General features: G+C 50.7%; 100 protein-coding genes, 1 tRNA gene and 17 pseudogenes (2 of these 118 only partly in view). 58 read left to right on the forward strand and 60 right to left on the reverse strand.

Translation table 11 applies throughout. The annotated features are described in order from the left end of the window. The 3 genes from ytfE to ACQ29O_RS03245 form a co-directional block, all read right to left on the reverse strand. On the reverse strand, positions 1 to 229 hold the 5' portion of the coding sequence (gene ytfE / locus ACQ29O_RS03235; RefSeq protein ID WP_000331471.1) for an iron-sulfur cluster repair protein YtfE. The gene continues 434 nt to the left of window position 1, outside the view; only the first 229 of its 663 coding nucleotides appear in the window; it begins with the start codon at positions 227 to 229; its stop codon lies beyond the left edge, outside the window. A 102-nt stretch (positions 230 to 331) separates the two neighbouring features. Then, complete coding sequence (locus ACQ29O_RS03240) at positions 332 to 1,297, reverse strand: DMT family transporter (protein ID WP_000623276.1); 966 nt, start codon at positions 1,295 to 1,297, stop codon at positions 332 to 334. 80 nt (positions 1,298 to 1,377) lie between these two features. Continuing rightward, the gene (locus ACQ29O_RS03245; protein ID WP_000560612.1) at positions 1,378 to 2,226 is read right to left on the reverse strand and encodes an SDR family oxidoreductase; all 849 of its coding nucleotides are present in this window, start codon (positions 2,224 to 2,226) and stop codon (positions 1,378 to 1,380) included. Between the two features lie 87 nt (positions 2,227 to 2,313). Here ACQ29O_RS03245 and ACQ29O_RS03250 point away from each other — a divergent pair, with 87 nt between their 5' ends. Next, positions 2,314 to 2,700, forward strand: coding sequence for a winged helix-turn-helix transcriptional regulator (locus ACQ29O_RS03250; RefSeq protein ID WP_001201297.1), 387 nt, complete (start codon positions 2,314 to 2,316; stop codon positions 2,698 to 2,700). Positions 2,701 to 2,757: 57 nt separating this feature from the next. On the opposite strand, the gene ACQ29O_RS03255 is transcribed toward ACQ29O_RS03250, so the two are convergent. Continuing rightward, positions 2,758 to 4,701, reverse strand: a complete 1,944-nt coding sequence (locus ACQ29O_RS03255) for a bifunctional 2',3'-cyclic-nucleotide 2'-phosphodiesterase/3'-nucleotidase (RefSeq protein WP_000589389.1) — start codon at positions 4,699 to 4,701, stop codon at positions 2,758 to 2,760. A 267-nt stretch (positions 4,702 to 4,968) separates the two neighbouring features. Here ACQ29O_RS03255 and cysQ point away from each other — a divergent pair, with 267 nt between their 5' ends. Then, a complete protein-coding gene (gene cysQ / locus ACQ29O_RS03260; RefSeq protein WP_000893398.1) occupies positions 4,969 to 5,709 on the forward strand; it encodes a 3'(2'),5'-bisphosphate nucleotidase CysQ in 741 nt (246 codons plus the stop codon). On the opposite strand, the gene ACQ29O_RS03265 is transcribed toward cysQ, so the two are convergent. Next, positions 5,699 to 6,256: a YtfJ family protein gene (locus tag ACQ29O_RS03265; RefSeq protein ID WP_000175300.1), complete on the reverse strand. Its 558-nt coding sequence runs from the start codon at positions 6,254 to 6,256 to the stop codon at positions 5,699 to 5,701. The two genes, cysQ and ACQ29O_RS03265, sit on opposite strands and share 11 nt — an antisense overlap. Before the next feature lie 326 nt (positions 6,257 to 6,582). On the opposite strand from ACQ29O_RS03265, the gene ACQ29O_RS03270 reads away from it, so the two are divergent. Continuing rightward, a complete protein-coding gene (locus ACQ29O_RS03270) occupies positions 6,583 to 6,789 on the forward strand; it encodes a DUF1107 domain-containing protein (RefSeq protein ID WP_000689229.1) in 207 nt (68 codons plus the stop codon). 84 nt (positions 6,790 to 6,873) lie between these two features. Here ACQ29O_RS03270 and ACQ29O_RS03275 read toward each other — a convergent pair whose 3' ends face one another. Next, positions 6,874 to 8,217 (reverse strand): hemolysin family protein, encoded by a 1,344-nt coding sequence (locus tag ACQ29O_RS03275; protein WP_000934972.1) that lies wholly within the window; start codon positions 8,215 to 8,217, stop codon positions 6,874 to 6,876. Positions 8,218 to 8,399: 182 nt separating this feature from the next. After that, complete coding sequence (gene msrA, locus ACQ29O_RS03280; RefSeq protein WP_000051467.1) at positions 8,400 to 9,038, reverse strand: peptide-methionine (S)-S-oxide reductase MsrA; 639 nt, start codon at positions 9,036 to 9,038, stop codon at positions 8,400 to 8,402. Positions 9,039 to 9,250: 212 nt separating this feature from the next. On the opposite strand from msrA, the gene tamA reads away from it, so the two are divergent. The 3 genes from tamA to ACQ29O_RS03295 are packed head-to-tail and all read left to right on the forward strand — an operon-like array spanning position 9,251 to position 15,107. After that, positions 9,251 to 10,984, forward strand: coding sequence for an autotransporter assembly complex protein TamA (tamA, locus tag ACQ29O_RS03285; protein ID WP_001120235.1), 1,734 nt, complete (start codon positions 9,251 to 9,253; stop codon positions 10,982 to 10,984). Continuing rightward, positions 10,981 to 14,760 (forward strand): autotransporter assembly complex protein TamB, encoded by a 3,780-nt coding sequence (gene tamB, locus ACQ29O_RS03290; RefSeq protein WP_000060826.1) that lies wholly within the window; start codon positions 10,981 to 10,983, stop codon positions 14,758 to 14,760. The genes tamA and tamB overlap by 4 nt, the downstream gene beginning before the upstream one ends. 2 nt (positions 14,761 to 14,762) lie before the next feature. Next, a complete protein-coding gene (locus ACQ29O_RS03295) occupies positions 14,763 to 15,107 on the forward strand; it encodes a gamma-glutamylcyclotransferase family protein (RefSeq protein ID WP_001219167.1) in 345 nt (114 codons plus the stop codon). Between the two features lie 53 nt (positions 15,108 to 15,160). On the opposite strand, the gene ACQ29O_RS03300 is transcribed toward ACQ29O_RS03295, so the two are convergent. From ACQ29O_RS03300 to fbp, 4 genes are all read right to left on the reverse strand, one after another. Beyond that, on the reverse strand, positions 15,161 to 16,366 hold the full coding sequence (locus ACQ29O_RS03300; protein ID WP_020937316.1) for an MFS transporter: 1,206 nt from the start codon (positions 16,364 to 16,366) through the stop codon (positions 15,161 to 15,163). Continuing rightward, a complete protein-coding gene (locus tag ACQ29O_RS03305; RefSeq protein ID WP_000977208.1) occupies positions 16,363 to 17,526 on the reverse strand; it encodes a metallo-dependent hydrolase in 1,164 nt (387 codons plus the stop codon). Before ACQ29O_RS03305 ends, ACQ29O_RS03300 begins: the two co-directional genes overlap by 4 nt. Before the next feature lie 409 nt (positions 17,527 to 17,935). After that, complete coding sequence (ppa, locus tag ACQ29O_RS03310) at positions 17,936 to 18,466, reverse strand: inorganic diphosphatase (protein ID WP_000055079.1); 531 nt, start codon at positions 18,464 to 18,466, stop codon at positions 17,936 to 17,938. A gap of 226 nt (positions 18,467 to 18,692) precedes the next feature. Continuing rightward, entirely contained in the window at positions 18,693 to 19,691 is a 999-nt protein-coding gene (gene fbp / locus ACQ29O_RS03315) for a class 1 fructose-bisphosphatase (protein ID WP_000853764.1), read from the reverse strand. 174 nt (positions 19,692 to 19,865) lie between these two features. On the opposite strand from fbp, the gene mpl reads away from it, so the two are divergent. After that, entirely contained in the window at positions 19,866 to 21,239 is a 1,374-nt protein-coding gene (gene mpl, locus ACQ29O_RS03320) for a UDP-N-acetylmuramate:L-alanyl-gamma-D-glutamyl-meso-diaminopimelate ligase (protein WP_001219839.1), read from the forward strand. Between the two features lie 106 nt (positions 21,240 to 21,345). Here mpl and yjgA read toward each other — a convergent pair whose 3' ends face one another. Continuing rightward, entirely contained in the window at positions 21,346 to 21,897 is a 552-nt protein-coding gene (gene yjgA, locus ACQ29O_RS03325) for a ribosome biogenesis factor YjgA (RefSeq protein WP_000166287.1), read from the reverse strand. Positions 21,898 to 21,992: 95 nt separating this feature from the next. Here yjgA and pmbA point away from each other — a divergent pair, with 95 nt between their 5' ends. The 13 genes from pmbA to ACQ29O_RS03390 all read left to right on the forward strand — a co-directional run bounded on the left by pmbA (position 21,993) and on the right by ACQ29O_RS03390 (position 32,131). After that, positions 21,993 to 23,345, forward strand: a complete 1,353-nt coding sequence (pmbA, locus tag ACQ29O_RS03330; RefSeq protein WP_000852993.1) for a metalloprotease PmbA — start codon at positions 21,993 to 21,995, stop codon at positions 23,343 to 23,345. A 98-nt stretch (positions 23,346 to 23,443) separates the two neighbouring features. Continuing rightward, positions 23,444 to 23,830, forward strand: a complete 387-nt coding sequence (gene cybC, locus ACQ29O_RS03335; RefSeq protein ID WP_001232231.1) for a cytochrome b562 — start codon at positions 23,444 to 23,446, stop codon at positions 23,828 to 23,830. A gap of 277 nt (positions 23,831 to 24,107) precedes the next feature. Further along, on the forward strand, positions 24,108 to 24,446 hold the full coding sequence (locus ACQ29O_RS03340) for a glycine dehydrogenase (protein WP_001255104.1): 339 nt from the start codon (positions 24,108 to 24,110) through the stop codon (positions 24,444 to 24,446). Positions 24,447 to 24,456: 10 nt separating this feature from the next. Continuing rightward, positions 24,457 to 24,819, forward strand: a complete 363-nt coding sequence (locus ACQ29O_RS03345; RefSeq protein ID WP_020937317.1) for an SFCGS family glycine-rich protein — start codon at positions 24,457 to 24,459, stop codon at positions 24,817 to 24,819. Continuing rightward, a complete protein-coding gene (locus ACQ29O_RS03350; protein ID WP_000975190.1) occupies positions 24,819 to 25,121 on the forward strand; it encodes a DUF4312 family protein in 303 nt (100 codons plus the stop codon). Before ACQ29O_RS03345 ends, ACQ29O_RS03350 begins: the two co-directional genes overlap by 1 nt. A gap of 22 nt (positions 25,122 to 25,143) precedes the next feature. Continuing rightward, the gene (locus tag ACQ29O_RS03355) at positions 25,144 to 25,920 is read left to right on the forward strand and encodes a DUF4311 domain-containing protein (protein WP_000478578.1); all 777 of its coding nucleotides are present in this window, start codon (positions 25,144 to 25,146) and stop codon (positions 25,918 to 25,920) included. A gap of 11 nt (positions 25,921 to 25,931) precedes the next feature. Beyond that, positions 25,932 to 26,576: a DUF4310 family protein gene (locus ACQ29O_RS03360; RefSeq protein ID WP_000392127.1), complete on the forward strand. Its 645-nt coding sequence runs from the start codon at positions 25,932 to 25,934 to the stop codon at positions 26,574 to 26,576. A gap of 58 nt (positions 26,577 to 26,634) precedes the next feature. Further along, the gene (locus ACQ29O_RS03365) at positions 26,635 to 27,768 is read left to right on the forward strand and encodes an amidohydrolase/deacetylase family metallohydrolase (RefSeq protein ID WP_000459957.1); all 1,134 of its coding nucleotides are present in this window, start codon (positions 26,635 to 26,637) and stop codon (positions 27,766 to 27,768) included. Next, positions 27,752 to 28,870, forward strand: a complete 1,119-nt coding sequence (locus ACQ29O_RS03370; RefSeq protein ID WP_001139169.1) for a DgaE family pyridoxal phosphate-dependent ammonia lyase — start codon at positions 27,752 to 27,754, stop codon at positions 28,868 to 28,870. The genes ACQ29O_RS03365 and ACQ29O_RS03370 overlap by 17 nt, the downstream gene beginning before the upstream one ends. Then, positions 28,867 to 29,607 (forward strand): 2-dehydro-3-deoxy-phosphogluconate aldolase, encoded by a 741-nt coding sequence (gene dagF, locus ACQ29O_RS03375; RefSeq protein WP_000779259.1) that lies wholly within the window; start codon positions 28,867 to 28,869, stop codon positions 29,605 to 29,607. The genes ACQ29O_RS03370 and dagF overlap by 4 nt, the downstream gene beginning before the upstream one ends. 16 nt (positions 29,608 to 29,623) lie before the next feature. Beyond that, positions 29,624 to 31,537, forward strand: coding sequence for a BglG family transcription antiterminator (locus ACQ29O_RS03380; RefSeq protein ID WP_001212128.1), 1,914 nt, complete (start codon positions 29,624 to 29,626; stop codon positions 31,535 to 31,537). 77 nt (positions 31,538 to 31,614) lie between these two features. Continuing rightward, entirely contained in the window at positions 31,615 to 31,857 is a 243-nt protein-coding gene (locus ACQ29O_RS03385) for a type II toxin-antitoxin system RelB/DinJ family antitoxin (protein WP_000212724.1), read from the forward strand. Then, the gene (locus ACQ29O_RS03390; RefSeq protein ID WP_000220583.1) at positions 31,847 to 32,131 is read left to right on the forward strand and encodes a type II toxin-antitoxin system RelE family toxin; all 285 of its coding nucleotides are present in this window, start codon (positions 31,847 to 31,849) and stop codon (positions 32,129 to 32,131) included. The genes ACQ29O_RS03385 and ACQ29O_RS03390 overlap by 11 nt, the downstream gene beginning before the upstream one ends. Before the next feature lie 3 nt (positions 32,132 to 32,134). Here the strand turns inward: ACQ29O_RS03390 and nrdG are convergent, their stop codons facing one another. From nrdG to treR, 5 genes and pseudogenes are all read right to left on the reverse strand, one after another. Continuing rightward, entirely contained in the window at positions 32,135 to 32,599 is a 465-nt protein-coding gene (nrdG, locus tag ACQ29O_RS03395) for an anaerobic ribonucleoside-triphosphate reductase-activating protein (RefSeq protein WP_001268859.1), read from the reverse strand. Between the two features lie 121 nt (positions 32,600 to 32,720). Then, the gene (nrdD, locus tag ACQ29O_RS03400) at positions 32,721 to 34,859 is read right to left on the reverse strand and encodes an anaerobic ribonucleoside-triphosphate reductase (RefSeq protein ID WP_000187818.1); all 2,139 of its coding nucleotides are present in this window, start codon (positions 34,857 to 34,859) and stop codon (positions 32,721 to 32,723) included. A gap of 408 nt (positions 34,860 to 35,267) precedes the next feature. Next, a pseudogene (gene treC / locus ACQ29O_RS03405) lies at positions 35,268 to 36,916 on the reverse strand (alpha,alpha-phosphotrehalase). Between the two features lie 49 nt (positions 36,917 to 36,965). Continuing rightward, complete coding sequence (treB, locus tag ACQ29O_RS03410; protein ID WP_000048837.1) at positions 36,966 to 38,384, reverse strand: PTS trehalose transporter subunit IIBC; 1,419 nt, start codon at positions 38,382 to 38,384, stop codon at positions 36,966 to 36,968. Between the two features lie 137 nt (positions 38,385 to 38,521). Then, positions 38,522 to 39,469, reverse strand: a complete 948-nt coding sequence (treR, locus tag ACQ29O_RS03415) for a trehalose operon repressor TreR (protein WP_001181297.1) — start codon at positions 39,467 to 39,469, stop codon at positions 38,522 to 38,524. Positions 39,470 to 39,658: 189 nt separating this feature from the next. Here treR and mgtL point away from each other — a divergent pair, with 189 nt between their 5' ends. After that, positions 39,659 to 39,712, forward strand: coding sequence for a mgtA regulatory leader peptide MgtL (mgtL, locus tag ACQ29O_RS03420; protein WP_099374030.1), 54 nt, complete (start codon positions 39,659 to 39,661; stop codon positions 39,710 to 39,712). Positions 39,713 to 39,852: 140 nt separating this feature from the next. Further along, positions 39,853 to 42,561 carry a magnesium-translocating P-type ATPase gene (gene mgtA, locus ACQ29O_RS03425; protein WP_000920865.1) on the forward strand — a complete coding sequence of 903 codons (2,709 nt, stop codon included), beginning with the start codon at positions 39,853 to 39,855 and terminating at the stop codon, positions 42,559 to 42,561. 115 nt (positions 42,562 to 42,676) lie between these two features. Here the strand turns inward: mgtA and ACQ29O_RS03430 are convergent, their stop codons facing one another. The 5 genes from ACQ29O_RS03430 to pyrL form a co-directional block, all read right to left on the reverse strand. Further along, a complete protein-coding gene (locus tag ACQ29O_RS03430; protein WP_000251085.1) occupies positions 42,677 to 43,123 on the reverse strand; it encodes a transposase in 447 nt (148 codons plus the stop codon). Between the two features lie 74 nt (positions 43,124 to 43,197). After that, a complete protein-coding gene (gene ridA / locus ACQ29O_RS03435; RefSeq protein WP_000047544.1) occupies positions 43,198 to 43,584 on the reverse strand; it encodes a 2-iminobutanoate/2-iminopropanoate deaminase in 387 nt (128 codons plus the stop codon). A 76-nt stretch (positions 43,585 to 43,660) separates the two neighbouring features. Beyond that, the gene (pyrI, locus tag ACQ29O_RS03440; protein ID WP_000148570.1) at positions 43,661 to 44,122 is read right to left on the reverse strand and encodes an aspartate carbamoyltransferase regulatory subunit; all 462 of its coding nucleotides are present in this window, start codon (positions 44,120 to 44,122) and stop codon (positions 43,661 to 43,663) included. 12 nt (positions 44,123 to 44,134) lie between these two features. Further along, a complete protein-coding gene (pyrB, locus tag ACQ29O_RS03445; protein ID WP_000013055.1) occupies positions 44,135 to 45,070 on the reverse strand; it encodes an aspartate carbamoyltransferase in 936 nt (311 codons plus the stop codon). A 35-nt stretch (positions 45,071 to 45,105) separates the two neighbouring features. Next, positions 45,106 to 45,207: a pyr operon leader peptide gene (gene pyrL / locus ACQ29O_RS03450; RefSeq protein ID WP_000249504.1), complete on the reverse strand. Its 102-nt coding sequence runs from the start codon at positions 45,205 to 45,207 to the stop codon at positions 45,106 to 45,108. Between pyrL and ACQ29O_RS03455 the strand changes: the two are divergent. Then, a pseudogene (locus tag ACQ29O_RS03455) lies at positions 45,187 to 45,328 on the forward strand (hypothetical protein). The gene pyrL and the pseudogene ACQ29O_RS03455 sit on opposite strands and share 21 nt — an antisense overlap. Here the strand turns inward: ACQ29O_RS03455 and ACQ29O_RS03460 are convergent. The 5 genes from ACQ29O_RS03460 to arcA all read right to left on the reverse strand — a co-directional run bounded on the left by ACQ29O_RS03460 (position 45,298) and on the right by arcA (position 50,711). Next, positions 45,298 to 45,786 (reverse strand): arginine repressor, encoded by a 489-nt coding sequence (locus tag ACQ29O_RS03460; RefSeq protein WP_000666051.1) that lies wholly within the window; start codon positions 45,784 to 45,786, stop codon positions 45,298 to 45,300. The pseudogene ACQ29O_RS03455 and the gene ACQ29O_RS03460 overlap by 31 nt on opposite strands. A gap of 186 nt (positions 45,787 to 45,972) precedes the next feature. Further along, positions 45,973 to 47,376: a YfcC family protein gene (locus tag ACQ29O_RS03465; protein ID WP_000514443.1), complete on the reverse strand. Its 1,404-nt coding sequence runs from the start codon at positions 47,374 to 47,376 to the stop codon at positions 45,973 to 45,975. A 55-nt stretch (positions 47,377 to 47,431) separates the two neighbouring features. Beyond that, complete coding sequence (gene argF / locus ACQ29O_RS03470; RefSeq protein WP_000237031.1) at positions 47,432 to 48,436, reverse strand: ornithine carbamoyltransferase; 1,005 nt, start codon at positions 48,434 to 48,436, stop codon at positions 47,432 to 47,434. A gap of 111 nt (positions 48,437 to 48,547) precedes the next feature. After that, positions 48,548 to 49,480 (reverse strand): carbamate kinase, encoded by a 933-nt coding sequence (gene arcC / locus ACQ29O_RS03475; protein WP_000428751.1) that lies wholly within the window; start codon positions 49,478 to 49,480, stop codon positions 48,548 to 48,550. Between the two features lie 10 nt (positions 49,481 to 49,490). Continuing rightward, entirely contained in the window at positions 49,491 to 50,711 is a 1,221-nt protein-coding gene (gene arcA / locus ACQ29O_RS03480; RefSeq protein WP_020937321.1) for an arginine deiminase, read from the reverse strand. 675 nt (positions 50,712 to 51,386) lie between these two features. Between arcA and ACQ29O_RS03485 the strand changes: the two genes are divergently transcribed. After that, positions 51,387 to 51,839 carry a YhcH/YjgK/YiaL family protein gene (locus ACQ29O_RS03485; protein WP_000583462.1) on the forward strand — a complete coding sequence of 151 codons (453 nt, stop codon included), beginning with the start codon at positions 51,387 to 51,389 and terminating at the stop codon, positions 51,837 to 51,839. Between the two features lie 73 nt (positions 51,840 to 51,912). Here ACQ29O_RS03485 and argF (ACQ29O_RS03490) read toward each other — a convergent pair whose 3' ends face one another. Both argF (ACQ29O_RS03490) and argL read right to left on the reverse strand, forming a co-directional pair. Next, positions 51,913 to 52,917 (reverse strand): ornithine carbamoyltransferase, encoded by a 1,005-nt coding sequence (gene argF / locus ACQ29O_RS03490; protein ID WP_000103035.1) that lies wholly within the window; start codon positions 52,915 to 52,917, stop codon positions 51,913 to 51,915. Further along, positions 52,887 to 53,066 (reverse strand): putative translational regulatory protein ArgL, encoded by a 180-nt coding sequence (argL, locus tag ACQ29O_RS03495; RefSeq protein WP_371067900.1) that lies wholly within the window; start codon positions 53,064 to 53,066, stop codon positions 52,887 to 52,889. Before argL ends, argF (ACQ29O_RS03490) begins: the two co-directional genes overlap by 31 nt. A gap of 16 nt (positions 53,067 to 53,082) precedes the next feature. Here argL and rraB point away from each other — a divergent pair, with 16 nt between their 5' ends. Beyond that, positions 53,083 to 53,499 carry a ribonuclease E inhibitor RraB gene (rraB, locus tag ACQ29O_RS03500; protein WP_000002940.1) on the forward strand — a complete coding sequence of 139 codons (417 nt, stop codon included), beginning with the start codon at positions 53,083 to 53,085 and terminating at the stop codon, positions 53,497 to 53,499. 11 nt (positions 53,500 to 53,510) lie between these two features. Further along, a complete protein-coding gene (gene miaE, locus ACQ29O_RS03505; protein WP_000218459.1) occupies positions 53,511 to 54,323 on the forward strand; it encodes a tRNA isopentenyl-2-thiomethyl-A-37 hydroxylase MiaE in 813 nt (270 codons plus the stop codon). A gap of 233 nt (positions 54,324 to 54,556) precedes the next feature. Here miaE and ACQ29O_RS03510 read toward each other — a convergent pair whose 3' ends face one another. Both ACQ29O_RS03510 and ACQ29O_RS03515 read right to left on the reverse strand, forming a co-directional pair. Next, complete coding sequence (locus ACQ29O_RS03510) at positions 54,557 to 55,045, reverse strand: DUF3617 domain-containing protein (RefSeq protein ID WP_000826193.1); 489 nt, start codon at positions 55,043 to 55,045, stop codon at positions 54,557 to 54,559. A gap of 106 nt (positions 55,046 to 55,151) precedes the next feature. Next, entirely contained in the window at positions 55,152 to 55,652 is a 501-nt protein-coding gene (locus ACQ29O_RS03515; RefSeq protein WP_119896023.1) for a GNAT family N-acetyltransferase, read from the reverse strand. 194 nt (positions 55,653 to 55,846) lie between these two features. Here ACQ29O_RS03515 and ACQ29O_RS03520 point away from each other — a divergent pair, with 194 nt between their 5' ends. Then, entirely contained in the window at positions 55,847 to 57,034 is a 1,188-nt protein-coding gene (locus ACQ29O_RS03520) for a YjgN family protein (protein WP_001066983.1), read from the forward strand. Between the two features lie 141 nt (positions 57,035 to 57,175). Here the strand turns inward: ACQ29O_RS03520 and ACQ29O_RS03525 are convergent, their stop codons facing one another. The 3 genes from ACQ29O_RS03525 to pepA form a co-directional block, all read right to left on the reverse strand. Beyond that, positions 57,176 to 60,031: a valine--tRNA ligase gene (locus ACQ29O_RS03525; protein ID WP_000416340.1), complete on the reverse strand. Its 2,856-nt coding sequence runs from the start codon at positions 60,029 to 60,031 to the stop codon at positions 57,176 to 57,178. Next, a complete protein-coding gene (gene holC / locus ACQ29O_RS03530; protein ID WP_001523689.1) occupies positions 60,031 to 60,474 on the reverse strand; it encodes a DNA polymerase III subunit chi in 444 nt (147 codons plus the stop codon). Before holC ends, ACQ29O_RS03525 begins: the two co-directional genes overlap by 1 nt. 136 nt (positions 60,475 to 60,610) lie before the next feature. After that, on the reverse strand, positions 60,611 to 62,122 hold the full coding sequence (gene pepA / locus ACQ29O_RS03535; protein WP_000397158.1) for a leucyl aminopeptidase: 1,512 nt from the start codon (positions 62,120 to 62,122) through the stop codon (positions 60,611 to 60,613). Between the two features lie 224 nt (positions 62,123 to 62,346). Here pepA and ACQ29O_RS03540 point away from each other — a divergent pair, with 224 nt between their 5' ends. The 3 genes from ACQ29O_RS03540 (at position 62,347) to lptG (ending at position 64,643) form a co-directional block, all read left to right on the forward strand. After that, positions 62,347 to 62,397 carry a hypothetical protein gene (locus tag ACQ29O_RS03540; RefSeq protein ID WP_212724070.1) on the forward strand — a complete coding sequence of 17 codons (51 nt, stop codon included), beginning with the start codon at positions 62,347 to 62,349 and terminating at the stop codon, positions 62,395 to 62,397. A gap of 63 nt (positions 62,398 to 62,460) precedes the next feature. After that, positions 62,461 to 63,561 (forward strand): LPS export ABC transporter permease LptF, encoded by a 1,101-nt coding sequence (gene lptF, locus ACQ29O_RS03545; RefSeq protein WP_000584132.1) that lies wholly within the window; start codon positions 62,461 to 62,463, stop codon positions 63,559 to 63,561. Beyond that, positions 63,561 to 64,643, forward strand: coding sequence for an LPS export ABC transporter permease LptG (gene lptG, locus ACQ29O_RS03550; protein ID WP_001182242.1), 1,083 nt, complete (start codon positions 63,561 to 63,563; stop codon positions 64,641 to 64,643). Before lptF ends, lptG begins: the two co-directional genes overlap by 1 nt. Before the next feature lie 205 nt (positions 64,644 to 64,848). On the opposite strand, the gene idnR is transcribed toward lptG, so the two are convergent. The 4 genes and pseudogenes from idnR to idnD form a co-directional block, all read right to left on the reverse strand. Continuing rightward, entirely contained in the window at positions 64,849 to 65,847 is a 999-nt protein-coding gene (gene idnR, locus ACQ29O_RS03555) for a DNA-binding transcriptional regulator IdnR (RefSeq protein ID WP_001244064.1), read from the reverse strand. Between the two features lie 63 nt (positions 65,848 to 65,910). Next, positions 65,911 to 66,516 (reverse strand): annotated as a pseudogene (locus ACQ29O_RS03560) (gluconate:H+ symporter); the annotation flags it as partial. After that, positions 66,508 to 67,194 (reverse strand): annotated as a pseudogene (idnO, locus tag ACQ29O_RS03565) (gluconate 5-dehydrogenase); the annotation flags it as partial. The pseudogenes ACQ29O_RS03560 and idnO, both read right to left, overlap by 9 nt. A gap of 24 nt (positions 67,195 to 67,218) precedes the next feature. Continuing rightward, the gene (gene idnD, locus ACQ29O_RS03570) at positions 67,219 to 68,250 is read right to left on the reverse strand and encodes an L-idonate 5-dehydrogenase (protein ID WP_000453347.1); all 1,032 of its coding nucleotides are present in this window, start codon (positions 68,248 to 68,250) and stop codon (positions 67,219 to 67,221) included. A gap of 216 nt (positions 68,251 to 68,466) precedes the next feature. Between idnD and idnK the strand changes: the two genes are divergently transcribed. Continuing rightward, positions 68,467 to 68,997, forward strand: a complete 531-nt coding sequence (idnK, locus tag ACQ29O_RS03575; protein WP_000896758.1) for a gluconokinase — start codon at positions 68,467 to 68,469, stop codon at positions 68,995 to 68,997. Between the two features lie 27 nt (positions 68,998 to 69,024). On the opposite strand, the gene ahr is transcribed toward idnK, so the two are convergent. After that, positions 69,025 to 70,044 (reverse strand): NADPH-dependent aldehyde reductase Ahr, encoded by a 1,020-nt coding sequence (ahr, locus tag ACQ29O_RS03580; protein ID WP_000152558.1) that lies wholly within the window; start codon positions 70,042 to 70,044, stop codon positions 69,025 to 69,027. A 222-nt stretch (positions 70,045 to 70,266) separates the two neighbouring features. Between ahr and ACQ29O_RS03585 the strand changes: the two genes are divergently transcribed. The 6 genes and pseudogenes from ACQ29O_RS03585 to ACQ29O_RS03610 all read left to right on the forward strand — a co-directional run. Beyond that, a tRNA-Leu gene (locus tag ACQ29O_RS03585) sits at positions 70,267 to 70,351 on the forward strand. Between the two features lie 449 nt (positions 70,352 to 70,800). Then, complete coding sequence (locus ACQ29O_RS03590) at positions 70,801 to 71,346, forward strand: DUF4942 domain-containing protein (RefSeq protein ID WP_223557450.1); 546 nt, start codon at positions 70,801 to 70,803, stop codon at positions 71,344 to 71,346. Positions 71,347 to 71,422: 76 nt separating this feature from the next. Beyond that, complete coding sequence (locus ACQ29O_RS03595) at positions 71,423 to 71,671, forward strand: CopG family ribbon-helix-helix protein (protein WP_000168388.1); 249 nt, start codon at positions 71,423 to 71,425, stop codon at positions 71,669 to 71,671. 108 nt (positions 71,672 to 71,779) lie between these two features. Beyond that, positions 71,780 to 72,019, forward strand: coding sequence for a type II toxin-antitoxin system CcdA family antitoxin (locus tag ACQ29O_RS03600; protein WP_001118105.1), 240 nt, complete (start codon positions 71,780 to 71,782; stop codon positions 72,017 to 72,019). 2 nt (positions 72,020 to 72,021) lie between these two features. After that, positions 72,022 to 72,330, forward strand: a complete 309-nt coding sequence (locus ACQ29O_RS03605; RefSeq protein ID WP_001199742.1) for a CcdB family protein — start codon at positions 72,022 to 72,024, stop codon at positions 72,328 to 72,330. A gap of 405 nt (positions 72,331 to 72,735) precedes the next feature. Further along, positions 72,736 to 72,876, forward strand: a pseudogene (locus ACQ29O_RS03610) (Arm DNA-binding domain-containing protein); the annotation flags it as partial. A 31-nt stretch (positions 72,877 to 72,907) separates the two neighbouring features. On the opposite strand, the pseudogene ACQ29O_RS03615 reads toward ACQ29O_RS03610, so the two are convergent. Then, positions 72,908 to 74,041 (reverse strand): annotated as a pseudogene (locus ACQ29O_RS03615) (IS3 family transposase). A gap of 354 nt (positions 74,042 to 74,395) precedes the next feature. Between ACQ29O_RS03615 and sefA the strand changes: the two are divergent. From sefA to afaD, 5 genes and pseudogenes are all read left to right on the forward strand, one after another. Beyond that, positions 74,396 to 74,893 carry an SEF14 fimbria major subunit SefA gene (gene sefA, locus ACQ29O_RS03620; RefSeq protein ID WP_001679247.1) on the forward strand — a complete coding sequence of 166 codons (498 nt, stop codon included), beginning with the start codon at positions 74,396 to 74,398 and terminating at the stop codon, positions 74,891 to 74,893. A 121-nt stretch (positions 74,894 to 75,014) separates the two neighbouring features. Then, positions 75,015 to 75,755, forward strand: a complete 741-nt coding sequence (gene sefB, locus ACQ29O_RS03625; protein WP_001575372.1) for an SEF14/SEF18 fimbria chaperone SefB — start codon at positions 75,015 to 75,017, stop codon at positions 75,753 to 75,755. Positions 75,756 to 75,771: 16 nt separating this feature from the next. Next, positions 75,772 to 78,217: pseudogene (gene sefC, locus ACQ29O_RS03630) on the forward strand (SEF14/SEF18 fimbria usher protein SefC). Continuing rightward, entirely contained in the window at positions 78,214 to 78,429 is a 216-nt protein-coding gene (locus tag ACQ29O_RS03635; RefSeq protein ID WP_001077814.1) for a hypothetical protein, read from the forward strand. Before sefC ends, ACQ29O_RS03635 begins: the two are co-directional and overlap by 4 nt. A gap of 32 nt (positions 78,430 to 78,461) precedes the next feature. After that, on the forward strand, positions 78,462 to 78,659 hold the full coding sequence (afaD, locus tag ACQ29O_RS03640; RefSeq protein ID WP_231849110.1) for an AfaD family invasin: 198 nt from the start codon (positions 78,462 to 78,464) through the stop codon (positions 78,657 to 78,659). Between the two features lie 33 nt (positions 78,660 to 78,692). On the opposite strand, the gene ACQ29O_RS03645 is transcribed toward afaD, so the two are convergent. After that, entirely contained in the window at positions 78,693 to 79,508 is an 816-nt protein-coding gene (locus ACQ29O_RS03645; protein WP_000914537.1) for an AraC family transcriptional regulator, read from the reverse strand. Positions 79,509 to 80,084: 576 nt separating this feature from the next. Here ACQ29O_RS03645 and pefI point away from each other — a divergent pair. The 7 genes and pseudogenes from pefI (at position 80,085) to ACQ29O_RS03680 (ending at position 85,063) form a co-directional block, all read left to right on the forward strand. Beyond that, entirely contained in the window at positions 80,085 to 80,294 is a 210-nt protein-coding gene (pefI, locus tag ACQ29O_RS03650; RefSeq protein WP_000504711.1) for a transcriptional regulator PefI, read from the forward strand. Next, positions 80,279 to 80,629 (forward strand): helix-turn-helix domain-containing protein, encoded by a 351-nt coding sequence (locus ACQ29O_RS03655; protein ID WP_000135401.1) that lies wholly within the window; start codon positions 80,279 to 80,281, stop codon positions 80,627 to 80,629. Before pefI ends, ACQ29O_RS03655 begins: the two co-directional genes overlap by 16 nt. A 244-nt stretch (positions 80,630 to 80,873) precedes the next feature. Beyond that, positions 80,874 to 81,527 (forward strand): DsbA family protein, encoded by a 654-nt coding sequence (locus tag ACQ29O_RS03660; protein WP_000178593.1) that lies wholly within the window; start codon positions 80,874 to 80,876, stop codon positions 81,525 to 81,527. Further along, the gene (locus ACQ29O_RS03665; protein WP_001141717.1) at positions 81,517 to 81,663 is read left to right on the forward strand and encodes a hypothetical protein; all 147 of its coding nucleotides are present in this window, start codon (positions 81,517 to 81,519) and stop codon (positions 81,661 to 81,663) included. Before ACQ29O_RS03660 ends, ACQ29O_RS03665 begins: the two co-directional genes overlap by 11 nt. A gap of 50 nt (positions 81,664 to 81,713) precedes the next feature. Continuing rightward, positions 81,714 to 82,559, forward strand: a complete 846-nt coding sequence (locus ACQ29O_RS03670; RefSeq protein ID WP_000490312.1) for an SdiA-regulated domain-containing protein — start codon at positions 81,714 to 81,716, stop codon at positions 82,557 to 82,559. Positions 82,560 to 82,821: 262 nt separating this feature from the next. Further along, positions 82,822 to 83,932, forward strand: a pseudogene (locus ACQ29O_RS03675) (IS3 family transposase). A 255-nt stretch (positions 83,933 to 84,187) separates the two neighbouring features. Continuing rightward, positions 84,188 to 85,063 (forward strand): annotated as a pseudogene (locus ACQ29O_RS03680) (phosphorothioated DNA-binding restriction endonuclease). 479 nt (positions 85,064 to 85,542) lie between these two features. Here the strand turns inward: ACQ29O_RS03680 and ACQ29O_RS03685 are convergent. The 3 genes and pseudogenes from ACQ29O_RS03685 to ACQ29O_RS03695 form a co-directional block, all read right to left on the reverse strand. Beyond that, on the reverse strand, positions 85,543 to 86,259 hold the full coding sequence (locus tag ACQ29O_RS03685; protein ID WP_253336214.1) for a YebC/PmpR family DNA-binding transcriptional regulator: 717 nt from the start codon (positions 86,257 to 86,259) through the stop codon (positions 85,543 to 85,545). 559 nt (positions 86,260 to 86,818) lie between these two features. Then, a pseudogene (locus tag ACQ29O_RS03690) lies at positions 86,819 to 88,450 on the reverse strand (methyltransferase domain-containing protein). Positions 88,451 to 88,454: 4 nt separating this feature from the next. After that, complete coding sequence (locus ACQ29O_RS03695) at positions 88,455 to 88,712, reverse strand: YjhX family toxin (RefSeq protein WP_001054380.1); 258 nt, start codon at positions 88,710 to 88,712, stop codon at positions 88,455 to 88,457. 487 nt (positions 88,713 to 89,199) lie between these two features. Here ACQ29O_RS03695 and ACQ29O_RS03700 point away from each other — a divergent pair, with 487 nt between their 5' ends. The 3 genes and pseudogenes from ACQ29O_RS03700 (at position 89,200) to ACQ29O_RS03710 (ending at position 91,737) form a co-directional block, all read left to right on the forward strand. Then, the gene (locus ACQ29O_RS03700) at positions 89,200 to 89,808 is read left to right on the forward strand and encodes a DUF1062 domain-containing protein (RefSeq protein WP_000864863.1); all 609 of its coding nucleotides are present in this window, start codon (positions 89,200 to 89,202) and stop codon (positions 89,806 to 89,808) included. Positions 89,809 to 90,159: 351 nt separating this feature from the next. After that, a pseudogene (locus tag ACQ29O_RS03705) lies at positions 90,160 to 91,071 on the forward strand (STM4504/CBY_0614 family protein). Between the two features lie 204 nt (positions 91,072 to 91,275). Then, the gene (locus ACQ29O_RS03710) at positions 91,276 to 91,737 is read left to right on the forward strand and encodes a DUF302 domain-containing protein (protein ID WP_001676975.1); all 462 of its coding nucleotides are present in this window, start codon (positions 91,276 to 91,278) and stop codon (positions 91,735 to 91,737) included. A gap of 16 nt (positions 91,738 to 91,753) precedes the next feature. Here the strand turns inward: ACQ29O_RS03710 and ACQ29O_RS03715 are convergent, their stop codons facing one another. Next, positions 91,754 to 92,419 carry a dienelactone hydrolase family protein gene (locus ACQ29O_RS03715; protein WP_001576579.1) on the reverse strand — a complete coding sequence of 222 codons (666 nt, stop codon included), beginning with the start codon at positions 92,417 to 92,419 and terminating at the stop codon, positions 91,754 to 91,756. Between the two features lie 349 nt (positions 92,420 to 92,768). Between ACQ29O_RS03715 and uxuR the strand changes: the two genes are divergently transcribed. Next, positions 92,769 to 93,542, forward strand: a complete 774-nt coding sequence (uxuR, locus tag ACQ29O_RS03720; protein WP_000841654.1) for a Uxu operon transcriptional regulator — start codon at positions 92,769 to 92,771, stop codon at positions 93,540 to 93,542. Here the strand turns inward: uxuR and trpS are convergent, their stop codons facing one another. Next, complete coding sequence (gene trpS / locus ACQ29O_RS03725) at positions 93,543 to 94,556, reverse strand: tryptophan--tRNA ligase (protein WP_001094621.1); 1,014 nt, start codon at positions 94,554 to 94,556, stop codon at positions 93,543 to 93,545. It lies immediately after the preceding gene. Positions 94,557 to 95,273: 717 nt separating this feature from the next. Between trpS and ACQ29O_RS03730 the strand changes: the two genes are divergently transcribed. Together ACQ29O_RS03730 and ACQ29O_RS03735 are read left to right on the forward strand one after the other, a co-directional pair. Then, positions 95,274 to 95,804 carry an Hcp family type VI secretion system effector gene (locus ACQ29O_RS03730; protein ID WP_198902306.1) on the forward strand — a complete coding sequence of 177 codons (531 nt, stop codon included), beginning with the start codon at positions 95,274 to 95,276 and terminating at the stop codon, positions 95,802 to 95,804. A 238-nt stretch (positions 95,805 to 96,042) separates the two neighbouring features. Beyond that, positions 96,043 to 96,777: an aspartate/glutamate racemase family protein gene (locus ACQ29O_RS03735; protein WP_000683252.1), complete on the forward strand. Its 735-nt coding sequence runs from the start codon at positions 96,043 to 96,045 to the stop codon at positions 96,775 to 96,777. 5 nt (positions 96,778 to 96,782) lie between these two features. Here the strand turns inward: ACQ29O_RS03735 and hypT are convergent. From hypT to mdtM, 7 genes and pseudogenes are all read right to left on the reverse strand, one after another. Then, positions 96,783 to 97,691: pseudogene (gene hypT / locus ACQ29O_RS03740) on the reverse strand (hypochlorite stress DNA-binding transcriptional regulator HypT). A gap of 118 nt (positions 97,692 to 97,809) precedes the next feature. After that, complete coding sequence (iadA, locus tag ACQ29O_RS03745) at positions 97,810 to 98,982, reverse strand: beta-aspartyl-peptidase (protein WP_001113060.1); 1,173 nt, start codon at positions 98,980 to 98,982, stop codon at positions 97,810 to 97,812. A gap of 12 nt (positions 98,983 to 98,994) precedes the next feature. Then, positions 98,995 to 99,456 (reverse strand): YjiG family protein, encoded by a 462-nt coding sequence (locus ACQ29O_RS03750; RefSeq protein ID WP_000211979.1) that lies wholly within the window; start codon positions 99,454 to 99,456, stop codon positions 98,995 to 98,997. Continuing rightward, a complete protein-coding gene (locus tag ACQ29O_RS03755; RefSeq protein ID WP_020937322.1) occupies positions 99,453 to 100,124 on the reverse strand; it encodes a nucleoside recognition domain-containing protein in 672 nt (223 codons plus the stop codon). The genes ACQ29O_RS03750 and ACQ29O_RS03755 overlap by 4 nt, the downstream gene beginning before the upstream one ends. A gap of 872 nt (positions 100,125 to 100,996) precedes the next feature. After that, a complete protein-coding gene (locus tag ACQ29O_RS03760) occupies positions 100,997 to 102,181 on the reverse strand; it encodes an MFS transporter (RefSeq protein ID WP_000233258.1) in 1,185 nt (394 codons plus the stop codon). 219 nt (positions 102,182 to 102,400) lie between these two features. Further along, positions 102,401 to 103,672 carry a DUF445 domain-containing protein gene (locus ACQ29O_RS03765; RefSeq protein WP_001033033.1) on the reverse strand — a complete coding sequence of 424 codons (1,272 nt, stop codon included), beginning with the start codon at positions 103,670 to 103,672 and terminating at the stop codon, positions 102,401 to 102,403. An 86-nt stretch (positions 103,673 to 103,758) separates the two neighbouring features. Then, positions 103,759 to 105,000: a multidrug efflux MFS transporter MdtM gene (mdtM, locus tag ACQ29O_RS03770; protein ID WP_001188920.1), complete on the reverse strand. Its 1,242-nt coding sequence runs from the start codon at positions 104,998 to 105,000 to the stop codon at positions 103,759 to 103,761. 478 nt (positions 105,001 to 105,478) lie between these two features. Between mdtM and ACQ29O_RS03775 the strand changes: the two genes are divergently transcribed. Beyond that, positions 105,479 to 106,432, forward strand: coding sequence for an Rpn family recombination-promoting nuclease/putative transposase (locus ACQ29O_RS03775; RefSeq protein WP_000749999.1), 954 nt, complete (start codon positions 105,479 to 105,481; stop codon positions 106,430 to 106,432). 180 nt (positions 106,433 to 106,612) lie between these two features. Further along, positions 106,613 to 107,056, forward strand: a pseudogene (locus ACQ29O_RS03780) (aldehyde dehydrogenase family protein); the annotation flags it as partial. Here ACQ29O_RS03780 and ACQ29O_RS03785 read toward each other — a convergent pair. The 4 genes and pseudogenes from ACQ29O_RS03785 to ACQ29O_RS03800 all read right to left on the reverse strand — a co-directional run. Beyond that, positions 107,045 to 108,256 (reverse strand): annotated as a pseudogene (locus tag ACQ29O_RS03785) (type I restriction endonuclease); the annotation flags it as partial. The pseudogenes ACQ29O_RS03780 and ACQ29O_RS03785 overlap by 12 nt on opposite strands. A 94-nt stretch (positions 108,257 to 108,350) precedes the next feature. Beyond that, positions 108,351 to 109,655 carry a type I restriction-modification protein specificity subunit gene (locus ACQ29O_RS03790; protein ID WP_000863532.1) on the reverse strand — a complete coding sequence of 435 codons (1,305 nt, stop codon included), beginning with the start codon at positions 109,653 to 109,655 and terminating at the stop codon, positions 108,351 to 108,353. Further along, positions 109,645 to 111,264, reverse strand: a complete 1,620-nt coding sequence (locus ACQ29O_RS03795; protein WP_001029734.1) for a type I restriction-modification system subunit M — start codon at positions 111,262 to 111,264, stop codon at positions 109,645 to 109,647. Before ACQ29O_RS03795 ends, ACQ29O_RS03790 begins: the two co-directional genes overlap by 11 nt. 63 nt (positions 111,265 to 111,327) lie before the next feature. Continuing rightward, positions 111,328 to 112,494: pseudogene (locus ACQ29O_RS03800) on the reverse strand (restriction endonuclease). Between the two features lie 124 nt (positions 112,495 to 112,618). On the opposite strand from ACQ29O_RS03800, the gene ACQ29O_RS03805 reads away from it, so the two are divergent. Beyond that, on the forward strand, positions 112,619 to 112,753 hold the full coding sequence (locus ACQ29O_RS03805; protein WP_001055725.1) for a hypothetical protein: 135 nt from the start codon (positions 112,619 to 112,621) through the stop codon (positions 112,751 to 112,753). A gap of 221 nt (positions 112,754 to 112,974) precedes the next feature. On the opposite strand, the gene ACQ29O_RS03810 is transcribed toward ACQ29O_RS03805, so the two are convergent. The 3 genes and pseudogenes from ACQ29O_RS03810 to ACQ29O_RS03820 all read right to left on the reverse strand — a co-directional run. Further along, positions 112,975 to 113,613 (reverse strand): HsdM family class I SAM-dependent methyltransferase, encoded by a 639-nt coding sequence (locus tag ACQ29O_RS03810; RefSeq protein ID WP_253336212.1) that lies wholly within the window; start codon positions 113,611 to 113,613, stop codon positions 112,975 to 112,977. Between the two features lie 429 nt (positions 113,614 to 114,042). Beyond that, a pseudogene (locus tag ACQ29O_RS03815) lies at positions 114,043 to 114,617 on the reverse strand (restriction endonuclease subunit S). A gap of 612 nt (positions 114,618 to 115,229) precedes the next feature. After that, positions 115,230 to 115,343: pseudogene (locus ACQ29O_RS03820) on the reverse strand (3'-5' exonuclease) (it continues 1,727 nt past the right edge of the window).

Consider the following 115,343-nt stretch of genomic DNA (forward strand, 5'->3'; position numbering starts at 1 on the left):
CAATAATGTCCGCCAGCGGAACGGCGCGCCAGTCTTTTTCGATGGGCTGTTCAGCCAATTGCGCCAGTTGCGCTTCAATGATGTCAATATCGACGTCGTGACGCGCGGCGGCGCGTGCCAGCGTCTGTTTTCCACCGCAGCAGTAATCCATATCGTACTGGCGAAACAGCGCCGATGCGCGGGGAATAGAGAGCGCCAGTTCGCCTAAAGGTTGATCGCGATAAGCCATAGCCGTTACCTCATTTGCAATAATATAAGTTGTATTCTAAATGCATCTTTAAGGCGAGGCTATAACACTTTCGGGGTGCGTATAATTTAAGCGAGTATGAAATTAGCGTTCCGTGACCGGAACGACGGTCGCTTTTTCCGGTTTCGCTCTCACGGCAATGACCACGCCCGCCACCAGGAGCGCAATGCCGCTTAACGTCAGGAATGGCGGGATTTCTTGGCGCAGAATGAAGGTATAGAGCAGTCCCGCCAGCGTTTCAAAAACAATCAGCGGCCCTAAAATAACGGTTGGCAATTTTTGGCTGGCGATATTCCAGCACAGCGTGCCCACCCAGGAACACAGCACCGCGATGGCGATCATCAGACCGATAAACAGCGCGGGATGCGGGCCAAAGGGCAGGGTAAACAACGGTTTCTGGATACTCAGCCACAGACAGACCGCCGCATAGCCGATTAACGAGACCGGCAGCGTAACCAGCGCCTGCGCCGTTGCCCACATCATGGGATGTTTGTCGGGATTTTCCCGCAGCCAGCGGGCGTTGCGCAGCGCATACCATGCCCAGCACGCTACGGAAATCAGCGCCAGCACAATGCCTGAACCATAGCGCCAGCCGCTAACATCGGACAATCCCTGACTAAGTTCAGCAATATTGACGCACAGCAGGCCAAAACCGATAAGCGCCAGCGCGGGCGCTAAACGCCGCCAGGATAATCTGCCGTCTCGTTGGCTATAGAGAACGTTAGCGAAAAGCGGAATGACGACCGGCAATGTCCCGATGATCATCGTCGAAACCGGCGCGCCGGTTCGCTGAATAGCGCTGGCGAGGCAGGCGTAATAGATTACATTGCCCATCAGAGTCAGCGACAGGGCGGTGAACCAGTCTTTGCGCGTCAACTGGCGTAACCGCGTGCGGCCTAACCAGGCAATCGGCAGGGCAATCAGCCCCAGCGCCAGGTAGCGTCCCATTGACTGTAAGAGGGCCGGGTAATCCGGCACGATTAACGGGCCGACGAAAATCAATCCCCACATTAGCCCTGCCAGCAGGGCGTATAGCACGCCGCTAATCATCAGATTCTCCTCATAAACCGTTCCGTCATTATCAGAGAAGGTCTATGAGGATGCCACATAAATTAACTAAATTTTAACACTTACAGTACGGAGCGAAGGCTTTCTGTGAGCGTCGTCGTCGGGCGACCGATGAGTTTACGCAGCGTATGGCTGTCATCAAACAAGCCGCCTTTCGCCGCGCCAGCGTCAGAATTGGCCAACATATCCGCCAGTCCGTCAGGCAGGCCTGCGCCTTTTAACGCGGCGGCAAAATCGACTTCGCTCAGGTTCTGGTAGACGATTTTTTTTCCGCTCTGATGAGTAAGTTCATCCGCCAACTGGCGTAATGTCCAGGCGTCATCACCCGCCAGCTCGTAGACATTCCCGGCGTGACCCTCTTCACTGATGACGCGCGCGGCGGCGGCGGCATAGTCAGCGCGCATTGCGGAGGCGATTTTCCCTTGTCCCGCTGCGCCAATAAAGACGCCATGCTTCAGCGCGGCAGGGACGCTCGCCAGGTAGTTTTCCGTATACCAGCCGTTACGTAATAGCGTGTGAGGAATACCTGACTCAGCCAGCATCTTTTCCGTTTCAATATGTTCATCGGCGAGCGCCAGCGGCGATTTATCCGCATGTAGCAGGCTGGTATAGGCGATGAATTTCACCTTCGCGGCAATGGCGGCCTGAATAACGTTGCGGTGCTGCGCGGTGCGTTGTCCCACTTCGCTGGATGATATAAGCAGCAGTTTATCAACGCCCTGTAAGGCGGTGGTCAGCGCGGCTTCGTTAGCGTAATCCGCCTGGCGAACGGCGATCCCGCGCTGACTGAGCGGGGCGGCTTTTTTCGGGTTACGGGCGATCGCGACGAGGTGACTGGCGGGCGTCGTTTTTAGCAGGTTTTCAATAACGTGTTGGCCCAGTTGGCCTGTTGCGCCAGTGATAGCAATCATGGTGAACTCCTCAGTGTTGGTCTTGTGTTTTATTACGCTACCACCTAAACTTACTTTTAGTAAGTACGTACAAAAAGGTAAGTATCAATGCGCGCTCATACTCTTTCCCGGCAGTTGCGTGAAGGTAATCTCTTTGCTGAACAGTGCCCGTCCCGTGAGGTGTTAAAACATGTCACCAGTCGCTGGGGCGTACTGATTCTGGTCGCGTTACGCGACGGTACACACCGTTTTAGCGACCTGCGCCGCAAGATGGGAGGCGTGAGTGAAAAGATGCTGGCGCAGTCGTTACAGGCGCTTGAACAGGACGGATTTCTTAACCGGGTGTCATATCCAGTTGTTCCGCCGCATGTGGAGTACAGCCTGACGCCGCTTGGCGAGCAGGTGAGCGATAAAGTCGCCGCGCTGGCGGACTGGATAGAACTGAATTTGCCGCAGGTATTGGCGCAGCGGGAGCGTTTATCAGATGGCGGCTAGCGCTTTATTCGGCCTGCCAGTCAGGCCGAATAAACGCAGCGCCATGCGGGACTCACGTTACTTGCTCAAATCCACCTGATAAATGGCAAAACCGATATCATCGACAGCAACCTTCTTCATCGGATACTGCCCTTTCTCTTTAATGAAGGCAGCGGCTTTATCGCCTGGCGATGTTTCAAAGCGGATATCCAGCGTCGTATCGCTGTGGATTGGCGCCAGACGCCAGTTATTATCCGCCGCCGGATGGATTTCGCCCGCGCGTTTTGACTCTGCGCCAATCCATGCCGCCAGCACGGCGCGATTTTCATCCGGAGACGCAAAGGCGATATGGCTGTCGCCCGTGCCGGCAAACTTGTCGCCGTAAGCGCGATAGTTATTCGTGGCGACTAGGAACGTAGCGTTCGGGTCGACAGGCTTACCGTTAAAGGTCAGGTTTTTAATACGTTCCGCCTGCGGATTCACCATCTGGCATTCGCCATCATAGCGGGCGGGCTGTGACACATCGATTTGATAATTCACGCCGTCAATGACATCGAAATTATAGGTGCGAAAGCCATCCCAATTGATCAACGATTGCGGTTTGTTGCTGTGAATATCAATTTGATTAAACTGTCCGGCAGAACATTCCAGCCACTCTTTTACCTCCTTGCCGCTGGCTTTCACCACCACCAGCGTATTCGGATAGAGATAAAGATCGGCGGCGTTACGGAAGGTCAACTGGCCTTTTTCCACTTCGACAAAGCTGGCAGGATCGTTCTTACGCCCGCCAACTTTAAACGGCGCGGCGGCGGACAGCACCGGCAGTTTCGCCAGATCCGGATCGCCCTGAATAAAGTGTTCCACATACGCTTTTTGCGCGTTATTCACCACCTGTACGGTAGGATCGTCCTGCACCAGAGCAAGATAACTGTACATATTATCGGCGGATTTACCGATGGGCTTGCTGACAAACTCGCGGGTGGCATCGTGATCGGCTTTCAGAATACCGACCAGCCTACTGTCTTCCGCCGCCAGCGACTTTTTAGCGGCGGCGTCGTAAATAGGCCGCGCTTCCGCTTTCGCCTGCGTAACCTGCCATTTGCCGCTGTCGTTATTGAGCACCAGATCGACCACTCCCAGATGGTCGCCCCACATGCCAGGCATTACCGCAGGAATGCCGTTAAGCGTACCTTTGGCGATATCCGCGCCTTTGATGTCGGCAAAATCTTTACCGGGGAAGACGGCGTGGGCGTGGCCAAACATAATCGCGTCGACGCCGGGAACTTCGCTGAGGTAATAAACCGAGTTTTCCGCCATGCTGTGGTACGGATCGGCAGAAAGGCCTGAGTGAGCAATGACTACCACGATATCAGCGCCTTTCTCGCGCATTTCGGGCACATATTTCCGGGCGGTTTCCGTAATGTCATTGACGGTAACTTTGCCGCTCAGATTCGCTTTATCCCAAATCATGATTTGCGGCGGAACAAAGCCGATATAGCCGATTTTCAGAGTTTGCGGGTGGCCGTCTTTATCAATAACGCTCGTCTCTTTAATCAGATAAGGCGTAAAGAGCGGCTTTTGGGTTTTAACGTCGATAATATTGGCGTTAACATAAGGGAATTTCGCGCCGGCCAGCGCGTTATGCAGATAGTCCAGACCATAATTAAACTCATGGTTGCCGAGGTTTCCAACCGCGTAATCCAGAGTGTTGAGCGCTTTATAGACCGGGTGAACATCACCGTCTTTGAGCCCTTTTGCCGCCATATAATCGCCCAGAGGGCTCCCCTGAATCAGGTCGCCGTTATCCACCAGCACGCTGTTTTTGACTTCATTTCGGGCGGCATGAATCAAACTTGCGGTACGTACCAATCCGAATTTTTCGGTTGCGGTATCCTTGTAATAATCGAAATCCATCATGTTGCTATGTAAATCAGTAGTTTCCATGATACGGAGATCGACGGTGGCCGCATTCACGCTGGCGGCGATCAGCGTAGCCAGAAGCGTTGCACTAAACTTAATCATCAGAGGCACCTTTTAAGAACGCAATAGAAAAGCCGGATAGTGAAAAATAGCGATGATAAACAGTGAAACCCGATATCGTTCCGACCGTCGCCAGAAGAAGGCGAAACTGCCTCATCCGGCCGATTTTTTGCGAGTGTTCACAGAAAGGTGAATCATGCCATGAAAGCTATTATCAAAACCGCTGACGGTATCACAGTTGGCGGAACCCTTAACGATCGGGTATAAGTAAAACAACGAGTTAACGCCCCTGTCATAAAGAGGTGGAGAATGTTAGAACAAGTATGCCAGCTTGCACGGAACGCGGGCGATGCCATTATGCAGGTTTATGATGGAGCCAAACCGATGGAGTACGCCCGCAAGCAGGACGATTCTCCAGTCACTGCGGCGGATATCGCCGCACATACCGTGATTCTCGAAGGGTTACGCACGCTCACGCCGGATATTCCGGTGCTTTCAGAAGAAGATCCGCCCGCCTGGGAAGTGCGCCAGCACTGGCAGCGCTACTGGCTGGTCGATCCGCTCGACGGCACCAAAGAGTTCATCAAGCGCAATGGCGAATTCACGGTCAATATTGCGCTGATTGAGCAGGGCAAGCCGGTGTTGGGCGTTGTCTATGCGCCGGTGCTGAAAGTGATGTACTACGCGGCGGAAGGTAAGGCCTGGAAAGAGGAGTGCGGGGTGCGTAAGCAGATTCAGGTGCGGGATGCCCGCCCGCCGCTGGTGGTGATTAGCCGTTCGCATACGGATGATGAACTCACCGAATATCTCCAACAGCTTGGCGAACATCAGACCACCTCTATTGGTTCCTCGCTGAAATTCTGTCTTGTGGCGGAAGGCCAGGCGCAGCTTTACCCCAGATTTGGGCCGACCAGCGTCTGGGACACTGCCGCAGGTCATGCCATTGCTGTTGCAGCCGGGGCGCACGTTCACGACTGGCAGGGAAAAACGCTGGACTATACCCCTCGTGAGTCGTTCCTTAACCCCGGCTTCCGGGTGACTATTTACTGAGGAGCTTATGCAGCAGGTCGACCACCTGCTGTACCTCTTGCTGGGTTAACGCGCCATCTTTCACCCATTGAACCCGACCGTCTTTGTCAAGCACGATGACGGCGGACCCCTCTTCTTTTAATTGCCAGGCGTTACGCGCCACGCCATTGCTGTCGACAATAAATTGCGACCACGGGTAGAGCTTTTTATTACTTTCTATACTGCTACGCACGAACATACCGGAGCCGGGGATCGCATCATCGGTGTTCACAATTGTGGTCGTCTGGTATCTGTCATGCGGAAGCCCGGCGGATTTAATCGCTTCAATCAGCGTGGCGTTTTTTTCCTTCGCTGACGTTCGACCCGCAATGTGCAGCAGGACGCGCACTTTTCCCGCCAGCTGCGCGCTATTCCAGTTTTTATAACTAAACTCATCTTTATTCAACGTCAGTTCGCCACGATCGGCAATGCCTACCGGCGGCACCCGTTGGTTATCTTCAAGGTTATGCGCACAAGCCATTATGGGGAGTAGCAGACACGACATCGCCAGAATTTTACGTAGGGTCATGGTCATTCCTTCTTTATTTTTTTGCAGGTGATCCGACCACTTTGGGCCGACAGTTAATCATATGTGCGATTGATGCTTTTTCCCGCAAAGGGGATGCCAGTTTGCGGGCGGGCGCACACTTCCTGTGAAAAATGAAGGCATATACTGAGAAAAATGAGCTGATGTTTAGATAATTCTGAATAACTGTAATCAAAAGGTAAATATACTTATGCACACTGGAAACGACGTAGATATGGTCTATAGTCATATGGCATTAAAATTTGCGCCTTAAAACTGTTGGGCCGATTGTGGCACCGCAAGGGCGTAATACTCTGCAGGAGACAACAATGAAAATTTTCCAACGCTACAACCCGCTACAGGTGGCGAAGTACGTGAAGATCCTGTTCCGTGGACGGTTATATATCAAGGATGTTGGCGCTTTTGAGTTCGATAAGGGTAAGATTCTTATCCCAAAAGTGAGAGACAAGCAGCACTTGTCTGTGATGTCTGAAGTTAACCGTCAGGTTATGCGTCTGCAAACTGAGATGGCGTAACCAAAAGTGCTATGCAGTAGGTTAAAAAAGTAAAAAAAAACGGCTCCTGAATCAGGAGCCGTTGATGTTTCTGGCAAACGGATTTCAGGCCGCGCTGTCTTCTTTGTCTTTTGCATCGGGCAGTTTCGGCGCCGGTACGTTGCTTTTATTGTCGAGACGCGTCACCAGCAACTGATCGATACGGTAGTTGTCGATATCCACCACTTCAAATTTGTAGCCGGAAAACTTCACCGAATCAGTGCGTTTTGGGATCTTGCGCAGCATAAACATCATAAAGCCGCCAATGGTTTCATAGTTGCCGGATTGCGGAAACTCATCGATATCCAGCACGCGCATGACGTCGTCAATCGGCGTGCCGCCGTCAACCAGCCAGGAATTTTCATCGCGCGCCACAATTTGCTCTTCCAGTCCCTGGCCGACCAGGTCACCCATTAGCGTGGTCATCACATCGTTCAGCGTAATGATACCGACGACCAGTGCGTATTCATTCATAATGACCGCGAAATCTTCGCCCGCCGTTTTGAAACTTTCCAGCGCCTCAGAAAGGGTCAGCGTATCCGGCACAATCAAGGTATTGCGAATTTGCACGCCGCTATTCAGCGCCATACTTTGGTTCGCCAGCACGCGATTCAGCAGATCTTTGGAGTCTACATAGCCGATGATGTGGTCGATATCTTCATTACACACCAAAAATTTTGAGTGCGGATGTTCGGCGACCTTTTTCTTCAGGCTTTGTTCGTCTTCGTGCAGATCAAACCAGATGATACTTTCGCGCGACGTCATAGAAGACGGTACGGTGCGGGATTCAAGTTCAAACACATTTTCAATCAGTTCGTGCTCTTGCTTGCGCAAGACGCCCGCCAGCGCGCCGGCTTCCACCACTGCGTAAATATCATCAGAAGTAATGTCGTCTTTCCGCACCATTGGAATTTTGAACAGGCGGAAGATGTTGTTTGCCATGCCGTTAAACAGCCACACCAGCGGGCGAAAAACGAACAGGCAGAAGCGCATCGGGTTGATGATACGCAAAGCCACAGCTTCTGGCGCAATCATACCGATGCGTTTCGGGGTTAAATCCGCGAACAGGATAAACAGCCCCGTCACCAGCGAGAAGGAGAGAATAAAGCTCAGCTGCTCGGAGAGTTCTGGCGACATATAGTGCGAGAAAAGGGCGGAAAAGGCGGGCGAAAATGCCGCATCGCCGACGATACCGCCAAGAATAGCGACGGCGTTCAGGCCAATTTGCACAACGGTGAAAAACATGCCGGGATTTTCCTGCATTTTCAATACGCGTTGTGCGTTGATACTGCCTTCATCAGCTAATAACTTAAGTTTAATCTTACGTGATGCGGCAAGCGAGATCTCGGAGATGGAGAAGAACGCACTTACAGCGATCAGGCAGAATATAATGAATATACTGTTTAACATATCTTATCCGGCGAAACGCCAGATCCTCGGAAGGGAAGTTTATAAATCCGTGTGGTAACGTTTAATGAAAACCGGCTCGTAGCAGTGAGCCGATAAGTTCAGGGCTAGTATAGCGTAAGCTACTGTAAAGTCGCCAGAGGGTTCATTTTCAACTCCGACAAGTTCCCCCTACGCCTGCGTCGTCACGCGTCAGGCGGCAGGCAAACGCCGATCCCGCCAATCCCGCAGTAACCGTATGGATTTTTGTGCAGATACTGTTGGTGTTCATCTTCGGCGTAGTAAAACGGCGTCGCATGGGCGATTTCCGTGGTAATCGGGCGATGGTCTCCGGCGGCGGCCATTGCCGACTGAAAGCGCTCGCGACTGGCGTGAGCGGCGGCATTCTGTTCCGGCGTTAAGGGATAAATCGCAGAACGGTATTGCGTACCGTGATCGTTACCCTGTTGCATCCCCTGCGTCGGATCGTGATTTTCCCAGAAGGTCTGTAAAAGCTGCTCATAACGGATAACGGCAGGATCGTACACTATCCGTACCGCTTCGGCATGACCGGTCTGCCCGGAACAGACTTCCCGGTAGGTTGGATTAGGCGTGTAACCGCCTGCATACCCTGCCGCGGTGCTATATACGCCGGGCAATTGCCAGAATAAACGTTCTACGCCCCAGAAACAGCCCATAGCGAAGTAGGCGATCTCCATCCCGGCAGGGACATTGGTCATAGAGTGTTCATTTACCGCATGCAGAGTGGCGATCGGCATCGGGGTGTTGCGTCCTGGTAACGCATCTGCTTGAGTAACCAGATGTTTTTTATCAAATAAACTCATGAGCTATTCTCCCGAAAGCGTTAATTGGCGTTAAGGTTGTAACGAGACGCATCTTTACACACAATAACAACATTAATGTATCTGGATTTAACCATAAGAAATATTTGGGCAGTCGTCTGCTTTTCAATCGAAATTGTTGATTTTATGTTAAGCCGCGGAGCGGTAGTGTGATTTTTTCCAGGGGTGGGAATAGGGGATATTCAGGAGAAAATGTGCCACATATCCGTCAGTTATGTTGGGTTAGCTTACTGTGCCTGAGCAGTTCTGCGGTAGCCGCAAATGTTCGTCTGAAAGTCGAAGGGCTATCCGGAGAGCTGGAAAAAAACGTTCGCGCACAGCTCTCTACGATTCAGAGCGATGAGGTGACGCCGGATCGGCGCTTTCGCGCCCGAGTTGATGATGCGATTCGCGAAGGGCTTAAAGCGTTAGGCTATTACGAACCCACTATCAAATTCGACTTGCTTCCACCGCCTGCGAAAGGACGGCAGGTATTAATCGCCAGGGTTACGCCCGGCCAGCCGGTGTTGATTGGCGGTACAGAAGTCATTTTACGCGGCGGCGCGCGCACGGACAAAGATTATCTGGCCTTACTGAAAACGCGTCCGGCAATCGGCACGGTGCTGAACCAGGGAGACTATGACAATTTTAAAAAGTCGTTAACCAGCGTGTCGCTACGTAAAGGCTATTTCGACAGCGAATTCGTTAAAAGTCAGTTGGGAATTGCTCTGGGCCGCCATCAGGCGTTTTGGGATATTGATTATGATAGCGGTGAGCGCTATCGCTTCGGACCTGTCACCTTCGAAGGTTCGCAGATTCGTGATGAATATTTACAAAATCTGTTGCCGTTTAAAGAGGGCGATGAGTACGAATCGAAAGATTTGGCGGAACTAAACCGCCGACTTTCCGCTACCGGATGGTTTAATTCTGTCGTGGTGGCGCCGGAATTTGAGAAATCGCGTAAAACAAAAATTCTGCCGTTAAAAGGCGTGGTATCGCCGCGAACCGAAAATACGATTGAAACTGGGGTGGGGTACTCCACCGACGTCGGGCCGCGCGTGAAAGCGTCGTGGAAAAAACCGTGGATGAACTCTTACGGTCATAGTCTGACCACCAGCACCAGTATTTCTGCGCCGGAACAGGTGCTGGATTTTAGTTATAAAATGCCGCTGCTGAAAAACCCGCTGGAGCAATACTATCTGGTACAGGGCGGTTTTAAACGTACCGATTTGAATGATACGGAGCAGGACTCGACCACGCTTGCCGTGTCGCGTTACTGGGACCTTTCCAGTGGTTGGCAGCGGGCGATTAACCTGCGCTGGAGTTTCGACCACTTTACCCAGGGGAACGTCACCAATACCACCATGCTGTTCTACCCGGGCGTGATGATCAGCCGAACCCGCTCGCGAGGGGGACTGATGCCAACCTGGGGCGATTCGCAGCGCTATTCAGTAGACTATTCGAATACGGCCTGGGGCTCCGACGTGGATTTCTCCGTGCTGCAGGCGCAAAACGTCTGGATTCGGACTTTGTACGATCGCCACCGTTTTGTGATGCGCGCCAATTTGGGCTGGATAGAAACCGGTGATTTCGACAAAGTTCCGCCGGATTTACGTTTCTTCGCCGGGGGCGACCGCAGTATTCGCGGCTATAAATACAAATCTATTTCGCCTAAAGATAGCGACGGCAATCTTAAAGGCGCCTCAAAACTGGCAACCGGATCGCTGGAGTACCAGTATAACGTCACTGGCAAATGGTGGGGGGCAGTGTTTGTCGATAGCGGCGAGGCGGTGAGTGATATTCGCCGTAGCGATTTCAAAACCGGGACCGGGGTCGGCGTGCGCTGGGCGTCGCCGGTTGGGCCTATCAAACTCGATTTTGCCGTACCGGTCGGCGACAAAGACGAACACGGTTTACAGTTTTATATCGGTCTGGGGCCTGAATTATGAGTTTATGGAAGAAAATAAGCCTCGGCGTGTTGATTTTCATTGTGGTGTTACTGGCGAGCGTTGCGTTTCTGGTCGGGACGACGACGGGGCTGCATCTGGTATTCAGTGCGGCGAACCGCTGGGTGCCGGGGCTGGAGATTGGGCAGGTCACCGGCGGCTGGCGGGACTTATCGTTAAAAAATATCCGCTATGAGCAGCCGGGCGTTGCGGTGAATGCGGGCGAAATTCATCTGGCCGTCGGGCTTGATTGCCTGTGGCGCAGTAGCCTGTGCGTCAATGATCTGGCGCTAAAAGACATTAATGTCGCTATCGACAGCAAAAAAATGCCACCCTCCGAACCGGCGCAAGAAGAGGAAGAAAGCGGACCGCTGAACCTCTCCACGCCCTGGCCCATCACGCTGTCGCGCGTGGCGTTGAATAACATCAATATCAAGATTGATGACACTACCGTTTCGGTGCTGGATTTTACCTCCGGGCTGGCATGGCAGGAGAAAAACCTGACCCTGAAACCGACGCGGCTTCAGGGATTGCTGATCGCGCTGCCGAAGGTCGCTGACGTGGCGCAGGAAGAGGTGGTTGAACCCAAAATCGAGAAACCTCAACCGGATGAAAAGCCGCTTGGCGAAACGCTAAAAGATCTGTTTGCAAAACCAGTAATGCCGGAGATGACCGATGTTCACCTGCCGCTCAATCTGAATATCGAGTCATTTCGCGGCGAGCAGCTACGCATCACCGGCGATACCGATCTGACGGTGCGCACGATGCTGCTTAAAGTCAGCAGTATCGACGGTAATATGAAGCTGGATACTCTGGATATCGACGCCAACCAGGGCACGGTGAAAGCCTCCGGTACGGCGCAGCTCGCCAATAACTGGCCGGTTGATATTACGCTCAACAGTACGCTGAATATCGATCCGCTAAAGGGTGAAAAGATAAAACTCAAGGTCGGCGGCGCGTTACGCGAACAACTGGAGGTCGGGGTGAACCTTTCCGGGCCGATGGATGTCGCGCTTCGCGCCCAGACGCGGCTGGCGGAGGCCGGTTTACCGCTCAATCTTGAAGTCGTCAGCCAACGCATTGCCTGGCCATTGACGGGTGATACCCAGTTTCAGGCTGACGATCTGAAGCTCAAACTGAGCGGTAAGATGACCGACTATACGTTGTCGATGCGAACCGCCGTGAAAGGACAAGATATTCCGCCGGCGACCATTACGCTGGATGCTAAAGGGAATGAGCGGCAGATTAATCTCGATAAACTCACCGTCGCCGCTCTGGAGGGAAAAACCGAACTGAAAGCGCTGGTGGACTGGCAGCAGGCGATTAGCTGGCGTGGCGAACTGACGCTGAATGGCATCAATACCGCTAAAGAGATCCCGGATTGGCCCGCGAAGCTTAACGGCGTCATGAAAACCAAAGGCAGCCTCTACGGCGGCACCTGGCAGATGGATGTCCCGGAGCTCAAGCTGACCGGCAATGTGAAGCAGAACAGCGTTAACGTCAACGGGACGCTAAAGGGCAACAGCTACATGCAGTGGACGATCCCGGGGCTGCACCTTGCGCTGGGCCCAAACAGCGCCGATATAAAAGGCGAGCTTGGCGTTAAGGAGCTGAATCTTGACGCCGCCATCGATGCGCCGGGGCTGGATAATGCGCTGCCAGGACTGGGCGGCATGGCAAAAGGAATCGTTAAAGTCCGCGGTACGGTAGAAGCGCCGCAGCTGTTGGCGGATATCACCGCCCGCGGTCTGCGTTGGCAGGAGCTGTCTGTCGCCCAGGCGCGCATTGAGGGCGATATTAAATCCACCGATCAGATAGCGGGCCATCTCAACGTTCGCGTAGAGCGGATTTCGCAGCCCGACGTTAACATCAATCTGGTGACGCTTGACGCCAAAGGCAGCGAGAAGCAGCATCAGCTACAGCTCCGTGTTCAGGGAGAACCGGTATCCGGTCAACTTTCCCTGACAGGCAGTTTTGATCGCGAGGCGGCGCGCTGGAAAGGGACAGTAAGCGACACCCGTTTCCAGACGCCAGTGGGGCCATGGTCGTTGACCCGCGCGATTGCGCTGGACTACCGTAATAAAGAACAGAAAATCAGTATCGGGCCGCATTGTTGGCTGAACCCGAACGCCGAGCTGTGCATCCCGCAAACCATTGATGCGGGCGCCGCAGGACGGGCGGTGGTCAATCTCAACCGCTTTGATCTGGCGATGCTGAAGCCATTTATGCCTGATACCACGCAGGCCAGCGGGATCTTTAGCGGGAAGGCGGACGTGTCGTGGGACACCACCCAGGAGGGATTGCCGCAGGGGAAGGTCACGCTTTCCGGTCGTAATGTGAAGGTCACGCAGACCGTCAATGACGCGCCATTACCGGTCGCGTTTGAGACGCTGAACCTCAGCGCCGATCTGCACAATAATCGCGCCGAGCTGGGATGGCTGATTCGCCTGACGAACAATGGTCAATTCGATGGCCTGGTGCAGGTAACCGATCCTCAGGGGCGGCGCAATCTCGGCGGTAACGTCAACATGCGCAATGTCAATCTGGCGATGGTCAACCCTGTCTTTTCGCGCGGCGAAAAAGCGGCGGGAATGTTAAACGCCAGGCTACGTCTGGGCGGCGATGTGCAAAGCCCGCAGTTGTTTGGTCAGTTGCAGCTTAGCGCGCTGGATATTGACGGTAATTTTATGCCGTTTGAGATGCAGCCGAGCCAGCTCACCATGAACTTTAGCGGGACGCGTTCGACACTCGCCGGTATCGTGCGAACACAACAAGGGCAAATTAACCTGAACGGTAACGCCGACTGGAGTCAGATTGACAACTGGCGCGCGCGGGTGACGGCGAAAGGCAGCCGGGTGCGGATTACCGTTCCGCCGATGGTGCGCCTGGATGTCTCGCCGGATGTGGTCTTTGACGCGACGCCTTCGCTGTTCACGTTGGATGGGCGTGTGGACGTTCCGTGGGCACGAATTGTGGTGCACGACCTGCCGGAGAGCGCGGTCGGCGTCTCCAGCGATGTGGTTATGCTCAATAATGACCTGCAACCAGAAACGCCGCAGACAGCGTCTATTCCCATCAACAGTAATCTGACGGTCCACGTCGGCAACAACGTGCGCATCGACGCCTTCGGGCTTAAAGCGCGTTTGACCGGCGATTTGAAAGTCGCGCAGGATAAGCAGGGGCTGGGGCTGAATGGTCAAATCAATATTCCTGACGGCCGATTCCGCGCCTACGGCCAGGACCTGCTTGTCCGTAAAGGCGAGCTGCTGTTCTCCGGCCCGCCGGATCAGCCGCTGCTCAATATCGAAGCGATCCGTAACCCTGACGCCACCGAAGACGATGTCATTGCGGGTGTGCGCGTCACAGGCACTGCTGATGAACCCAAAGCGGAAATCTTCTCCGATCCGGCGATGCCGCAGGCTGAAGCGCTTTCTTATCTGCTGCGTGGGCAGGGGTTGGACAGCAATCAGAGTGATAGCGCAGCAATGACCTCCATGCTTATTGGCCTGGGGGTTGCGCAAAGTGGTCAGGTTGTGGGTAAAATCGGAGAGACATTCGGTGTAAGTAATCTGGCGCTGGACACGCAAGGGGTGGGCGATTCGTCCCAGGTTGTGGTCAGCGGCTATGTACTGCCGGGTCTACAGGTGAAGTATGGTGTAGGGATATTTGACTCTCTGGCGACGCTCACGTTACGTTATCGCCTGATGCCTAAGCTATATCTGGAAGCAGTGTCTGGCGTAGATCAGGCACTTGATTTGCTCTATCAGTTTGAGTTTTAGCAATGCGAATATTTGTCTATGGCAGTTTACGACAGAAACAAGGCAACAGTCACTGGATGACCAATGCCCAATTGCTTGGCGATTACCGTATCGATAACTACCAGTTGTATAGTCTGGGCCACTATCCAGGCGCAGTTCCGGGAAACGGAGCGGTATACGGTGAAGTTTATCGAATTGATAACGCCACGCTGGCCGAACTTGATGCTTTGCGCACCAGGGGCGGTGAATACGCACGCCAGTTAATCCAGACGCCTTACGGCAGCGCATGGATGTATGTATATCAACGTCCTGTTGATGGGTTAACTCTGATTGAAAGCGGTGACTGGTTAGACAGAAACCAGCCCTGAACTGAACACGCCACCCTCGGGTGGCGTTGTTTTTTACATTCTGGCTGATGGCGTTAACGCCGGGCATGGTGAGCTCTTATTCTGCCGTAAATCAATAATGACGCGCCGCCCAGGATAACAATGCATCCGAGAACCATAAATCCCTGCATATAGCTGCCGGTTGTCCGGTAAAAATAGCCGACCATTAGGCCTGCCAACGTACCGCCGCCGCCGGCGCCGATGCCATTAATAATACCGGAGGCTGGGCCAATCGCATGGGGTTTAACGTTCGACTGGATAATCGACCAGATATTGGGGGTAAAGCTGGCGGCATAATAACCCATCGCCAGGGTAATGAGCGTGATTTTAAAGCCCGGCGCATCGACAAATGGCAGGAGAAATAACATCACGCCGGGGATTAGTAGGCCCAGTGAAGCAATAAGTACACGCTTTTGTGTCTTATCACTGATCCATGAGATAGGGATTGCCAGTATAACCGCAGTCAGATAAGGCAGAGAACTGACCAATGCTTTACTGAATCCGGTATAGCCGAGAGAATTGACAACCATGGGTATCCATAACGTAATTCCCCAGAACAACATCCCTTGAGTGATGTAGGTAAAAATAAGAAGTAGGAAGGGGGTTCCGCCCAGCGATTCCAGGGTAAGTTTAGTTTTCTCTGTTGGCGCCGGCGCACGATAATAAGGCGCTTCTTCCTGTTTTTTCAGCATTGTTATATAAAGTGGAACAACAACAATGCCGATCACACCAGTGATAATAAAAACATTTCGCCAACCGAAGGCAGCATCCAGCGGGGACAAAATCATAAATCCCAGGCCTAATGCCAGGAACTGTCCATAATACTGGATAATACTATTCGCCTGCGTCCGTTCTTTGTCTGAAAACCAGTCGCTGGCGAAGCGGGACTGCTGCGGCCAATAAATGCCTTCGGTAATGCCAAGCACCAGCCGACAAATCAAAATAACGTACACTGACGAGGTAAATCCGACAAAAACGGTCGCAATCGACCAGATTAGCACCATCAGAATGACTATTTTTTTCGGATCGTATCGCTGGGTAAATACGCCGCCAAAAATATTTGAAAAGGCATAGCCAATAAGAAATATGGTTAATACAATGCTGGCCGTTGCGCCATCAATATTCAGGTCGTGTGTAATCGTAGGTAACGTAACGGAAAGATTAGAACGGTCAAGATAAGCAACAAAAAGGCCGAACATTAATGTCGCGCCGATCCGTAGCCATTTTTGTATTGAGGTCATTTTTCAACTCCGTTTGGCCGCGCGCCAAAATCAATTTGACGAAATAATATCTCACCGGATTTTATGGTCATTTGTGGTACCAGCACATGCGTCCCCGTGAGCGTTTCACCATGAATATCGGCAAATTCAACATGCCTGTTTTTTAATTTAAAGATGGCGATATCGGCAAATGCCCCAGGGGCCAGCGTACCAATTTCTGCTGCCATACCCATTAAAACTGCTGGGGTATGGGTACAGGCGTTAATGACATCGGTAAGCGCGACGCCGAGTGCTAAATATTTCGATAAAATCCATGGTAAGGCGTAAACAGGCCAGGCGAGTTTAGTGATGGTTGAGAGATCGCTACTGATGATATCCGGAAGAAAGCCATTGGCGATGGCCCGGCGTGCCGTGTTCATTGAAAAATGGCTGCGACCATTGGCGGCATCAAATATAACGCCTCTTTCCCTTGCCTGACGGACTTCGGCTAAGACAGCGCCTTCATCAGTAAGAATGGTGCTACCTTTGCCGTGAAACGCATGAGCGATAATATCGCCGCGGCGTAGCAAGGAGACAAGTTCTTTCATGGGAACGACGGGATGAGTCGAGTGTATTGCTACGGGGCACCTTAAATCGTTGGCAATACGAAGGGATTCAGTCAGCGGTTTTAAGCCATATTCAGCAATGTCCTCAGTCTGAACCTTGAGTTTTAATCCCTGAAGAACGTTGCGATACTGGCGAAACAGCGCGTGGATCTTATTTTCATCAATATTGTCAGGATCATAATTTTCTTGTGACCAGGTTTGGCCCGGCGGCGACACGGTCAGAAACGCTTTGATTCGAACTTTGCTGGCGCAAATCACCGTTCGGTAGAAGGCATCAAAGTTTGCCGTACCGGCAGAACCTGCATCCACGACGGTGGTGACGCCATTCGGCGGCATGTACATATCAGGCCTGACGCCGCCTTCCGTCGCGTCATAAAAAACATGCGCGTGATAATCGATAAGACCGGGAGTGACAATCATGCCGTCGGCATGGATAATCCGGGTCTCCGAAGTTACAGGATATTTATCGGCATCAACGATAATATCGTTAATGATGCGTAAATTGTTAATCTCATTAATATTACGAGCGGGATCGATGATATGTCCACCGGTAATTAATATATCATTTTTCATCATAATCTCTTAAAGTAGTAAATAATTATGGCAGCCCTTAAAAATATATTAAAAAGTGTGTTTTGAGCGGATGTTATGTTGGATTAAAAATACGGTTATTGGTAGGGAGAGCTTAGGATACCTTATTAAAAAGGTAATCGGGCTTATGCACTAAATAAGAATTTGGCGCTTGCTAATATTTAGGGCGTAAGTCCATGGGAGTCTGCGGGAATTCACAAAAAAATTATTATCTTAAGCTTTTTAGAGAAAGCGTGAGTGTATTCAACCCTTTTTAATAAAAAATCAGGTAAAGTCTTATTCATTCCGTGAATGTTAAACTAATAATGATAAAAATTGTGCTCTATTCATTAGCCAATAAAAAGGCCCTCATTACTATGAGAGCCTTTATCTTGACGCTTATGTAAAAGCGAACTTATTTCTTCGCTGCGCGCTCGAAGGAGGCAACGATTTCCGCTTTAGCCGCTTCGGCGTTGTCCCAACCGTCAACTTTCACCCATTTGCCTTTTTCGAGATCTTTATAATGCTCGAAGAAATGAGTGATCTGCGCTTTCAGCAGTTCCGGCAGATCGTTCACATCTTTAATGTGATCGTACTCTTTGCTCAGTTTGGTGTGCGGTACGGCAACCAGTTTCGCATCTTCACCGGATTCGTCGGTCATTTTCAGTACGCCAACCGGACGGCAACGGATGACGGCGCCTGGCTGCAGCGGGTACGGCGTCGGGACCAGAACGTCTACCGGGTCGCCGTCCAGAGACAGGGTATGGTTGATGTAACCGTAGTTGCACGGATAGAACATCGCGGTGGACATGAAGCGGTCAACGAACAGCGCGCCGCTCTCTTTGTCAACTTCGTATTTGATCGGATCTGCGTTAGCCGGGATCTCGATAACGACGTAGATATCTTCCGGCAGTTCTTTACCCGCCGGGACGTTGAGTAAGCTCATGTCTGTTTCCTTTGAATTTATGACAAACAAGTGGCGAGTATTATAGCCAACTCACGCCGAAAGTCTTCGCTTGTTTTCGTTTCCGCCTCATCTGGCGCGTCGTTGCGGAGCATAAACGACAAAGGTTAAGAACCGGAAAAATCACGGGCCTGATAAGGCAAAGCCGCCATCGGACATGTTATTGCCCAATGGCGGCTTCATGCGTTAGTCCGCATGGTGGTAAAGATTACGCGTCCGGGTATTCGCGGATAAAGCGTTCCACATCGTCAACCATATGGCGGTTGCCAACGAAGAACGAGCGGCGCTGGTGCAGGCTTTCCGGAATGATATCCAGAATACGTTCTTTACCATCGCTTGCTTTGCCGCCGGCCTGTTCCGCGAGGAACGCCATCGGGTTGCATTCATACAGCAGACGCAGTTTTCCCTGCGGATGGCTGGCGGTGCTGGGGTAGAGATAGATGCCGCCTTTCAGCAGGTTGCGATGGAAATCGGCCACCAGAGAGCCAATGTAACGTGAGGTATAAGGGCGACTTGTTGAACTATCCTCTTCCTGGCAGAATTTGATGTACTTCTTCACGCCATTCGGGAATTTAATGTAGTTGCCTTCGTTAATGGAGTAGGTTTTACCCTTTTCCGGGAAACGCATACGTTCCTGGCACAGACAGAACACGCCTAACGACGGATCGTAGGTGAAAGCGTGTACGCCGCAGCCGGTGGTGTAAACCAGCATGGTGGATGAGCCATACACGACATATCCCGCAGCGACCTGTTTGTTGCCGGGTTGCAGGAAATCTTCTTCGGTGACTGGCGTGCCGACGGGCGTCACGCGGCGATAAATCGAGAAAATCGTACCGACAGAGACGTTAACGTCGATGTTAGAAGAGCCATCCAGAGGGTCCATCAGCACCACATATTTCGCGTGTTCGCAGCCTTCAAAGACGACAATTTCGTCCTCTTCTTCCGATGCGATGCCCGCTACAATATCGCGCGCTTTTAGTGCAGCTTTCAGTTTCTCGTTCGCGAACAGATCGAGTTTCTGCTGAACCTCGCCCTGTACGTTCTCAGCACCGCTGGCACCCAGGATATCGACCAGACCGGCCTTGTTGATATCGCGGTGGATGATCTTGGCGCCCAATTTTATTGCCGACAGCAAAGCAGTGAGCTCACCGGTAGCCTGAGAGAACTCGTGCTGCTTTTCGACAATAAATTCACCTAACGTTTTCATAACACTTTCCCTGCAATTGATTGGAGTAAAGCGACCGTAACAATCTTAACAAACATTTCAGATGATGCGCTCAGGTGAATCGCGCCAGCAAAGTACAGATTTACCTGAAATGCGTTTCTCACTTGCCAGACATGTGCGTAAAATGGCTCGCAGATAAAAAAAGGATAGTGACGTATGCGCATTCATATTTTGGGAATTTGTGGCACTTTCATGGGGGGGCTGGCGATGCTGGCTCGCTCGCTTGGTCATGAAGTAACGGGTTCGGACGCCAATGTGTATCCGCCGATGAGTACCTTACTTGAGAAGCAAGGCATTGATCTGATCCAGGGGTATGACGCCAGCCAGCTCGATCCGCAGCCGGATCTGGTGATTATCGGCAATGCGATGACGCGTGGGAATCCGTGCGTGGAAGCGGTGCTGGAAAAAAACATTCCCTTTATGTCTGGTCCACAGTGGCTGCATGACTTTGTGTTGCGCGACCGCTGGGTACTGGCGGTCGCCGGTACCCACGGCAAAACCACGACCGCAGGCATGGCGACCTGGATACTGGAAGCGTGCGGGTACAAACCGGGCTTCGTGATTGGCGGCGTACCGGGCAACTTTGAGGTTTCCGCGCGCCTGGGCGAGAGCCCATTTTTTGTTATCGAAGCGGATGAGTACGACTGCGCGTTCTTTGATAAACGTTCTAAATTTGTGCATTACTGCCCGCGGACGTTGATCCTCAACAACCTTGAGTTTGATCATGCCGACATCTTCGACGATCTGAAAGCGATCCAGAAGCAGTTCCACCATCTGGTGCGCATCGTGCCGGGGCAGGGGCGCATCATCTGGCCGGAAAACGACATCAACCTGAAACAGACCATGGCGCTGGGCTGCTGGAGCGAGCAGGAGCTGGTGGGCGAGCAGGGACACTGGCAGGCGAAGAAGCTGACTACGGATGCTTCCGAGTGGGAAGTGTGGCTGGACGGCGAAAAAGTCGGCGATGTGAAATGGGGCCTGGTCGGCGAACATAACATGCACAACGGTCTGATGGCGATTGCCGCCGCGCGCCACGTGGGCGTCGCGTCCGCAGAAGCGGCCAGCGCGCTGGGGTCATTTATTAACGCCCGCCGCCGTCTGGAGCTACGCGGTGAAGCGAACGGCGTGACGGTGTATGACGATTTTGCTCACCATCCGACGGCAATTCTGGCCACGCTGGCGGCGCTGCGCGGTAAAGTGGGCGGCACCGCGCGCATTATCGCAGTGCTGGAGCCGCGTTCTAACACGATGAAGATGGGGTTATGCAAGGATGACCTGGCGCCGTCGTTAGGGCGTGCGGATGAAGTGTTCCTGCTGCAGCCGCCGCATATTCCGTGGCAGGTTTCAGAAGTGGCGGACGCCTGCGTACAGCCTGCTCACTGGAGTGGAGATGTCGATACGCTGGCGGAAATGGTGGTGAAAACCGCACAGCCTGGCGATCACATCCTGGTGATGAGCAACGGCGGTTTCGGCGGCATCCATCAGAAATTGCTGGATGGGCTGGCGAAAAAAGCACTGGTTGTGGAGTAAAAAATGCCCGGTGGCGCTGCGCTTACCGGGCCTACAATACGTACATTCCCGTAGGCCGGATAAGGCGCCAGCGCCGCCATCCGGCAGACGCTATCAACGTGTAAAATTACCCTTCGTTTTCCGCCAGCTCGCGCAGATACTGGAAGATCTGACGCGCTGATTTCGGCGGTTTGTTACCTTCTTTCTCTTTCTTCGCATTGCGGATCAATGAACGAAGCTGTTGACGATCGGCGTGCGGCCACAGGGTCAGTACTTCGGCTACCGCGTCATCGCCTTCGACGATCAGACGATCGCGCAGATGCTCAAGCTTGTGAAACAGCACCACCTGCTGATTATGGCGGTTTTTCAGCTTGTCCAGCGCCTGGCGAATAGGTTCAACGTCGCGTTGGCGCAGCATTTTTCCGATAAGCTGCAACTGGCGGCGGCGTCCTTCCATTTTGATACGCTGGGCCAGTTCAATGGCGTCGCGCAGATCGGCGTCCAGCGGGATCTTATCCAGCGCGTTTTTCCCCAGATCCACCAGTTCCGCGCCCAGGCGTTTTAATTCCTCGGCATCGCGTTTAATTTCACTTTTACTGACCCAGATAATTTCATCGTCTTCGTCTTCGATGTCATCACCGGGAACGTCGTCGAGCCAGTCTTCGGGCTGCTTTGTCATGTCAGGCTCCTTAAAAAAAGAGGCTAATGTTACCAGTTAAGATGCGCACTGAAAAACGGTTCTCTGTTAGACTTCAGAGAAACTCTCTCTACATTATGGCATTTGCAATGAAAGTAATCTCACAAGTTGAAGCGCAGCGTAAGATTCTGGAAGAAGCAGTTTCGACAGCGCTGGAGTTAGCCTCAGGCAAATCGGATGGGGCGGAAGTCGCCGTCAGCAAGACCACCGGCATTAGCGTCAGCACCCGTTATGGTGAAGTAGAGAATGTCGAATTTAATAGCGACGGCGCGCTGGGAATTACGGTGTATCACCAGAACCGCAAAGGCAGCGCCTCTTCGACGGATTTAAGCCCGCAGGCGATTGCCCGTACCGTGCAGGCCGCGCTGGATATCGCGCGTTACACGTCGCCGGACCCGTGCGCAGGCGTGGCGGACAAAGAACTGCTGGCGTTTGACGCGCCGGATCTGGACTTGTTCCACCCGGCAGAGGTTACGCCAGACGAAGCCATTGAACTGGCCGCGCGTGCGGAACAGGCTTCTCTAAAGGCGGATAAACGCATCACCAATACCGAAGGCGGGAGCTTTAACAGCCATTACGGCATTAAAGTGTTCGGCAACAGCCACGGCATGTTGCAGGGATATTGCTCCACGCGCCATTCGCTCTCAAGCTGCGTCATCGCCGAAGAGAACGGCGATATGGAGCGTGATTACGCTTACACCATCGGTCGGGCAATGGCGGATCTGCAAGCGCCGGAATGGGTCGGGGCCGAGTGCGCGCGCCGTACCTTATCCCGCCTGTCGCCGCGCAAGCTCTCCACCATGAAAGCGCCGGTCATTTTCGCCAATGAAGTGGCGACAGGGCTATTTGGTCATCTGGTCGGGGCGATTGCCGGCGGCGCGGTATACCGTAAATCCACTTTTCTGCTCGACTCGCTGGGCAAACAAATTCTGCCTGAATGGTTAACCATCGAAGAACACCCGCATCTGCTAAAAGGGCTGGCGTCTTCACCGTTCGACAGCGAAGGCGTGCGTACGGAGCGCCGGGACATTGTGAAGGATGGCGTACTGATGCAATGGTTGCTGACCAACTATTCCGCCCGCAAACTGGGGCTGAAAAGTACCGGTCATGCCGGCGGCATTCATAACTGGCGTATCGCCGGGCAGGGGCTGAACTTTGAGCAATTGCTAAAAGAGATGGGCACCGGCCTGGTGGTGACGGAACTGATGGGCCAGGGCGTCAGCGGTATTACCGGCGACTACTCCCGCGGCGCTGCGGGATTCTGGGTTGAAAATGGTGAAATCCAGTACCCGGTAAGTGAAATTACCATTGCCGGTAATTTAAAAGAGATGTGGCGTAATATTGTCACCGTGGGTGATGATATTGAAACGCGCAGTAATATACAGTGTGGTTCGGTATTGTTACCGGAGATGAAAATCGCCGGACAATAATACCCGTCATACTTCAGGCTGCAGGCGCGTTGGCTGCCTGCGACCCGAATTATTCAGGGTATTACACTTATCGTTAATAATAAAAAAGGAAGTGAGCAATGCGTAAAAGCCTGTTAGCTATTCTTGCTGTGTCATCGCTGGTATTCGGTTCGGCTGTTTTTGCTGCCGATCTTGAAGATAATATGGATATTCTCAATGATAACCTGAAAGTTGTTGAGAAAACGGATAGTGCCCCTGAACTGAAAGCGGCATTAACCAAAATGCGCGCGGCCGCGCTGGATGCTCAAAAAGCTACGCCGCCAAAGCTGGAAGATAAAGCGCCGGATAGCCCGGAAATGAAGGATTTTCGTCACGGTTTTGACATTCTGGTCGGCCAAATTGATGGCGCGCTGAAGCTGGCGAACGAAGGTAACGTTAAAGAAGCGAAAGCGGCGGCGGAAGCGCTAAAAACCACCCGCAATACGTATCATAAGAAGTATCGTTAATTTTTGTGGGATGGCGGCTTCGCTTTATCCGTAGGTCGCCATCCGGCAAAATGTAATACCCATCACACTTTCTCACTTTATACGACAACGTCATTGTTTCGCCATTTCCTCTTTATGCCGCGATAGATCTCACACTTTCCCGGCGATAATTCATTAATGCCGCCTTTTCTGTGGCGCAGATCACCTATCCCACTCGCGTTTCCACTTCGAGGTGGAAAATAACTCGCTACAAACTTTTAACCCTTACCGCTAGTTTTATCTCATTGCCATTAACGGGGTGAGACGCGTGGATAACGGAGCAGTAAAACACGATGCTGGTGAGCGAATTAACGAACTGGCTGAACAGGTGTTAACGCAGGTGGATAGCCTGCTGGGGCGGCATCACATTGTCCCCAATGCGGTACAGACGCAAATGCTGACCTCGCACGTTCGCGCGATGGCGCACCGGTCAATTACCGGCGAGCCTTTACCGGAAGTCGATGCCAGCTTGTTTGATGAAATCTCAGCCGAATCAATGGCGCTCGCCCGCGAAATCGTGGCGGCGTTTGGCAACCTTCCTGACGAAGAAGCCTGGCTATTATCGGTACATTTTGAAGTCGCGAAAGACAACCTCTAAGGAGCAAAAAATGGAACAGATTACCGTCGTGATTGGCGATCGCCTGGGTAAAGGCCAGAAAGTAGCGGCAGGCGTGGAAAAAGCGGGCGGTCGCGCGGTCGTCGTACCGGGCGTCGCGGCAGACATGAAGCTGGGCGATGTGATGAAAGCGGAAAACGCCACCTTCGGCATTTCATTTTGCGGCAGCGGCGGCGCGGGCGCTATCACCGCGCAAAACAAGCATGGCTACAAAGCCAAATATGGAATGCGGTCAGTGGATGAAGGCGTCACCGCTATCAATGAAGGCTGCAACGTGTTGGGTTTCGGCTTTATGGATAAAGAAGGGCTCGGCGAGCGCCTGGTGCAGGCGTGGCAAAAGAAATACGGCGCCTGATGATGAAAGAGCAATTCACTACCACGGTGAGAGTAAAAGGCAAGGGCGACGCCAAAGCACGCGCCTTTGCCGATTCGCTGAACCATGTTCAGTCGGCGGTGATGAGAGAGTCGCCGTATATCTTACTGCGTATTGAGCCACAGGATGTGCGGATTGTTCAGGCGCATGAGTCGGTGCGTAAAGAGGCCTTTCTGTTTTTCTTTTTGCGCCGGGAACGACGCACTTACAGCGTGGAGCTGGATGTGACCGTCAACGTGACCGCCATCAATCTCGACAGGGTGGATTTCGTCGCGAAACGCTGATTTTTATTAAAAAGGCATAGTTATGTTCCTGATAATACTAATTAAATCGCTCATTATCGGCGCGCTGGTCGGCGTAGGGGTGGGCGCTGGGGCTGCACGCATGTTTCACGCGCCAACCACGCAGGGGATGGGCGCGTTCCGTACGTTGGGCGAACTCAACTCTTGTGAAGGCGACCCGGCATCTCACTTCTCCTTTGGGCTGGGTTTCTTCTTTAACGCCTGGGCGTCGTCTGTGGCGGCCGGATCGTTCACCCAGGATGTCGATCACCGCATCATCCCTAACTGGGGCGCGGCGGCGCTAATGATCAAAAACCGTAACGTCGGCGAGACGCTGCACGACCCGAAAAAAATGGCGATCGCCTGCGCCGTCATCGGCATGATTGTCGTAACGTTCCTTAACCTGACCGCCTCATCCGTGCCAGAAGCGCTACAGGTGACGGCGGTTAAGGTGCTGGTACCGGCGGCAAACCTGCTGGTCAATATCGTCATGCCTGTGATCTTCTGGTTAGCGGCGATCGACGCTGGTAAAAAATCGGGCTTCTGGGCCACCGTTTTCGGCGGCGCGGCGCAGCTCATCATGGGGAACGCCGTACCGGGGCTGGTGCTGGGTATTTTGATCGGCAAAGGCGTAGAAGAGAGCGGCTGGAACCATGTCACCAAAGTGATGATGGTCGCCATCGTTTTGCTGTTTGTGTTGAGCGGCTTCTTCCGCGGCTTCGACATGAAAATGATCGAGTCTTTCAACATGACGGTACCGAACTGGCTTGAACTGATCCACAACTCGCTCAGCGGCAAATAACGGAGGCCACAATGGAAGAGAATAAAGGTTTTTGGTATGCCGACTGGTCGTTCCCGATCTTTGTTGGCCTGCTCTCCTCCGGCGTTTTCGCCGGGACGCATATGTACTATCTGTACGGCATCGGCGCATTTAACGAAGTCGCTTTTGTGGCGATGTTGAAAGCGGGGATGGATACCGGCGTCTACGGCGCGGTCGCCGCTTTCGGCGCCAGCTTTTTATTTGCCCGCATTATCGAAGGTTCGCTGGTCGGAATTCTGGATATCGGCGGGGCAATTCAGACCGGCGTGGGCTTAGGGGTTCCGGCGTTATTGCTGGGAGCCGGCTTTGTCTTCCCGGTGGCGAACTTTATCGCTTCGCTGATAACCGGTCTGGTGATTGGCCTGGCGATTGGCTACATCATTATTCTGGCGCGTAAGTTCACCATTAATCAGAGCGACTCCACGTACGGAGCGGACGTCATGATGGGGGCCGGTAACACTTCAGGCCGTTTTCTGGGGCCGTTAATTATCCTCAGCGCCATGACGGCATCGATTCCCATTGGTCTGGGCTCTCTGGTGGGCGCGCTGCTGTTTTATATCTGGCAGAAGCCGATTACCGGCGGCGCGATTTTAGGCGCGATGATCCTCGGTTCCATCTTCCCGATTGCGATTAGCTAACTGTTGATTTGTAGGCCGGATAAGGCGGTTGCGCCGCCATCCGGCAAAGGAGAGAGCGATGTTTGATTTACTCCTGCGCCATGCGCGTCTGGTCGATGACACGCTGACTAATATTGCCCTACAAGATGGCAAAATCGCGGTGTTGGGTGACGTTGATGGTCCGGCGGTGAAAACCATTGACCTGCGCGGCGAGTGTTACGTTAGCGCGGGTTGGATTGATTCTCACGTCCACTGCTACCCGACATCGCCGATTTACCATGACGAACCGGACAGCGTGGGTATTGCCACTGGCGTTACCACAGTGGTGGATGCAGGCAGCACTGGCGCAGATGATATTGACGATTTTTACACCCTGACTCGTCAGGCGACCACCGACGTTTATGCGCTGCTGAATGTTTCACGCGTCGGGCTTATTGCCCAAAACGAGCTGGCTAACATGGCCAATATTGACGCTGATGCGGTTCGGCAGGCGGTAAAACGCCATCCGGATTTTATCGTCGGCCTCAAGGCGCGGATGAGCAGCAGCGTGGTAGGCGTTAACGGCATCACGCCGCTGGAACGCGCTAAAGCCATGCAGCAAGAAAACGGCAACCTGCCGCTGATGGTACATATTGGCAATAACCCGCCGGATCTGGACGAAATCGCGGAGCGTCTGACGGCGGGCGATATCATTACCCACTGTTACAACGGTAAGCCGAACCGTATTCTTCGGCCTGACGGCGAGCTGCGCGCCTCGGTGACACGAGCGCTGGCGCGCGGCGTGCGTCTGGATGTCGGGCATGGTACCGCCAGCCTGAGCTTTGCGGTGGCGAAGCGCGCTATTAGCCTGGGGATTTTACCGCATACCATAAGTTCCGATATCTACTGCCGTAACCGCATCAACGGCCCGGTACATTCGCTGGCTAATGTGATGTCGAAATTCCTCGCCATCGGCATGTCGCTGCCGCAGGTCATTGCGTGCGTGACGGCCAATGCCGCCGATAGCCTGAATCTGAAAACCAAAGGGCGTCTTCAGCTAGGTCTGGATGCCGACCTGACCCTCTTTACGCTTAAACGCCAGCCCACCGTGTTGGTAGACGCGGAAAACGACAGCTTACAGGCTGAAGAATTGCTGACGCCGCTTGCCGCGATACGCGCAGGCAAGGGCTATATGACCGAACAAGGGAGCGCGGAACATGCCTTCGATTTTTGAGAAGTATCAATTAAAACAGGTGATTAACGCCTCCGGACGTATGACGGCGCTCGGCGTCTCTACGCCGCGCCCGGAAGTGATAGACGCGGCGATGGCCGGAATGAATCAGTATTTCGAGATGAAAGATCTGGTGAATAAAACCGGCGAGTACATTGCGAAATTGCTGGAGGTGGAAGGGGCGACGGTAGTCTCCTGCGCCAGTGCGGGTCTTGCCCAGTCGGTTGCCGCGGTACTGGTTCAGGACAGCGACTGGCTGCTGGAAAACCTGCACGTTACACCGATTGAAAATAACGAAATCGTCCTGCCAAAGGGCCACAACGTCAACTTTGGCGCGCCGGTGGGAACGATGGTGGCGCTGGGCGGCGGCAAACTGGTGGAAGCCGGTTACGCCAACGAATGTTCCGCCGCGCAGTTGGCGGCGGCCATTACGCCGCGCACGGCGGCTATTCTCTATATCAAATCTCACCACTGCGTACAGAAAAGTATGCTCAACGTGGAGCAGGCTGCGGTGGTGGCGCGTACGCATAATCTCCCGCTGATTGTGGACGCGGCGGCGGAAGAAGATTTGCAGTGCTACTACCGCGTGGGCGCAGATCTCGTTATCTATAGCGGCGCGAAAGCGATTGAAGGGCCGACCAGCGGGCTGGTGATTGGCAAAACGCAGTATGTTGAGTGGGTAAAACGTCAGTCAGCGGGCATTGGCCGGGCGATGAAGGTCGGCAAAGAGGGAATTGTTGGCCTGACCTGCGCCATTGAATTGTACCTGCGGGCGCAAAAAGAGAGCGGCGCGGAGATGGTAGAAAAAATGGCGCCCTTTATCGACACGTTGAACACGTTTAACGGCGTCAGCGCCCGCGTGGTGTGGGACAGCGCCGGACGCGACATCGCGCGCACGGAAATTAAGTTTGATGAAGCCGTTACCGGCATCGCCACAGGCGAACTGGTCGACGCGCTGAAGCAAGGAGAATACGCGATTTACTTTCGCGGATACAAAGCCAACGAAGGGATTATTGAAGCGGATGTCCGCAGCGTCGATCGCGCGCAGTTAGCGATTGTGGCGCGTCGTATTGGCGAGGTGATTAATCAGGAGAAACAAGCATGAAACTGACCCCTAACTTTTACCGCGATCGCGTTTGCCTGAACGTACTGGCCGGTTCGAAAGATAACGCCCGGGAAATCTACGCGGCGGCGGAAGGTCATGTGCTGGTTGGCGTGCTCTCCAAAAACTATCCGGATGTGGCAAGCGCAGTCGCGGATATGCGTGAATATGCGGCGCTTATCGATAATGCGCTCTCCGTCGGACTGGGGGCAGGCGATCCTAACCAGTCGGCGATGGTGAGCGAAATCTCGCGTCAGGTACAGCCGCAGCATGTCAACCAGGTGTTTACCGGCGTAGGGGCCAGCCGGGCGCTGCTGGGGCAAAACGAGACGGTGGTGAACGGTCTTGTCTCGCCGACCGGCACGCCGGGACGGGTGAAAATTTCCACCGGCCCGCTAAGCAGCCGCGCGCCGGACGGCATCGTACCCATAGAAACGGCGATTGCGCTGCTCAAAGATATGGGCGGCAGCTCCGTTAAATACTTTCCGATGGGAGGACTCACCTGTCGCGACGAGTATAAAGCGGTGGCTGACGCCTGCGCCCGCCATGATTTCTGGCTGGAACCGACGGGCGGCATCGATCTGGAAAACTTCGCCGAGATTCTGCACATCGCCCTTGATGCAGGTGTAAGCAAAATCATTCCTCACATTTATAGTTCGATTATTGATAAGGTGAGCGGCAACACCCGTGCGGACGATGTACGTCAGTTACTCGCTATCGTCCGGTCGCGTGTCGGCTAATCATGAGGAAAGAGACGTGCGATTCCCCAACCAACGTTTAGCGCAGCTATTTGCGATGCTGCAAAACGAGACGCTGCCGCAGGATGAGCTGGCGCAGCGGTTGTCGGTCTCCACGCGTACCGTTCGGGCGGATATCGCCGCGCTGAACATGTTGCTGACGCCGCATGGCGCGCAATTTACTCTCAGCCGCGGCGACGGGTATCAGCTCAAAATTGATGATCCGGCACGTTATCAATCCCTGCAAACGCAGCAATCTCCCGCCCTGGCGCGCGGTCCGCGCACCAGCCAGGAGCGGATACACTATTTGCTGGTGCGTTTTTTAACCTCCGCCTTCTCGCTGAAGCTGGAGGATTTAGCAGATGAATGGTTTGTCAGCCGTGCGACGTTGCAGAACGACATGGCGGACGTGCGCGAGCATTTGCTGCGTTATCATCTGACGCTGGAAACGCGTCCGCGTCATGGCATGAAATTGTTTGGCGGAGAGATGGCGATTCGCGCCTGTCTGACCGACCCTTTATGGACGCTGGCGCAGCAGGAGCCCTCTCATCCGTTAATTGTTAGTACCACGCTGAACACCGAGGTGTCTCAACGGCTGCGGTCTCTTTTGCCGGATATTTTCTCTCATTGTCAAATCCGCCTGACCGATGAGGGCGAGCTGTTTCTGCGTTTATACTGCGCGGTGGCGGTACGGCGTATTCGCGAGGGGTATCCGTTATCGGAATGCGTGGCAGAGGAGGTCGATGAAAAAGTGCGCCATGCGGCGCATGAGATTGCGGAGCTACTACAACAGCTGGCCGACAAGCCGCTGTCGGAGCCGGAAGTAAGCTGGCTGAAGGTGCATATTGCCGCCCGCCAGGTACAGGAAATTGCCCCCAGCGCCATTAATGCCGATGATGAAGAGGCGCTGGTGCGCTATATCCTCAATTTTATTAATACCCAGTACAACTATAACCTGTTGAATGATAAACAGCTTCACGCGGACTTGCTGACCCACATCAAAACGATGATCACCCGCGTGCGCTACCAGATCATGCTCCCCAACCCACTACTGGAAAATATTAAGCAGCACTATCCGATGGCGTGGGATATGACGTTGGCGGCGATATCGAGTTGGGGAAAATACACGCCGTATACCATTAGCGAAAACGAAATCGGTTTTCTGGTGCTGCATATTGGCGTTGGGCTGGAACGTAGTTACAACATTGGCTACCAGCGGCAGCCGCAGGTACTGTTGGTGTGCGATGCTGGTAATGCGATGGTGCGGATGATTGAAGCGGTACTGGCGCGGAAATACCCGCAGATTGAGATTGCCCGCACTCTGACGCTACGCGACTATGAGGCGCGGGACAGTATTGTGGAGGATTTTGTGATTTCCACGGCGCGGATCGGCGAAAAAGATAAACCGGTTATCATGATCGCCCCCTTTCCTACCGACTATCAATTGGAGCAGATCGGTAAGCTGGTGCTGGTGGACAGAACCCGTCCGTGGATGCTGGATAAATATTTCGATGCCTCGCATTTTCGCATCGTGGAGGGGGAAATAGATCAACAGACGCTGTTTAAAACGCTGTGCGATCAGTTGCACGAGGAAGGCTTTGTTGATGCGGCGTTTCTCGATTCGGTTATTGAACGTGAAGCTATTGTCAGTACGTTATTAGGCGACGGGATTGCCTTGCCACACGCGCTGGGGCTGCTGGCGAAGAAAACGGTGGTTTATACGGTGCTCGCGCCGCAGGGGATTGCCTGGGGTGACGAAACGGCGCACGTTATTTTTTTACTCGCCATCAGCAAAAGTGAATATGAAGAGGCGATGGCCATCTACGATATTTTCGTCACTTTCCTGCGCGAACACGCCATGACGCGCCTCTGCGCATGTCAGAATTTTACGCAATTTAAAACGGTCGCGATGGAGTGCGTGAGTCGTTTTTGAGAGGCGTTATCCAGAATTCGATGTAATGCGAATGTAATGCTAAACTGCATTACACATTCGATTCTACTGGAGGCATAATGGCCACGCTGAACGTCCGTCTGGATGACAAACTCAAAAATGAGGCTTATGCCGTGCTGGAAAAACTGAACATTACTCCAACGGAAGCCGTGCGATTACTGTTCCAGTACGTCGCGGAAACGGGGCGCATGCCAGTGAAAACCGTCACTCTTAGCGACAGTGAAGATGCATTGATTCAGACAGTTCGGGAGAGGCTGTCTAGTCCGCAAAAGGGAATCAAGGTTAGTCTGGATGACTTATGAACTGGAATTCGACCCGAGGGCCTTAAAAGAGTGGCATAAGCTGGGCGATACGGTGCAGGCTCAGCTTAAGAAAAAGTTGGCTGATGTGCTATTGAACCCCAGAATCGACTCTGCCCGTTTAAACGATCCTCCTGACTGCTATAAAATTAAGCTTAAATCGTCCGGTTATCGCTTGGTGTACCAGGTTCGGGATGACGTTGTGATTGTGTTTGTTGTCGCGGTCGGTAAGCGAGAACATTCAGCCGTCTATCACGATGCAAACAAACGGCTTTAGCGATCAACGCAAATGATGCACTACCTGGTTGCTGCTACCGCGCCAGATAAGCGCCGGGTCTTTCAGATCCTGCACAAATTTGCCATCGACCAGCACGTTGATGAGATCGACTACCTGCATCTGTGCGGCGTTGAGTTCATCAAGCTTGTAGCCGGTCCACACCCAGATATCTTTCCCCGGGCACTCCGCGTGGATGCGTTGTACCAGTGCCAGGATATCCGGTACGTTTTGCGGATGCAGCGGATCGCCGCCCGACAGCGAGATCCCCTGACGGTGAATGCGCGTGTCGTTCAGATCGGCAATGATCTTATCTTCCATCTCTTTGGTAAACGGCTGGCCGGAGTTCAGCCGCCAGGTGCTTTTGTTATAGCAGCCAGGGCATTCATGCACGCACCCTGACACAAACAGGGTGCAGCGGGTGCCGGGGCCGTTAACGATGTCTACGGGGTAGTATTGATGGTAGCGCATAGCGGGTGTCCAGAAAGCATGTAGGCCGGATAAGGTGCTTGCACCGCATCCGGCAACATTGTGATGCCTGATGACGACGCGATTGCGTCTTATCAGGCCTACGGTCTTTGCAAACGGAGAATTAACCTATCTGCCCATTGCCTAAATGCTTCACGCGGCGCTTCACTTCTTCCTGCTTACCGGCGTTAAACGGACGCGCGTCCGGGCTGCCTAAATAACCGCACACGCGGCGGGTGACCGAGACGCGTGCGGCGTCGTGGTTGCCGCATTTCGGGCAGGTGAAACCTTTACTGGTACATTCGAACTCGCCGGTAAAGCCGCACTCGTAGCATTCATCGATCGGCGTATTGGTGCCGTAATAGGGTACATGCTGATAGCTGTAATCCCAGACATCTTCCAGCGCTTTCAGGTTGTGCTGAATGTTCGGGTATTCGCCGTAGCAAATGAAACCCCCGTTCGCCAGCGGCGGATACGGCGCTTCGAAATCGATTTTGTCGTACGGGTTGACCTTCTTCTCCACGTCGAGGTGGAAGCTGTTGGTGTAGTAACCTTTATCGGTTACGCCCGGCACCACGCCGAACTCGGCGGTATCCAGACGGCAGAAGCGGTCACAGAGGTTTTCACTTGGCGTGCTGTACAGACTAAAGCCGTAGCCGGTCTCGTCTTTCCACTGATCCACGGCCTGGCGCAGACGCTCCACAATCGCGATGCCTTTAGCGCGAAGTTGCTCGCTGTCGTACAGGTGTTCGCCGCCGAACAGCGCGTTAATGGTTTCATGGATACCAATGTAGCCCAGAGAGATGGACGCACGACCATTTTTAAAGATTTCAGACACGTCGTCGTCCGCTTTCAGCCGCACGCCGCAGGCGCCTTCCATATACAGGATAGGCGCGACGCGGGCTTTCACGCCTTCAAGGCGGGCGATACGGGTCATCAGCGCCTTCCGCGCCAGCGCCAGACGTTCATCCAGCAGTTTCCAGAATGCGGTTTCGTCGCCTTTTGCTTCCAGCGCGATGCGCGGCAGGTTAAGGCTAATCACGCCCAGGTTGTTACGCCCGTCGTGGATCTGTTCGCCGTTTTCGTTCTCCCACACGCCGAGGAAGCTGCGGCAGCCCATTGGCGTTTTGAACGAACCGGTGACTTTGACCACCTGATCGTAGTTGAGAATGTCCGGATACATGCGCTTGCTCGCGCACTCCAGCGCCAGTTGTTTAATGTCGTAGTTCGGATCGCCAAACTTGTGGTTCAAACCATCGCGGATAGCGAAGACCAGTTTCGGGAACACGGCGGTTTTGCGATTTTTACCCAGACCGGCGATACGGTTACGCAAAATAGACGCCTGGATCAGACGCGACTCCCAACTGGTGCCGAGGCCAAAACCAAAGGTCACGAAAGGCGTCTGGCCGTTAGCGGTGTGCAGCGTGTTAACTTCGTATTCCAGCGACTGGAAGGCGTCGTAGCACTCTTTTTCGGTGCGAGAACGCGCATATCCTTCGGCATCAGGAATCTGCCACTCATCGGCGGTTTTGCGGTGCTTGTTATAGCTTTCGGTGACAAACGGCGCCAGCACTTCGTCGATACGGTTAATGGTGGTGCCGCCATAAATATGGCTGGCGACCTGCGCGATAATCTGCGCGGTAACGGCAGTGGCGGTAGAGATAGATTTTGGCGGTTCGATCTCGGCGTTACCCATCTTAAAGCCCTGGGTCAACATGCCTTTCAGGTCGATCAACATACAGTTGAACATCGGGAAGAACGGCGAATAGTCGAGATCGTGATAGTGGATATCGCCGCGCTCATGCGCTTGTACTACGTCACGCGGCAACAGGTGCTGGCGGGCATAGTGTTTGGCGACAATCCCGGCCAGCAAATCGCGCTGGGTGGGAATGACTTTACTGTCTTTGTTGGCGTTTTCATTGAGCAACGCGGAGTTGGTTTGTTCTACCAGGCCGCGAATTTCCTGGTTCAGACGACCACGCTTTTCACGCTGAATGTCGCGATCGTGACGGTATTCGATGTAGGCGCGGGCAAGCTGTTTGTACGGGCCGGACATCAGTTGGTTTTCAACCGCAGTTTGGATCTCGTTAATATCCACCTGACTGCGCGCGTTCATTTGGCTGCTAACGACTTCTGCGACGGTGGCACAGTAATCTGCGTCATCGACTCCCGCTGCTTTAGCTGCACGTAGAATGGCTTCCTTAATGCGCTCTGATTTGAATGGCACTTTACAGCCATCTCGTTTCATCACATGCGGTGTCATGATCACTCCATATTTGTAAGAACAGGTTATCCACAGAGGCTGGGGAAGCCATAACAGGTTTATTCATCTCTTTTCCAACGACTTCCCGCAATCCTGACCCAGGTTATCCACAATTCACCTTGTGTCGAGTGAACAGGTGTTGTAGCAATTGTAGTCAATTAATACAACATATTGGGTCGGCGTGCATTTTAAAGTCTATATGTAGTGATTTGCATCAAGGATGTTTGCAATTTTATTGATGTAGAACAAGGTAAAAATCAGAGCGTACAGATGGCGGGCGCTGTAGCGTTTGTAAAAGATAGCAAGAAAAATCTGATTAATTATTCAACAAAAACAGACAGTAACCTGGAGCAACGCCACAGCCCGTGTCAATAGGTTTGTGGCGTTTATCCGTATAAGGACGTCGCGTTAGCATTGTAACCACCAGATGGCTTCAAATGGGCGGAGCGTCATCGCGGCTGGCTGGTGACCTCGCCATAATTGTGCAGTAGCGCCTGCCACTGTCCTTTGATATGCGGTGGATGCCACTCCTGACACTGGTTACTCAGATTGGCGACAACCAGCAGGATTTGCCCCTGCCACTGGCGGCGATAACACCATACTGATGGGCTATCCGGGAGGAGATCCTGATAATCGCCCCAGATCAGTACAGGCTGGGTTTTACGTAGCGCAATCAGCTTTTGATAGGTGTAAAACACCGAGTTTTCATCGCGTAATGCCGCCGCGACATTAACCTCCGTATAGTTATCGCACAGGCTTATCCACGGCTCGCCCTGGGTGAAACCGGCGTTTTTACCGTTGTCCCACTGCATCGGCGTGCGGCTGTTGTCGCGGGATTTACTGGCCAGGATAGCCAGTAGTTCGTCGGGGTCGCGTCCGGAGGCGCGTAGCGCGGCAAACATGTTATGGCTTTCCACGTCGCGATAATCGGTGATGCGGGTAAAGTGTGGGTTGGTCATGCCGATTTCTTCGCCCTGATAGATATAAGGCGTCCCTTGCATACCGTGCAGCGCCATCGCCAGCATTTTCGCGGCTGGAACCCGGTATTCACCCTCGTCGCCAAAGCGGGAAACGATGCGCGGCTGATCGTGATTACACCAGAATAACGCGTTCCAGGCGACGTTATGCATCCCCTGTTGCCAGTGGCGGAACAACGCTTTCAGCGCCACATAATCAGGTTTTGCCAGCGTCCACTTTTCGCCATTGGGGTAATCCACCTTCAGATGATGAAAATTGAAGGTCATCGAGAGTTCGTCGCCGCTAAGCGCGGCATATTGCTGGCAGTTTTCCAGCGTGGTAGAGGACATTTCGCCTACCGTCATCAGATTACGCGGCGTAAAAACGTCACGGTTCATTTCGCGTAAAAACGTATGCGCGCGCGGTCCGTCGGTATAAAAGCGGCGTCCGTCGCCCGTCGGATCGTCAGGAAAATCCTGATCTTTGGCGATCAGGTTCACCACGTCCAGACGCAGGCCATCCACGCCGCGATCGGCCCAGAATTCGCAGACCTTTTTCAGCTCGGCGCGCACGGCGGGATTTTCCCAGTTCAGGTCGGCCTGTTCAGGCGCGAAAAGGTGTAAATAATATTGTTCGCTCTGGCTATGCCAGCGCCAGGCGCTGCCGCCAAATTTGGATTGCCAGTTATTCGGGCAGACATCCGGCGTGCCATCGCGCCAGATATAAAACTGACGGTATGGACTCTCTTTGTTCAGCGCTTCGCGAAACCAGGCGTGCTGGGTAGAAGTATGGTTAAACACCATATCCAGGATGATACGAATACCGCGTGCTTTCGCCTGCGCGACCAGCTCGTCAAAATCATCCAGCGTGCCGTAGGTCGGGTCGATAGCCGTATAATTTGCGACGTCATAACCGTTATCCACCTGTGGCGAGATATAAAACGGCGTGAGCCAGATGGCATCTACGCCGAGTCGCTGTAGATAGTCAAGGCGCTGCGTCACGCCGCGTAAATCGCCGGTGCCGCTGCCGGTCGTGTCCTGAAAACTTTTCGGGTAGATCAGATAAATAACGCCGTTTTGCCACCAGAGGGGAATAGTCATTGTTGTTTCCTGCAAGTGCGTTGGGACGCAACTGCGCCCCGAAGAAGAATTAGACAATTTGTAATGTGCCCTGACGATGCTTACGCTGATAGATAAAGGTGGTCAGAATCACCGGGATCACGATCGCGATAACCATCGCCATGCTGTACACCTGCCAGTAGCGCGGCGGTATAGACAGGATGCCCGGCAGGCCGCCCACGCCGATACCGTTGGCGATGACGCCGTTCAGACCGCAGAGCAGTCCCGCCAGACCAGATCCGATCATCGCGCACAGCATCGGAAAACGATACTTCAGGTTGATACCGTACATCGCCGGTTCGGTTACCCCAAGGTAAGCGGAAATGGCGGCAGGAACGGAGATCTCGCGTTCATTGTGTTTACGGCTGGAGATGATGATGCCCACCACGGCGGAGGCCTGCGCGATATTCGACAGCGCAATCAGCGGCCAGACTGGCGTACCGCCCATGCTCTGGATCATCTGCATATCGATAGCGAGCGTTGTCTGGTGGACGCCGGTAATGACCAACGGGGCATACAGGAAGCCGAACAGCGCCGCGCCTATCGGGGCGAAACTGCCGGTCATCAGATAACGTACCGCAAAGGCCACGCCGTCGCCGATCATACGACCAAAGGGGCCGATAAAGGTGTGGGCGAGAAAGACGGCCAGTATCAACGAACACACCGGGACGACGACCAGGTAGAGATAATCCGGCACGATGCGTTTCAACCGCGTTTCAATAAACCCAAGCGCCAGCCCTGCCAGTAGCGCCGGGATAACCTGCGCCTGGTAGCCCACTTTCTCAATGCTAAATAAGCCGAAGTTCCAGACGTCCGGCGTTTGCTGGCCCAGCAGATACGCATTCATCAACTGCGGCGACACCAGTGTCACGCCGAGCACGATACCAAGAATCGGCGTGCCGCCCATTTTTTTCACCGCCGACCAGCAGATCCCCACCGGCAGATAGAAAAAGATCGCTTCGCCGATCAACCATAAAAAATCATAAAGCGTTTTTAGCGCCGGATGCATCTGCGCCAGCGTTTGGCCGTTGCTCATCGGCACATCGCCGATCACGTTACGAAAGCCTAAGATCAAACCGCCGCTGATCAACGCCGGTAGTAGCGGAAAGAAGATCTCCGCAAAGTGGGAAATTAACTGCTCATGCCATTTCATGTTCTGGCGAGCGGCTTTTTTGGCCTGCTCTTTATCAGCATACGCTTTGCCGGTGGTCTCCAGCAGCGCGTTATAGTAATCGCCAACGTCGGTGCCAATCACCACCTGAAACTGACCAGCGTTGGTGAAACAACCTTTAACCATCGGTAATTGTTCGATCTTTTTTGGCCTGGCGTTCGCGGGCTGGTGGAGCACAAAGCGCAGGCGAGTAATGCAGTGGCTCACCGTGGCGATGTTGTCGCGCCCGCCGACCAGGTCAATCAGCCGGTCGATATCGGCTTGTTTTACTTTGCTCATCGTAAAGCCTCATGGCAGAGGAGGTAAGTTATGGGTTGGCGCAAGAGTAGCTCTTCAACGTTGGTTTAAAAATGGGAACGTTCCCGAAACGCAGCGACGATCACAAATTACTCGTGGTATTCCGTTTAATCAGTCACTCAGGCGAGGGTAGAAGGAATGACGATCCGGCGCGGATCGCAGCGGCCATTGATCTGTTCGATCAGCTGCGAAGCCGCCTGCCGTCCGGCTTCAGCATAGCCAGGATCGACAGTGACGATCTCCGGGTGCAGGAATTTTATCAGCGGCGTGTTCCCGACGCTTGCCAGTTGCAGCGTCTCAATACGTTGCTCCTGTAAATACTTACTGGCGCCCAACGCCAGCGTATCGGTGGCGCAGACTAACGCGGTGGTATCCGGCATGATGACACTTGCCGTATGCTCATAGCCCTGCTTCATGGCAAGACCGGGCAGGGCGGCGACGGGATGGAGTTTATGTTTTTTGCAAAACGCCAGGTATGCGTCATGCCGACGTTTGCCGGTGGTAATATCGCTATGGGGAACGCCCAGAAAGCTAATGTTGCGGTGTCCCTGCTCATACAGCCGCTGCATAAGGATATGAATCGCGCCCTCGTCGTCGTAACAGACGGAGGCAAAACCTTGCGCATCTCTTGCCAGCAGCACCAGCGAGGCTTTCCAGGGGGCGATCAGCTCTTCTGTGATGCCGGTAAAGCCAAACAGCACCACGCCATCAATGTTACGTCGTCTGAGCATGCCCAGATGTTCCATTACCAGCGTCGGCGAGAACTGACTTTCCATCATAATAGGGTCGTAGCCCTGTTCATAAAACGCAGGCAGCATGGTCTGAACCGCGAGGTTTTCAGACAACGAATCAAGGCGAGTGACGATAATAGCGACCACTTTATCGCTTTGTCCCCGCATCGCGCGGGCGGAGCGGGACGGGGAGAAACCGTGTTGATTCATCACCGCTTCGACACGCTCGCGGGTACGTTCGCTTACGCCGCTTTCATTGTTAAGCACGCGGGAAACGGTTGATTTCCCTACGCCGCTCAGGCGGGCGATGTCTTTGATAGTGAGCCGGTTTTGCATCCTGTTTTCCCGTGGCGTGACGCTGATGGTGATAAAAAGAGTAACTTTACTCAAGCGAAGGGCAATGGGCAAAGTCTGGTTTATCGTTGGTTTAATTACGTAACGGTATGATACCGCCATAATTGCCACAAAACTTATGGATTTATGCGTATAATCCGCGGCGCAAATTATTTACTTACCGGAGGCGACATGGACCCTGAACCCACCCCTCTCCCGCGATGGAGAATTTTCCTTTTCCGGTAAGCCTGCCTCTGCTGTCTTACCGGTGTGTAAGACAGTGACACAATAACGTCCCTGTTTTTATTTAAACATTGCTCATCGGGCGAGGCTTTGCCGTGCCTGAAGAATTTTCTGCGCCTGACTTCGGCGCGGAGGGATTACCTATGCTAAAAACCATTACCCGCCAGCTTTTTGCCCGGCTTAATCGTCATTTGCCTTATCGTCTGGTTCACCGCGATCCGCTGCCCGGCGCGCAGACCGCGGTAAATGCGACTATCCCGCCTTCGCTGAGCGAGCGCTGTCTGAAAGTCGCGGCAATGGAGCAGGAGACTCTCTGGCGCGTTTTTGATACGCACCCGGAGGGATTAAACGCTGCCGAGGTGACGCGCGCGCGTGAAAAGCATGGCGAAAACCGCCTTCCGGCACAGAAACCCTCGCCGTGGTGGGTGCATCTGTGGGTATGTTATCGCAATCCTTTCAACATCTTACTCACGATTCTTGGCGGCATTTCTTATGCCACGGAGGATCTGTTTGCCGCAGGCGTTATCGCCCTGATGGTCGGTATCTCAACGCTGCTGAATTTTGTGCAGGAAGCGCGCTCGACAAAAGCGGCGGACGCGCTAAAAGCGATGGTGAGCAATACCGCTACCGTACTGCGGGTTATTAATGAAAATGGCGAAAACGCCTGGCTGGAATTACCCATCGATCAACTGGTGCCCGGCGATATTATTAAGCTGGCGGCGGGGGATATGATCCCGGCGGATTTACGGATTATCCAGGCGCGCGATCTGTTTGTCGCCCAGGCGTCGCTGACCGGCGAATCTCTGCCGGTCGAGAAAGTCGCCGCGACGCGTGAGCCCCGGCAAAATAACCCGCTTGAGTGCGACACGCTGTGCTTTATGGGGACGAACGTCGTGAGCGGAACGGCGCAGGCCGTGGTGATGGCGACCGGCGCCGACACCTGGTTTGGTCAATTGGCGGGGCGCGTGTCGGAACAAGATAACGAGCAGAACGCTTTCCAGAAAGGAATTAGCCGCGTCAGTATGTTGCTGATCCGCTTTATGCTGGTCATGGCGCCGGTAGTACTGATTATTAATGGTTACACGAAAGGTGACTGGTGGGAAGCGGCGCTATTTGCGCTCTCGGTCGCGGTAGGGCTCACCCCGGAAATGTTGCCGATGATCGTCACCTCCACCCTCGCGCGCGGGGCGGTGAAGCTCTCGAAACAGAAAGTTATCGTGAAGCACCTTGATGCGATTCAGAACTTCGGCGCGATGGATATTCTGTGCACCGATAAAACCGGCACACTGACGCAGGATAAAATTGTGCTGGAGAATCATACGGATATTTCTGGTAAGCCCAGCGAGCATGTACTGCATTGCGCCTGGCTGAACAGCCATTATCAGACCGGTCTAAAAAATTTACTGGATACGGCAGTCCTGGAGGGAGTAGACGAAACCGCCGCGCGTCAGCTCTCCGGACGCTGGCAGAAAATCGATGAGATTCCGTTTGATTTTGAGCGTCGCCGGATGTCGGTGGTGGTGGCCGAAGATTCGAGCGTGTATCAACTGGTCTGCAAAGGCGCGTTACAGGAGATCCTGAACGTGTGTACTCAGGTGCGCCACAACGGCGATATTGTGCCGCTGGACGACAATATGCTGCGCCGGGTGAAACGCGTTACCGACACGCTGAACCGTCAGGGGCTACGCGTGGTCGCCGTCGCGACCAAATACCTGCCTGCGCGTGAGGGCGATTACCAACGTATCGATGAGTCTGACCTCATTCTGGAAGGGTATATCGCTTTTCTCGATCCGCCGAAAGAGACCACCGCGCCGGCGTTGAAAGCGCTGAAGGCGAGCGGAATTACGGTGAAAATTCTCACCGGCGACAGCGAGCTGGTAGCGGCGAAAGTTTGCCATGAAGTTGGGCTGGATGCGGGCGATGTCATTATTGGCAGTGATATTGAAGGGTTAAGCGACGACGCGCTGGCGGCGCTGGCCGCCCGTACGACGTTGTTTGCGCGTCTGACGCCGATGCATAAAGAGCGCATCGTCACTTTACTCAAACGCGAGGGGCATGTGGTCGGTTTTATGGGCGACGGGATTAACGATGCTCCGGCGTTGCGGGCGGCGGATATTGGTATCTCGGTAGATGGCGCGGTGGACATCGCCCGTGAAGCGGCCGATATTATCCTGCTGGAAAAGAGCCTGATGGTGCTGGAAGAAGGCGTCATTGAAGGTCGTCGTACTTTTTCTAATATGTTGAAATATATCAAGATGACGGCCAGCTCAAATTTCGGTAACGTGTTTAGCGTGCTGGTGGCGAGTGCCTTTTTGCCGTTCCTGCCAATGCTGCCGCTGCACTTGCTGATTCAAAACCTGCTGTACGATGTATCCCAGGTGGCGATTCCGTTTGATAATGTCGATGAAGAACAAATTCAAAAGCCGCAGCGCTGGAATCCGGCGGATTTGGGGCGCTTTATGGTCTTTTTCGGTCCGATCAGCTCGATTTTCGACATTTTGACCTTTTGTCTGATGTGGTGGGTATTTCATGCGAATACGCCAGAAACGCAAACTTTGTTCCAGTCCGGCTGGTTTGTGGTGGGATTACTGTCGCAAACGCTGATTGTGCATATGATCCGTACCCGCCGTCTGCCGTTTATTCAAAGTCGCGCTGCCTGGCCGCTGATGGCGATGACATTGTTGGTGATGGTGGTGGGAGTTTCGTTGCCGTTTTCGCCGCTGGCGTCTTACCTGCAATTACAGGCGCTGCCGTTAAGCTATTTCCCGTGGCTGATTGCCATTCTGGCGGGCTATATGACGTTAACCCAGTTGGTGAAAGGGTTTTACAGCCGACGTTATGGCTGGCAGTAAACACTTTCGTCGGGGATTCGCCAGCGTGCTTAATCCCCGATATCGCTAACCAGGTCAGATGCCCGTAAAGCTCGACAAGTTTAACGCGATCGGCTTTATCTTTAAATTTCAGGGCTTATTCAAGCAACTGTAGAATGCTATATGCAGGCATAAAAAAGAGGAATGTCCAGCTAAGTTTGTAAAATACATTCTCTGCCCCCAATCCGGAACGAGAGGAGGAGATGTCCCACCGCCGGATATGTTTTGCGGATATGCGACGAAAGCGGCGAATATAGCTAATGCAATAAACTAAGTAAGGAGGAATCGCTAAGGCGGCAGTGGGTTTAGGAAACATAAGGGTAAGCAATATGGCTGCGACAATGAAGCATAAAAAGACTATCTTCGCGGTAGATTCTATCTGTTTTAATTCCTGGCGTATGCTTTCAGCATGTTTCTCCTGCCAGCGACGGAGCGTGCTGTTGCTAAATCCATATTCTTCGCATAACGCCTTATTCGGTACGCCGTTTTTAGACTGTTGCAGAAAATCGGCGATTTGTTCCTCGGTAAAACGCGCTCTTACCATTGCCGCCTCTCCATGGCTGTTGGTGCCCCGAACCGGGCAAACTTGCGCCGCCCGGCGGGGATGACGTCCGGCGCTTAGCGACGAACAGCGATCGCTTCAATCTCAATTTTCACGTCTTTCGGCAGACGGGCAACTTCCACGCAGGAACGCGCCGGGAAGGTCGCGTTGTGCTCGGTGAAGAACGCTTCGTAGGTGGCATTGACGGTCGCGAAATCGTTCAGGTCTTTCACGAATACGGTCGTTTTCACAATGTCGCCTACTTTCAGGCCAGCGGCTTCCACGATAGCTTTAACGTTTTCCAGCGACTGACGTGCCTGAGCGGATACGTCTTCCGCTACGGCACCGGTTTTCGGATCGACCGGAATCTGACCGGAAGTGATTACCATGCTACCCAGGTCAACGCCCTGTACGTATGGGCCGATTGCTGCTGGTGCATTTTCCGTCGCAATAGTTTTGCTCATGATTTCTCCTGAATTACAGCGGTAATAGAATGTCCCCGCTCATTATAGGGAGCCAGGATCTCATAACCAACCCAAATTAGTTGGCCAGCACCACATAATGCGAAAACTCTTTTTCACAGTATTTGCATTTGAGGGCGATATCATTGGCGCGTTTTTTCACTGCAAAGCTGGAGGATACTGGTTCCGCGTGGCTGATGCAGTTGCTGTTCGGGCAAACCAGCACATTATTAATACGCTCTGGCAGGCTGGGGCGTGATTTCCCGACTACGTCGTAGTTGTCGATGCGGTTAACGGTGGCCTGCGGCGCGTACAGAGCAAGTTGGTTAACCTGCTCTTCGGTGAGAAAGGTGTTTTCTATTTTGATTAAGTCTTTACGCCCCATCTCGCCAGACGGGAGATTCAGACCGATAGTGATTCGCTGATCGGTCTCGGTCAATTTAAACAGACTCAGCAGTTTAAAGCCTACCTGCGCAGGGATATGGTCAATCACGGTGCCGCATTTAATGGCTTCAACCTGCAGTTTGTTATCGTGTGTCATCGTTTTTCTCCCTTACAGACTCAGTTCGCTATTCAGTACTAACGCCAGTAACGCCTGGCGAGCGAAAATACCGTTGCCCGCCTGTTGGAAGTACCAGGCGTGTGGCGTTTTATCCACATCCGTGGTGATTTCATCAATCCGCGGCAGCGGGTGCAGCACTTTCATATTTTCACGCGCGCCGTTCAGGTCGCTGGCGCGCAGAACAAACTGCGCCTTCACATTGGCGTACTCCGACGGGTCGAGACGCTCTTTCTGTACGCGAGTCATATAGAGGATGTCGACGTCGGCCATGACCTCTTCAATAGAACCATGCAGGCTCCAGGCCATCCCTTTTTCATCAAGCATATCCAGAATGTACTGCGGCATCGCCAGCGCGTCCGGCGCGATAAAATAAAAACGGTTGCCGCTAAATTTCGCCAGCGCCTGGGTTAGCGAATGCACGGTGCGGCCATATTTCAGATCGCCGACCATCGCGATATGCAGGTTATCCAGACGGCCCTGCGTTTCCTGGATGGTGAACAGATCCAACAGGGTTTGCGTCGGATGCTGATTCGAACCGTCGCCCGCATTGAGCACCGGCACCTGACCGGAAAACTCCGTCGCCAGACGTGCCGCGCCTTCTTGCGGATGGCGCATCACAATCGCGTCCACGTAAGTGCTAATCACTGAGATCGTGTCGGCTAACGTTTCTCCTTTTTTCCCCAGCGACGTGTTGGCGCTGTCGGAGAAGCCCACTACGCTGGCGCCCAGGCGATGCATTGAAGTTTCAAACGACAGGCGGGTACGCGTGGAGGCTTCGAAAAAGCAGCTGGCGATCACTTTATGTTTCAAAAGCTCCGGCTGCGGGTTGGCTTTTAATTTCGCCGCCGTGGCCAGTACCAGATTAAGATCGTCGCGGCTGAGGTCGTTTATGGAAATGATATGTTTTTGATATAGCGGGTTAGCCATGTTTATCTCCTGACGCCTGGGCAAAAAAAAGCCCCTCAATTGAGGGGCTTGGTATTGGTTTTCAACGGAAAGAAAAACGGCAGGCCTGCGTCCTTTTTCAGACGCGGTAAGACAGAATGTCGTACACACTGAACCATGCTTCCTCCCGGCAAATTGTCCGCGATTATACTCAGCTCTGTTTGGGGATCAAGCGAATTAATGCATGATTTACTCATCGCAAACGGTTCTTATGAATTTAAATTCATTTTAAGCAAATAATTAATTTGTTTGTGTACCAGCGCCGTACGCTGAACGACCCGTGGTGCGACCCAGACAATACTGCTACCGGCAACGACGCCGAGAATTTCCGGCAATGCGTGGTAATCCAGAATTCTCGCGACGGCGCGACCATAACCTGCCGCCGTATGGATAAGGATAAATTCGCTATTATGTTCAACGCTGACGACCATTTCAGCTATTGAACGTCCGGCATCCGGCGAAGGACGCCGCTGGGGATTTACGGAATAAATCTTTTGTCCCTTCGTATTTCTGATTTTTATTGCGCCCAGCAGCTTGAGCAGGCGCGAAACCGTAGACTGGCTGATACCTTCAAATCCCTCATTTTGTAAATCGCGGCGAATCTCCTCCTGGGACAGGTAACTTTTTTCACTAATCAGGCGCTGACAAACCGCCAGTTGCTGTTGTTCTTTGGCGGAGTAATCATCGTATTCCTTCATAAATGCACCTTATCTTTATTATTAATATCAACGGACTGGCGAAATTCATCACATTTGTCACATCGATTGCGGATCAATCGGGCGGTTTTGCAGGAAAATGAGAAGCCGATCAAAAAAGGTGACGGCGTGCCTGATGGCGCTGTGCTTATCAGTCCTGTCGGATAAGACGCGTCGCCATCTGGCTCGTTACATCATCGCTCCGATGCTCAGTACCGCCATATTCAGCAATGTCAGGATCAGCAACAGCGGCGCGACCCATTTCAGATAGCGGACATAGGGAACCCGCGCGATTGCCAGACCGCCCATGACCACGGCGGAGGTGGGAGTAACCAGGTTCACAATCCCGGAGGCCGACTGGTAGGCGGTTACGACCAAATCCCGCTGTACGTGGGCAAAATCCGCTAACGGCGCCATAATGGGCATCGTCAATACGGCAAGACCGGAAGAGGAGGGCACCAGGAAGGAGAGCAATACTTCCAGCCAGTAGGTTACGTTTATGAAAATAGTGGTAGAGAGGCCGGAAACCAGACTTTCCGCGCTGTGCAAAATGGTGTGGGTAATCATACCGTTATCCATGACCACCACAATGCCGCGCGCGATACCAATAATTAGCGCCACGCCGAGCAAATCCCGCGCGCCGTCGATAAAGGTACTGGTAAACGCTTCCTCACCCATCCGCGTTATCACGCCAACGATAATCGCCGCCGCCAGAAAGACGCCGGAGATTTCCGCCATCCACCAGCCGAGAACCGCCACGCCGTAAATCATCACCGCGAAAGAGGCGGCGAAGATCAGCAGCACCCATTTCCGGGTAGCCGTAAACTCCAGCAGTGTATTGGCGCGATTGCCGAGAAAATGAGCGCGATTTTCCTCCATTTTATCCGCCACGATAGAAAGCTCAGGATGGGCGCGGACTTTGCGCGCATAGCGCATTACCCAAAACACGCACAGTACGTAGCCGACAATTAACAGCAGTACGCGCATCAGCATTCCCTGAGTAAAAGGGATGCCGGCGGCGTTGGCGGCAATGACCGTGGCGAAAGGGTTAATGGTCGAACCGAGCGTGCCTATCCCTGCGCCGAGCAGTACGGTTGCCGCCGCCACTAACGGATCGAAGCGGGCCGCCATCATGACCGGTACCAGCAGCGTGTAGAAGGGCAACGACTCCTCCGCCATGCCATAAATAGTGCCGCCTGCGGCGAACAGCGCCATCAGAATGGGGATCATCCACTCATCTTTGCCGTTGAGTTTGATAGTTACCCGTTCAATACCGGCATCAATCGCCCCCGTTTTATTCACCACCCCCAGAAAGCCGCCGATAATCAAGACAAACAGCGCGACGTCAATGGCGCCGGCGGTGTAGGTTTCGTGGTTATAGAGGCCGTCAATCGGCGCCAGTAAAACAGCGGTAATCCCTTGCGGATGCTCGTCCACGGGGGCATACGTTCCCGCCACCGGCACCTCGTTTCCCAGCGTGGCGTTCATCGCCATTTGGTATTTTCCCGCCGGCACAATCCAGGTCATCACCGCGACCAGGGCAATAAGAATAAACAGGATGGTATAAGCGGTGGGAAATTTAAATTTACCCATGATGTTCTCTCCTGATATCACGGATATGCGCCGCGAGGGCGCATATCCTGTGGGATTAGTCGCCGAGCGTCGCCACCATGACTGCTTTGATGGTGTGCATCCGGTTTTCCGCTTCATCGAAGACTATCGAGCCTGCGGACTCGAACACCTCTTCCGTGACCTCCAGTCCTTTCAGGCCGTAAGCCATTTCGATTTCGCGTCCCACTTTGGTGTGCTCGTTATGGAAGGCGGGCAGGCAGTGCATAAACTTCACATCAGGATTACCGGTAGCGTTTACCACCTGCTGGTTGACCTGATATGGCGTCATCAGACTGACGCGCTCCGCCCAGGCTTCTTTGGGTTCTCCCATCGAGACCCAGACGTCGGTATAGAGGAAATCCACACCGTGAACGCCGTCTTCAACGCTCTCCGTTAAGGTGATACGAGCGCCGGTAACGCTGGCGATTTCCCGGCACTGCGCTACCAGCGCGGCATCAGGCCAGAAGGACTTTGGCGCTATCAGGCGGATATCCATGCCCATCTTCGCCGCGCCCACCATCAGCGAGTTGCCCATGTTGTTGCGCGCGTCGCCCAGGTAGGCGAAGCTCAGTTCCGGCAGCGTTTTGCCCGGCGCATGTTCCAGCATGGTCATCAGATCGGCCAGGATCTGTGTGGGGTGAAATTCATCGGTCAGGCCGTTCCAGACGGGAACGCCCGCGTATTCCCCCAGCTCTTCCACAATGTGTTGACCAAATCCGCGATATTCGATGCCGTCATACATCCGCCCCAGGACGCGAGCAGTATCTTTCATGGACTCTTTATGGCCGATCTGCGAGCCGCTTGGGCCGAGATAAGTCACCTGCGCGCCCTGGTCGAACGCGGCGACTTCAAACGCGCATCGGGTGCGGGTAGAGGTTTTTTCAAAAATCAGCGCGATGTTTTTGCCGATCAGTGTTTGCTTTTCGCATCCGGCTTTTTTTGCGGCTTTCAGCTCAATAGCCAGATCGATGAGGTGTTGGATTTCCGCCGGGGTGTAGTCAAGCAGCTTCAAAAAGTTACGATTTTTCAGTGAAATAACCATTACAATATCCTTGTTAAAATGAATTGCCTGATGGCGCTGCGCTTATCCGGCCCACGGTTATGCGCGCTCTGTAGGCCGAATAAGGCGGAAGCCGCCATCCGGTAAAAAGCCTTATGCGTCAACGTCGGCGGTTTCACACCGAATCAAAGTACCTTTCTCGCCCGCGAGAATGGCTTGCCCATCCGCCAGCGAGCCGATTCCGGCAATGCCGCGGCAATGGCTGACAAACTCAGCGCAGGCGGTCACTTTCGGGCCCATCGAACCGGCGTCGAACTGCATTTCACGAAGCAGCTCCGGCGTAACCTGCGCCAGCGGGCGTTGGGTGGGTTTGCCCCAGTCGAGATACACCGCGTCGGCATCGGTCAGAATGAGCAGCGCGTCGGCGTGAATTTGGCTGGCAAGCAGGGCGGCGGACAGATCTTTGTCGATCACCGCCTCGATACCGTGGTAGCCATCGGCTTTTTCCACTACCGGCACGCCGCCGCCGCCGTTACAGATAACCAGGTGATCGCGGCTAATCAGCGCGCGGATGGCATCGTTTTCCACAATGCGTTTCGGCTGCGGGGAGGGCACAACGCGGCGGAAGGCGTTACCGTCGGCTTTGAATACCCAGCCCTTTTCTGCCTGTAACGCACGGGCCTGCGCTTCGTCGTAAATGGGGCCGATATATTTGGTTGGATTGAGGAATGCCGGGTCGTTGGCATCGACTTCGACCTGGGTGAGCAGGACGCTGATTTCACGCTCCGGCAGATGATTCTTCAGCGCCTGTTGCAGCATGTAGCCAATCATGCCCTGGCTTTCCGCACCGAGAATATCGAGCGGGTAGGGCGTAACGTTAGCGTAGGCGCTATTTTGTAGCGCCAGCAGTCCTACCTGTGGGCCGTTGCCGTGCACTAACACCACGCGCCATTGCCGCGTAAGCTGGGCGATGGTTCTGGCCGCCAGTTCGATATTTTTACGCTGAATATCAGCCTCCAGCGGTTCGCCGCGTTTGAGCAGCGCATTGCCGCCCAGCGCGACGACCAGTGTGCGTTTGTTTTCCATAACGTCTCCTTTAAATACCATCGCGTTCCAGTGGACAGCTCATGCAGCGTGCGCCCCCGCGCCCGCGACCCAGTTCATCGCCGGGAATGGGAAGGACGGTAATGCCGGCTTTGTCGTATTTTTCGTTGGTCCAGATGTTGCGCTCATAGCCCACCACCACGCCGGGACGCAGGGTGAGCACGTTATTGGCGTCATTCCACTGTTCGCGCTCAGCTTCAAATGCGTCGCCGCCAGTGGTGATTAAGCGCACCTGATCGATGCCAAGCGCTTTTTCAAGAGCATGAACCAGCGTGCTCTCCTGGGTTCGTTTCAGACCGCCGCGTCCGTCTGGCGTCAGCGTCCAGCACTGAACGTCCGGGCGAACGACTTCCGGATAGACGGAGAAGGTGTCGATATCAATGTGGGTCATGACGGTGTCAAGGTGCATGCAGGAGCGATGTTTTGGCAGTTCAACGGCAATGACGCGTTCCGCCTGACGATGTTTAAACAATGCCTGCGCCAGGAACTCGACGCCCTGCGGCGTAGTACGTTCAGACATACCGATCAACACCGCGCCGCGGCCAATCACCAGCACATCGCCGCCCTCTAAAGTGGCGTGGTCGTAATTAATGTCCTCGTCGCCGAAATATTTAATGAAATCACCGCCTGCGAATTGAGGATGCCAGCGATAAATAGCACGTAAATTATTCGTTTCACGTTGGCGTGCAGGTTTCGCCATGGGGTTAATTGAGACGCCGTTATATATCCAGCAGGACGTGTCACGGGTAAATAGGTGATTCGGTAATGGCTTCATAATAAAGTCATTAATATCGTGAGTATCGACCACCATATTTTTTATGGAGGCGGGAATTTCGCCGTAAGTTAAACCGCCGCTTAAATGGCGAGCCAGTTCACGGTGCGGCATATCCGCCAGCCAGGCGCGAATATCTGCGGCAAAGGTGGGCCCAAGGCGATAATCGGAAATTTGCGTATCCAGTAGCCAGGCTTTAGCGTCAGCCACATCCAGCGTTTGGGTGAGCAGGTCGGTTAACAGCAACACTTCTATCCCTTGCTGGCGCAGCGTGTTGGCAAAAATGTCATGCTCTTCGCCAGCGCGCTCTACGGATAATACATCGTCAAAAAGTAATTCCTGACAATTTGAAGGGGTAAGTCTTTTTAGACTGAGATTGGGCCGATGCAACATTATGCTGCGTAATTGACCGATTTCAGAACCGACAAAATGCTTTTCCATCATTATACCTTTTACATAATTTCAAGAATAAAGAAGGAGTGGCTGCAAATATTTAGCGTGCTTGCAGTCGCGGCGTTTCAGTTAAATTCGGGAGCAATGATTGAATTTTATTTGGGTTGTTAATGTGATGAGATTCACATCAATCAAGGAGTGCTATTTTTCTTACTTAATATATGAGCCGGGTCAGAGAAATTCAAAAAACAATAAGGCATTAAATGAATTACTACGCAGCTATATGGTTTGTTATTTTTTTATTGTTAATTATTTGTTTGTTGTATTGAATGATATTTAAATCTTAACTCATTGAAAATAAAATGATTGTTTTTAATGGTTGCATAACTATGCGTGAGGGGGATTTTATTATCGGGGATATTTAAATAATTTAAAAATAACTATGGATAGAGAAGTCATTTATGCAGGGAGAGCGAATTGTGATCGCTAAAACGTTTTTATGTTAACGCCTTTAATATCAAAGCGTTGTTAGTGATGGCAATTTGGCGCCGCTGGGGTTTATGCATAGGTACTGCATAAAGTTGGGCGAACTATTAACAATATAGAAACACCGCTGGCGATAAACATGCGCTGGCGCAAAATCGATGAGAGTAAGGGTAGTATGGCAGCCATTTTTCTCGTATAAAGAGAAATATAAAACGCTGTTTTAACTAAGGGGATGCGATGATTATTGGCAATATTGAATATCTGGAGGCCTGGCTGCCGACGGCGTTACGGCAGGCGATTGAGCACGTCAATGCGCATGTCACGGCAACGACCGCGCCAGGTAAGTATGACATTGACGGCGACAGGCTGTTTTATATGATTTCTGAAAATATGACGGAGCCGGGCGAATCGCGCAGCGCAGAGTATCACGCCCGTTATCTTGATATTCAGATTGTGCTACAAGGTCAGGAAGGGATGGCATTCAGTACCCGGCCTGCGGGAACGCCGCACACGGACTGGCTGGCGGATAAAGACATTGCATTTTTACCGACGAGCGTCGACGAGAAAACCGTCGTCCTGAACGAAGGCGACTTTGTGGTGTTTTATCCCGGCGAAGTGCATAAGCCCCTGTGCGCGGTGGGAGAACCGGCGCGGGTACGTAAAGCGGTTGTGAAAATGCTGATGGCGTAATATTTTGTGCCGGATGGCGGCGCCTGCACGTTGCGATCTTGTAGGCCAACCGCCATCCGGCATCATCACGACATTATTTAGACAGCGTCTCTACCATTACTGCTTTGATGGTATGCATGCGGTTTTCCGCTTCATCAAAGACAATGCTGGCCGCAGACTCAAAAACCTCGTCGGTCACCTCCATCCCGCCATGTAAACCGTACTCTTCGGCCATTTTTTTGCCGAGCGTGGTTTCGTCATCATGGAACGCAGGCAGACAATGCAGGAACTTAACCTGCGGATTGCCGGTTAACGCCATCATCTGGCTGTTGACCTGATAATCACGCAGCAGGGCAATACGCTCCGCCCATTTCTCTTTGGGTTCGCCCATAGAGACCCAAACATCGGTATAGATAAAATCCGCGCCTTTTACGCCTGAGGCGATATCTTCGGTCAGGGTGATGGCGCCGCCGTTCTTTTTCGCCATGGCGCTGCACTCCGCCACTAACGCGGCTTGCGGCCAGCAGGCTTTTGGCGCAACCAGACGGAGATCTAATCCTGTTAACGCGGCGGCTTCCAGCATGGAGTTACCCATGTTATTACGCGCGTCTCCGGCATAGACCAACGTCATCTCGTTAAAGGCTTTACCCAGCAGATGTTCCTGCATAGTGAGCAGATCCGCCAGTAATTGCGTTGGGTGATACTCATCGGTTAAACCGTTCCATACCGGCACACCGGAATATTCAGCCAGCGTTTCGACGATCTCCTGGCCATATCCTCGATACTGAATACCGTCAAACATCCGGCCCAGGACGCGGGCAGTATCTTTGATGGACTCTTTATGGCCGATCTGGCTCCCGCTGGAACCCAGGTACGTCACGCGCGCCCCCTGATCGTATGCGGCAACTTCGAAAGAGCATCGTGTCCGGGTCGAGTCTTTTTCGAAGATGAGCGCAATATTCTTACCCACCAGCTTTTGTTCTTCTTTACCGTTTTTCTTATCGGCTTTCAGTTTGGCGGCAAGCTGCAACAGAGCAGTGAGCTCGCTGGCGGTGAAATCAAGTAACTTTAAAAAAGGTTTTTGGTAAAACGTAGACATACTTCCCTCACATGGCTTAGGCCTCTCATTGAATTAAAATTCACTTTATATGGGTTATTATTCATTTGCAACCCTGTTTGATAAAACTTTTCTCGATAAGGTGGAGGCAACGTCGGCGGTATGTGACAATAAGAGTATCGGCAGGACATCTATGAGGAACGAGCTATGGCAAACCCGGAATTACTGGAAGAGCAGCGTGAAGAAACGCGCTTAATTATTGAAGAGTTACTTGAGGACGGCAGCGATCCGGATGCGCTGTACACTATCGAGCATCACCTTTCCGCTGACGATTTCGAAACGTTGGAAAAAGCCGCGGTAGAAGCCTTTAAACTCGGCTATGAAGTGACGGAGCCGGAAGAGCTGGAAGTGGAAGAGGGCGATACGGTTATTTGTTGCGACATCCTCAGCGAGTGCGCGTTGAACGCCGAACTCATCGACGCTCAGGTTGAGCAACTGATGAACCTGGCGGAAAAATATGATGTCGAATACGACGGCTGGGGAACCTATTTTGAAGACCCTAATGGCGAAGAGGGTGATGACGACGATTATGTCGATGAAGATGACGACGGCGTGCGTCACTAAAGCTGCATAGTATGACGGTACGGCAGCGTCTGCTGTCGTATTTTTTTAACAGGTTACGTATGAATTACCCGCAAATACTCTCTCCGGTGCTTAATTTCCTGCATTGCCCGACGCCGCAGGCGTGGATTGTCCAGGCCCGCGATCCGCAAAATCTTCCTCTTCTGCTTACCGATCACCTGATCTGCGAACTGAAGGCTGCGCAAACCGCGTTGCTGTTGGTGCGTAAATATGTCGCCGATAAATCGGGCGCCGACGCGCTGCTCTCCTGGCTGCAACCTTACGAGGCGTTCGCGTTTCGTCAGGGGCCGGAGCCGGATTTTGTTGCCCTGCATAAACAGATTAGCAAAAGCGCCATGCCGCAAACTGATGACCCCTGGGGACGTCAGCTTATCGACCGTATGGTGTTATTGATTAAAGAGGAGTTGCACCATTTTTGGCAGGTACGCGAGGTCATGCAGGCCAGAAACATTCCTTATGTGAAAATCACCGCCAGCCGCTACGCGAAAGGAATGTTGAAAGCGGTACGCACGCACGAACCGCTCACCTTAATTGATAAGCTGATTTGCGGGGCGTATATCGAAGCCCGCTCCTGCGAACGTTTTGCCGCTCTGGCGCCCTGGCTGGATGAGGATTTACAGACGTTTTATCTCTCGCTTCTGCGCTCCGAAGCGCGGCATTATCAGGATTACCTGGCGCTGGCGCAGCAGATTTCCGCCGAGGACATTTCTGCGCGCGTGCGCTATTTTGGCGAGGTGGAAGCTGACCTTATCTTGTCGCCAGACCGCGAGTTTCGTTTTCATAGCGGCGTGCCAGCCGCCGGATAAAGGGTAAAATTAAAGATTAGCGTTTTTATCTTTTACGCTGTTGCCACCTGCGTGGTCATCCGCCCGGCATCAAACTGCTGGCGAGCAGGAAAAGTCATTTTCATGATATTCTGTCCTGAGTAAAGCCTGCCCTGAGGCAGGCAAAAAGAACTCACTCAGTGTTATATTCCCGAAAGGTTACCGTGAACAATGCCCTTTTTGCATCATCACTACGGGTTCTTGTGTTGAAATACTTACTGTTTCACGCCTTTTGACGCTTCAGAGCAGGTCTTGCCAACAAAGGTTTGTTTAATTTTGTTGATGGAGGTTGTTTTATTACCTCCTGCATCGACATCCGATTTCATGGTCATCGCAAATTCTGTATCGCTTATTTTCGTCGTTTCTACAATAGAGTGCGATTTGACATCAGGATTATTACAGACAGTCTCATTGATCAGTTTGGTATCCGTACTTTCTACAAATGTTGTCGTGCAACCGCCTGCACTGGTAGAAAAACCCTTCACCATTTTTTTAGAATCTTCAGACATTTTAGGGGTATAACACATAAGCGTCGCTATGCCCGAATTTTTTTCATCCATTAATACTTCTTTTGTATCTGGATTGATGGTGCGCATTTCTATATTTTCCATTTTCCATTCGCCGGGCTGTATATCTAATGCATATACATTAGAGATACTAATAAACATAGCGGGGAAAACAATTGCTGATAATAGGCGTTTCATTTATAACTTCCTTGAATAATAAGTGATTCCCGGATAACAGGATGTTTCCGGGATTACTTATATCAGCAAAAATAATACCTGGCGAGGATAAATAAACGCCTGGTTTTCAGAGATCCTTTAACATCCTCACTTCGCAATCGACATGTCCGGTGCAACCGAGCGGTTCGCTAATATGTTCAAATCCTAAACGTTCGTATAGCGCAATCGCCTCGCGTAAAAAAGCCGTTGTTTCCAGATAGCAGCGTTTAAAACCCTGTTCACGGGCATGATCCAGCGCCATCAGCGCCAGCTTTTTCGCTAGTCCCTGACCACGAATCACCGGTAAAAAATACATTTTTTGCAGTTCACAAATGTCTGGTTCGCTACAGGATAACGGCGCCACGCCGCCGCCCACCACACAACCGTTTTGCTCTACCACCCAGTAGGCCGCGCCCGGTTGGCTATAAACCTGATACAGTTCATCCAGATTGGGGTCGGCAACGGTATAACCTTTATCGGCGGTAAGTCCGTATTCCGCTGAAACCTGACGGATGACACGGGCAATAGCGGCATTGTCAGCGGTAGTGATTCGGCGCACCGTGAGCGTTGGCGAGGCGACATTATTCATAATATGGCTCAATTTTTAAAATTTATTTATAGATTACTTTAATACCACCGTCTTGAGTTACGCGCAAGGAGATCCTGAATCAGACAAAATAAAAGGCGGAAAAATTAAACAAAAATAGTATCGTAGTCAAATCAGTAACAATTTACTGGTTTTTATTATTAATTCTAATAGATTGTAATTCAGGGATATGATTCATGAATAACGTTATCAGTAGTAAAGATAACCATAATCACACGTTGGTGTTTACAGGCAAGGGCGGAAAGTATTTTGTTATTTGCCTTGTGAATTTCTTGTTGACGTGTATCACGTTGGGAATCTATGCGCCGTGGGCGATGGTGAAATGTCGACGTTATATTTATACTAATATGACGCTAAACAATCAGCCTTTTGCTTACAAAGCCACGGGCGGCGCATTATTTATTAGTGTGTTGTTAGTTTTTATTATTTATATTGTTAGCCTCTCTCTTATTGAACACGGTCATCCCGGTCTCGGTTTTACGCTATTCGGCTTATTAATTGCGATTATTCCTTTTATGGCGGTGAAAGGATTACAGTATCAGGCGATGATGACTTCGCTTAATGGCGTACATTTTGGATTCCAGTGTTCCATGCGGCGCGCCTGGTGGTACATGTTCGCTCTTCCTGTACTCCTGATGGTGGCGCTTTATATTGTTCTTTATATTATCTCACTGGTAACCATCGCCGTCGGCGGTTTAGTGTTCAGTATCGTTTTTCTCGGTTTGCTGGCTATTATTGGGATAGGGGTCATTAACGGTATTACCTACAGCAAATGGATGACCTTGTTTGGTAATGGCGCAAACTTTGGCATTCATCGTTTCTCGATTCAGGTTAATGTTAAAACGTGCATCAGAGGGTGCGTGTTGGCAATGTTGACCCTTTTCCCTTTTGCTGTCGTGATTGGTTATCTAATCGCGCCGGTGTTCACCGACATGATTCTTTTGAGTATGATGGGGAATGCGCAGGCAGGAGGGGCGCTTATTCTGAAATATTATGGCCAGATAATGGCATGTTATTTCCTCTATTTTCTCGCGATTATTGTTGTAACCAGTTACTTATATGTGGCGTTACGCAACCTGTTTTTAAACAATTTGTCACTGGCGAACGATTCGATTCGTTTTCATTCCTCTGTCACTGCACACGGTATGCTGTGGCGGTTACTGGTGGTGTTTGTGATTTCCGGCGTGACCTTAGGGCTGGCTTATCCGTGGTTGAAAATTTGGCTGGTGAGCTGGCTGGCGCAGAATACACAGGTCCAGGGCGATCTGGATTCGCTTGAGTTAACCAATGATGAGAAGCCGCTGGAAAACAGCCCGCTAATGTGGATTTCTCGTGGCATCATGCCTTACTTCCCGTTTATCTGATGTAAAAAGGCCGACGTTTACGTCGGCCCATAATTCATGTTGTCGGATGGCGGCGTGAATGCCTTATCCGGCCTACCGATCGCGCCATGTCAATAAGCGAACGTGTAGGCCTGGTAAGCGAAGCGCCATCAGGCTTTCAGATTACAGCGCGCTAATAACTGCCTGCTGCTCAATCAGCTTCGCTTTGGCTTCTGCATAACCTTCCAGCTTCTCACGCTCTTTGGCAATCACCGCTTCCGGCGCACGGGCGACGAAACCTTCGTTGGACAGTTTGCCTTCGATACGGGCAATCTCGCCTTCGATTTTCGCCACTTCTTTCGCCAGACGCGCCAGCTCATCGTCTTTGTTGATGAGGCCTGCCATCGGGATCAGCAGTTCGGCGCCGTCGATGATTTTGGTCACGGAAACCGGGCCTTTGTCATCGGCTGGCAGCACGGTGATGCTTTCCAGACGCGCCAGGGTTTGCAGGAAGCTACGGTTGTCGTTAACACGACGAACGGCTTCTTCACTACAGCCGCGCAGCAGCAGTTCCAGCGGTTTGCCCGGGGCGATGTTCATTTCCGCACGAATGTTACGTACTGCGACGATCGCCTGCTTCAGCCACTCGGTATCGGCCAACGCGGCTTCATCCACCTGTGCGGCGTTATATTCCGGGAACGGCTGCAGCATGATGGTGTCGGCGGTAATACCGCAAATGACCTTCACGCGCTGCCAGATGGTTTCGGTGATGAACGGGATGATCGGGTGCGCCAGGCGCAGCAGACCTTCCAGTACGGTGACCAGCGTATGGCGGGTGCCGCGCAGTTCAGACTCGGAACCCCCGGTCATTACCGGCTTGGTCAGCTCCAGATACCAGTCGCAGAACTGGTTCCAGGTGAATTCATACAGAATGCCCGCGGCGATGTCGAAGCGGAAGTTATCCAGTGCTTCGCGGTAGGCTTTAACGGTCTGGTTGAGTTCCGCCAGGATCCAGCGGTCCGCCAGCGACAGCGTCATTTCGCCGCCGTTGAAGCCGCAATCCTGCTCTTCGGTGTTCATCAGCACAAAGCGGCTGGCGTTCCACAGCTTGTTACAGAAGTTACGGTAACCTTCCAGACGCTTCATATCCCAGTTGATGTCGCGACCGGTAGAAGCCAGCGCCGCCAGGGTAAAGCGCAGGGCGTCGGTGCCGTGCGGCTCAATGCCGTTCGGGAACTGCTTCTCGGTACGCTTGCGAATTTTCTCCGCCATCTGCGGCTGCATCATATTGCCGGTGCGTTTTTCCAGCAGTTCCGGCAGGGAGATGCCGTCGACCATATCCAGCGGGTCGATAACGTTACCCTTGGATTTGGACATCTTCTGGCCTTCGTCGTCGCGAATCAGACCGGTCATGTAGACGGTATGGAACGGCACCTGCGGCTTGCCGTTTTCATCTTTGATGAAGTGCATGGTCATCATGATCATGCGGGCAATCCAGAAGAAGATGATGTCGAAGCCGGAAACCATCACGCTGGTCGGGTGGAACTGACGCAGGGCGTCGGTGTTTTCCGGCCAGCCGAGGGTAGAGAAAGTCCACAGCGCGGAGGAGAACCAGGTATCGAGAACGTCTTCGTCCTGACGAAGCTGAATGTCGGCGCCGAGGTTATTTTCCTGACGCACTTCGTCTTCGGTACGGCCAACGTAGACGTTGCCGTCGTTGTCATACCATGCCGGGATACGGTGACCCCACCACAGCTGACGAGAGATACACCAGTCCTGAATATCGCGCATCCAGGAGAAGTACATGTTTTCGTACTGCTTCGGCACGAACTGAATGTCGCCGTTTTCAACCGCTTCCACCGCCGGTTTCGCCAGCACGTCTGCACGGACGTACCACTGGTCGGTCAGCATCGGTTCGATAACCACGCCGCCACGGTCGCCGTAAGGGACAGTCAGATCGTGCGGTTTAATTTCTTCCAGCAGGCCCAGCGCGTCAACGGCAGCAACGACTGCTTTACGGGCAGCAAAGCGTTCCAGCTTCTGGAACTCAGCCGGAATCTCGCTGGAATAAACGTCAGACTCTTCACCTTTGGTATCGAACACTTCCGCGCTTTCGCGGATGTCGCCGTCAAAGGTCAGGATGTTGATCATCGGCAGGGCATGACGTTTCCCGACCTCATAGTCGTTAAAGTCGTGCGCCGGGGTGATCTTCACGCAGCCAGTGCCTTTTTCCATATCGGCATGTTCGTCGCCAACGATTGGAATGCGGCGGTTAACCAGCGGCAGAATAACGAATTTGCCAATCAGATCTTTATAACGCGGATCTTCTGGGTTCACGGCCACGCCAGTATCGCCCAGTACGGTTTCCGGACGGGTGGTGGCGACGACCAGGTAATCTTTACCGTCTGCGGTTTTCGCGCCGTCGGCCAGCGGATAGCGGATGTGCCACATGGAGCCTTTGGACTCGCGATTTTCCACTTCCAGGTCAGAGATGGCGGTGCGCAGCTTCGGGTCCCAGTTCACCAGGCGTTTGCCGCGGTAAATCAGGTCTTCTTTGTACAGGCGGACAAAGACTTCTTTCACGGCATTGGAAAGACCTTCGTCCATGGTGAAGCGCTCGCGCTCCCAGTCAACGGAGTTGCCGAGACGGCGCATCTGACGGGTAATGGTGCCGCCGGATTCCGCTTTCCATTGCCAGATTTTGTCGATAAACGCATCGCGGCCGTAGTCGTGACGGGTTTTACCTTCTTCAGCGGCAATCTTACGCTCAACCACCATCTGGGTGGCGATCCCGGCGTGATCGGTGCCGACCTGCCACAGGGTGTTTTTACCCTGCATACGCTGGTAACGGATCATGGTATCCATGATGGTTTGCTGGAAAGCATGTCCCATATGCAAACTGCCGGTGACGTTCGGCGGCGGGATCATGATGCAGAAGGACTCTTTGCTTTCGTCGCCGTTAGGCTTGAAATAGCCCTGCTTTTCCCAGTGCTCGTAAAGCGGCTGTTCGATATCTTGGGGGTTATATGTCTTTTCCATTATTTCCAGGTTGCCGTATTCAGGTTAAAACCAGCCACGCGGTAGGCTTTGTAGCGTTCGCGCGCCAGTTGTTTCAAAGTTTCTTCGTAAGGGACGAAGTCTACCACTTCTGTGAAAGCGGTGGCAAAATCTGCAAAGCTTGTACGCAGGCTGATTAAAATATCGCGCGGGCTGCTGTTGCGTTTTTGCGGCCAGGCGATTTCAACCGGCGCGCCGCCGCGTGGGCCTTCGCCTGCCAGATTGTGCGGGACAAAACTTTCCGCCGGTCTTGCCCACAGCGCTTCATCCAGCCGAATGGCCTGCTTCTCATCTTCGCAGGCGATCAGCACGCGCTTGCCCGCGCGCCAACGTTCTGCGGCAATTTCACACACCAGTTGTTCAACGGCGCTTAAACCGTTGACGGTGGTGTCATTATCCAGAAGATAGAACGTCGCATTTTTCATATATGGGGCTTCTTGTGGTGGATTTAAATGCGTTGTCATGATGCCTCCCGTAGGCCGGATAAGCGCAGCGCCATCCGGCAAAACGCCTGATGGCGGCGCTAATGCGCCTTATCAGGCCTACGGGGTAATCTCAAACTTACTCTTCGCCGTTAAAGCCTGCACGATTGAGCAGGAACTGCGACAGCAGCGCTACCGGACGACCCGTCGCGCCTTTCGCTTTGCCGGAACGCCAGGCGGTACCGGCGATATCCAGGTGCGCCCAGTTGTACTTACGGGTAAAGCGCGACAGGAAGCAGCCCGCGGTGATAGCGCCGCCAGGACGACCACCAATGTTCGCCATATCCGCAAAGTTGGACTCCAGTTGTTCCTGGAACTCATCGCCCAGCGGCAGACGCCACGCGCGGTCGCCCGCTTGCTCGGACGCGCCGATCAGTTCATGCGCCAGCGGGTTATGGTTCGACATCAGACCGGTAATGTGATGGCCCAGCGCAATCACGCAGGCGCCGGTTAGCGTCGCGACGTCAATGACGGCTTCCGGTTCGAAGCGCTCAACGTAGGTCAGCACGTCGCACAGTACCAGACGGCCTTCAGCATCGGTATTCAGCACTTCAACCGTCTGACCGGACATGGTGGTCAGTACGTCGCCCGGACGATACGCGCGTCCGCCCGGCATGTTTTCACAGCCCGCCAGTACGCCGATAACGTTAATCGGTAGCTGAAGCTCGGCGACCATACGCATCACGCCGTAAACCGCCGCCGCGCCGCACATGTCGTACTTCATCTCGTCCATCCCTTCAGATGGCTTGATGGAGATGCCGCCGGAGTCGAAGGTCAGGCCCTTACCCACCAGCACGATCGGACGCGCGTCTTCGGACGGATTGCCCTTGTACTCAATCACCGACATCAGCGATTCATTCTGCGAACCGTGGCCGACCGCCAGATAAGCGTTCATACCCAGTTCGCGCATTTGCTGTTCGCCGATCACGCGGGTGATGACATTTTTGCTGTAGCTGTCGGCCAACTGGCGCGCCTGTGACGCCAGGTAGGCGGCGTTACAGATATTGGGCGGCATGTTGCCGAGATCTTTCGCAGCCTTAATCCCGGCGGCGATGGCCAGACCGTGCTGAATGGCGCGTTCGCCGCTGGTGAGCTCACGGCGGGTCGGCACATTAAAGACCATCTTACGTAGCGGGCGGCGCGGCTCGCTCTTGTTGGTCTTGAGTTGATCAAAGCTATAAAGCGTCTCTTTGGCCGTTTCGACGGCCTGACGCACTTTCCAGTAGTTGTTGCGGCCTTTAACGTGCAGTTCGGTCAGGAAACAGACGGCTTCCATCGAACCAGTATCATTCAGAGTATTTATCGTTTTCTGAATAACCTGCTTATACTGACGTTCATCAAGCTCGCGCTCTTTGCCGCAACCAATGAGGAGGATTCGCTCGGAAAGAACGTTAGGAACATGGTGCAGCAACAGAGTCTGCCCCGGTTTTCCTTCCAGTTCGCCGCGACGCAGCAATGCGCTGATGTATCCGTCGCTAATTTTGTCGAGCTGTTCTGCAATCGGAGAAAGGCGACGCGGTTCAAAGACGCCCACGACAATGCAGGCACTCCGCTGTTTCTCCGGGCTACCGCTTTTTACACTGAACTCCATGCACTATGCTCCTGAATCTTAAAGACAACAGTGGTGGCTACAGCTATACTCGTCGTCTTTCAAGTTGCAGATGCGTTGGCTGCGCCTGCCTGCAACTCGAAATCCATTAGAGTATAGAAATTGAAAGCTTTCGTAACTCATGTCCGCTGTTGCGGTGACTTCGTGTTAATCTTAACGTTATTACGGCATTGGCACGTCAGAACAAGTTCTGAGAGGTGAATCCGCTGAGTATAATGATCTTAGCGATGATTTCGACGACTCAAGAGAATAAATGACGTTTAAGCCATGAAACAAGCTAAATTCCAGCAAAAAAATGGGTTTTTACGGGCGTATTTAAAGTGATAATCATAAGATATCTGGTGCGGGAGACGCTCAAAAGCCAGCTGGCGATACTCTTCATCTTACTTTTGATCTTCTTTTGTCAAAAGTTAGTGAGGATTCTCGGCGCGGCGGTTGACGGCGATATTCCCGCAAATCTGGTGCTCTCGCTTCTGGGGCTGGGCGTACCGGAAATGGCGCAGCTCATCCTGCCTTTAAGCCTGTTCCTGGGGCTGCTGATGACGCTGGGCAAACTGTATACCGAAAGTGAAATTACGGTCATGCACGCCTGTGGGTTGAGCAAAGCCGTGCTGGTAAAGGCCGCCATGGTACTGGCGTTATTTACCGGTATCCTTGCGGCGGTTAACGTGATGTGGGCCGGCCCCTGGTCGTCAAAACACCAGGATGAAGTACTGGCAGAGGCGAAAGCGAACCCCGGTATGGCGGCGTTGGCGCAGGGACAATTCCAGCAGGCGACCAACGGCAGCTCGGTGCTGTTCATCGAAAGCGTTGACGGCAGCGACTTCCACGATGTTTTCCTGGCGCAAATTCGCCCTAAGGGCAATGCTCGTCCTTCTGTGGTCGTGGCCGATTCCGGACACCTTACTCAGTTGCGCGATGGTTCCCAGGTTGTCACCTTAAACAAAGGGACGCGTTTTGAAGGAACGGCGTTGCTACGCGATTTTCGCATCACCGACTTCCAGAACTATCAGGCAATTATTGGCCATCAGGCCGTGGCGCTGGACCCGAACGATACCGACCAGATGGACATGCGCACGTTGTGGAATACCGACAACGATCGCGCTCGCGCCGAGCTGCACTGGCGTATCACGTTAGTCTTTACCGTATTTATGATGGCGCTGATGGTCGTGCCGCTCAGCGTGGTGAATCCACGTCAGGGGCGTGTCTTGTCTATGTTGCCCGCCATGCTGCTTTATCTGCTGTTCTTCCTGATCCAGACCTCCATTAAATCGAATGGCGGTAAAGGCAAACTGGACCCGGTTATCTGGATGTGGGCGGTCAACCTGATCTATCTGGCGTTGGCGATTGGTTTGAACCTGTGGGATACGGTGCCGGTCCGCCGCCTGCGTGCCCGTTTTCTGCGTAAAGGAGCGGTATAATGCAGCCATTTGGTGTACTTGACCGCTATATCGGTAAAACCATTTTTACCACCATCATGATGACGTTGTTCATGCTGGTGTCGCTCTCCGGGATCATCAAGTTTGTCGATCAGCTGAAAAAAGCGGGGCAGGGTAACTACGACGCGCTGGGCGCGGGTATGTACACCCTGCTCAGCGTACCTAAGGATATCCAGATCTTCTTTCCTATGGCGGCGCTGCTTGGCGCGCTGCTGGGACTGGGGATGCTGGCGCAGCGTAGCGAACTGGTGGTGATGCAGGCATCGGGTTTCACCCGTATGCAGGTGGCGCTGTCGGTGATGAAAACGGCTATCCCCCTGGTGCTGTTAACCATGGCGATCGGCGAATGGGTCGCCCCGCAGGGCGAGCAGATGGCGCGTAACTATCGTGCGCAGGCGATGTATGGCGGCTCGCTGCTTTCCACCCAGCAAGGTCTGTGGGCGAAAGACGGGAATAACTTTGTCTATATTGAACGGGTGAAGGGCGACGAGGAGCTGGCCGGCATTAGCATTTACGCTTTCAACGATCAGCGTCGTTTGCAGTCGGTGCGTTACGCCGCTTCGGCAAAATTCGACCCGGAGCATAAGGTCTGGCGTTTGTCGCAGGTGGATGAGTCCGATCTGCAAAACCCGAAACAGATCACCGGTTCGCAGACGGTGAGCGGCACCTGGAAAACGAATCTGACGCCGGATAAGTTAGGCGTTGTGGCGCTGGACCCGGATGCGCTTTCCATCAGCGGTCTGCATAACTACGTTAAATATCTGAAGTCGAGCGGACAGGACGCCGGACGTTATCAGCTCAATATGTGGAGTAAAATCTTCCAGCCGCTCTCCGTGGCGGTGATGATGCTGATGGCGCTGTCGTTTATCTTTGGACCGCTGCGTAGTGTGCCGATGGGCGTGCGCGTGGTGACGGGGATTAGCTTCGGCTTCGTCTTCTACGTCCTCGACCAGATTTTTGGCCCGCTGACGCTGGTATATGGCATTCCGCCGATTGTCGGCGCGCTGCTGCCGAGCGCGTCTTTCTTCCTGATTAGCCTGTGGCTAATGCTGCGTAAGTCGTAATCACAGTAATCGTAGGCCTGATGGCGCTGTGCTTTTCAGGCCTACTCCGGACCCGTAGGCCGGATAAGTCCTTTCCGCCGCCATCCGGCAGACAGCCTGGTATTCCTCGAATGATGTAGCGCGTAACCTGACACGTGGCGCTTTTGGCTACGCGTTAAGCACAGGCAAGCTGCGGGAAAGAGCATAAGCGCAGTAGTTCAAAAAGTTATAATGTGTTGCCGTGATAAATCTGATAACCCAAATCAATCGTATTATGGTTGAGATCGTTATTTTTAATTTTGTTGAGCAACATCTGCGCGGCTCTGCGCCCGATCTCAAAACGAGGGGTAATTACGCTGGCGAGGCTCGGTATCATTTGCCTGCCCATCTCCAGACCGTGGAAGCCGGCGATGGAGATCTGCTCCGGTACGGCCAGTTGACGCTCGCGGCACCACAGTAGAGCGCCCATTGCGATATCGTCGTTAGTACAAAAGACGCCATCCACGTCCGGGTGCGCAGTAAGCGCATCACGCATTAGCTGTATCCCCAGATGGATAGAGGAGATAGCGCGGGGATTGATGCGCAACGGCGCCAGCCCCCGGCGCGTCATCGCATCGCAGTAGCCGTGATAACGCTGCTCATCTCGGATATCGTCTTTTGAACCCAGATAGAGGATTTTTCGCCGCTGGCGTTTATCCAGCATGGTGCTGACCATATCAAAGGCGGCCTGACGGTTATCAAACCCCACCTCCATATCTAAGCGATCACCCTGGATGTCCATGAGTTCTACAATCGGAAGGGTAGCTGAGCGCAGGAATTTGACGGTTCTGAGGGTATGATATTTTTCTGAAAGAATAATGCCGTCGATATTGTAAGACAGTAAATTGATAACGGACTCTTCTTCCGAATCGCGATTGTAATTGTAATTCGCAATGAGAGTTTGGTAGTTATGACCCGACGTTACGGATTCAATCCCGGCAAGAATGTCGGCAAACAACTGGTTCTGGAAAGAGGGGATCAGCACGCCCAGAGTGTAACTTTGCGCGTTTAACAGCATAGCTGGCGCGCGATTTGGTATGTAGTTAATTTCCTCCATGATCTGCGCAATACGCTCGCCGGTTTCCCTGGCGACTTTTTTCGGCGAGCGGATGTAACGGCTCACCGTCATTTTTGTCACGCCAGCAAGCGTAGCGATATCCTGCAAAGAAATTCTGTGATTCCTCATGTTTTCTCCAGTACCGGGGGCGGGAACGTCGCCCCCATGGTTAATTGGGCTGCGGATGATGAATTAATGCAGAACCGCATTCAGCGCCAGTACGCCCAGTAACCCCATGACAGAAATCAATGTTTCCATAACGGTCCAGGTACGTAGGGTTTCCCCGACGCTAAGATTAAAATACCCTTTAAACAGCCAAAAACCGGGATCGTTAACATGTGATGCAATAACGCTTCCCGCGCCTGTCGCCAGTACCATTAACGCCGGATCGGCGTGGGTTACGTTAATAATCGGCAATACGACGCCCGCTGTGGTTATCGCGGCCACGGTCGCGGAACCTAACGCAATACGCAGCACGGCGGCTACCGTCCAGCACATTAATAACGGAGATAGCGAGGTGCCGGTCATTAATTGCGAGATATATTGGCCCACGCCGCTATCCACCAGCACTTGTTTAAACGCGCCGCCGCCCGCTATGATAAAAACAATCATCGCAATAGCGCCAATGGACTCGCCGACGATATCCATCACCTGCTCAACCGTACGTCCGTTGCGTCGGCCCAGCGTAAAAATGGCGATGATAATGGCAATAAACAACGCCACTGCTGGATTACCGATAAATTCGAAGAAAACCCGCACGGCATTCGTTTTTGGCAGCGTGATTTCACATACCGCTGCGCCAATAAGCTCCCGGGGATCGCCCCAGCGTGCGGCAGGCGTACGTTTGCATAGCCAGGAGGTGAAGGCTTCATCTTCAACCAGCGCTTTGGTCATCTCCGTTTTGAAGTATCCCGGCGCAATACCGTTGACCTGGATATTATGACGCGCCAGCTCCACGCACATGCCGCGAGTCAGCATCTTCACGGCACCCTTCGACGCGGCATATGGCGTAATCGTGTCGCGGCCCAGCTCGCTTTGCATCGAACAGATATTGATCACTTTTCCTGCCTTACGCGCCACCATACGGCGCGTAACGGCCTGAGAGACGAGAAAAACCGCGGTCTGATTTACGGCGATGACATCATTCCACTCCTGCTCGGGAAACTCAGTAAACGGATGACGGCGCTGGATACCGGCGTTATTTATCAGGACGTCAATGACGCCGATATCTTTTTCGATATGTTCAATCGCAGCTTCAATATCCTGTTTATGGGTGACATTAAAGGGAGCGGCAATAGCCTTTATCCCTTCCTGCTGAAGTTTCGTCACGGCTGTTTCGGCGCGCTCCGGAGTAATATCGTTAACAATAATGCGCGCGCCATAGCGACCAAGACCGGTTGCCAGCAAATAACCAATTCCCGGAGCGGCTCCGGTGATAAGGATATTTTTACCTGCCAGTGAAAAAAGATCGTTCATGATAGTGTCCCTTATTTTACTTTCTCAGAAAATGAGCTGAACTTTTGCCGCCTGTGTTTTGTCTCCGGCAAAGATCAGCGCCGCTTCCAGGTCGGTAAATGGATATTCCGCGCTCAGTAACGGCAGCGGATTGATAACGCGGTTGGCAAGCCAGGAAACCGCAGTATTAAATTCGGTAGTAAAACGGAAAGAGCCTTTCAGGGAGATCTCTTTGCTTATTACCATCATCATCGGGAAGTTGGGGACTGCGCCGCCCATGCCAACCTGCACCATCACGCCTTTGGCCCGTGTGACTTCCAGACACGTTGAGATAGAGGAAGGATGCCCAGAGACTTCAAAACTGATATCGAAATACCCTTTTTCTGCTTTCCAGCCATCAAGAGAATCATGCTGTGGGTTCACCAGCGTATCCGCGCCCATCTGCCGGGCCAGCGAGAGAGAACGGGCGCTGATATCGGCACATACCACTTCCGCCGCGCCCAGCGTTTTTACCGCGCTAACAATCAGGCAGCCGATAGGGCCAACGCCGGAGATAAAGACGCGTTTGCCCTGCAGATCGCCCGCCTCATGAGCCGCATGAATGGCAACCGCCAGCGGTTCGGCAAAGGCCATGGCTTTTTCGTCCGCCTGTTCCGGCCAGGGAATGCACTGAGCGGTATCGACAGCTTTAAATCGGGTAAAACCGCCATCGACATGCGGAAAATACATGGCGCTGCCAAAGAAACGCATTTCAGTACAGTGGTTTTCTTCATGCTGCAGACAGTATTTGCAATGACCACAAGGCTTCGATGGATTAATCGCTACCGGTTGTCCTTCACGTAATAAATCTGAGTCGCTATGAACGATTTTGCCAATCACTTCATGACCTAAAATCATTGGCGCTTTTACTGTAAAATTGCCGACTTTGCCTTCCTGATAATAATGTAAGTCAGACCCACAAATGCCGCCACGGGTAATTTGTACGAGTGTTCCTTTATTATTCCATTCAATATTTTGTTCCGTAACGGCAACAGCACGCTTACCCGCAACAACGCAGGATTGAGTTTTTACTTCCATAAATTCCTCACTGGTCAGGTAGTTACCCTGAACGCATTTAAGCGGTTTTATTTGTCATTATTTGTGACTTACGTCACGCTGGAAAATTGTTACACTACAATGTTACGCATAACGTGATGTGCCTTAGAGTTCTTCTCTATGGAAATTAAAAAACGTGAAATTGTCGAACGTAGAGGCGTAATATTGTGGAGTGGAATATGACTCAGAGGTATTTAAATGGCCGGGGAAAGCTATATTTTAATGGGTGTTTCAGGTAGTGGTAAGTCTTTAATAGGCAGCAAAATTGCAACATTATTTTCTGCGAAGTTTATTGACGGCGATGATCTCCATCCGGCGAAAAACATTGATAAAATGTCTCAGGGAATACCGTTAACTGATGAAGACCGCTTACCCTGGCTGGAACGATTAAATGACGCTTCATACAGTCTTTATAAAAAAAATGAGACGGGATTTATTGTCTGCTCGTCATTAAAAAAACAGTACCGCGATATTTTACGTAAGAGCAGCCCTAACGTACATTTCCTGTGGCTGGATGGCGATTACGCTACCATTCTGCAGCGAATGCAGCGTCGTGCCGGGCATTTTATGCCGCCAGACCTGCTGCAAAGTCAGTTTGACGCGCTGGAGCGACCGTGTGCCGATGAACATGATATTGCGCGTATCGATGTTAATCATGACATCGAGCACGTGACGGAGCAGTGCCGACAGGCTGTACAGGCTTTTCGTCAGGCACTCAGCGCTTCCTGATCATTGTCAAAGCGCTGAGTCAGGCGGTCAGAAGTCAGCTTTTAGCACTACACGATAGCGGGCTTTGCCGTCGCGAACGTGCTGGATAGCCTCGTTGATTTGTGACATCGCGAACAGTTCCGTGGTGGGCGCGACTTTGCTGCGTCCGGCGAATTTCATCAGTTTGCGAAGTTCATATGGCGTTCCGGTTGCCGAGCCTGAGATACTGCGATCGCCGGCAATTAATGTAAACGCCGGTACGGGCAGCGGCTTCAATACGGCCCCAACGGTATGGAAGTTGCCGCCATACGTCAGCGCTTCGAAGTAGGGCTGCCAGTCGAGATCGACGTTGACCGTGTTAATAATGAGATCGAACTGGCCCGCCAGTGCTTTTAACGCTTCCGGATCGCGGCTGTTCACCACGTTATTGGCACCCATCGCCAGCACTTCCTGCTCTTTCGATGGATTGGAGCTGAACGCGGTGACTTCGCAGCCCATTGCATGTAACAGCTTTATGGCGATATGCCCAAGCCCGCCAATACCGATGACGCCAACGCGGCTGGTAGCAGTAATATGGTGCATCAGTAGCGGTTTAAAGACCGTAATGCCGCCACATAACAGCGGGCCTGCGGACGCCATATCCATATTCTCCGGAAGAGGAATTACCCACTGCCAGCCCGCGCGAAGCTTCTCGGCAAAACCGCCACGATTGAGGATAGTGGGCACTGCCCCTTCCAGGCAGTTAATTTGATTGCCGCTGATACAGGCATCGCAGTGTCCGCAGCTGCGCGCCGTCCAGCCGATTCCAACGCGCTGGCCGACTTTTAGTCCCTTATCCTGTGCCGCGCTACCGAGTGCGGCCACCCGACCGATGACCTCATGTCCGGCAACCAGAGGGTATTGAGAGAACCCCCATTCATTGTCGATCATTGACAGATCGGAATGGCAGATCCCGCAGTAGTCGACCCGTACCTCGACATCTTCCGGTTGGAGTTCTCCCGCGTCATATTCATAGAGTTCGAGTTCGCCGCCCGCCTCTTTGGCGGCGTAGCTTTTTATTATCGTCATTGTGCTTCCCTTAATGTGGTGTTGAACTGAAAAGTGTAGAGCATGGAGGCAAGGGACGCCCGGCGTTAATCTGCTGGAGAAGGCGGGAAGTAGCCTGATTATTCTATTTAATCCTCAACGCTGCTGAAATTTTCAGCACTTAGCGATACAGGTGTATGCTCGTGCTTGCATGGCGGCGTATGACAGGTATAATCCACAACGTTTTCCGCATACCTCTTCAGTGCCGAAGTGGCGAAATCGGTAGACGCAGTTGATTCAAAATCAACCGTAGAAATACGTGCCGGTTCGAGTCCGGCCTTCGGCACCAAAAGCATGTAAATGGACCTCAGCTGAGGTCTTTTTTATGTCTGAAATCCGCGCTATACAAGGCCTTCCACGATTTTTCCTTCAACTGAAGTCAATCTAACTCAACCCACATCAACAAGCTTGTGAGTATACTAATGAGTATATTTTCCGATTCTATATTGCTTGTATACTCACGAGATACCAATCGAAGGAGGTCTATCATGACCTAACGGATACTAAAGTTCGTTCTGCGAAACCTGAGGATAAAGAGTATTCACTTGTTGACGGTGACGGCATGTCCTTACTTGTAAAACCTAAATAGCTGCGCCAAATAGTAGATCACTTTGAGGGAACTCAGCCCGGATTGTGCGATCTGATCAATCGCCAAAAATCACAAATCACCAACCGGACTGAGCGATGCCGATCATAGCACCAATTCCCCGTGACGAACGACGCCTGATGTAGAAAGCTATCCATAAAACGCACGATAAAAATTATGCCCGCAGGCTGACTGCCATGCTGATGCTGCACCGGGGCGATTGCGTCAGCGACGTTGCCAGAACGCTCTGCTGTGCCCGTTCCTCCGTCGGTCGCTGGATTAACTGGTTCACGTTGTCGGGTATTGAAGGTCTGAAATCATTATCTGCCGGGCGTACCCGTCGCTGGCCGTTTGAGCATATCTGCACGCTGTTACGTGAGCAGGTAAAACACTCTCCCGGTGATTTTGGCTACCAGCGTTCTCGCTGGAGTACAGAACTTCTGGCAATAAAAATCAATGAGATAACCGGTTGCCAGTTACATGCCGGAACCGTTCGCCGCTGGTTGCCGTCTGCGGGGCTTGTGTGGCGAAGGGCCGCGCCAACTCTGCGTATCCGTGACCCGCATAAAGATGAAAAGATATCTATTCGCTATTTTCAGAAGGGCAGCGGGCATATCACGTTTAAGCGTCTGGATCTGGTGGAGAAGATGAATGATATCGTGGCTAAACACTATCCGGGGATGTTGCCTGTGAAATAAGATGTGATGTTTTTATAGGCACCTCTATACTAATCTTAATAGGAGTTATTAAGTATTATTAAACGAGGTAATCCCTATGGCTTCTTCCGCTAAACAGACCATCAGCGCCCAGATTCCAGTTGAGTTGGCTGCTGCTGTTGAAAATCTGGCAATTGAGTTAGATCGTTCTAAGAGCTGGATTATTAAGGAAGCATTGACCAGTATGCTGGCCGAAAGAGAGCGGCGTCATCAGAGCATCCAGGCCGGTCTTGCCGATGTGGATGCTGGTCGTGTAGTGAGTCATTCGGATATGGTAGATTTTGACAACCGTTTAAAGGAAACCTGACAGGCAAAGATGTTGCTATCCGAGATAGTCGCCTCTCATTGCCATTTGCTTAAATATTCCCCATACTAGATACATGTGTTTATTACACGTGTAATTTTAGGAGGCTCTATGCCAGGTATGAGTGTACGACATAAAAAAACAGTCAGTGTCACGCTGGAACCTGCATTGCTTCAGCAAGCCCGTGATGCAGGTATTAATCTGTCAGCGGTGCTTACCGCCGCGCTGAAAGAGGAAATCAGTGCCACAGGCGTTGAACGCTGGAAAGCAGAAAATAGAGCGGGTTTGCAGGAGCTCAATCGTATTACTGATGAGCATGGCCTTTTATCGGACGATTACAGGACGTTTTAATCATGCAATACATGGTTTATCACAATAAAGGAAACAGCAAGGCTTATCCTTATTTACTTGATGTGCAAAGCGATATTATTGATGAACTGCATACTCGCATGGTTATCCCATTGTTTCCTGTGAGCAGATTGGTAAATAACCCAGTTAAGCGCCTCACGCCCACTCTGAATGTGGAAGGTAATGACTATCTGGTGATGACTCACGAAATGGCGAGTATCAGGCTTTCGCAGATTGGTGATGAGGTGATGGACGTTCGTTCCCACAGGCAAACCATCAAAAATGCTCTCGATTTTATCTTTGACGGGTTCTGAATGGCTTGCAGGTCAAATGAAGAGTTGTTCACCGTTCTGGAGGGGACTTGACGCGCTTGAACCTGTGGAAGAAGATGAGGCGTGATTTTAAGTTAACTGCGTTTTCAGAGAATCGCGCATGAGTATACATGTGAGTATATATAGCGGTTCTCTTGTTTTGTAATCTTATTTACTTCAATAGGTTACGTCGAGAATCGCGGTGCGGCCTTCGCACCATACAAAGCTTTTTTCAAGTCTACTAACGTCTACTTTAGTCGATAAAAACAGTAAGTTAAGCAGGTTTCTGACTTAGCCTAGTCTGTTCACGTCTACTCAATTCCTTGAACATATACCAACCGATGATGGTGTAACTGATGGTATTCCCGGTTCGATTGATTTTGGTACCAACACTGGAGATATCAACTGATGGCTCTCACCGATATCAAAGTTAGGACTACCAAGCCCTCCGACAAACCTTTCAAACTCACAGATGGGCAGGGTATGCACCTGCTGATCAACCCCAATGGTTCAAAATACTGGCGACTCCAATACTGTTTCGTGGGTAAACTGATCCTACCCGCGTAATAGGGATACAACCCTAAGCGCGGTTCTGGTTTTCAAATTGTTCCGGACTGAGACCGCCACAGGCACTGTGGCGACGCCAGCGATTGTAATCGCACTCAATATAATTAAACATTGCTGCCCGCATTATTTCCCGGCTGGCAAAGTCCTCTCCATGAATACATTCCACCTTCAGCGTGTGGAAGAAGCTTTCCGCACAGGCATTATCGTAACAACAGCCTCTGGCGCTCATCCTGCCCCGAAGATTATGCCGTTTCAGTAAGCTCTGGTAATCCGCTGAACAGTACTTACTGCCTCTGTCTGTATATATGATGACTTTTCCGGTCTTTTACGCCGCCACAGCGCTATCTGTAATGTATCGCAGGCAAACTGTGCCGTCATCCGCGAGGACATAGACCAGCCAGTGGCTGACCGCGGCCACAGGTCAATAACCACGGCCAGATAAAGCCAGTCTTCACCGGTGCGAAGATACATGATGTCACCCACCCATTTCTGATTCGGGCCACTGGCGTAAAAGCCCTGCTTCAGCAGATTCTCTGGACTGGCAGACCATGTTCGCGGTAACTGACTGGACTGATCTTCCGTGAAGCTTTCGCCCGCAGCACCTGCCGGCGCAGGCTGGCCGCTACGGTTTTTATGTTATACACCCGTCCCTGAGCACGAAGCTCATCCGTCAGGCGTGGCGTACCGTAGCGCTGTTTTGCGTCACTGAATGCCTCCCGTACGACGTTATCACAGACAAGTCGGAACTGCTGACGCCGGACGTACCAGCTGTTACGGGCAACCTGAAGTACACGGCATATGGCTTTGATACTGAACTCAGCCTGATGTTTTTCGATGAAGACATACTTCATTTCAGGCGTTTCGCGAAGTATGTCGCGACCATTCTGGAGAATGGTCAGTTCCTCATCCCGTTCTGCCAGTTGACGCTTCAGACGGACGATTTCTGCGGACATCTCCTGTTCGCGTTCAGAAGAAGAGAGCTGATTTTGCTGTTTGCTTCGCCAGTTGTAGAGCTGCGATTCATACAGGTTAAGCTCGCTGGTAGCCGCAGCCATCCCAATGCGTTAGCCAGTTTCAAGGCTTCGTCGCGAAATTCAGGCGTATGTTGCTTGCATGGCTTTTTGGTGGTTGATGCTGCTTTTGTCATGTGAGACACCTCTTTCTTGAGAGTTTACTCACTTTGTCGCATGTCCACTCTTGCTGGGTAAGATCAGACAACCCATTCTCTCAATAAATAACATAAACATTTTTATTTGGATGTGTTTTTTTGTTTATGCTTTTTAAATAAAGGGTTGATATGAAATTTTTTAAACATGTGGATATTAGATATTCCACAAAAAGTATTAATGGATCATCCACTTATTAATGGGGATGTTGTGTAAAGATAAAAAAATAGTGATCCTTGTTTTTTTCTTAAATTTTTAAAATGGCGTGAGTATATTAGCATCCGCACAGATAAATTGTGCGAATGCTAATAGTTGATTTTTGGAGATTTTGTAATATGCGTAAATCAGCATCTGCAGTAGCAGTTCTTGCTTTAATTGCATGTGGCAGTGCCCACGCAGCTGGCTTTGTTGGTAACAAAGCAGAGGTTCAGGCAGCGGTTACTATTGCAGCTCAGAATACAACATCAGCCAACTGGAGTCAGGATCCTGGCTTTACAGGGCCTGCTGTTGCTGCTGGTCAGAAAGTTGGTACTCTCAGCATTACTGCTACTGGTCCACATAACTCAGTATCTATTGCAGGTAAAGGGGCTTCGGTATCTGGTGGTGTAGCCACTGTCCCGTTCGTTGATGGACAAGGACAGCCTGTTTTCCGTGGGCGTATTCAGGGAGCCAATATTAATGACCAAGCAAATACTGGAATTGACGGGCTTGCAGGTTGGCGAGTTGCCAGCTCTCAAGAAACGCTAAATGTCCCTGTCACAACCTTTGGTAAATCGACCCTGCCAGCAGGTACTTTCACTGCGACCTTCTACGTTCAGCAGTATCAAAACTAATTTAATTTAAACTTTATAAATGCCCTCAATATGAGGGCATTTGGATAATTTTATTATTTTAAAAATATCTATTTTGAATAGATAGGTTTTATGCTTCCATGCAAAAACTTAAAGAGGGATTATGTATATTTTGAATAAATGTATACGTAGAACTGTTATCTTTTTCTTTTTTTGCTACCTTCCAATTGCTTCTTCGGAAAGTAAAAAAATTGAGCAACCATTATTAACACAAAAATATTATGGCCTAAGATTGGGCACTACACGTGTTATTTATAAAGAAGATGCTCCATCAACAAGTTTTTGGATTATGAATGAAAAAGAATATCCAATCCTTGTTCAAACTCAAGTATATAATGATGATAAATCATCAAAAGCTCCATTTATTGTAACACCACCTATTTTGAAAGTTGAAAGTAATGCGCGAACAAGATTGAAGGTAATACCAACAAGTAATCTATTCAATAAAAATGAGGAGTCTTTGTATTGGTTGTGTGTAAAAGGAGTCCCACCACTAAATGATAATGAAAGCAATAATAAAAACAACATAACTACGAATCTTAATGTGAATGTGGTTACGAATAGTTGTATTAAATTAATTTATAGGCCTAAAACTATAGACTTAACGACAATGGAGATTGCAGATAAATTAAAGTTAGAGAGAAAAGGAAATAGTATAGTTATAAAGAATCCAACATCATCATATGTGAATATTGCAAATATTAAATCTGGTAATTTAAGTTTTAATATTCCAAATGGATATATTGAGCCATTTGGATATGCTCAATTACCTGGTGGAGTACATAGTAAAATAACTTTGACTATTTTGGATGATAACGGCGCTGAAATTATAAGAGATTATTAGTTTAAGGTGTAAACAAATGAAGAAAACCACAATTACTCTATTTGTTTTAACCAGTGTATTTCACTCTGGAAATGTTTTCTCCAGACAATATAATTTCGACTATGGAAGTTTGAGTCTTCCTCCCGGTGAGAATGCATCTTTTCTAAGTGTTGAAACGCTTCCTGGTAATTATGTTGTTGATGTATATTTGAATAATCAGTTAAAAGAAACTACTGAGTTGTATTTCAAATCAATGACTCAGACTCTAGAACCATGCTTAACAAAAGAAAAACTTATAAAGTATGGGATCGCCATCCAGGAGCTTCATGGGTTGCAGTTTGATAATGAACAATGCGTTCTCTTAGAGCATTCTCCTCTTAAATATACTTATAACGCGGCTAACCAAAGTTTGCTTTTAAATGCACCATCTAAAATTCTATCTCCAATAGACAGTGAAATTGCTGATGAAAATATCTGGGATGATGGCATTAACGCTTTTCTTTTAAATTACAGAGCTAATTATTTGCATTCTAAGGTTGGAGGAGAAGATTCATACTTTGGTCAAATTCAACCTGGTTTTAATTTTGGTCCCTGGCGGCTAAGGAATCTATCATCTTGGCAAAACTTGTCAAGCGAAAAAAAATTTGAATCAGCATATATTTATGCTGAGCGAGGTTTAAAAAAAATAAAGAGCAAACTAACAGTTGGGGACAAATATACCAGTGCAGATTTATTCGATAGCGTACCATTTAGAGGCTTTTCTTTAAATAAAGATGAAAGTATGATACCTTTCTCACAGAGAACATATTATCCAACAATACGTGGTATTGCGAAAACCAATGCGACTGTAGAAGTAAGACAAAATGGATACTTGATATATTCTACTTCAGTCCCCCCCGGGCAATTCGAGATAGGTAGAGAACAAATTGCTGATCTTGGTGTTGGGGTTGGGGTTCTTGATGTTAGCATTTATGAAAAAAATGGGCAGGTCCAAAACTACACAGTGCCATATTCAACTCCTGTATTATCTTTGCCTGATGGATATTCTAAATATAGTGTAACTATTGGTAGATACAGGGAGGTTAACAATGATTATATCGATCCTGTTTTTTTTGAAGGGACTTATATATATGGTCTGCCTTATGGGTTTACTTTATTTGGTGGAGTGCAATAGGTAAATATTTATAATTCATATGCCATAGGCGCAAGTAAAGATATTGGTGAGTATGGTGCTCTGTCTTTTGACTGGAAAACATCTGTTTCGAAGACTGATACATCCAATGAAAATGGTCATGCATATGGGATTAGATACAATAAAAATATCGCTCAGACAAACACCGAAGTATCTTTGGCTAGTCATTACTATTATTCGAAAAATTATAGAACTTTTTCTGAAGCAATTCATAGTAGCGAGCATGATGAATTTTACGATAAAAATAAGAAATCAACAACCTCTATGTTATTAAGTCAGGCATTAGGATCTCTGGGTTCTGTTAACTTAAGCTACAATTATGATAAATATTGGAAACATGAAGGTAAAAAATCAATAATTGCTAGTTATGGGAAGAATTTAAATGGTGTTTCGTTATCGCTTTCATATACGAAAAGTACATCAAAGATTAGTGAAGAAAATGAAGATTTATTCAGTTTTCTACTCAGTGTACCTTTGCAAAAACTTACAAATCATGAAATGTATGCTACATATCAAAACTCATCCTCTTCAAAGCATGATATGAATCATGATTTAGGTATTACTGGTGTGGCATTTAATAGCCAATTGACATGGCAAGCAAGAGGGCAAATAGAAGATAAATCGAAAAATCAAAAGGCTACATTTTTAAATGCTTCTTGGCGAGGTACTTATGGGGAGATCGGAGCAAACTATAGTCATAATGAAATAAATCGTGATATTGGGATGAATGTTTCTGGTGGGGTGATTGCTCATTCATCAGGAATTACGTTTGGTCAGAGTATATCGGATACTGCTGCACTGGTAGAGGCTAAAGGTGTAAGTGGGGCAAAAGTTCTGGGCCTACCAGGTGTTAGAACCGATTTTAGAGGCTATACAATATCCAGTTATCTTACTCCATATATGAATAACTTCATATCTATAGATCCAACAACGTTACCAATAAATACGGATATTAGGCAAACTGATATTCAAGTAGTTCCTACCGAAGGTGCTATTGTAAAAGCTGTATATAAAACAAGCGTGGGTACTAATGCATTAATTAGAATTACAAGAACAAATGGAAAGCCACTAGCTCTTGGCACAGTTCTTTCACTTAAGAATAATGATGGAGTAATCCAATCAACATCTATTGTTGGCGAAGATGGTCAGGCATATGTATCTGGATTGTCAGGAGTGCAAAAATTAATCGCTTCGTGGGGGAATAAGCCCTCCGATACTTGTACAGTTTTTTTACTCTCTTCCCGATAAAAACAAAGGTCAGATTAGCTTTTTAAATGGAGTGTGCAAATGAATCAGTATAATTCGTCAATACCTAAGTTCATTGTCTCTGTTTTTCTGATTGTTACTGGTTTTTTCAGCTCAACTATTAAAGCACAAGAACTTAAATTAATGATTAAAATAAATGAGGCTGTTTTTTATGACCGTATTACAAGTAATAAAATAATAGGTACGGGGCATCTATTTAACAGAGAGGGAAAAAAATCCTCATTAGTTCAAGTTTAGAAAAAATTAAAAATACCCCAGGGGCATATATTATTAGAGGTCAGAATAACTCAGCCCATAAGCTTAGGATAAGAATAGGTGGAGAAGACTGGCAACCAGATAATTCAGGTATTGGTATGGTATCTCATTCTGATTTTACTAATGAATTTAATATTTATTATTTTGGGAATGGAGACATTCCTGTTGACACATATTTAATAAGCATATATGCGACAGAAATTGAATTATAATAAAGGGTGCGCAAATTGGCGCACCTATAACTCTTAATTATAAAGCATAAATGCAGCTTTTTCTCCTGTATTTCTATGCTTATATTTTAGATGGAATTGTTTTGGGGTTAAGCCATAATAGTCAGAAAATAATTTAATGAAATATGATACGCTTGACATTCCTACGGCATATGATACTTTATTAATATGGGTGTCGCTATCAAGCACCAAACGCGCTGCTTTTTGCATCCTGGCATCCAGAAGGATTCTGTAAAAATTAGTATTTTCATTCTCAAGTTTTTTTCTGATAGTCACTTCTGATAAATTTAGTTTTTCGGATAATGTTTTTAATCTCCATTTCGTTGAAATGTCATTATCTATTGTTTTTCTAACAATATCAGAAAAACTACGTGAGACTGAAATGCACAGAGATGTGTATAGCTGCTCGATATTATTCACTTTTGAAAATAAGCAGGCAATTTCATAAATATCATTATTGTTATTTTTTCTCTTTTTTAAATATTCAAATAAAATTCCATTAATTCCATTGTCGGTTATAATAAAAACCTTATCGCTAAATGTTCTGTAGCGTATTGGTGATAAACTTTCTGAGCAATTAGAAGCCTCAAATAAGCATAAAACTCTACTTAATAATTCATCTGGCAAAGTAATAATGTCAAATGATTCAATGTCATCCATATATTCAATTTCCACAACGGCTTCTATATTTTTTTCTATTAAGGCTATGTTGCCTCTAGTTATTTTTATTTCCTCTGGCTTTGACTTGTTCTTAATGGTAACAATACAGTTTTTCGAATGTAAAATAGCATAACGATATAGTTTTATTTTTATGGCGTTTTTTTTCAACATGGAATCGCACCTAATTTTCACGCTTCACTGCAGAAGCCGATTTTATATTATTGTAGGTATTGTTTTATGATATAAAAATAACTTTATTAGATATGATTATCCGAAGGTGATGTTTTAAAATATCTAAATGCAGTGTAAGCCATGTGTGGTTGTTATAAGTGCTTTATAGGAGTTGTTGTTTCGTTATGCTCAATTAATTATGTCCATCTATATCCAACGGAGAGCCATGTGATATTTCTTTTAATGCCGGTACTGTACAGTCCGGGCAGGCTTGATTGGATCTATAAAAATAGATATGACTATCTCCTAAGATTTTAAATTCTCCGTATAAATGTTGAATGGGGATACTGCAATGCCTTTGATGTGACGTCTTAAAGGTAGGGCTTTATACATAACCAATACTCGAGTGAATCTGATGAAAGTGAATATGCATAAATGAACCATCAAAATATTCACATATTTTTACTTTTCGTCTTGGTTTGACCATATCGTAATGAGGTTGCTATAGAATGGATTAGTATTATTTTGTGGTAGTGGTAAATACATTTATTTTAACCTTGAAGAGTGGGGCTGTTTATGGGTGAATCCATCATTACAAACATCATCTCCATAATCCGGGAGCGTCAGAGTGCGGACAACGCGCCTGTTAAAATCCGCGATATTGCTGATGCTGCCGGACTCAGTATCTACCAGGTCCGGTCATATCTTGAGCAACTCCGTGCTGTCGGGGTGCTTGAGAAAGTAAATGCCGGAAAGGGAGCGCCCGGATTATGGCGTCTGCTTTGACCGTTTTCCCGGAAGACGGGGACATCAACCGGATATGGTACGATCGGTTTTGTATCGAATTTAACAGCGACGGCGGACTGAGTCCGGCTGAACTGCGGGTTATCCGACTGCTGCTGCAGGGCTATAACTGCGGGCAGATTGCTGCCCTCTGTTTTCGCAGCGTCAAAACCATTTCAGCCCAGAAAGTTCTGGCTTTCAGGCGCCTCGGCGTCAGGAATGATGCCACCCTGTTGCCAACCCTGATGCTTCTGGGGATGGTGACACTGTATACCGACCTGAACCGGTGTCATTCACTGGAGGAGGGCGGCCCGGAATGTGGGTCGGAAGCCGGATAAGTATCACTGAAAGTTATTTTATCATGTTCATGAAATTCGTTTATTACGCCTGTCTGGCCGTCGTCATATTAATGGCAATGGTCTTTTGTGTGTCAGTGCTTTTTATTCTGGAAAACTCATGACCGGAATATTCCGGCTGCCGGCTTAATGACCGTGCCGGATGAATTAAGATTTACTGCTGCTGTCAGGCGGTGCCGTTAAGCGGCCTTTCATTCTGTATATCTGTTATCCATGGAGTGTTTCCGTGACGATGAATTATGCCCGGGAGCTGTTTTTCCTGAGGGGAATATTATTTTCTTTTTTTTTACCTGGCTGCGCCCGTCCTGTGATTGCGCAGGAGTGGGAGTTCATAACGCCCTTGGTGGCTGATGCCCCCGCCGAGGTGGAACTATTTTCCTTTTACTGTCCGCCCTGCTATGCGTTCTCACAGACGATGGGCGTGGCCCAGGCCATCCGGCACGTACTGCCGCACGGTGACCGGATGATCAAGTACCATGTCAACCTGCTGGGCCCCCTCGGCCATGAGCTGACACGGGCCAGGGCGCTGGCCATGATGATGAAGGAAACTGACGTGGTCGAGAAGGCCTTCTTCATGGCCGACATGGTGGAGAAACGCCTGCATTCCCCGGACGATGTCCATCGGGTGTTTATGTCTGCCACCGGTATCAGTCGCGGGGAGTATGACAGAAGTATAAAAAGTCCCGCCGTGAATGACATGGTGGCATTACAGGAACGGTTGTTTAAGGAATATGGCGTGAGGGGGACGCCTTCCGTGTATGTCCGTGGCCGTTACCATATCAACAATGCCGCCTTCGGTGCATTCTCCGTCGAAGACTTCAGGAGCCGTTATGCCGCGGTGGTCTGGAAACTGCTGGCCGGTAACCCTGATGCCGACTGATGATAAAGGCACTATACAGGCCGGAGATATCCTCCCGCTCCGTGCGCTGATTCTCCTGCTGCTGACCAGCGTCTTTATCTCCGGCTTTCTGACCGGCGTCCTGGCCATGCTCTGGCTTATCTGCCGTGGGGCATGATGTGAAGTCCGGTCTCCCCTGTAACAGAAAACATAACTTTCACCACCACGATGTTCAGATATTTATGTAACCAGAAAGCAGCACTGCTGACCGCCATTCTCCTGATGGCGGCCGGCGTGCTCACCCTGTGTTTCCCGGAGTCCTGGTACCCGCAGGAAACAGAATGGCAGCTCACAGCAGAAAAAGAAATTACCGGGATACACGGCGGCCTCTCCGGCCTGACATGGAACCCGGACAGCAGAACGCTGTTTGCCGTGACCGACCACCCCTCCTCGATGGTGGAGCTGGACACGGAAGGGAACGTGCTGCGGGTGATACCGTCAGACGGCGATCACGATTTTGAGGCCATCGAATACCTCGGCGGGAACCGCTATGCCCTGTCCCGGGAGCGGGAACGGACGCTCACCACCCACTGCATTGACAGCAGCACAACCGTCCTCCCGCCGGCAACATACAGCCTGACGCTGGATGTGAACAGGCACAGCGACAATGCCGGTTTTGAAGGCCTTGCCCAGGGGCGGGGAGAGCATGCCCTGATGGTGGCGCAGGAGAAAAAACCTCTGCGGCTTTACGTGACGGACCAGAGCCCTGATGCGCTGTCGGTGAGTGACTCGCTGACACACCGGGCCTCCCTGCCATGGTTCCTGAAGGATATCTCCGGCCTGCATTATGACCGGAACAACGGGCTCCTGTATGTACTTTCTCATGAGTCTGACGTGGTCGTGGTGTCGGACCTGGACGGCGGGAGAAAGGTGATGTCGCTGCGCCGGGGACACTATGGCCTGCGAAGGGATATCCCGCAGGCGGAGGGGATAGCCTCAGATGACCGGGACACGCTGTGGATAGTCAGTGAACCGAATCTGTTTTACCGCTTCACCCGCACGGCTTCGTCCTGAGGATGAGGCGGCGTGGAAGGTGAAGTAAAATTCGCCGCGTGAAGCCGGCCGGCATTGGTGCCGGTGTCAGCGGTGGATGCTGACAGTGGAAAGATGATGAAAAACATAACATTCAGCGCATCTTTTTTCAGGGAATTATTCTGGTTTGTGGTGATGGTGGGAAGCTGGTTGATGACCTTCCCCTGTAAGTATCCCGCATAATCGTGCCATTCACATTTAGAGATCCTCCGGCATAATCAATCTGCCAACAAAGGAGATCGCTATGCGTAAAGCCCGTTTTACTGAGCATCAGATCATTGCCGTAATTAAATCGGTTGAAGCCGGACGAACCGTTAAAGATGTCTGCCGGGAGGCCGGTATATCTGAAGCCACCTGGTACAACTGGAAGTCCAGATACGGCGGCATGGAGGCTTCTGATATTAAAAAGATCAAGGATCTTGAGGACGAGAATCGGCGTCTCAAACAGATGTTTGCCGACCTGAGCCTTGAGAACCGGGCGCTGAAAGACGTTATCGAAAAAAGCTTTAAAACCAGCCTTTAAGCGTGAGCTGGTCACTCATCTGATAACGACATTTGGACTCAGTATCCGTCAGGCCTGCCGGAGTCTGAACCTGAGCAGAACGGTTTACCATTACCGTCCGGATAACACGCGTGACGAACCCGTTATTGTCGCGTTGCAGGCAGTGGCAGAGCGATACCCACGGTACGGTTTTCCAAAACTTTTCCAGGTTCTGCGGCGGCAGGGATACCCGTGGAATCACAAAAGGATCCATCGTATTTATTGTCTGCTGAAGCTGAATTTTCGCCGTAAAGGCAAACAACGGTTGCCGGTGCGTAATCCCTCGCCACTGGCCACACCGGAAGCGCTTAACCAGAGCTGGTCTGTCGATTTTATGCATGATGATCTGGTCTGTGGCCGTCGTTTTCGCACGTTCAATGTCGTTGATGACTTTAACCGTGAGGCATTGTCGATTGAAATCGATCTGAATCTGCCAGCTTTGCGCGTGGTCCGTGTACTCGACAGGACCGCGGCAAATCGCGGCTATCCGGTTATGCTACGCATGGATAATGGTCCGGAATTTATCTCACTTGCACTGGCTGAATGGGCAGAGCAACATGCAGTAAAACTGGAATTTATTCAGCCGGGTAAGCCGACGTAGAGCGCTTTTATTGAGCGCTTTAACCGAACATACCGTACAGAAATACTCGATTTTTATCTGTTCAGAACGCTGAATGAAGTGCGGGAAATCACTGAAAGATGGGTGTCAGAATATAACTGTGAACGCCCTCATGAATCACTGAACAATATGACGCCGGAGGAATATCGGCAACACAATCATTTGGCCGGGATCTCAAAAAATGCCTGGAACTAAAACGGGTCTATTTACAGCGAGTCCGGCCTTCGCACCAAAAGCATATAAATGGACCTCAACTGAGGTCTTTTTTATTTCTAAAATCCAGAAGTTACCTACCTTTCTCGGTTGAGCGCTGTGTTTTTTCCGTTGTTATCAGAATGCTAACTGTCAGTACAGAGCCGACAAACAAAAAGTATGTCTGCAATAATGTCTTGAATGTACATATAGTTGCGAGCATCATCGCAACTATGTGCTCATGGATTCTTCAACGTAATGACCTCTGACAAAACCCTAAAGCAAGCGATATCAAATATTACTATCTGGCGCAAAGGCGAACAGCGAGCGCCGCATAAGCCGTTATTGCTGTTATATGTCCTCTCGCACTATCGGCAGGGCCACGATCGTCTATTTGATTATGGTTCTGAAATTCATGAGTAATTGCTGGATTTACTGGAGCGCTATGGGCCACAGCGCCGTGAACAGCGCCCGGATATGCCGTTCTGGCGTCTGAAGGGCGATGGTTTCTGGGAATTGCAAAACGCGGAATTCTGCTCAACCAGCGGTAGCCGCCAGCCACCTAAACGTGAACTCATTGAATATAATGTTGCTGGTGGGTTTGATGCCGTCAATTTCGCGCTGGTAACAAAAAAACGTAAGCTAATCGACACGCTGGCGCAGCAGATCCTTGAGGCGCATTTTCCGACCAGTATTCAGGAAGACATCGCTGACGAGATGGGTTTTGATATTCGCACCTCTCTCCGTCAACGCGATCCGAAGTTCCGCCAGGCGGTGCTACGAGCTTACAATTATCAATGTGCGGTCTGCGGCTTCAATATGCGCCACGACAACGCCCCTATAGCGCTTGAAGCAGCCCATATCAGATGGAAGCAGCATCATGGTCCTTGTGAAGTACCTAATGGCCTGGCGTTGTGCGCAATCCATCATAAAGCGTTCGATCGTGGTTCGATTGGCCTGGATGAAAATATGCGCGTGGTGGTTTCCGACGCGGTGAATGGTGGCGGGGTGGTACAGCGGATGTTCTGGGATTTTGCGGGGAAAGAGATCGCGTTGCCGCAGATGAAAGAAAATTATCCGGGTGAACGGTTTGTGGAATGGCACGAGAGGGAGGTGTTCAGAGGAGGGCATTGATCTGGGGGAGTATTTTGAGTGTGGTATACGTTATCTGTAAAAAATAGCTCCACATCAAAGGCATCAAAGTAATCGGCCACGGTTCTCGCACTATGGTCTGTAGCGCGCTGGTGGAGTCACACCTGTGGTCAATCGACGCGTAGAGCGCCAGATGAGCCATCATGAGCGCAAGCGGAATTTATAAGGCGCGGCGCCTTAAAGAGCACAGGGAGATTGTAAGTAGCCCGATATTGCTGGCTTTTGCTTAGCTTGCTGACGGGATTCGTCGTATGAAACATGAAAATTACCTCATGTTTTATATAAGGATTCGACACTATATCAAAACCGGTAACTCTCAATCTTTCAAAGCTATGTGTCAGATCAGGTCGTGATAAGACACGTAAATTTAAAGATCTATATATCTGGCCAGATAGACTTTTTTATAACAGCTTTATAAATTAAACAAATCTGTCTCTATGACAGATTTGTTTAATTTATAATTAGAGGTTTGCAACGTTATGATATACTTTTTGCACATCATCATCATCTTCAAGGGCATCAACAAGTCCTTCAAAGATTTCTAAATCTTCTGGTGAAAGTTCAACTTCTGATTGAACAATCATTTCTAATTCTGTTGTTGAAAATTCAGTAATTCCAGCTGCTTTTAGCGCTGCAATTCCTTTGTGCAGGTCTGTAGCTTCAGTATAAATAACGATGTTTCCTTCTTCTTCGGTTACATCACGAACATCAACTTCAGCATCAAGCAAAATTTCGAAAATATGGTCAGGGTCTGTTCCTTTAAATACAATCACTCCAGTATTGTCAAACATATAGCTGACAGCACCTGCCGCTCCGATATTCCCGCCTTTTTTATTGAAAATTGTGCGGATATTAGCAATCGTACGGTTAACATTAGACGTCAACGTTTCAGCGATAACCATTGAACCATTGGGTCCAAAGCCTTCATAACGCCCTTGCACGAACGTTTCATCTCCGCCACCTTTGGCTTTATCAATAGCTTTATCAATAACATGTTTTGGAACCTGTGCTTGTTTCGCACGTTCAATAGCGAATTTTAAAGCTGAGTTTGATTCCGGGTCTGGTTCACCTTGTTTAGCCGCAGCATAGATTTCTACACCAAATTTTGCATATACTTTAGACGTTGCACCGTCTTTAGCCGTTTTTTTAGCAACAATATTTGCCCATTTACGTCCCACTGGAAACATCTCCTCAAAGAATTATTTACATTAATGGCAGGTTAATAACCTGCATGTTTTTCTGCCGTATTATATCATAATATATAAATTCTCGTCTATGAGAAATAAAAAGTTCCAGCTTTTACGGAGGATTACTTTGATTTTAACAATAGCTAATATGGTGGGTAAGTCATTTTTTAATTTTCTTCTGGTTCTTTTTTTATTCTTAATAATTGAATCGCAGCAATAACGTCTTATTGATGGTGGTTTCGTTCATCAGGTGAGGTGGAACGCTTGCACGTTTTGCGACATATTGTGGCAGAAACTTAATGGCGAAATTAAGAGCCTATCCCATTAGGGCTATTTTACTTGCCATTTTGGACCTGGGCAGTGCTCAAAATCCTCACGTACTACGTGTACGCTCCGGTTTTTGCGCGCTGTCCGTGTCCAAACTGGCTGCGCCAATAACGCCTGGTGGGATAGTCTCTAAGACGATATATTCCCGCCTTGAGCCGCGTTAATTTGTTGCATACTTTTAAATGGAGGTATACCTCTTGTAGGCTATACCTCCTGCTTCACGTTATCGCGCGATTAACGCAAATACGCCCCAGCCAAAGTATTCTCGCGTCCAGGTGACGTGACGTTTGGGGGCTACCGTCAGTTCTGTTCGAACCTCCTGCGCAAACTCATCGTCAGGGTTTTCCTCCAGCCAGCGACGCATGGTCATCCACTTCGCGGCTTCATATCTGTCCCAGCCTTGCGGGTCCGCCAGCACCATTTCCACTACGTCATAGCCGAGTTGGTCGAAAAAGGCGACCAGCTCGGGCAAGGGGCGAAAATCGGCGACGGATGAGACGCCACAGGCGTGGGCGATCTCTTCCGTTGCGGGGATCTAACGCCAGTACGGTTCACCGATGAGAATGATCCCGCCAGGTTTGAGGCTTTTGGCCAGCAGATCTATTGTCCCCGCGACACCGCCCGCAATCCAGGTCGCGCCTACGCAGGCCGCCACGTCATATTTTTCCTCGTCGATATAACCGGCCGCGTCGTTATGAATAAAATGTACGTATTCACTGACGCCGAGCTCTTCTGCACGTTGTTTTGCCTGTGTGGTGAAGAGCGGGCTTATGTCAATGCCAGTACCTGTAACACCGTAATCGCGAGCCCAGGTGCAGAGCATCTCACCCGAACCGCTACCGAGATCAAGAATCCGCGTGCCTGGCTTCATGCGTAACGCATGGCCCAGTGTGGCGTACTTTTCCGCTGTAAACGGATTATGGATACGGTGTTCGCTTTCGCTAATGGTAAAAATACGTGGGATATCCATTGGGTTATTCCTTTTACTGAGGGTGATTCCCTCAGCGGGAGGGGCTTTTTCAGCCAGTAGCGCAAACAGCTTGCCTGCAAAAGTCTCGCCGACCGGCCAGGTGTGACTGTCCGGGCGCTGCAACACAGTGAAGCCAGCATCACCAAGCAGGCTGATATATTCATCATCGCGCCAGGCCTTCATTTGACTGCCGAAACGGGTGGTACAGCCGTTTTCCGCTATCGCCCAGAACTGCGTTGAGCTGGTTTGGGCCTCTTCATCCCAGGCATTTTCCGTTAACAGCAGATGAGGCTCGGCAAGAAACAGGCCGTGCGGACAACGCTGCCAGCATGGTTGCGCCATGCCCTGGCGTTTAACTTCATCGAAGGTATGCACTTCAACAAGCAGTTTGCCGTCCGGTTTCAACCACTGCGCGCAATGACTGATGAGGTTTTGCGCATCCGCAGCGCTAAAGACATTCAGTTCCCCAAACGTCATCATAATGAAATCGAAAGGTTCCGTGGGGTGGTATGTACGAATATCTTGCTGAATGTAGTCAATATTCAGGTTTGCGGCTTGCGCCTGCTGGCGAGCCCATGTGATGGATGCCGGAGAGAAATCTACGCCTGTGCAGTGAAACCCACGCTCCGCTAACAGGCGGGTATAAAAACCGGGTCCACAGCCGAGATCCAGAATGCGGGCGCCAGCGGGTAACTGACGGGTAATCCATGTTACCTGTTGCTCAATCACGGTTAGCCGGCGGCTGGCCCAGTCGTGGTCCTGTGACAGATGATTTTCCAGCATGCGTTGGCTGAAGGCTGGCTCGTCCCAGGGGATTTTGCCTTCATCGGGTAATAGCCGAATGCGATGCGTTGCAAAAATAACGGCGCTGATATCCATCATCATCTCCTTAGCGATTATCAGGCTGGGCGCGAACGTTGTTCAGCCCGGTTGTATTAATGCGGTAGGGCTGACCGTTAACGGATTTGATCAGCTTTTTGGTTTTGAGTTTTTTGAATACAGCGAGCGTGCAATCGGCGAGCAACAGCCCTTCGCGGCTATAGCACTCAACGGCGGTGACGCGGCCTGACGCATCGCGGATGTGCGTAATGCGTCCGCCTTTGGCGAGAACGTGTAAGGTACGTTGTTCCTGACGGGATAAATTCATACTGAAGAACCTGTTTAATCATCATAGGCAAAACGTGCAAACACACTGCGGTGTCCGCATTCGATTTCGGCACATTGATAATCAGTCCGGCCTGAAAAGGTCGGGGAACTGATTATCAGATGATGACATTCTCCAGCATCAAAGCCTCGGGTTGAGTTGAAAGGTATTTACGTCGTGAATGATAACACCTGATTTCTGTAAGTGAATAACCGGGAGTGAAAAGTGTGATCTCAAAGGGAGGATCATGCGTTTAGTAAGTCAGTTGAATAGATCCCGCCGCTACCATAATGAATATTGATTAAATTCATATACCCGATAATGGCCGCTTTGATAATCTCGGCGTATCTTTTTAGCCATTGACAGGGTTGTTGCGTTGGAAATCTTTTTTTAACCCACTGAAAAATATCACTTAAATATTTTTCATACATAAACATTTATGGTCCGCTGAGTTCGGATCCGGTTTTGTATGGGTTAAAAAAGGTACGTTATGAAAGTCATATGGACTGTCACTCCTGTGGGGTATCAGCGCATAGCGAAACGTTGCCCTTCATGCAGCGTAAAACGGGACTTCACGCCTTCTGGGGCATTTCGGGTTAATTCGCAAAAGAAGGTACTCGATGTCTGGAGTATCTATAAATGCACACACTGCGATTACACCTGGAATATCTCCCTGTTCTCGCGCCTGCCAGTCAGCAAAATTAACCGCGATCTTTATGGCCGACTGATGGCGAATGATGCCGCCACGGTGCAATATTTTGCTTATGACAACGCGATCCTGAAGCGAAACAATGCTGAATTATCGGGGCAGCCTGATTTTCACATTCAGGAACGGTGGCTGGTCAGTATCGCCTCCCACAAGCAGGTCAGTGTTAGCGTCAGGATTTCCCGTTCTTTTCAGGGCAGCCTGCTGTCGATTTTGAAGAAGCAACTCCTGTTAAGCACAGCCGAAATCAAGAGACGGATTGAAACAGGGCAAATAAGTGGCGTCACGATGAAAATGCTTAAATCGCGAAAACTGAAGAATGCGAAATATGATTTGCAGCTCTCAGTTGAAACACTGTATGACCGGCGAAGGATTGTTCTGACCCGTCGATAAAAATAATAAGCTCACCTTACGTTTAAGTGTGCTGGTATGGCAACGACGCAACGGAATGAAAGAAGGATTAAGGGACAGGTGAGCTTTAGTTGAATAACGCTTGTCTGTGGCATTCAGTGAAGGCTGAATGCCATGGATAATCCAGATTTTCGCACCAGTGATGATCAGCAGAATGACAAAGGGCGATGGGCTACAATTATCTGTAGAGTAAATAAATATTCACGCAACACCATTAAAAAATAAGAAAAAATGGCTCACTGTTGAACTGATATTAATACCTGAACCACTGAATTAGAGTAATGTGGCGCTATTCATAGCGTAATTTTTTCTGTTGCGGTTACAGGGGGAGGAATGCACACCTTTAGACCATACTCACTAAGGCATAGCGATCTGTTATATGAAGATATTCCGTTAGAAATACGCGAGCAAATAATCTTATTGATTATCAATACGCTAGGAAACTGCTCCTCTTTTTATGATATGACATTATACTGCTATCATAATAGTCATTCTGACGAAGTTTATCGAAGAATATGTAAAACGTTGCGCAAATAGTATGGCTTATTCACCTTATATGCGCATTCAACGTCATATCTGGATGAAATGAGTAATCTGTTATTAAAAACAGATGATAAAAGAAAGCATATTGATACCATTGAGCTTGCTTTTAACTATATAGATACTTACCTTCGGACCTATGAAGTTACGCTTGGGTTAGAACCGGATAAGGCGATTAGTGAATTAAACAATATATTTCATGAGCATAGTTTAAAATATCGCTATGAAAATGGTAGAATTGTAAGGCTGCGCAGAATAAAACGGCTTAAAAACATATGTTATTATTTGTACTCTCCTGGAGAGTATGGCTTTGTCGAATATGATCTTATGGAAGCGTATAATCGCCTGATACTTAATGATTTTGCCTGTGTCGTAAGGGAATGTCATGCAGCCTTCAGAAGCGTTCTTCTCAGAATTCATGAGAGAAAAGGTATCGTATATCATGAACAAGATAGTTTAAATACACTAATGGCTAATCTGATGGCGAGAGGCGTTATATCTGCTGAATATGTACATAAATTTCATTTTTTAAGTGACGTGCTGGAGTCAGAAATATTTCTGCCGATGGCGCCAGAAAAGTCGCATCATCACTACGCAATGATGCTCCGTATCTCTGAAGAGTTGGCCTGTAGTATCTATTATCTTACTGAGCGGAGTATATTTTTTCTTACCCAGCGGGCTGAAGAAGACAGTGTCGCGCCATAATAATGATCGCGCTGTCGCTCAGTCAGACTGGATCATCGTTATTTAAATTTGTTCAGACGTCGGAATTTTTTGTTCTGCCGTCTGTTTTTTTAGTGATGAGCTGTTCAGTGCAATAATAAGGGGTACAGTACGATGACTGATTTTTAAACTGCATATCATCTGTGTCGCATTTACTCATGGGTATTGGGTCAGGGAGAGAGAAGAATGAGCACTATTTTAAAGCCTTTTTTATTGGCGGTAACCCTGATGTTAATCTTAATAAGGCTTGGCTTTGCAACGGAGGATGGAGCGATAACCATGGTTAAAACCTACAGCGCTTATGACTATTTGCAGACCCGAGCGCGGTTGATGCACGCTGTCGCCGATCACGGTCTGGTGTTATTTGGGGAATTTGATCATGCCAGAGCGGCACAGAATGTTAACCTGAAAATGCCGCCGACAACGGTTCTGGTCTTTGGCAATCCTAAAGGCGGAACGCCTCTCATGCTGGCGCATCCCGAACTGGCACTGGATTTACCGTTTCGGGTGCTCATTAGCCAGCAAGCCGATGGGCGAACGTTAGTCAGTTATCATCCCGCTGAAACGCTGCAACGTTATGGTCTTGATGCCGCAGCCATACAGGCTTTGAAAAAACTGGAACAGCTCGTTGAAAAAAGTCTCCACTAAAGCTGAAAATATGGCTTCAATCGGGCGATGTGTTTGCACGAGTGATGTCGCGAATAAATGCGCTCACATCGTCCATTACCTGATGCGATAAGGCGGCATCGAAGGTGGCGCTATCAGCATCACAGAACCCGTGCCGCGCATCGTACATTTTACACCGCACCCAGGGTCGCTTTTCCAGCGTCTGTCGCATGGCGAGGGGATCAAACGCCGGCTCATAACGCGCGATAATAACCAGTGTCGGACAGAGAGGCGCAAGATGAAGGTACTGGCGTATACGGGAACCGTAATAGCAAATGACGCCATCGCATAACCCACTGGCTGCACTTAGCCATGCGAGCGTTGCGCCGACGCTATACCCTACGACGATTAGCGTCTCGTACTGCGTTCTGAGATCGTGGAGTAATGTGGTAACGACGGCGGGATCAAAGCCGACATTTGCTGAAAAGTGACGGTAAGCCTCCTCCTGCTGTTCATAGCGAAAGGGGGTATGGTGAGGAAACAGCGCGGGAATATAGATGTCGAATCCACGCGTCATCCATTCATGGCCTGCGCGTTGGATATGAGCGTTAATACCATAAATTTCATGCAGAATAATCGCTGCCCGGCGATGGCGGCTCGACAAACTGGAGGCGTTGCTTCCCCCGGATACGCCTGGGGCGAAAAACACGGTGTCTTTTATCATAACGCGTTTTTGATACAAAGAGAGCGGCTGGATTTTCGCCGATCACGCTATGTCAGAGGCATTGTTCCTGTCAATGTACAGACACATTTTATGGCCTGATTTTTGGTTGATAAATTTTATATTGGTAAACCAATATGCTGTTCATATTCAGGCATCAGGGCTAAAGGTGGAACATCAGTCGTGTATTGTCTATTGCCTTTCCTTTCATCTGGCCTCACTAGCGAAACGGGGCGCATTATTATTTTGTTGGTTGACCAGTTTCGCGTTTTTGGTGTGCTACGCGTGCTATCCCTATTTACAAATGCTATAGTCTGATACCGGGAAATCGCATCGGACGGGCACGACCAATATGAAATCAAACACTTCTCAGCAAAGACCTTACCAGGAAGTGGGCGCAATGATACGGGATCTGATTGTTCAGACGCCGTACCGCCCCGGGGAGCGCTTGCCGCCGGAAAGAGAGATCGCTGAGAGGCTCAATGTGACGCGTACCGTCGTGCGTGAAGCGCTGATCATGCTGGAAATTAAAGGTCTGGTTGAAGTCCGCCGCGGCGCCGGGATCTACGTGCTCGACAGCGCGGATAATAACGAGATGGAAGGCGCTGACGTCAATCACTGTAATGACGCCGGGCCGTTTGAACTGTTACAGGCGCGTCAGTTGCTGGAAAGCAATATCGCTGAATTTGCCGCTCTGCAGGCCACCCGCGAGGACATCATTAAAATGCGCCAGGCGTTACAACTGGAAGAGCGAGAGCTCGCCTCCAGCGCGCCGGGCGGCTCAGAAAGCGGCGATATGCAGTTTCATCTGGCCATTGCCGAAGCGACCCATAACAGTATGTTGGTAGAGCTCTTCCGTCAGTCCTGGCAATGGCGTGAAAATAATCCGATGTGGCTCCAGCTTCATAGCCATCTGGGCGATACGCTTTACCGTAAGGAGTGGCTGGTCGATCATAAGCAGATCCTCGCGGCGTTAATTAAGAAAGACGCCCGCGCAGCGAAGCTGGCGATGTGGCAGCACCTGGAAAACGTGAAGCAGCGTCTGCTGGAGTTTTCCAATGTTGATGACATCTACTTTGATGGCTATCTGTTTGAGTCATGGCCGCTGGACAACGTTGATGCCTGATTATACCTGGAATAGCGTGGGCAGGCCCAGTCCACGTTTTACTTCCTGTAGCGTCTTTTGAGTGACCTCATGCGCCCGCTCGCTACCTTTTTTCAGTAATTCCATTAGCATTCCCTTATCTGCAATAAAGGTTGCCCGTCGTTCGCGTATGGGCGCGATCAGTTCTTGCAGGCAGGTCTCCAGCTCATTTTTACAGACACGGTCGCCTAATCCGCCTTGTTGATAATGTGCTTTCATCGCCGCGACTTTGGCTTTATCCGGATGGAGCGCATCCAGCCACGTAAAGACGACGTTACCTTCTATTTTTCCCGGATCGCTAATTTTTAAATGGTTGGGATCGGTGTACATCGCGCTGACCGCACGGTGGATGGTCTCTTCGCTGGCGGAAAGAAGCAGGGTATTGCCGAGCGATTTCGACATCTTGGCGCTGCCGTCAATGCCTGGCAGACGGCCCATATCGCTCAGGAGCGCCTGACAGGGTCGCAATACCGGCGAGGAGAAAAGACTATTCATCTTATGAACGATCTCATTCGTTTGCTCAATCATGGGCAATTGGTCGTCGCCAACCGGTACCATTTCGGCCTTAAAGGCGGTGATATCTGCCGCCTGGCTAATGGGATACGCCATGAACCCGACCGGCAGGGAACGGGTAAAGCCTTTTTGGGCAATCTCATTTTTTACCGTAGGATTACGCTCCACTCGGGCGACGGTAACAATATTCATATACAGCACCGTTAATTCGGCGAGGGCGGGTAACGCGGATTGCAGGCAGATCGTCGTCAGCGTGGGATCGATGCCGACGGCCAGATAGTCAGCTAACACTTGCGGAATATTATCGCGGATTTTTTGCGGATTACTGCCGTTATCGGTGAGTCCCTGCAGGTCGGCAATCAGGACATACTGTTGGTGATCCTGCTGTAGCGCGACGCGCTGGCGCAGTGAACCGACATAATGGCCGAGGTGCAGCGAGCCGGTGGGGCGATCGCCAGTCAGAATGATAGGAAGGGTGTTCATTAAGGACTCCTTTATGCTTACTGTAAAGCCGAAAGACGTCCCGAAACGCAGTAGCCGCCTTTCGGCGGCTACTTAAAGAGGGATAGTGATCCGTGCCGCCTTCAGGAAGGCAGCCACCAGCGGAGATGACGTTGCGTAGCGTTGGATCGTTTCGTGTTCATGTGATCTAACGTATCACGACTAAACGTAAGGGTAAAGCGGCTGGCGTATCGTCCGGGCATAAAGTCATATCGCCTGAACAGATAACATGTCACTGACTTTGAAACGCGATTTTATAATTTGCTGCCCAAAAATACGTGGCGCTGAAAGGCGCATTTTTGATGCAAATCATTTATTACTGTGATAACACTGCGCGCGATAAAAACATTAAATATATTCACATAGTAAATATGTTCTATTGGAATGGTTGTTTTCGATATGACAAAAGTCTAAAAAACCCATTGATGTGAAAAGGAATAAGAATTGTCTATATTCCGATTCGGTGGAATTAAGTAATTTCTCGGATAAAAATAAGAAATGATATTGATATTTCTTTTTTGATATGGTTCTTATTGCGGCTATGGTTATTCAGGAAACGATGCTTGAATGTTTGGCGTAATAGATTTCAGGTCAGTAGCGCTATTGTAAAATGGATTGTTGATGGCAGAAGGTATTTAGCAAGAATCCAGTTATAGCAGATTGTCGGTATTTAATCTGGTATACAGAGACACCAACGAAATGGCTGGAAAATGGAACGTTCTTTCATTGTTGGCGTTCCGTCCTTGTCAGCCTGCTTTGCCGCATGATAATCACGGAGGGGGGATGGACGCCATCTATTTAAAACTGGACGGTATTGAAGGCGAAAGCCGGATCAAAGGTTTTGAAAACCAAATAAAACTTATTGCTTACAACCACAACCCGACAAAACGGGAGTCCGGCGAAGCGAGAGGGACATATATTGGAGGGTTGACGCTGACAAAGCCAGTCGATCTTGCTACACCAGGCCTCTATGAGCACTATTGTAACGGGAAAACGGTGAAAGAAGGCGTGCTGACATTATGCCGTCGTGATAAGGGCGCAATGCTGCCATTTATTATTTATACGCTCACCAATGTGCGAATTTCACGCATGAGCAATCATGGCGACGCCGAAGGCAGCGCCACGGAGACCGTGGATTTGGTTTATAGCCATATTCGCTGGGATATTCCCGTATTAGCGTCGAAAAGCAAAACACGGCGGCCTCTTCACCGACAGGCGCTGTGGCGATGAGGACAAAACAAGCTTGCGGACTCGCAGTGGGCGATGCTGTATAGCGAAATGGCATTTAGCGGCTTGCGAAGGTCGATGAGCGCTCATGTAACCAATCGATTGCCTAAAAAGGCGATAACGCATGGCCCTTACACCCGTTATGATTTTTACGCATAGCCGCTAATAAAACGGCATTTTTTATATACACATCAAGTTGATAGTGTGTTTCTGACCTTGACGTAAATAAGCGGGAAAAGCGATGAAACACACCATTGGGATACTGGGGGGGATGGGACCTGCGGCAACGGCGGATATGTTGGAAAAATTTGTTGAATTGCGACATGCCAGTTGTGATCAACAACACATCCCGCTCATTGTCAGCTCTATCCCTGATATTCCCGATCGTACAGCATGTCTGTTATCCGGCGGGCCTTCGCCATACCGTTATCTGGAGCGTTATCTGCATATGCTGGAAGACGCCGGGGCGGAGTGTATCGTTATCCCATGCAACACTGCGCATTATTGGTTTGATGATTTACAGAACGTCGCGAAAGCGCGAATGATCAGCATCCTGGACGCCACCTTGGGGGATATTCCGCCATCGGCGCGGCACGTTGGTCTGCTGGCGACCAATGCGACGCTGGCGACCGGGTTATATCAAAAGAAAGCTCTGGCGCGGGGGCTGACGTTAATTCAGCCAGAAGAAGCGGGACAGGCGTTGGTAATGCAGGCTATTTATACGCTTAAACGTGGCGATAAAACTGTGGCGCAAGCGCTGCTGCTGCCGCAAATCGATAGCCTTATTGCCCGTGGCGCTCAGGCAATTATTATGGGGTGTACCGAAATTCCGCTTATTGTGGCCGGACATGAACGCGCGATAGCGTGCCCGATGATTGATTCCACAGCGTCGCTGGTGCGCGCGGCGATTCGTTGGTATGAGTCCTGGCCAGACACCCGCGCCTCTTTGACCGGGGAACAACGCCTTACCGCCTGAGGTGTTTACAGCGCGGCCTGAAGCCCACGCAGGTCGCGCCAAAATGTTTCGGCTACCTGACTCATGCGGGTATTCATGCGATAAGCATAAGCCTGAATCGGAATAACCAGTTCGTCGGCATCAAGCACTATCAGGCGTCCGTCGGTAATCTCCTGACGGATAGCATACTCGGGCAACCAGGCGATTCCGCAGCCGTCCATCGCAACCTGTTTTAACAATTCACTCATCGAAGAGACGAAAAATGTACTGAAACTCAGTTCAGCATGGCGAGTCAGAGTACGATTTATCAGCCGGCCCATATAGGAGTTCTGACTGTAATTAAGCAGGGGAAAGTGCGGCTGCTCAAGCGTATAGCGCGGCTCGCCCCGGCCATTGTTGGCGCAAACCGGAAACAGTCTCGACTCAAACAGGCGGATATTATCAAACGGCGCTTGTTGCAGGTTTTCATCGTGATAGGAAAAGATAAAATCGCTTTGCCCCTCACGTAACATATCCACCGCCTGGTCGACATCTATCGCCTCAACGGCGTAGGTAAACTGCGTCGGCATCTGCTTAACGATGGTCGGCAACAGGCCGAGGGAGAGCGAGTGGGCGGCGGCAATCTTGATTTTACGCAGCGTATAATCGCTGCCGCCGCGCAGTTCGGTCAGATTGCTTTCCAGCTGCTGTAACAGGTGGCGAACCTGAGAGTGAAAGATTTTACCCTGTTCGGAAAGCTGTAGCGGCGAGACCTAGCGGTTAAACAGTTCAACGCCCACGGCATGTTCCAGGGCGCGAATCCGCCGGCTAAAAGCGGGTTGCGATACGTTGCGGATAATGGCGGCCTGAGAGAAATTGCGGCACTTTTCCAGCGTCAGAAAATCATATAGCCATTTTGTCTCAATATTGTGCAAATCTGCTCCAGTTACATCCATTTACCGTTATCCTGTCAGTCGCCCGAAGGGGCATTCTACGTCCATTCGGGCGGCTGACAACCGCTTATCCCGTCCTCTTTCAGAATGCCGTGATGGGGCAGCCTGAAACTAGCGGGAATTACGCCGGTTCAAAGGTACCTTTTACGCAGGCTTTCCCCTCATTGACCATGCGTTTGCCGCGCGCATACACCTGCTCAATGCGTAAATCTGCGCTAAAGACAAGCAGATCCGCATCGTTACCGGGACGGATTTCGCCTTTGCCGTCCAGACTGAGGAAGGCGGCTACGCTGGTCGTCAGCGGACGCAGAGCATCGGTCAGGCTGAATCCGTAGTGGTTAACCAGCGTCTGCAACGTCTCCAGCAAACTTTCGAAGCCCGCGACGCCGATGCCCGTCAGATTTCCGGCAGCGTCAAGTAGCGGCTGGCTGCCGTTGCCGTCTGAACTGAGCGTCACCCGGGAAAGCGGGACGCCGGCTTTTACCGCTCTGGCAATGCCCTCCGCCGGCGCGACGGGATCCGGGATACTGGTGGTCATGTCGATTACGCCGCCTTTAAGCGCAAACGCCAGCGCCTGCTCGAAAAGCGATTCGCTACGGTTGACGTGGGTAGGCAGCAGTTTACCGATTGGCACGTCGCTGTTTTCCAGGATGTCATACAGCGGCTGTAACCCTTTTTTGCTGCTGCCCATATGAAAAACGCTGACACCGGGTTTGCCGCCCAGCAGGCCGCCAACGCGTGATTCAGCGGCCATGCTGGCGAGTTGATTCCCGCTGGGCGCGGCGGAACGGTGGTCGGAGACTGCGCATTTCACGCCAATGACGCGGTCGATCAGCGCGACGTCTTTTTCTACCGAGCCAGTAATGGTCGGCGACGGAACGTGATAAGCGCCCGTGAGCATCCAGGCGGTGATCCCCTCCTCATTTAGCGCTCGCGTTTTGGCTAACAGCGACGCGGGATGACGGCTGACGGAGTCGGTGCCAAGCAGGCCGACGACCGTTGTTATCCCGGCTTCCGTCAGGCGGCTCAGGGAGACTTCCGGCGTCCGCGTCGTCGGCCCCGCTTCGCCGCCGCCGCCGATCAGATGAACGTGTTGGTCGATAAAGCCCGGGCACAGCATACGACCGCTAAGATTAATCACCGCACAGTCCGGTACGATATCGCCGGGGATGTCAGCGCCGACGGCAATAATTTTGCCATTCGCGAGTAGAACATCGCAGATGCCCCGGTCTTCTGGCGCAAACAGGTGCGCACCCTGTAATAAGGTAAACTCCGCGGCGGATAAATCAGGCATGATAACTCCTTATTAAACAATAAGCTGCATGACCCAGATCGACAGCAGCGCATTGATGGCGCAGACTGCGATAATATGCGGGTAATATTTGGCGTTGACTTCGGCAGTACCGAGACAGCGGCCGACATTCTGTACCGGGTTTCCCATCAGGTAAATGGCTGGCAGTAGTACGGTAACATCGTGGCCGCTTAGCGCGCCGGCGGTAGCCAGACTGGCCGCCACGCCAACGGCGCCGCCCATACTCATCAGCGAAGCCAGAAGCACCGTAGCCGCTTCGCCGGGAAGCCCCCACAACGCCATCACGGGCTGGCAGATATGGCCTACCCAGTCGAGCAGACCGGTAATTTTCAGCGCCTGAATAATGACAAATGCCATGACCACATTGGGTAACAGGTTGGTCGTGGCGATGGTAAAACCGCGGCGTGCGCCATCGATAAACATATCCATGACATTCTTACGTACCTGAGTCGTCATGATTGGGCTCCTTGCGCAGGGTGACGGCGTTCTTCGATGTTAATCCAGACGCGCAAAAGGTTTGCGCCGATAAATTTGAATAGCAGAATGACCACCAGCGGAATGATGACTGACGTCCCCAGAAAGGCGAATACCGCAACGCCGGAGGAGAAATAGTTGGTGATAATAGCGCTGCCGCTGGTCTGCCAGGCGGCAAAAATCACTTTATCGCGTTCGGTGATTTCACCTTCCTGCGCCAGCTCTTTAGTCATACCCGCCGCGGCGTCGGTATTTTGCAGGTTGGCGATCAGCGCCAGTGAGCAAATGCCGGGAATGCCAAGCAATGGTTTCAGGATGGGCGTCATCAATTGCTGTGCCGCCCGCAGACCGCCAAGCCCATCCGTAATCGCGATGATACCCAGAGAAAGGATAACCGACGGCGCCAGCTCCAGCGCAAAAAGGAAGCCATCTTTCGCGCCCGTTCTGCCCGCGCCGCGAAAGGTCTGCGTACCGGTCACATGACCGAATGACCCGTTGAGTACGGTAAAATCAAAAACGCGCCACCAGCCTTCGCTTCCGGAAAATACGCCGGAAAAGAAAATAATGGTGAGAAAAAACGCCAGGTATCCCTTTATCCCGACCTTTTCTGTATCAAGCGGCATGGCCGCCCCGTCCACTTGTTGCGCCATAGCGATCCCCGAATTTTTTTGATGATGTGTTGGTTGTAGCCACAGGCCAAAAAGCCCGAAACAGAAAGACCTTATCAGCCATAAGGGTAAGGACAAAATGCAAGTATGTATCGTGCTATGCGTTTTTTGCATAGCAGCGCGAAAAATCACCATCCTCGCTACTGCCGGGGGCGCGGGGAACCGTGGACGGTATAACGCGAGGTAAAAAAGCAAAGAAACAGGTGTTGACGCAGGCCGGAGCTGGGAGCAGGAAAAAAGGAGAAATAAATTTGACGTTAGTCAATTTCACGCCACTTAATTATCGTTGTTAAAAAATAGGATTTTTTAACCTAAATTTTACTTTTTTACTGTAATTTTTCACGCCTTAAGAGGAATTGTCACGGTCAGGTCAGTAGCCGCTGATAGGTCAGCTTGCGCCCTAAGAATCCTACGGGCAGGTAATAAAAAACGAATAATCGAATTAATTTCATGATGTGATTTATTTATAATTGTGATGATTTGAGAGGCAGCGATAATCATCATAATGGAATATATACCCAAAATAATTCGAGTTGCTTAAAGGCTGCAAGGGAGTGAGTCCCCGGGAGCATAGATAACGATGTAACTGGGGTGAGCAACGGCCCGTCAGGGCGAGGCCCATGGATGGGCCGGGTAATCCGTAGCCAACACAGAAGCCACTTGAAGTAGGAAGGGTATATAAAATAATAGACAGATTGATAACACTAAAAACCATAGAATAAGTATAGTTTTTAGTGGCATCTTTACCTTGAAATAACGTGTTGAGGATGTGCTATTAAAAACAGATCCGCATTGCGCCGCGAATAGCATTAAAGATACAACCCGGTGCAGATAGCGCGGGTTTACTCTACCGCTTATTCACGTATCACAAACCGTTTTTGTTTTATCTGCTGCGCGGCGCTGATCAGCGCGGCAAAAAAGAGCGCCGCGGCGCCGCAAAGCGTGGCGTTGATAATTGCCGACGCGCCATTGCCTGACAGACTGGCGGCGAGCGGACCGAGAATTTGCCCAATACCATACGTTAGCGTCACCAGGCCTAATAAATTAATATTGCCCGGCGCGCTGAGCTGTCGGGCTAGCGGCATCACCAGCGAGGTTGTGCCCATAAACGTGGCGCCAAAACCAATACTGCTCAGTATTAACAGCAACAACGAGTCGCTGGCGAGAGACAGCAGCACGCAGGCGCTCTGGATCAACAGGTTCGCGGTCAGGCATGGCAGGACACCCCAATGTTTTGCCGCCCACAGCCAGCCGAAGCAGCCGGGAATGATCGCCAGGCCGACCAACGACCAAAGGTGCGCCGTGAGTAGCGGAGAGCCCGCGCTTTTCGCCATCAGCGGCAAATAGGTAGCGACAATGATGTAGCCGAATCCGGCGAAACCGTACAACAGCGCCAGTTGCCACCAGGGCATAGGCTGATTTTCGATTCTTGCTAAAGGCGCAGGCGGCAGCGCATGAGCGCGGGGGGGAATCAACATTGCCACGATTAATAGCAATATACCGGCGAGCGCCCCGGCCCCCAGCCATAGCGAATGGGCCGAAAGCGCATAATGTAAACCGCCAATGACATATTCGTTACCCAGTGCAATCCCGGCCCCGACGCCGGAAAAGAGCGCGGCGATCACAAACGGATGGCGGGTATGATGCAACACAATCATTGATCCAAAAATCATCATTCCCGCACTCGCGACGCCTGCCAGGAAGCGCACCAACATGACGACCGCGGGCTGAGTAAATATCGCCATAGACAGAATAAGAATACCGGTGGCGACCGCCGAAGCCAGCAGCATGGGGCGTAGACGAGAGGGGATATGAAAAAGGCCAAAGGAAAACAGTAAGCTTCCCGCCAGGTACCCTGCATAATTGGCGCTGGCAATCCAGGAGAGCTGATTAAACGTTAGCTGCTTTTCCGCCAGCATTACCGGCAGCATGGGCGTATACAGAAAGCGGCCAACTCCCATCCCCAGCGTCAATACCATCATACCGAAAAGCGCCGTAAAAATGGGATGGCGAGGTGAAGCGCTCTGAGCATGAACCATGGTTTTTCTCTTTGCTAAAGTAAGGCAGGAGTGCCGGATTGTTGTTGTAAATGATAATAAAAAGTAAAATTAATGTTTCAAATTTGCAAGAAAAGAAAGTGAAGCGCAGGCGAATAACGGATTGAGAAGAGGGGCATCGGTGGGAAATGGCATTAAATTAATGCCTCCCACGTGCGGGGTTTGGCAGTTAATCTGAACGAGAATTGCGCCTTCCCCTTCTTAGATACTGAGCAGTGCCGGTATTTGCGACAGTAAATATAACACCAGACCAATAGCGCCGCCGACCAGCGTGCCGTTCACGCGGATAAACTGCAAATCTTTACCGATATTAAGCTCAATCTGCTGCGACATATCGCGCGCATCCCAGCCTTTTACGGTATCGCTGATGTGGCGCGTCAGGAAGGCGGCGAATTCCGGCGCGACGCGGTGCGCGGCCTGTTCCAGATGACCGTTAAGCGAGGCGCGTAATGCGTCGTCGGCGATCAGCGTCTCGCCAAACCATTGTCCGGCATGAGCGATGCGCTGCTTCACCTTTGAGTCTTCGGCGTTGATATCTGTTTTTAACCACTGGCGTAGATCCGCCCAGATTTCGCCGAGATAACGGTTAAACGCCTCATCTTCCTTCAGGTAACTTTTAATGTTTTCTGCCCGGGCAGCCATTTCCGGATCATGTTTAAGTTTATCGATCAGCTTATACGTCGCACGATCGAAGGCATGACGAATCTGATGCGCGCGGTCGTGACTGATATCATCCAGCAGAGAATTTACCGCGTCGGAGACCAGTTCAGCGCTGTGTTCTCCCAGCCATTCAGTCGGCAGAATCTTCGCTTTTAACGGATGTTCGGTTTCCAGCCAGCGTATGATCTGTCTGGCGATAAATGTTCGGGAGCTGTCACGCTGTAACAGGGCGATAAGCTGGGCGATCAGCGTATCGAGTAACACCTGGTGACGATCGTTTTTGGTCATGCTTTCCAGCATCAGGGCGCTGGTGCCGGAAAGATCCACTTTATCAATCGCCTTATGTACCGCTCGCTTGAGCAGCCGCTGAATACGGGCGTCATCGGTTAGTTCCAGAAAGCCGCTCATAATTTGCAGCAGATGCTGCCCGACCCGGCTGGCGTTGTCCGGCTGGCTGAACCAGTTTCCGATAAGCAGCGCGGGTTCATGGCGGCGGATTAGCGCGATCAGCGACTGCGTATCAAGGAACTTCTCCTGTACAAATTGCCCAAGATTTTCGCCGATTCGGTCTTTGTTACGGGGAATAATCGCCGTATGTCGTGAAATAAACGGAATGGGAATGCGGCGAAACAGCGCCACCACGGCAAACCAGTCCGCCAGCGCGCCAACCATCGCCGCTTCGGCAATAGCTTTTACGCCCAGCACCCAAAAACTGGGCGGCAGGAAAAGCGTGGTTACAAACGTCGCGGCGGCTATCAGCAACAGTGAGAGCGCCAGGCGTTTGGCGCGTTTGAGTTCGGCGATTTTATTCATAGGGTTAAGGATAGAGCCAGACGGCAGGAACGTGCAAAAAACATCAGATTATCCTGTGCCGGATAAGCCTCTATCCGGCAGAGTGTTTACTTCTCAGCGGCCAGTTCTGCCGCCTCATGCTGGCGCACGCGCTGTAATAGTGTCGCCAGAGTGAAGACCACAATCACCCCGGCCACCGCTGCCAGCAGGTGAAACGGCAGTCTCCCGCCGTGAAACCACAGCCAGCGGCCAACTTCGACCGACACCGCCATCACCGTCAGAATCACCATGTTCAGCGAGGCTGAAACTGTCCCTTTTGGCAAGTTGTTGGAAAAAAGCGTGAAGCGAAACAGCGTCGGGAAAATCATGCCAATGCCGAACTCGTACAGGCTGGTGCCCAGCACAGACCAAAGCCAGACGTGCGGCAGAAGAAGATTACCGAGGAGCAATGTCGCCAGCCCGCTTAACTGGATTGGTACGGCGCGCCAGATAAAACGCGGTCGGGTCGGATCTTTCACCAGGCGCACAACGATCATATTGGCCACGATCACCGCGCCGAATACGGGCACCTGCGCCCAGGCGAATTGCGAAGTACTCATCCCGCCGGCATCGATCAGGATCACCGGCGACACCGCCACCCAGCTCATCATCGGGATGTAGCTCAACGACAGCGTCGCCGCCCCGGTGAGAAAAATCGGGTTGCGAAACACATTACGAAAATCGCGCAGTACGCTCACCGCGCTGAACGGCACCGCGCCGCGTTGCACCGTTTCTGGCATCGCCAGCAGCAGGCCGCACAATGCCAACAGTCCCATCACCGCAATAATACCGAACAGTACCTTCCAGTGAACGAAGTGCATCAGCGCGGCGCCGGAGAGCGGGCCGATAACCGGAGCGACCAGCACAATGGAGGTAATAATCGCCATCAGCTTAATGGCTTTGGTTTGACCGAAGGCCTCCTGTACCGTGACGTAGCCGACCGTTGCGATAAAGCAAATGCTGGTGCCCTGCACAAAACGGGCAACCAGAAACTGCGTCATTGAGGTCGTCAACAGCGTTGCCGCGCAGGCGAGAGTAAAAATTAATGCGCCTGCAATCAGCACTGGCCGGCGGCCAATCCTGTCGGATAGCGGCCCCAGAAGCCATTGCAACGCCATTCCTCCCGCCAGATAGAGACTGACCGAGGCCGGCGCAAGACTGACGTCAGCATTAAAATCGCGCACGACGTTAATGATGCCAGGCTGAATCAGATCCGTCGTCAGATAGGCGGCAAAATCGTACAAAATCAGCGCCATCGGGAAAAATAACGTTGTGGCGCGTTGGGAGAAAAACTGAATAATCCGTTGCATAAAAAATGCGCTCCATGTCGGAGAACCCCATGATGGGATAGCGAAACTCAATACCGTCATCGTGACGTCAGGCAGGCGATGGAAACAGCGGCTGCGGATGTACTGAATTTCATGTAATCAAAAACGCTGCCGGTGAAAACACAGACAGGAAGAGACGCGTTCTGAATCTCGTCAGAACGTGTGGCGATTACAGATAACAATCAGCACATCACACCTCGGGAAATTTACGTTGCACGGAAAATATACACATTAAGTGTAATTAAATTTTGATGTTAATCAAAAGAGTTTGTCTGGTTAATAAAGATAAAGGCAGGGCGCGCAGACTGGCATTTTGCGTGTTCAGTTCCGAAAATGCATGTGCATTACAGATAACAGGATTTATCTTCCGTCGCGCCTCGCAATGCTGAAAAGGTACGGATGAGAAAGGAATTTTCAGGAGGTAGAGTCGCAGCATCCTGGTTTGGGGTGACGGAGCGCCATGAAAAAATCGACGACCTCAACACCGCATGATGCGGTGTTTAAAACCTTTTTGCGCCACCCGGAAACCGCCCGCGATTTTATGGAGATTCATCTGCCGGTGTCGTTACGCCAGCTTTGCGACCTGCGGACGCTAAAGCTGGAGCCCGGCAGTTTTATTGAAAAAAATCTGCGAGCCTATTATTCCGATGTGCTTTGGTCGCTGAAAACGCGCGAGGGCGACGGTTATATCTATGTCGTGATTGAACATCAGAGCACGCCGGATGCGCATATGGCGTTTCGGCTGATGCGGTATGCGATGGCGGCAATGCAACAGCATCTGGATGCGGGGCATAAGCATCTTCCGCTGGTGGTGCCGATGCTGTTTTATCACGGTGTTGATAGCCCGTATCCTTTTTCGCTGTGCTGGCTGGATGAGTTTGCGAACCCGGAAGTGGCAAGAAGACTCTATGCCGCTGCCTTTCCGCTGGTCGATATTACGGTGGTATCGGATGATGACATTATGCAGCACCGCCGCATTGCGCTGCTGGAGCTCATCCAAAAACATATCCGCCAGCGGGACCTGCTGGGACTGGTTGAACGGATTGCTTCGCTGTTAGTTACTGGTTGCGCTAATGACAGGCAGCTTAAAGCGCTGTTTAATTATCCTATGATTCAGCACGGACATACGCCTCGTTTCACCACGTTTATTCGTGATGTGGTAGGGCATGTCCCGCACACTAAGGAGAGACTGATGACGCTGATAGAGAGGATCCGCGCAGCGGATCGCAGAAAAGGGGAACGGCAAGGAAGACAGGTCGGTCTGGAGGAAGGATTAGAAAAAGGGCTGGAAAAAGGTCAGCATGTTGCCGCATTGCGTATCGCCAGACAGATGCTGGCGGACGGACTTGACCGCGAGACTGTCCAGCGGTTCACCGGCCTTACGGCTGAAGAGCTTCAGGATGTTAGTCACTAACACGGTTCCAGTCTGAATGTTGCAGGCCCGGTGCCCACCGGGCAACGCTCTCTATAATTATCGTTGATAACCGCACGAATATACCGAACTTTACCGATAGCGCCAGCCATCTCTACTACCCTTATTGTTCTGAGCGGCATTTACGGCTGCCTTAATGACGATAACAAGGAGACATGTGATATGGCTTACCAGACAGTGAATCCTGCCAATAATCAGCTCATTAAAGAGTATCCCCCGCACACGGGCGCGGATATTGAAACCGCGCTGCAAAAAGCTGACGCGCTCTATCACTCCGACTGGTCCAAGGGAGAGATTGACCAACGTCTGCCGGTACTGCATAAGCTGGCTGACTTGATCGACAGCCGTGTTGAAGAACTGGCAAAAATCGCCAGCCAGGAGATGGGCAAGCTCATCGAGCAGAGCCGTGGCGAAGTCAAACTGTGTGCGCAGATCGCTCGCTATTATGCGGATAACGCGAAGCAGTTTCTTGCCCCGGTGCCTTATAAAACCGAGTTTGGCGACGCGTGGGTAGAACATCATCCGATTGGCGTCATCATGGCTGTTGAGCCGTGGAACTTCCCGTACTATCAGTTGATGCGTGTGCTGGCGCCGAACCTGGCCGCTGTTGCGACCGGCCAGCTTCTCCCGCAGATCGTCGCGGCTGGTGACGGGCACCACGGTGTCGTCGCCGATATAGTTTTTGGCATTGCACATCTGCGCTGAGAGCTGATCGTCCAGATCGGTGCGGTCGGTGATCAGCACGATCGTTGGGCTGGCGAATTCGACGCTTTTCATCAGCAGGCGGGTTAAGAACTGCATGGTGTAGCTCTTGCCGCAGCCGGTTGCGCCAAAGTAGGTGCCGCCCTTGCCGTCGCCGAAAGGTTTACGCGCCCGTTCGATGCTGTAATACAGCTTGCGTGCCGCATAGTACTGCGGGTAGCGGCAGCAGATTTTCACTTCGTGTTTGGCTTTATCCGGGAAGCAGATAAAGTTTTTGATCACGTCCAGCAGGCGGACCGGGTGAAACAGCCCCTGAATCATCGAGTGCAGGGAAGGGATGCCGTTCTGCTCGCGGTTTTCATTGCCGGTGACTTTGCGCCAGGAATAGAAATACTCGTACGGCGCAAACAGGTTGCCCATGCGGTTATTGACGCCGTCGCTGATAATGCACAGCGCGTTATAGACAAACAGCTGCGGAATATCGCGGCGATAGCGGGTGCAGAGCTGTTTCCAGGCATCGCCAATATTGGCTTCCTGCTCGCGCACCGCACTTTTAAATTCAAACACTACTAACGGCAGGCCGTTGATATACAGAATGGCATCCGGGATACGCGGCTGGTTTTCTTTGCCGGTGATGGTCAGCTGATTGACGATTTTTACCCGGTTCAGCGGCTGGATAAGATGATAACTTGCCGGCGTTTCTGCGGCCTGTTGCAGCGGCACATCTTCGGTATCGAACAGTTCACGCAGCGCGGCGGGCAGATGCCGGGTGTCGAGCAGTTCGATATAGAGATCTTTCTGCTGGCGATCGTCGCGTTTAAACAGGAAACCGTTGGCCAGCCAGGCGCAGAAGGTTTTGTTGCTTTCATAGAGATCGGAGGCGGGCAGGGTGGTGAACTGTTTGATCAGCCGCTGGATCTCCTCTTCGGTGATGCCGTCGGCCTGATAGCGTGCGGCGAGGTAGTGACGAAGATCGTCTTCGATAATCACCTGATCGAGGCTGGAACGCGGCACATTATCGCCGATCAGGTGCTGATAGCCCTGATCCTGTAACAGTTCAATTATCGCCTGTTCTAACTTCGCTTCACTGAATGAGAGATGCATATCTCGCTCCGGCCCTGGCTGATTTTCTGGTAAGGGTTCCTGTAACAGAGAAAACCTTAACAGAAAGCCCCTGATTTTTCAGGGGCAAAATGGGTTATGCGGGTTCGGTTTGTTTGGCTAAGTTTGGTAGATCCTCCAGGGACAGCTCGCCGGAGATGAGTTTGGGGAGCAGGGTGTCGCGGAGGTTTGTTAAAGCAATATTTTGATAATTATTATTCAGTATTTTTGAAAAATAATTTTTAACAAGCAAAGAATAGCTATTTGTTAATTCTTCATTGCAAAAAGGAACTTTAATATTTTTGAATGTATCTCTTGTTATTGTGTTGAAAACTGAGCCGTGTCCCATTTGTTGAAGGGTTTGGACTGCATTTTTTAATTGGAAGTAAATATATTCATCAGAAATATTATTTTTACCGATAACACCATAGCATGACTGATTCATTGCCATCGGTACAGCAACCATAGCGCATTTCCCTACAGTTCCTCTGGCGCTGATTATTGTTGTTCCTTTTCTTAATAACTTTGCGGAGGAATTGTTGAGTCCTTCAATGGTAATTTTTTTCTCTGTAGTTAATACGTATACGTCGGATTCACTAGGTGCATCGACGACAGAGAACCATGGAATATCTCCATTCCAGAACTCTTCTACAGAGGTTTTAGGTGTGCCACCACCAATTAGTTCTATCAAATCGTTGAAAGATGTTGTTATCCAACCTTTCGGCATCCAACCTAACTCTGTTTCTTCAAATTCAGCCGGGAACAGTGCACGAATATCCGCCGGAAGTGGTTTGAAATCTGCACTATTGCGAATTTTTTGACGCAGTTCAGCGCGAGATTGCAGCGCTTCCGGGATTGGGTTTCCCGCATCCAGCGCGTTGTCAATCACCGGGTCGAAATCCACAAACCAGGATTTGAACAGGGTTTGGGATATTTGTTCCAGGGTATGGTTGAGCTCTTTATTTAATTTTATTTTATCATCTAAAATGCCAATAATATCAGAAGCTTCTTTTTCATAACTATAGCTGGTATCCGCTACGAGTATTCCACTAAGGTGATTTCTATTTAATGTGGGCACACCTGAGCCAACATTAAATTGGCTAAAATCAATACTTCTAAGTAAATAATAAACAAATCTAGGGTGGTGCCCCTTAAAATCCTTAACCCACAATGTTGTGTTTAAAGGCCAAAAATTAGTTGTTATATACTGACCACCACCAATGCTACCACTTAGCCCGATAACAACACCTGGAGCTAGAACTTTCTCTTCATTGTGGTAACCAACAACTCCCGTTGAAGCTACGACTGGAATATCGCCCATAACTCTTTTATCTTGAGGTAAATCGAAACCTCTTTGAAGAGTGATAAATTCATTGAGTGGGATTGTCTTTTCAAATGCCATAACCCAGCACCTCCAGATTCTGACGAATCGCGTTATCCAGTTCTTCCGCCTGCTTCATCTGTGCAAACAACGTCTGCGACAACTCGCGCATTTTGGTTTCAAACGCTACGCCGTCGTCTTCCTGCTCGGCGGCACCGACATAACGGCCCGGCGTCAGCACAGAGTCGTTCGCCTTGATCTCTGCAATGGTCGCAACCTTGCAGAATCCGGCCTGGTCTTCATATTGCGCCAACTGGCTGTCGCCGCGCTTAACGCGCTCGACCAGCTCTTCCGGCGTGCTGCGCCAGGCATGGTAGGTATCGGCGATGGTGGCAATATCGTCTGCCGTCAGCTCTTTGGTGGTGCGGTTGATCATGGTACCAAGGTTACGCGCATCAATAAACAGCGTCTCACCCTGACGGTTACGATAGCCTTTGGCCGGATCGGCTGCCTTCGATTTGGTCATAAACCACAGGCACACCGGGATTTGGGTGGTGAAGAACAGCTGTCCGGGCAGGGCGATCATGCAGTCGATCAGATCGTTTTCGATCATCTGCGCGCGGATCTCGGCTTCGCCGCTGGTGTTGGAGCTCATCGAGCCGTTCGCCAGCACAAAACCGGCGGTGCCGTTGGCCGACAACTTGGAAAGCATATGCAAAATCCAGCCGTAGTTGGCGTTACCGGTCGGCGGCGTGCGGTAGCCAGCAAAGCGCGGGTCTTTGGTCAGCTCGGCGTCGTTACGCCAGTCTTTCAGGTTAAACGGCGGGTTGGCCAGAATATAGTCGGCTTTCAGGTCCGGGTGCTGGTCGCTGAAGAAGGTGTCCGCCGGGCGCTCACCAAGGTTGGCGGAAAGTCCGCGAATCGCAAGGTTCATCTTCGCCAGCTTGTAGGTGGTGGCCGTCAGCTCCTGGCCGTACAGGGCGATATCGCGGCTTTTCCCCTGATGGCTTTCAACAAACTTCACCGACTGGACAAACATCCCCGCCGAGCCGCAGCAGGGGTCATAAATTTTGCCCTGGAACGGTTCGAGCATTTCGGTCAGCAGCGTCACCACGCATTTCGGCGTATAGAACTCGCCCCCGCCTTTGCCTTCGGTTGCGGCAAACTTGCCGAGGAAGTATTCGTACACGCGACCGACAAGGTCTTCTTTCGACAGCGCTTCCACGTCGGTTTCGTGGGCCAGCGTTTCGATGTTATCGATGGTGTCGATAAGCGACGCCAGCTTCTTGGTTTCCAGATTCTGACGGCTGAAGTAGTTGTCCGGCAGCGCGCCTTTCAGCGACGGGTTGCGCTTCTCAATGGTGGAGAGGGCGGTATCAATGCGTACGGCGATATCGTCCTGCTTAGCGTTTTGCTTGATGAACGACCAGCGCGCTTCCTCCGGCAGGTAGAAGATGTTGTCCTGCTGATAGAAGACTTCCATTTCGAGGAAATCGCCCTGGCCTTCGTCTTCCATCTGTTTGCGACGGGCTTCAAACTTATCGCTAATAAATTTGAGGAACACGAGGCTCAGCACCACGTGCTTGTACTCGGAGGATTCAACGCTGCCGCGAAGCTGGTTCGCGGTATCCCATAATGTGTCTTCAAAACCTTTCTTTGCTTTGGCTTTTTTCGTTGGTGCTTTGGCCATGATGAACTCAATCAGGAAAAATAAGGTGGCTATTGTAACGGTAAAAGCGGTGAAGTTCGCCCTTTAGTCGATTTCCAGCTCATCAAACAGCTGTAAATCCACATCCAGCAGTTCCACCGCATTGCTGCGCCTGATCCCGACGTTATTTTCGATTAACAACTCCAACAGGCGATCGCCGTCGATCAATGTAATGGGCGCGGCCCCTGGAAACAGTGCGGCCTCTGCGCATTTGGCGGCAAACTTGTCGGTAGTGATTAGCGTACCGCGAATGGCTTTGTGGTAGGGTAGTGCACCGCGTAGCTGGTCAATATAGAGGTGGGTAATGGTGTTTTGCATCCGCTTCACCTGCACTACTTCGGTAATGGTGGTGATGCCGACCTGCACTTTACCGATGACATACACGCCTTTGTCACCAGAGGCTTTGTGACTTCCACCTGTTCATAATCCATCGCTTCCAGCAACTGGCCCACCAGATGTTCAAATTTGTACGGGTTCATGGTAGAGAGCTGTTCGCGCAACACCTCTTTTGGCTGCTCGTTATAGCGTTTTACGGCGTCAAGCAGCTCTTTGCGCGGATCGGTACGACGTTCAGGTAGCGCTTTGTTGAGCCATTTTCGGACTGCATCGGTAATTTTGTAGCTCATTCCTTTACGGGCAACCAGTCTTCGTTCGACCAGATTATAAAGCCGGGCATAGAGCGTAGTTTTAACCGAGCTAGGGGAGGCGAATTTAGAGTGCTGGTGCAAGGAAGTCTGCCATTTCGGCAACAGATCTGCACGTCTGGCCTGTTTACGGCCAGCCAGTAACGCCAGTAGCATGTAACATGCCTTCGATATCACCAAGTTTGTGTAGCGTGGCCTCATCGTGATCCATAAGTAGTCGCCCCTGTTCGCTGGGGTACCAGCCGCCGTCCTCGGCAGTTTGCATCAGATCGAACAGAGGGTTATTGATAAACATGTAGCAACCATAGCTGTGGCGTGGGTTCAGGATATAGTTATCCATATTCCAGATTTGCCAGGCTATGCTGGCATCTTCACCGCTGAGCCGTTCTTTAATCCATTTATCCGGCTCGGACCAGTCAACCGGGTTCTGCGGGGGGCCGGTCTGCTCCTGAATGGCGGTGATCATATTTCGAACCGCTTTAACTGAGCATCTTGCGACGGCTTTCATCATGGCCAGGGTCATGTTCGTATGTTGGAAAAGCGGGGTAATCACTTTATAATTCTTCACGTCCATCCCTTAACGATTGCTGTGTCAATAGTTTGCTATAACAAGTACAAAATTCCTTGGGATGAATCACTTAACAGATAGAACGAGATGATTTTAGCATGCGGTAAAAGTGGAATATTTGTTCATGAATATGGAGAATATCCTTGGCAAACCATCTGTCTCATTCCTGGCAATCCTGATTGAGCCAGGTATTGGTCTTGCCTGTAAAACGATGTTCATCTTCTTCCTGATTCAGTACCGTCAGTGGGCTATTGATTAATAGTGTCTGTAGGTAAAATATTCATATAACATTATAAATTCAACGAGGTGAGTTTGTGCTGGAAAGCATATTGTAATGAATGTAACTTCTCTTCAAGCTCCTTTTGTTTCATTATTAATTGCTTCAGATCAGTTTTTTTTACTTGTGGCCTGAAGTATAACGAGGCTGACAGATTGTAATCATGAGCAGATATTTCGTTTAGGGAAGAGAGTCTGGATATTTCAGTAGTGCTGCGTTTGGTAATTAACTCTAATAATAAATTTACATTCAGGTTGTTTTTTTTTCCTCACATTTATCATTAAGATATCATTAGTTTTTTGCTTTTTCTTAAAAACTATAATATTTGTTGCGATTGCAGTAGTTTTGAACATACCTTTTGGTAGGTAGATAATTGCGGAAATATGGTTATTTTTAATTATTGTTTTTCTGATTTCGTATTCCTTGCCTTCTCGGAAAAGAATGCCATCAGGTAGGATAATCGCTGCCCGGCCATTATCTTTTAACATAAAAATGCAATACTGTAAAAAAGCAAAATCAGCATTTGATGTTGGTGGCTTACCATACATACAAAAGTGCATTTCCATATCAAATGGAATTTTTAAAGAAAATGGTGGGTTTGAAAGAATAATGTCAAAATTTTTTTTAAGATTATGCCCCTCAGTAAAGTAAGATGGGCTGATATTTGATGGAGATAGATCATTTACCAGCATCTTCATTTTTGAAATTTTCAATCTGTCTACGTCATATTCTGAACCTGATATAGCAACTTGGTTTTTAATGATTTCTGAGATAAACTCACCAGAGCCACAAGCAGGATCAAAAAAAGACTCGCCTTTTTGTGCCTGAATTATGTTACCCATGAACGTGACAATTTCGTGTGGAGTGTAATGTTTCTGTGTCGGGGGGCGGTTCTCTTCAATGAGAGATGTGAATAAGTCTAGAATACTATGGATAGATAAAGTATTAATGTATTCATTACAAATTTCTGTAATCCTTGAAATATAATTTTTGATATCACGGCTTTGTGAAAAATCATAGAGGGTAATGTTAGAGAATATTAGTTTAAACTCCTTTTGATTTAACTTAATATAACTATTATCGTTTATTATTTTTTTTCATAAATTGAAAAGATGCTGGTAAAATCTGTATGGATAAGTTGCCTGCTGGCATTGTTAAGTAAATGGCACAGTACGGTAGTTTCAAGGCAAATCATCGTTTGAGTATATTTGTCAATACTATCACAACTGAGTGACTGTAGCATTGTTAAAAAATAATGTTCGCGCATAATATTAGCTACGGTAGATTAATCTATTAATTGCAGTATGGCATAGAGTCGTTCCATTTTCTATTAAATCCTCAAGCGTTTTTTTTTGTTCATTCCATATTTTACGAAGGCCGATAACCTCATCCTGTACAGGCCGCAATGGTATGGGTATTTCAAGTGTTAATAGTTTTTTAAACTAAGATTCACGACTAATCCTCCACCTTGTAGAGCAGAAATTTTCTCATCTCCTTCTGGAGAATTAAAAAAATAATACAGATATTCAGGATTAATTAAAAGGCTGTTAACTCTTATTACAGCAATTTGGTTTGTCGTTGTTACAAGTGTACTCTGTTGGTTAACAATCATCATAGCCGGTATCCTTTCCCCTCTGAGTGGTAAAAGAATATCGTTAGTTTGAAGATTTATTTTCAGTTTCTCTGGCTGAATATCCGCAAAAGGAAGCGCTGAAAAATCAGTCAGAATACCTTCTTGTATGTCCTTAATCTGCAGGAGTCTTACATGACCTGATGCAGCCTCAGCTTTGGTTCGGAATGTGTGCCCGCCAGTAACCTCTGCGACCTCAGAAAGCAATTTAATCATCACTTTTTCTCTTGTTTGTTATCGATGTAGAGATTAACACTAATAAAAGTTGTTGTATTCTCTGCTATGTAGGCGCTATGTGACTGAATATTTACATTAACCAAAACATTGTATGAAACAGCTATCAAAAAAACACACAATACTCCGCCAGTATCCCGTTTCCTTTTCATTTTGATCTCCGTTTTGGTAGCAAAACTCGTATAGAATAGTGTGTGCAGTAAGCTACCGTACTGCATAAGGGATTGTCACTTGGTTTTATGTCTTTTTTTTGTTTGTAGAATATTGGGGAATGAATTTGTATACACCGATGTTCTTAATATGTTGATATTAAAGATTATATTAAAATTGGTAGGTTACCAAGAGGCCTTCCCCTGATAAGACGGTTGTGTCTGGCCGTCGATTGTAAATTTTAGCTTAAAGTGGCTCCCTGTTGTTTCCACTAAGGCGACCGGTTACATGTTGTAAGAAAAAGGAGTACTAATAACTGTGCTATGGCTGTTTGAAATCACCGCTCGGAAAATCTGCGGCAGGTTGCTGAAAAAAAGATTTTTATGGGAAGTTAACGGATAATACCAGTGTATTATCCGGCTTGGGGGAATGCCTACGTTACATCTATCGTGTTATCTGCTTATAGGTAGTGAGAAGATGCTCGCTGAGTGCATTTTCTCCATTCATAGTTATCAGCAGATTATAGCGAGCCCGTGTGAAGCCAACGTAAAGCCTTTT

Source organism: Salmonella sp. GDC200615 (assembly GCF_050574145.1).
Taxonomy (GTDB): Bacteria; Pseudomonadota; Gammaproteobacteria; order Enterobacterales; family Enterobacteriaceae; genus Salmonella; species Salmonella enterica.

Excerpts from the sequence above, each read along its gene's own strand:
- ACQ29O_RS03240 (WP_000623276.1), bottom strand. The coding sequence starts at position 1,297 with ATGATTAGCGGCGTGCTATACGCCCTGCTGGCAGGGCTAATGTGGGGA.
- ACQ29O_RS03245 (WP_000560612.1), bottom strand. The coding sequence starts at position 2,226 with ATGATTGCTATCACTGGCGCAACAGGCCAACTGGGCCAACACGTTATT.
- ACQ29O_RS03250 (WP_001201297.1), top strand. The coding sequence starts at position 2,314 with ATGCGCGCTCATACTCTTTCCCGGCAGTTGCGTGAAGGTAATCTCTTT.
- ACQ29O_RS03255 (WP_000589389.1), bottom strand. The coding sequence starts at position 4,701 with ATGATTAAGTTTAGTGCAACGCTTCTGGCTACGCTGATCGCCGCCAGC.
- cysQ (WP_000893398.1), top strand. The coding sequence starts at position 4,969 with ATGTTAGAACAAGTATGCCAGCTTGCACGGAACGCGGGCGATGCCATT.
- ACQ29O_RS03265 (WP_000175300.1), bottom strand. The coding sequence starts at position 6,256 with ATGACCCTACGTAAAATTCTGGCGATGTCGTGTCTGCTACTCCCCATA.
- ACQ29O_RS03270 (WP_000689229.1), top strand. The coding sequence starts at position 6,583 with ATGAAAATTTTCCAACGCTACAACCCGCTACAGGTGGCGAAGTACGTG.
- ACQ29O_RS03275 (WP_000934972.1), bottom strand. The coding sequence starts at position 8,217 with ATGTTAAACAGTATATTCATTATATTCTGCCTGATCGCTGTAAGTGCG.
- msrA (WP_000051467.1), bottom strand. The coding sequence starts at position 9,038 with ATGAGTTTATTTGATAAAAAACATCTGGTTACTCAAGCAGATGCGTTA.
- tamB (WP_000060826.1), top strand. The coding sequence starts at position 10,981 with ATGAGTTTATGGAAGAAAATAAGCCTCGGCGTGTTGATTTTCATTGTG.
- ACQ29O_RS03295 (WP_001219167.1), top strand. The coding sequence starts at position 14,763 with ATGCGAATATTTGTCTATGGCAGTTTACGACAGAAACAAGGCAACAGT.
- ACQ29O_RS03300 (WP_020937316.1), bottom strand. The coding sequence starts at position 16,366 with ATGACCTCAATACAAAAATGGCTACGGATCGGCGCGACATTAATGTTC.
- ACQ29O_RS03305 (WP_000977208.1), bottom strand. The coding sequence starts at position 17,526 with ATGATGAAAAATGATATATTAATTACCGGTGGACATATCATCGATCCC.
- ppa (WP_000055079.1), bottom strand. The coding sequence starts at position 18,466 with ATGAGCTTACTCAACGTCCCGGCGGGTAAAGAACTGCCGGAAGATATC.
- fbp (WP_000853764.1), bottom strand. The coding sequence starts at position 19,691 with ATGAAAACGTTAGGTGAATTTATTGTCGAAAAGCAGCACGAGTTCTCT.
- mpl (WP_001219839.1), top strand. The coding sequence starts at position 19,866 with ATGCGCATTCATATTTTGGGAATTTGTGGCACTTTCATGGGGGGGCTG.
- yjgA (WP_000166287.1), bottom strand. The coding sequence starts at position 21,897 with ATGACAAAGCAGCCCGAAGACTGGCTCGACGACGTTCCCGGTGATGAC.
- pmbA (WP_000852993.1), top strand. The coding sequence starts at position 21,993 with ATGGCATTTGCAATGAAAGTAATCTCACAAGTTGAAGCGCAGCGTAAG.
- cybC (WP_001232231.1), top strand. The coding sequence starts at position 23,444 with ATGCGTAAAAGCCTGTTAGCTATTCTTGCTGTGTCATCGCTGGTATTC.
- ACQ29O_RS03345 (WP_020937317.1), top strand. The coding sequence starts at position 24,457 with ATGGAACAGATTACCGTCGTGATTGGCGATCGCCTGGGTAAAGGCCAG.
- ACQ29O_RS03350 (WP_000975190.1), top strand. The coding sequence starts at position 24,819 with ATGATGAAAGAGCAATTCACTACCACGGTGAGAGTAAAAGGCAAGGGC.
- ACQ29O_RS03355 (WP_000478578.1), top strand. The coding sequence starts at position 25,144 with ATGTTCCTGATAATACTAATTAAATCGCTCATTATCGGCGCGCTGGTC.
- ACQ29O_RS03360 (WP_000392127.1), top strand. The coding sequence starts at position 25,932 with ATGGAAGAGAATAAAGGTTTTTGGTATGCCGACTGGTCGTTCCCGATC.
- ACQ29O_RS03365 (WP_000459957.1), top strand. The coding sequence starts at position 26,635 with ATGTTTGATTTACTCCTGCGCCATGCGCGTCTGGTCGATGACACGCTG.
- ACQ29O_RS03370 (WP_001139169.1), top strand. The coding sequence starts at position 27,752 with ATGCCTTCGATTTTTGAGAAGTATCAATTAAAACAGGTGATTAACGCC.
- dagF (WP_000779259.1), top strand. The coding sequence starts at position 28,867 with ATGAAACTGACCCCTAACTTTTACCGCGATCGCGTTTGCCTGAACGTA.
- ACQ29O_RS03385 (WP_000212724.1), top strand. The coding sequence starts at position 31,615 with ATGGCCACGCTGAACGTCCGTCTGGATGACAAACTCAAAAATGAGGCT.
- ACQ29O_RS03390 (WP_000220583.1), top strand. The coding sequence starts at position 31,847 with ATGACTTATGAACTGGAATTCGACCCGAGGGCCTTAAAAGAGTGGCAT.
- nrdG (WP_001268859.1), bottom strand. The coding sequence starts at position 32,599 with ATGCGCTACCATCAATACTACCCCGTAGACATCGTTAACGGCCCCGGC.
- nrdD (WP_000187818.1), bottom strand. The coding sequence starts at position 34,859 with ATGACACCGCATGTGATGAAACGAGATGGCTGTAAAGTGCCATTCAAA.
- treB (WP_000048837.1), bottom strand. The coding sequence starts at position 38,384 with ATGAGCAAAGTAAAACAAGCCGATATCGACCGGCTGATTGACCTGGTC.
- treR (WP_001181297.1), bottom strand. The coding sequence starts at position 39,469 with ATGCAAAACCGGCTCACTATCAAAGACATCGCCCGCCTGAGCGGCGTA.
- mgtA (WP_000920865.1), top strand. The coding sequence starts at position 39,853 with ATGCTAAAAACCATTACCCGCCAGCTTTTTGCCCGGCTTAATCGTCAT.
- ACQ29O_RS03430 (WP_000251085.1), bottom strand. The coding sequence starts at position 43,123 with ATGGTAAGAGCGCGTTTTACCGAGGAACAAATCGCCGATTTTCTGCAA.
- ridA (WP_000047544.1), bottom strand. The coding sequence starts at position 43,584 with ATGAGCAAAACTATTGCGACGGAAAATGCACCAGCAGCAATCGGCCCA.
- pyrI (WP_000148570.1), bottom strand. The coding sequence starts at position 44,122 with ATGACACACGATAACAAACTGCAGGTTGAAGCCATTAAATGCGGCACC.
- pyrB (WP_000013055.1), bottom strand. The coding sequence starts at position 45,070 with ATGGCTAACCCGCTATATCAAAAACATATCATTTCCATAAACGACCTC.
- pyrL (WP_000249504.1), bottom strand. The coding sequence starts at position 45,207 with ATGGTTCAGTGTGTACGACATTCTGTCTTACCGCGTCTGAAAAAGGAC.
- ACQ29O_RS03460 (WP_000666051.1), bottom strand. The coding sequence starts at position 45,786 with ATGAAGGAATACGATGATTACTCCGCCAAAGAACAACAGCAACTGGCG.
- ACQ29O_RS03465 (WP_000514443.1), bottom strand. The coding sequence starts at position 47,376 with ATGGGTAAATTTAAATTTCCCACCGCTTATACCATCCTGTTTATTCTT.
- argF (WP_000237031.1), bottom strand. The coding sequence starts at position 48,436 with ATGGTTATTTCACTGAAAAATCGTAACTTTTTGAAGCTGCTTGACTAC.
- arcC (WP_000428751.1), bottom strand. The coding sequence starts at position 49,480 with ATGGAAAACAAACGCACACTGGTCGTCGCGCTGGGCGGCAATGCGCTG.
- arcA (WP_020937321.1), bottom strand. The coding sequence starts at position 50,711 with ATGGAAAAGCATTTTGTCGGTTCTGAAATCGGTCAATTACGCAGCATA.
- ACQ29O_RS03485 (WP_000583462.1), top strand. The coding sequence starts at position 51,387 with ATGATTATTGGCAATATTGAATATCTGGAGGCCTGGCTGCCGACGGCG.
- argF (WP_000103035.1), bottom strand. The coding sequence starts at position 52,917 with ATGTCTACGTTTTACCAAAAACCTTTTTTAAAGTTACTTGATTTCACC.
- argL (WP_371067900.1), bottom strand. The coding sequence starts at position 53,066 with ATGTCCTGCCGATACTCTTATTGTCACATACCGCCGACGTTGCCTCCA.
- rraB (WP_000002940.1), top strand. The coding sequence starts at position 53,083 with ATGGCAAACCCGGAATTACTGGAAGAGCAGCGTGAAGAAACGCGCTTA.
- miaE (WP_000218459.1), top strand. The coding sequence starts at position 53,511 with ATGACGGTACGGCAGCGTCTGCTGTCGTATTTTTTTAACAGGTTACGT.
- ACQ29O_RS03510 (WP_000826193.1), bottom strand. The coding sequence starts at position 55,045 with ATGAAACGCCTATTATCAGCAATTGTTTTCCCCGCTATGTTTATTAGT.
- ACQ29O_RS03515 (WP_119896023.1), bottom strand. The coding sequence starts at position 55,652 with ATGAATAATGTCGCCTCGCCAACGCTCACGGTGCGCCGAATCACTACC.
- ACQ29O_RS03520 (WP_001066983.1), top strand. The coding sequence starts at position 55,847 with ATGAATAACGTTATCAGTAGTAAAGATAACCATAATCACACGTTGGTG.
- ACQ29O_RS03525 (WP_000416340.1), bottom strand. The coding sequence starts at position 60,031 with ATGGAAAAGACATATAACCCCCAAGATATCGAACAGCCGCTTTACGAG.
- holC (WP_001523689.1), bottom strand. The coding sequence starts at position 60,474 with ATGAAAAATGCGACGTTCTATCTTCTGGATAATGACACCACCGTCAAC.
- pepA (WP_000397158.1), bottom strand. The coding sequence starts at position 62,122 with ATGGAGTTCAGTGTAAAAAGCGGTAGCCCGGAGAAACAGCGGAGTGCC.
- lptG (WP_001182242.1), top strand. The coding sequence starts at position 63,561 with ATGCAGCCATTTGGTGTACTTGACCGCTATATCGGTAAAACCATTTTT.
- idnR (WP_001244064.1), bottom strand. The coding sequence starts at position 65,847 with ATGAGGAATCACAGAATTTCTTTGCAGGATATCGCTACGCTTGCTGGC.
- idnD (WP_000453347.1), bottom strand. The coding sequence starts at position 68,250 with ATGGAAGTAAAAACTCAATCCTGCGTTGTTGCGGGTAAGCGTGCTGTT.
- idnK (WP_000896758.1), top strand. The coding sequence starts at position 68,467 with ATGGCCGGGGAAAGCTATATTTTAATGGGTGTTTCAGGTAGTGGTAAG.
- ahr (WP_000152558.1), bottom strand. The coding sequence starts at position 70,044 with ATGACGATAATAAAAAGCTACGCCGCCAAAGAGGCGGGCGGCGAACTC.
- ACQ29O_RS03595 (WP_000168388.1), top strand. The coding sequence starts at position 71,423 with ATGGCTTCTTCCGCTAAACAGACCATCAGCGCCCAGATTCCAGTTGAG.
- ACQ29O_RS03600 (WP_001118105.1), top strand. The coding sequence starts at position 71,780 with ATGCCAGGTATGAGTGTACGACATAAAAAAACAGTCAGTGTCACGCTG.
- ACQ29O_RS03605 (WP_001199742.1), top strand. The coding sequence starts at position 72,022 with ATGCAATACATGGTTTATCACAATAAAGGAAACAGCAAGGCTTATCCT.
- sefA (WP_001679247.1), top strand. The coding sequence starts at position 74,396 with ATGCGTAAATCAGCATCTGCAGTAGCAGTTCTTGCTTTAATTGCATGT.
- sefB (WP_001575372.1), top strand. The coding sequence starts at position 75,015 with ATGTATATTTTGAATAAATGTATACGTAGAACTGTTATCTTTTTCTTT.
- ACQ29O_RS03635 (WP_001077814.1), top strand. The coding sequence starts at position 78,214 with ATGAATCAGTATAATTCGTCAATACCTAAGTTCATTGTCTCTGTTTTT.
- ACQ29O_RS03645 (WP_000914537.1), bottom strand. The coding sequence starts at position 79,508 with ATGTTGAAAAAAAACGCCATAAAAATAAAACTATATCGTTATGCTATT.
- pefI (WP_000504711.1), top strand. The coding sequence starts at position 80,085 with ATGGGTGAATCCATCATTACAAACATCATCTCCATAATCCGGGAGCGT.
- ACQ29O_RS03655 (WP_000135401.1), top strand. The coding sequence starts at position 80,279 with ATGGCGTCTGCTTTGACCGTTTTCCCGGAAGACGGGGACATCAACCGG.
- ACQ29O_RS03665 (WP_001141717.1), top strand. The coding sequence starts at position 81,517 with ATGCCGACTGATGATAAAGGCACTATACAGGCCGGAGATATCCTCCCG.
- ACQ29O_RS03670 (WP_000490312.1), top strand. The coding sequence starts at position 81,714 with ATGTTCAGATATTTATGTAACCAGAAAGCAGCACTGCTGACCGCCATT.
- ACQ29O_RS03695 (WP_001054380.1), bottom strand. The coding sequence starts at position 88,712 with ATGAATTTATCCCGTCAGGAACAACGTACCTTACACGTTCTCGCCAAA.
- ACQ29O_RS03700 (WP_000864863.1), top strand. The coding sequence starts at position 89,200 with ATGAAAGTCATATGGACTGTCACTCCTGTGGGGTATCAGCGCATAGCG.
- ACQ29O_RS03710 (WP_001676975.1), top strand. The coding sequence starts at position 91,276 with ATGAGCACTATTTTAAAGCCTTTTTTATTGGCGGTAACCCTGATGTTA.
- ACQ29O_RS03715 (WP_001576579.1), bottom strand. The coding sequence starts at position 92,419 with ATGATAAAAGACACCGTGTTTTTCGCCCCAGGCGTATCCGGGGGAAGC.
- uxuR (WP_000841654.1), top strand. The coding sequence starts at position 92,769 with ATGAAATCAAACACTTCTCAGCAAAGACCTTACCAGGAAGTGGGCGCA.
- trpS (WP_001094621.1), bottom strand. The coding sequence starts at position 94,556 with ATGAACACCCTTCCTATCATTCTGACTGGCGATCGCCCCACCGGCTCG.
- ACQ29O_RS03730 (WP_198902306.1), top strand. The coding sequence starts at position 95,274 with ATGGCTGGAAAATGGAACGTTCTTTCATTGTTGGCGTTCCGTCCTTGT.
- ACQ29O_RS03735 (WP_000683252.1), top strand. The coding sequence starts at position 96,043 with ATGAAACACACCATTGGGATACTGGGGGGGATGGGACCTGCGGCAACG.
- iadA (WP_001113060.1), bottom strand. The coding sequence starts at position 98,982 with ATGCCTGATTTATCCGCCGCGGAGTTTACCTTATTACAGGGTGCGCAC.
- ACQ29O_RS03750 (WP_000211979.1), bottom strand. The coding sequence starts at position 99,456 with ATGACGACTCAGGTACGTAAGAATGTCATGGATATGTTTATCGATGGC.
- ACQ29O_RS03755 (WP_020937322.1), bottom strand. The coding sequence starts at position 100,124 with ATGGCGCAACAAGTGGACGGGGCGGCCATGCCGCTTGATACAGAAAAG.
- ACQ29O_RS03760 (WP_000233258.1), bottom strand. The coding sequence starts at position 102,181 with ATGGTTCATGCTCAGAGCGCTTCACCTCGCCATCCCATTTTTACGGCG.
- ACQ29O_RS03765 (WP_001033033.1), bottom strand. The coding sequence starts at position 103,672 with ATGAATAAAATCGCCGAACTCAAACGCGCCAAACGCCTGGCGCTCTCA.
- mdtM (WP_001188920.1), bottom strand. The coding sequence starts at position 105,000 with ATGCAACGGATTATTCAGTTTTTCTCCCAACGCGCCACAACGTTATTT.
- ACQ29O_RS03775 (WP_000749999.1), top strand. The coding sequence starts at position 105,479 with ATGAAAAAATCGACGACCTCAACACCGCATGATGCGGTGTTTAAAACC.
- ACQ29O_RS03790 (WP_000863532.1), bottom strand. The coding sequence starts at position 109,655 with ATGGCATTTGAAAAGACAATCCCACTCAATGAATTTATCACTCTTCAA.
- ACQ29O_RS03795 (WP_001029734.1), bottom strand. The coding sequence starts at position 111,264 with ATGGCCAAAGCACCAACGAAAAAAGCCAAAGCAAAGAAAGGTTTTGAA.
- ACQ29O_RS03805 (WP_001055725.1), top strand. The coding sequence starts at position 112,619 with ATGAATATGGAGAATATCCTTGGCAAACCATCTGTCTCATTCCTGGCA.
- ACQ29O_RS03810 (WP_253336212.1), bottom strand. The coding sequence starts at position 113,613 with ATGGGTAACATAATTCAGGCACAAAAAGGCGAGTCTTTTTTTGATCCT.